Raw genomic sequence first — 115,343 nt, forward strand, 5'->3', positions numbered from 1 at the left:
TTTGGCGGTATTGTTTTTCTGTGCGACCATCGGTTCTGCACTGGCGCCGAATGTGCCAGTGATGGTCATTTGCCGACTGATTCTCGGTTTGGCGGTTGGTGGTGCATCGGTTACCGTGCCATCGTATCTGGCGGAGATTGCTCCAGCCAATCAACGCGGCGGGATCGTGACGCGCAATGAGCTGATGATCGTTAGCGGTCAGCTACTCGCGTTCATATTTAACGCGATTCTCGGTACAACGCTTGGTCACAATGGGCATATCTGGCGTTATATGCTGGCAATGGCATCAATTCCGGCAGTATTCCTTTTCATCGGTATGTTCCGCGTACCGGAAAGCCCGCGTTGGCTCGTGACACAAGATGAACCGAAACGAGCATTGCGCATTTTGAAGCGGATGCGCAGTATAAAGCAAGCAACACGCGAATTAAAAGAAATCAAAACGAATGCGGAAGTAGAAGAAGATACAGAACAGGCAGGGTTCCGCGATCTAGCTACACCGTGGATTCGTCGGATCGTCCTAATTGGTATCGGAATCGGGGTCGTACAGCAGATTACAGGTGTAAACTCCATTATGTATTACGGAACGGAAATTTTACGTCAATCCGGTTTTGGAACCAATGCGGCGCTGATCGGGAATATTGCCAATGGCGTAATCTCGGTAGCGGCAACCTTCCTCGGTATGTGGCTGGTCGGTCGCGTCGGTCGTCGTCCTATGCTGCTTACTGGTCTGATCGGTACAACGACAGCATTGCTGCTGATTGCCATCTTCTCCAATGCACTAATCGGTACGGCAGCACTGCCGTATGTGATTCTCGGACTAACGGTTACGTTCCTTGCATTCCAGCAAGGGGCTGTATCACCTGTCACATGGTTAATGCTGTCTGAAGTATTTCCACAGCGCCTGCGTGGTTTCGGTATGGGAGTTAGTGTATTTTGCAGCTGGATGGTGAACTTTTCCGTCGGCTTGCTGTTCCCGATCTTGACCGGTAGCATTGGGATGTCGTGGACATTCTATGTATTCGTAGCGCTTGGTGTGATCGCAATTGGTTTTATCCTCAAATTCCTGCCAGAAACGAAAGGGCTGACGTTGGAGCAGGTCGAACAAAAATTCCGTGCCTTTGGAGATGACGCCGCTGCTGCGGTAAATAACAACAAGGATGGAAATGCTGCTCTAAAAGGGTAAGCCCAACGATTCTATATTACTGAGTTGGAATATAGGAACGTTATTGCATGAATAGACTGCTATAATTGATAGCATAAGCATCATATCCATGTACAAACAGAAAGGGACAAATCTTGATGTCGTTATGACAGAAAGGGTTTGTCCCTTTTTGATATGTTTAGGGAAAAAGTAAGAAGGGTATTGAACGTTACGGCGTGCATAGCCTTTGTTGTTGTTGAGATGCTGATATGGCATCAGTATGAACATGCACAATGACGATCTGGCTGATTACAAGGATGTTTTATATGTAACGTCTAAGCGGAATGGCGTATCGCTATCCGCTATACGCAAGTCCATTTTATCGTGCAGGAAGGAAAGGAGATTGTACAGAATGAGACAGCAAGTACGCATTGGCACTACCGATCTACTCGTAACACCGATTGGACTTGGCACTAACAAGGTTGGTGGTCATAATCTGTTCCCAAACCTGAATGACGAAGAGGGGAAAGCTATCGTTCGTGAAGCGCTGGATCTCGGAATCAACTTCTTGGATACCGCGTATATCTACGGACCAGAGCATTCCGAACGACTGATTGGCGAAGTATTAAAAGAAACCGGGAAACGTGATAGTGTGATACTCGCTACCAAGGGTGCGCATAAGATTGGCGATGATGGTAAAACGACCATCGACAACTCTCCAGCATTTCTGCGGGAACAAGTCGAGAATAGCTTAAAGCGTCTGCAAACCGATCATATTGATCTATACTATATTCATTTTCCAGATGAGCATACGCCCAAAGACGAAGCAGTTGGCGAATTGAAAAAGCTGAAGGATGAAGGCAAGATTGGTTCGATTGGCGTATCTAACTTCTCGTTGGAGCAGCTCAAGCAAGCGAATATTCATGGTGACGTAGATGTACTGCAATCTAACTATAATTTGCTGGAACGCGAAGTAGAAGAGGAGTATTTCCCTTATTTAATCGAAAATAAAATCTCCTTTGTTCCTTATTTCCCATTAGCCTCCGGTCTGCTCGGCGGCAAATATAATAAGGATACTCAGCTGAGTGATAGCCAAAAGAAAAAGCCGCTGTTCAAAGACGGTAATTATGAAAAGAATCTGGCGAAGATACAACATCTGCATCAAATCGCCAAAGATTTGAACAGCGAGGTTGCCAATGTTGTACTGGCTTGGTACCTAACACGCGAGCCGATTGATGTGGTCATTCCGGGTACTAAGGACAAACACCAGCTGCATAATAACCTCAAAACACTGGATGTGAAGCTATCACCAGAACAGATCCAGCATATCGACGAGGTATTCGCACCACAGCCTCAAGGCGCCAATCAATCCTAAGCATACAGACAGCAGACATTCGTACAGCTGTACGGATATGCTGAAATACAAAATGTAAAATGAAAAAATCAGATCCAAAGGATCGAAATAGTGAAGTCGGTGCTGGACCATCCAAGGTTCCACCGACTTTTTCTATATCAATTTTGAATATCCATACCTATAAATTAAAATTTCAATATATGAAAAATTCATAATAGAAACCATAGCCGTACCTTGTTCCTTGATTCGAATCTCATCCTACGAACGGGTATAATAAGAAAAGCTACACAGCAAGAAATACTCAGTAAAAAGAACAGCTATCGAGCAAAGCAATCATCAGAAAATGGTAGGTGAACACAGTATGAACAAGTCCAATACGCATGTCCGGCATACTCAGCCATCCGATGCCGATCCGCATCCAGCTTCCCTTTCCAAACAAAATCATCGCAAATCCATGTATCGTCAGAGTATGAAATGGCGTATGCTGTATGCGATAGCCGCTCTGCTAACGATGGTGCTTGGTCTGGCATCACGTCGCTATGATTATCTGCTTCCAACATGGTTGGCGGAACAGGCAGGGGATGCGTTATGGGCAGGAATGATTTATTGGGGGCTGCGTCTATTGACGGTGCCTCGTCGTATAGGGATTGCACTGCTAGGGGCGTTGTTTTTCAGCTATGGGATCGAATGTAGTCAGTTGTATCAGGCAGAGTGGATCAACGCTATTCGCGCCACGACACTTGGCGCACTGGTGCTGGGACATGGATTTCTAGTAGCGGATTTGTTTCGGTACACCGCAGGCGTTTTATGTATGTACATAATCGATATCCTCATCATGAAGAAGCAACAGCAACGTATATTTCATTTATAATCCATCGATAGACAGGAGAGTAGAACATGACACAAAGACCGGATTTTGACAGTGAACATCAGGAAGAAGTTCCTGATCCTATGCAGCAAGAGAATGAGGGTGTGCGCCGTCAAGGAGTAGCAATCGCGCCACCACCGCAGCTACAGCATGAGCTTGATGGCGAGCAAGGCTCGTTTATTTTAAAGCTGCGGGTCGATCTGTGCTGGGAACCGCAACATTTATTAACGTTGTTGAAACAAATGTATGAATATATCATCTCTGTCGATAGCGCTGCTCAATTGAATCGCAAGACAGCAGGGGAGCTATGGTTTGTGATTCATTTTATTCAAAATTGGTCATCTCACGAAGCATTCCGTCATGCGAACCCATATCCAGACGATTATTACCGCGATGTGTATGAGCTGCTATTTATGCTGGGCGATTGGTACTTTACTGGCGAATGTCCATTTACAAATCCCGGTTCCATGCTGGACGAGATTCGGAGTTTGGAACAGGGGAATGGATAATAGTCTGCGCAAGATCGTTGCTGTACAGTGCGGATAGCAGCAACGATCAATGCGAAGCTGCGGCATGTACAATCTCCTCCATCGTAACCATATACAGGCGATTATCATTGTATATGACCAAGGAATCACCACGAAAGTCAGAACATATCATTTGCAAGGTATGACCAGTTTCGTCCATCAATTGGATGGATTGACCTTTGCTAAGGATGTTAGGTTTGTTCGTCTTCTTGAGTATCAATGATCCATGCTTGTCATATCCGCCGTCAAATAAGAAGTGGTATCCATCTGTGCAAAATCCGTAGGAGCCTGACACATTGGGCTGTACCATATCTATATGCGGCTGGGAGAGGCTACCGCTGATACGACCTAGCATAAAGTCTGTGTAGTAGTAAAACCAGATTTCTTTATCGTTTATGACATTTAACGCATAGCAATCCACAATATCAACTTTATCGTTGCTGTATAGCTTTTCACCATGCGCATCCCAAGCGATCAGCCCATTCGCACCAACAGGATGTTTCCAACCATGATTGCCGAATATACCTTCATCAAAATAACTTGTCCAAATGGTTCCGCTTTTGGTAACCTGTACCTGCTGAATACCATCGCCTAAGAGGAACTCGCGAACTAGCTGACCGTTCCAATGGAAGACGGCGGCATTTCGATCATAACGATCCTGTCCATAATAATGACAGCGTGCGCCAACAAGCAGCAATTCATCATGCAATGGCTGAATATAATGGTAATTGAAATGCTGATTGGGTAAAGTTACCTGTTGCTGTATGATGCCGTCTGCAATTTGTAATACCTGATAGGTATAATCGTTTTTTAATACAGAAGGCACAAACATTCCATTGATTCGGGATGGCAACTCATCGATCAGCAATACATAAATATAGCCATCAGCGCCCATTTGTACCGAAACAATCTGGAATCCAGACATAGACTCTCCCATATCAATGATGGGCTGAAGCTGAACATTGGTATTTGTAGAGCGCGAAGAAGAACGGGACATACCAAAACCTCCAATGTAAATAGTAGTAGATGATTACAGCACTAAAAAAGGATAAACTACAAAACGAAGTCAGATGTCGTGGCTGTCTGTCAATCGTTCAGAGTTTATCCTTATCATGCCTGTTCCTACAAAGAAGCAACAGGGTAAAAGTATGGCAAGTTTAGCATGATCTACAAACCGTTAATCATTCAAATCTTTTTATACTTAGTAAGCAGTAAGCAGTAAGCAGTAAGCAGTAAGCAGTAAGCAGTAAGCAGTAAGCAGTAAGCAGTAAGCAGTAAGCAGTGGAGTATGGAAGGTAAGGAGGTATGTTCTGTACGTTTCCTAACTCTACTGCTGCTGAATCTGCTCCCACAGCTGGCTATTCACATACTGCGATTGTCCAGTAACATCTTCGCCAAACCAGTCAGGTGCGGTGTAAGCATGAAATTGCTCTTCACTATCAAATTCGATCTCAATCGTAATAAGCCCTTGCTGTACCGTATTATGATAAATATCCAGATCGTACGTATGACCATCCAGCTGTACTTTATGCCGCGTTTTTTTCAAAGGAGTGACGTGTAAGCGCGAAGTCAGCTGCTCATACAGTTCACTGCCGATCTGAAATTCTGTTTCATCGCGGGAGATGCCAGAGCCAGCTTTATGCGTCATCGTAAAGGTTTCTTCGCCATGACTGAGCAGTCTGCGGACGCGCAGCGATTCCTTTTCCGTAGAAGCAAGATACGTCTGATCAATCTCCTGTGTGCGCGTAATTGTAAGATCATCTGGGTATCCGGTAAGCAGATATTTGCGTTCAATTTCCTTAGCCATAGTAAAAGTTAGCCTCCTGTAAAGTGTAGTAAAATTGCTAATAGAGCTGATGAAATGGCAGAAGATAGTGTGTATTGATTTGCAATGTACCCTTACGTGTAATTATAATACTATACAATTCTAACTTTGCCGAATGATGAACATACATACTAGACGAGGTGATGATCTTGAGACTTGCAGAAGCATTGATTGTACGATCTGATCTGCAGAAGCGTATAGAACAGGTCAAAGTGCGCTTGAATCTAAATGCAAAAATTCAAGAAGGAGAACAACCCGCTGAGCAGCCAGCCGAGCTGTTGCGTGAATTGCAGGAGCTGTTGAACCAACTCGGTTCGTTGATTCGTCGGATTAATCGTACCAATGCGCAGACGCTAGTCGACGATCAGCGCACATTGGCAGATGCACTGGCAGAGCGAGATATATTATCTCTACATCGCAATGCGTTGTCCGAGTTGGTTCAGTCGGCAAGTGTACGGCAGGATCGGTTTACCCGTTCTGAGATCAAATTCTTCGCTACGGTTGATATTGCCGCCTTACAGCGTCAGTTAGATCAACTTGCTAAGGACTATCGTCAACTGGATACGCGTATACAGGAGCTGAACTGGTTAACCGATCTGATCGAGGAATAACATATCGATTGAGAAGAAGATATTCCGCAAGCAGGTAGCGACCTATAATGAAGCGAGCACGAAACCGCCAACTGGTTAAGTTGGAAGTGAAGGGAGATGAGGGGCCATCTCGGGGTGCGAATCCCTATTTACAATTCAGCCTTGTAAAGTGACAAGCGTACACATGACACATACCATTTACTACCGTGTGCTGGTCATTCAGGTCGTGAGGGCGGGTTTGGGGTTTTGCGGAAGATTAGAGATTTATCTATATTTGGTGTACAATACATAATAGGTATTCATTGAGAATGATTATCAAGGAGGAATATCCATGTCTATATCTGAAGCAATTCGTAATCGTCGCTCGGTTGGTAAAGTAAAACCTGATACGATTCCGCATGAACAGATTCAGCAGATTTTGGAAGCAGGCATTTGGGCACCGAATCACCGTTTGACGGAGCCTTGGAAGTTTTTCGTATTGGAAGGAGACGGTCGCTACAAATTGGGCGATGCGCTCGCCAATGTTGCGCGCGCTCAAGGCGCAGATGATGAGAAAGCCGCTTCCGCTCGCAGCAAGGTAGAACGCGCTCCCATCATTATCGCGGTAGCAGTAGAACCAGTCGACAATGCAAAGATTATTGAGCTGGAAGAATACGGTGCTGTCTTTGCAGCGATTCAAAACATGTTGCTGGAAATTCATGAGCTTGGTCTTGGCGCCGTTTGGAGAAGTGGCGAACCTTGCTATCACCAAGAAATGAACAAAGCCTTCGGTTTGAGCGAAAAAGGTAAAATGCTGGGCTTTATCTATCTAGGCGTGCCTGAACGTACCGATCTTACCAGCAAACGCACACCATTTGCCGAGAAAACCGAATGGATTAGCGAATACAACGGTTGATGTTAAGCAGGTTGGTATAGAAGCATCATTTTAGCAGCATATAAAATGCAATAAGCATGTATCTAAACAGGTAGTCATCTACAGGGTGACTACCTGTTTTTTGTTATATAGAACGGATTGCTTCAAGCGGTGAAGTGATTGTATAGTCATACAGCCTGTAGATATGTTGCCTGCACATCGCGATCTCTCTATATCCCATACACCCTTATCTCTCTACATCCTACATCGCCATATCCGAGGCAGCCCGCCAAAGTTTATTCTCTACATTCTCATATGATAAAATACACACAAAAGGAGGAATCGTTATGAAACTTCATCTACCTACATGCCCCAACTGCCATCATCAGTATACATGGAAGGAGGCTTGGCGACTGGCGTATGACGAAGGACCGTCAAATCGTCCTGTTCACAACCGCATGTGCCTAAAATGTTGTGCCGATCTGTACCCAACAAGCAAAACACGTACACGTTTGTTCAAGGTGGCAATCAGTATACAGCTTGTGCTGTTCTTGATCATGCTATTATGTCATGCCTCGAATACAGTCTTATTATGTTTGCCGATCCTTTATGGTATGACAGTATATGGTATTCGTCCGTTTATTTATCGGTATCAGCAGCATGAGGAATCATTGTTCCGGCTATAACAGTCAGATGATGCAGCCGGATGCAGCTAGCGAGCGGTAGTACAGTCAGAGCATCATGCAACTCGAGTACCCACCAGTTACAGCTTTATTCGGTATACATACGCGGATACGAATCTTTATTGAGAAGAAAGTAAATACCAACAGACTATAATAGGCAAAATGTAGCTTGGAACCGCTTGTTCACTCGAAAATCATAATCTCTGGTTAACCAGCGCCGCCGTTTATGGTAAGATGGGACACGACAATATTCCATGAAACGGAACGGAGAATCAGCATCATGACAGATAACCAGCGCTCCAGCAAAGGGAGCCTTAACCATAAATCTCAATCCCAATCGTCCACACAGGGCAAAGCACGCAAACCTAAACCATCGTCCGGCAGCAATCCCAACTCCAAGGCGGCATATTCTGCTAAGCGTTCCAATACGACGGCACCGCGTTCGGAACAGAGTACGTCTTCATCCCGTCCACAGTCTAGTAACGGTAAGTCGACTGCACAACCATTTAACAAAAAAAAGTCCAGCCCTAAACCAGCTAACAATAGTCAACGGCAAAGCAGCACATTGGCGCAGCATAAAAACAAACCATCTCATAAGCCCGTCAACCGTGACAATGCCGAGGAATTGCATGCTGGCGACAACATCGTCGTCACGATCAAACGCCTTGGTATCAATGGCGAGGGCGTAGGCTACTATCGCCGCAAAGCGGTCTTTATCGAAGGCGCATTGCCAGACGAAGTGGTTAAAGCAAGTGTTACAGAAACACAGCCCAAATTCATCAAGGCGACTATAACTGGCATTGAGAAAAGATCCAAGCAACGCGTGGAACCGCCATGTCCGGTATTCAACGTTTGCGGTGGTTGTCAGATTCAGCATCTGTCCTACGAAGGTCAATTGCAGGCGAAGACAGATATTGTCCGCGAAGCATTTAACCGATACACCGAACTTGGTCAGGTGAAAATCAAGCCCATGCTTGGTATGGAACATCCGTGGGCATACCGCAACAAAGCTCAATTGCAAACCGGACGCGACAGTCAGGAGCATATTATCGCAGGCTTGTATGAAATGAACAGCCATGACATTGTTGATATTAGTGGCTGTCCGATCCAGCACCCGAAGGTGAACAGCACGATTGAAACGGTCAAAGCCGCACTGGAAGAGCTGCACATTCCACTTCACAAAGACAACGGTGGGCGCGATGGTGTGCGTACGATTGTCGTACGCTATGGCTTCCAATCCAATCAACTGCAAATCACATTGATTACAACCAGCACACGTCTGCCACGTCAGGATGATCTGATCCGCAATCTACGTCTAGCATTGCCAGAAGTGACCGGAATCTCAATCAACGTCAACAACAAGAAAACATCGCTTATTTTCGGTGATCATACCGCAACCGTATGGGGACAGGATACGATGCTGGAATCGCTGGGCGATCTGGAATTTGCTCTGTCGCCGCGTGCCTTTTTCCAATTGAATCCACAGCAGACGGTAAAGCTGTACGAATCGGTTCGCGCTGCTGCTGGATTGACTGGCAAAGAAACGGTGGTGGATGCTTATTGTGGTACAGGAACCATCGGATTATGGCTCGCTCCGTATGCTAAGGAAGTACACGGCATCGAAACGATTGCCGAAGCCGTAGAGGATGCAAAGCAGAACGCCAGCCGCAATGGACGCAACAATGCCACATTCCATGTTGGCAAAGCAGAAGAGCTACTGCCGCGCTGGGTGAAAAAGGGAATGACCCCCGATGTGATCATCGCCGACCCGCCGCGTACGGGGCTGGATCGTCAGTTTTTGGATACGGTGCTGAGAACAAAGCCGAAACGGATGGTCTATGTATCATGCAATCCGTCTACTTTGGCAAAGGACTGTAAAGTATTGTTGGATGGCGGGTATGAGATTCAGTGGGTGCAGCCGGTGGATATGTTCCCGCAGACGAGTCATGTAGAAGCTGTGACACTCCTAGTGAGAAGCAATAAAGAATAACTGACTAGAAATAATAGAGAATAAATAGACAGAGATCCGAGAATAGATACAATTCTCGGATCTTTTTATTTTGTTTAATGGTAATCTGTTGGAGGGAGCCTATTCCTATTACATAGTTTGAAAGGAGTGTTGTTTATGCACTATGAGCAGGTGGCAGGTTGTCCGTTTCTATTATCATTCATTAGGAGTATGTTATGAATCTTATCGAACGACTGCGAACCGCCTTACAACATTATGAATTGGATCTTACCAATCTGAACATCGTAAAAGGACTTTATTCCAACCACTGGCATGGCGATGTGCATGTCCAGATTAGCATTGATGATAAACGATATGCTGCAAGATTTATAGGTGATCAGCGATATGAAGCCGATGCTTTTATAGATCTATCGAACGAAGTGTTGCAGGAGCAGATTCGGTTTTGCCATTTTCTCATACATGCAGGCATTCCATTTATGAAGCCCATACCGACCATTCAGCAAGAGTTTTTGGTAGTAGTACATATCGAAGGGGAAGTGTGGCGCTTTTTACTTTTTGAATGGATGGAAGGGCAGCATCTAACCGATGGCGATGTGTCTGTTGCGCAAGCATTCGGTAGGTTTGCGCGCAAGCTACATGATCTATCAGCTGGATTTGAAACGAATACGTTTCCGCAGCACTCTCATTTGAAAGGGTATCAAGAATTTTACAGTAGGATTGTGGAATGTGCGGATGCCTACGTATGTTCACCTAAGACAAGCGACTTGTTAAAAAGCTATTTCCAGCGTATAGAGCATCATATGCAACAATCAAGCACACAGATGTATGACTTCATCGTTCAGTCTGATCTCAATCCGCTAAATATTCTTTGGAATGGCAATACACAGATTGTTGGAATTGTTGATTTTGAATCAATCACCTATACCGATCGACTAGAAGGATTGGCATGGCTGATCAAATGGTATTCAAGAACAGACGGTATTGCTTCGCATGTTATGTCACCGGCGCTTGCGCAAGCTGTATTACAAGGATACGATGCTAGTGAAAGTCTGAATTCAAACGACATAACGAGATTGCGATCGTTAGTATGGTTAACTGGTTGTTTGAATTGGAATTTTACACATAAGACGATAGAATTAATGAACAATAGGGAAGAGCAGCGGTTATATACACACCTCATCCAATACATGGAGCGTGGAGAAAACTTGCTTGCACTATTTTGAAGGTTGATGATTTGGATCTAAAGTAAAAGAAGCATCGTCGATATGAAAGATAACCATAATCATTCAAAGGGAGAAAACCATCATCAACGGATGCAATGATCAGAACGATCAAAATCATCCGTAAAGGAACGATATCATGAACACTACCAATAAGAAGAAAATACGCGGCTGGAAGCGTAGAGTAAAACAGATTGAACAATGGAAACAACGCTACTTACAGCTGGATATGGACTATATCGCTTCCTACCATCGCGATTATGTAAAACTGTGGATTGATCCGTTTTATCGGTTGGAGCGGAGCAATCCGCCCGTATGGTATGTGCGTTTGCTTCTCGCGGCGATGATGGAGGTGTATCACAACTGGGATCAACAGATGAAGCAATTGAACGAGCCGTATGATTTGAACATCTGGCTGTATCATCCTCATTTTATACATTCACAAATTGTGGTGGCTTGTCGGAATAAGCTACATTTTTACGATCAGACCTTTGAGCGTACTGCTACGCCAATCGATCTACCGCAGCAATATGCGACGATTGCAGGAACAGGTGATTTTACATGGGAGTCCTGTATCGATACTCACTATGAATCGCTGCTGGATTTGCAGCATTACATCAAGTTGGGATTGAGGCAGTCGGAAGAGATTGCGAAGATTCAAGCCAAAGCGTATCGAGAAGAAGCCATCACCTCGCATGGACAAGCGGATACGCTCTATCATATTCAACTAGGGCATGTGTGGATGGGTAAACGAAAGGAATCCCAAAAGGGCTGAAGCGGATGTTCTATTGCAATATAGATGCTGACTTTAACGGGAGATAACCCATTTGAACTAAAGGAGTGACTAACATGAACCGATATCGTTGTCCATGCTGCGGATATCTCACATTGGATGAATCAAGCAGTTGGGAGATTTGTTATTTATGCGATTGGGAGGATGACGGACAGGATGATCCTCATGCTGATCAAGTCCGAGGTGGCGCCAATGGCGATTATTCCTTAACAGAAGCTCGGCAACATTTCCAAAGCCATTATACGATGTATCGCCAACCTCGATATGATGCTCTTTCGCAGGATGGTGCAGAGGAAGTCGCGATCAAACAAGCCATTATGCTGGAAATGGATCAATGGAAGAATGGTAATGATTGCGATGATCAGTGGAAGCGAATCATTGCATTGGAGAATACGTTGGCACAGCTCAATGAGCAACGAATGGAACGCTATAGCGCGAATATAGAACAACATCAGGAAACCCTTCAAATGCTACAATCAAGCGATCCTAAGCAAATGGTCGATGGCTTGCTGGCGCTGTCTTTACATGCCCCCGATGGAGCCTTTGCGCAACATATGATGTTGCGGTATGTACAGCACGATAATGAAAATGTACGTGGCATTGCGATCCTCGGTTTGGGACATATCGCACGTATTCACGGTACGGTTGATAAGGAACGCGTACTGCCGATTGTAGAACAAGCGTTGCAGGATCGTAGTGAATTTGTACGCGGTCATGCGGATGCAGCGATGGATGATATCCAGTTGTTCTGTAAATAATATTCTCAATAAGAAACATATTACATATTGATGCGTCTGTAATAGGAGAATCACATCGTATTCTACATACAAAGGAGCATGGATATGAATAAACGGTTTTTCGCTGTTTTAATGATTTTGTTGCTAAGTCTGGGCGCTTCTCTTCCTGCACAGGCAGCGCCAGTTACCCCTCATTTGCAAATAGACGGCATCGACGTGACCTCTATTGCCAAACCAGAATGGAAACACAATCATATGATGGTACCTCTGCGCATGATTGTTGAAAGTCTGGGTGGCAGTGTTCAGCAAAGCAAAGATGGAATTTTAATCACACAAGCAAGCCATATCGTGAGAGTAACACCCGGTCGTACATCTGCTATGATCAATGGCAAAACCATTCGATTGGATGGGGCCCCTTATATCCACAAGGGCTCTACGTATGTTCCGCTGCGCTTTGTAGCAGAGACGATGGGAGCAAGTGTAAGCTACACTAGCGGCAACATCGTAATCACCAGCAAGCCGCTTCAGATTGGTAAGTCCACGATTAAAGCTACCCAATTTGAATATCATATGACCATGGGCGGAGTAGTCGAGCAGGTATACGGCAATGCCTACACCAGACAGCTGTATAATATTCTCGTTTCCAATAAAGGCAAACAGGTGCAAGAACCGGACGATTATTCTTGGCAGAACACAATCGATATACCGGGCTCATACTACAAAAACATACAGTATGATTTTCTGGATGCTAAAGGCAAAACGGTCGCTCGATACGATACGTATTATCTGATTACCAAAATGGGTACCGATCCGTCGAAAGAGTACCCAGATCGATTGATTCATGATGTAACTGCTGACCGCTGGTATGTGATGAAGCATGATGTTGTTGACCCGACCCAGATCCAGTTGAATCGCGCCGAGAACAATGGGTTTATCGTCATTATTAGTAATACAGTCGTATAATTGGCAAGACAAACAGCCTCTTTTCCAAATGGACAAGGGGCTGTTTGTTGTAGAGAAGATTAAGCTTTGCGATATAAATCGTATCGTATCAATCATCCAAAATAATGCCATAACGTACTTCTTCCTTTTCAATCGTGAAGCCTACCGATTGATACAGCGATAGAGCATTGTCATTATCGGTTAGTGCGGTTAGTCCGACTGTATGCAATCCATGCTGTTGTAAATACATAAGTGCTTCGGTCAACAAATACCGGGCGATGCCGCGTTGTCGCCAATCTGGGCGTACCCATACATCCTCGATCACGCCCTCTTCCTCTTCCTTCCAAACCATCAGACCTCCGATTGGCTCTCCTTCATAACGGATAACCATACACGTCCAAAATGGCTGCTGTCGATTGTCATTCAATTGCTGTAAGCCGATAGGCGCTTCTGGCCAAATATCTAGATCGATCTCCAAATAGTGCTCTTGCTCCGCTGGCGTTTCCATTAGCCAATGACCGAATACCAAGTCTTCCGGCAATGACAAGGGTAAGATGGGCGAAGACAAGGAACGGGTCATATGAAACTGACTGTTTAGATACTGATAATCGTTTTGCTGAAAAAACGTAGTGTTGGCACTCTCTGTAGCATAGTTGCCGATACAGAGCATGGTTTGATATGTAGCGGGTAGTGTAGCTTTTAATTGTCTGGCTCGATGGAGCAAAGGCTGGTATAGCTGATGAAGCAATGAATGATCAGATTGGTATTCAGCAGCAGCTTTCAGGTTGAGATAGATGGAATGCCGATGTTCGCTTGCTGAACCGGATGTAATGATACTAACAATGCTGACTTGACCTTTGGCAATCATAGTACCATTGGCAAATGCACCATATACATTTTCCCAGTTCGTTGGCTCGCCAATCCACCAGAATACAGTATCCCCAGATTGCATAATATCTTCGTATAGCTTGCCCAGCAGGGGTAGGTCGTCTTCCTGAAACGTTCGAATGATCATGTTATCGTAGGTTATATTCAATCCAAAACTCCTTTCGGTGATATGGGAATAGTGTAATGTAACATAGTAAAGGATTCAAATTTAACCTAAATTGGGATGAGTTGTATTCCGAAATTGGCTGATATATTCGTTCATTCTTGGTTGCTGTATTGCAAGACAAATGAACTCTTATTGCATAGTGTGATATAATGGATAATCTATTCCATACATAAAGGAGCACTGCCATGATTGTTGCGGTTATGTTTATTATTGGCATAGTATCGTACTTATTTATGTTTAATTTTATCGAAATATTCAGAAAAGCGCTGAATAGTAAAGGGAACTCGACAGCGGAATCGTCTGATCGTTTTCAATCCGCAAGTGCCAGTATATTTTTTGCTCTACTGGTTATAGCGATTTGTACCATTCCTATGCTTTCTCTATAAAAGACCGTATACTTCAGGGCGGAAAGGAAGATAGACATGGATTATTTTATGACAGACATTCATGGTGACTATACCGCTATGCGTACCCTGTTAGAACAGCCGCATGTGGATTGGTCGCATGACAGGCTGGTGCTGGGCGGGGATATGATCAATCGCGGTCCACAGAGTGCAGAGGTATTGCAGTATATCTATCAATTGCAACAGCAGTATCCCAAGCAGATCACCGTCCTATGCGGTAATCATGAGCAAATGCTGTTGGATTATTATCGTCAGGATGATCCGTTCTGGCTACGCTTTGGTGGCAAGGAAACATTAAAAGGGCTACAAGCGCTATACTCTCCTGCCTATATTTTGCAATTGGTAGATTGGATCGAGCAGCTGCCTATCGTCCATGAAGATGAGAACTATGTCTATACACATTCCGGTTTGGATGTGCAGCGTGCGCTGAGTGAGCAGACGAGGGATATTTTATGGATGACGGAAGCGGATTTGTATCATTGTGATGCGGCAGCCTTATTGCAATTGACAGCGAATCGTCCGATTGTGCATGGTCATACACCGATCGAACGTATTTATTTTGATTCGGTGCGGCTGAATTGTGATCTGGGCAGTCAGACGTACCCTATTGAGGAAGCGCGAGGGGTAGCATTGGTGAATGTGACGGATATGAATTACCAAGTCTATCGTCCATTTTCAGGCAACATGGAGGAGCATCGTATTCTGAGTTATGAAGCTGAGAGAGACTAGTAGGGAGTTCGGGAGAGAGCGTTGAGCATATCAATATTGCGAAGGCAGTGTATCATTATAATGAGAAGATGTATGTAATCGAGAGTACAGTTTATTTTACAAAATTGATATTCTGATGACGCAATGGATCATCTTCTTTTAATATTTATCCGGCAAAATGAATGTAGGATCAATAATTTAACTAGCAATAGATATCCATGTGAATAATATTCATTCATTCGCTGTACATGATAATACATTTATATGGGCTTTAGTATAAATATTCAATGCAATGGTGAATGGACATGGCTGTTGAGTGAGAAGGGCTGGCATGTCAGTCGCTACGGAGCAATATGGTATCGCCTAGCAATAAAGCAAGCAGCAGCATTTCATGATAGCATTCTGTGCAAACAAATGGTGTACAGCTTTTAAGATCAAGATCATGATTCGTCGAATAGGATGTATAAATATTCGTTTTTTAAAATCAAATAGGTAGCAAATGAAAATCTTGCGAGTTTACCCACACCATTTACTGTACTAAAGCTTGGAAAACATAGCATTCACGCGCATTTCAGAGGATTACTAAGAAAATATGGACTAAAATCTGGCGAATAACGAAATTTGTCGATTTTTATTGATTTACTGCGATCAGTTATGTATAATCAACGTTGGCGTTTTTGATTGGCAGGTGAGACTTTGGACCTGCTGATCTCGTTGATCAGGCGTAACCCTGATGATTCAAGCAAAACGAAACGGACTTTAAGGAGGTCAATATTTTGGGAAAAGCGTTAATTATCGGCGCCGGCGGCGTGGCTAGTGTGGTCGTGCACAAATGTGTTCAGAACCCTGATGTATTCGAGGAAATCTGCATCGCAAGCCGTACAGTTGAAAAATGTGAAGCTTTGAAAAATAAATTGGACGGAGGGAAGACCAAGATTAGTACCGCGCAGCTGGACGCCGACAACACGGATGAAATCATCGCTCTGATCGAGAACTTCCGTCCAGACGTTGTTATCAACGTTGCGCTTCCGTACCAGGATTTGACCATTATGGACGCATGTTTGGCGACCAAGACTCACTACCTGGATACAGCAAACTACGAACCGCCTGAAACGGCAAAATTCGAGTACAGCTGGCAGTGGGCTTATAAACAGAAATTTGAAGAAGCAGGCATCATGGCGCTGCTGGGTTGCGGCTTTGACCCAGGCGTAACGGGTGTATTCTCCGCATATGCAGTAAAACACTATTTCGATGAGATTCACACAATCGATATTGTGGATGCCAATGCTGGTGATCACGGGTATCCGTTCGCAACCAACTTTAACCCAGAGATCAACATCCGCGAAATTACAGCAAACGGTCGTTACTACGAAAACGGCGAATGGATCGAAACACCTCCACTGTCGGAGAAAAAAGTATACGATCTGCCAGAAATCGGACCAAAAGATATCTACCTGCTGTATCATGAAGAGCTGGAGTCCCTGGCGAAAAACATTCCGGGCATCAAAAAAATTCGCTTCTGGATGACATTCTCGCAAAACTACCTGACTCACCTGAAAGTTCTGGAAAATGTAGGCATGACTTCGATCGAGCCGATCAACTTTGAAGGCAAAGAAATCATTCCACTGCAATTCCTGAAAGCGATCCTGCCTGACCCGGCATCGCTCGGACCAAGAACCAAAGGTAAAACGAATATCGGTATCATCGCTCAAGGCACCAAAAACGGCGAAGATAAAACCTACTATGTATATAACGTATGTGATCACCAAGAGTGTTACCGTGAAGTCGGTTCCCAGGCGATCTCTTACACTACTGGCGTTCCAGCCATGATCGGCGCTATGCTGATGATGAAGGGGGAATGGATGAAACCGGGCGTATACAACGTAGAGGAAATGAACCCGGATCCATTCATGGAGCAACTGAACAAACAAGGTCTGCCTTGGCAAGAAGATTTCTCGCCAACGCTGCTTGACTAAGTCAGGATAAAGGACACGTACATGACCGATAACCTGAAACCCATTGACTATAGCGCGGTTCCCTCTCCAAGCTATGTCGTAGACGAACGCTTGCTTGTTAAAAACCTAGAAATTCTTGATTCCGTACAGCAACGTACCGGTGCGCATATCTTGCTTGCCCAAAAAGGCTTCTCGATGCATGCTCTGTATCCGCTTGTTGGTCAATACCTGAAAGGTGTAACGTCCAGTTCTCTATTCGAGGCACGCCTCGGTTATGAGAAAATGGGTAAGGAAACGCATGTATATGCACCGGCTTATGTCGATGCGGAATTCGATGAGATCATGCAGTACAGTGATCATATCGTCTTCAACTCGTTCTCCCAATGGCACCGTTTCAAGGATCGCGTGCAAAACGCGGGCAAACCAATCAGCTGCGGTATTCGCATCAATCCAGAGTACTCTGAGATTGAAGTGCCGCTGTATGATCCGTGTTACAACAATTCCCGTATGGGTACTACACTGGACAATTTCAATCCAGATGATCTGGATGGCATTGACGGTCTGCATTTCCATACGATGTGCGAACAGGATTCCGACACATTGGAGCGTACGCTGCAAGTGGTAGAAGAGAAGTTCGGCAAATATATGCACGATATGAAATGGGTAAACTTCGGCGGTGGACACCATATCACCCGTGAGGGCTATGATCTGGAAACCTTGTGCCGCTGCATTACGCATATCAAAGAAACGTACAATGTGGAAGTATACTTGGAGCCGGGCGAAGCAATCGCACTGAATGCCGGTTACCTTGTAGCTACTGTGCTGGATACGATGAAGAATGGCATGGATATCGCCATTCTGGATACATCCGCCGAGTGCCATATGCCGGACGTACTGGCAATGCCGTATCGTCCGCATATTATTGGCTCTGGCAAAGCGGGTGAGCATCCGTATACGTACCGTCTGGGCGGTTTGACTTGTCTGGCGGGCGACATCATCGGTGACTATTCGTTCCCTGAGCCATTGCAGCCGGGCGACCGTCTTGTCTTTACCGATATGGCGATCTATAGCATGGTGAAAAACCATATGTTCAACGGTGTCAATCTGCCGTCCATCGTTAGCTATAATGATGAAGAAGGCATCCGTGTTATCCGCGAATTCAAATTCGAGGATTTCAGCGGTCGTCTGTCCTAAGATTGGACTAGGCTAGCTACGATTCAAACGAAATCATCGTTAACGCATCACAACTACAGATACAACGTAACTCGCCGTACACATCGTATGGTGTAACAAGCGAAAGGCTTCCTTTACCGAATGGTAGAGGTTGCCTTTCGCTTTTTTGATATGCTATAAAAAATTGCCGCATGATTGCAACAATAGCACGGCAGAAAATGTGTATATAACAGGAGTGTATTTGGCTTTTCTCCCTATCTATTTGCTTTGGATGAGAACGTGGCAAGTGGGGAATGGAAACAACAAATCCTTTTCTTTGCAACAAACAGGGATATGTTATGCTAATAATGAACAATGGATGCGAAACGCTGGGAGGTCTTGATTTGTTGAGTACAATACAGATAATGGAGAATCGGATACAGGATGGGATGCGGTATATGCAGTCACTGATTATATGGCTGACGGGTATGCTTCGTTTGTCCATCCGCACGGAGGAGAATCCGACCGAGGTTGTGGACATGGAGCGCCGAGCAGCCGTGACCGCGGAACAGGAGCGCGAGCTTGCCAATCAACGGGCGGAGCAGATGTTAGAGCAATATGGCAATTCGATTTTGCGATTGGCATATTCGTATATGCACAGTCTATCGGATGCGGAGGATGTATTGCAGGATACGTTGATTCAGTATATGCGCTCTGCACCGCCATCGTTTAATGGAGCTTCTCATGAAAAGGCATGGCTACTGCGTGTAGCAATCAATCAATGCAAAAATCGACTGCGCTACAATCAGCGTCGTCAGACCACAGAGCTGGATGAAGGGCTGATTGCTGACGAAGAAGAGGATTTGCGTTTTGTATGGGAGGCAGTTACCCGACTGCCGCAGATGTATAGCGAGGTGATGCATCTGTTTTATGAGGAGGGCTACCCGACAGCTAAGATTGCAGAGATTCTAGGTAAAAAGGAGACGACAATACGCTCCTTATTGCATCGAGCACGGGAAAAGCTCAAGCTCATTTTGAAGGAGGAATACGATTTTGCCGAATAAATACAACAAGGTGATGAGCAGAGTGGAAGTAACACCGGAGATGCATGAACGCATCATGAATAATATTCGCAAAGCCGATCTGAATATAAAAGATAAACCAGCGCAGCCTAACCGTCGACTGGCACGCTACCGTAAATATGCGTTTGCAGCTGCCACCCTGTTGGTATTACTAGGCGGTGTACTGATTGCTTATCAAAATCAAAATCATCAAACCGAATCCACTCCGTCGGTTGCAACAACGATGCCTTCCGATTCGCGTACTGGTGTAGATAAACAGATGGCACCACAGAGCGATATGCAGATGGAAAGTAAGCGCCATAATGTAGAAAACGCTCCAGAGGAATCATCGCTTCGTTCGACGGAGAGTAGCGACGAGCCCAAAATGAATACATTTGATGCGAGTCAGGTGCAGACGCTTCAACAGCTGCAAGATCAATTGGGCTTTAAAGTGAAAACGGTGCATGTTCTTCCATTCGAAGGCGGTCAGCCGATGTATACAGCGATTAGCGGAACACTTGCTCAGATTCAGTACACCAATAATGATGGCACAGATATGCTAACATTCCGCATGTCTGCTGAATCGGAAGATAACAGCGGAGATTATGCAGACTATGCTGATACTGACACGGTGCAGATCAATGGGCTTGATGTGATCTTCAAAGGCAGCAAAGACCAATATCAGCTCGCTGCATGGCAGCAGAATGGATACTCGTATTCGATCAAGCTGATCAACGGTGTTAGCAAGCACAAACTGCAAGACATTGTACAATCGGTACAATAATTAGTTTCGGATAGAAGTAATTGAACAACAAATGAATGCAAAAATGAATGTGAATATGAGAAAGCCGGAGCATCCCGTAGATGGGAACTCCGGCTTTTTTGTATACTATGCAAACTGTGTCTATACCGTAAGGTTTATTTATGGACGATCCGCTTGTGGAGGTTGCGTCAAGTCGACGGTTTCGTTCAATCCGGGCTCAGAACGCGGATCGGAGTTTTTGCCGACGGCTTTTTTCAGCAAATGAGAGATCATTTTGGTGGCGCTACCGCTTTCCCAGTATTCTGCTGTTTCGGTATGGATTTTGATCAATACCAGATTCGGGTCATCGTATGATACGTCCAGAATCGTTTCATACAGCTTGTTCCACAATTCCTTTTTGCGCTCCAAATCCTCGACGAACTCGGCTTTACCGCTAATGGATACATACGATTTGCCTGCATACGCTAGATTTACACGCGGATCGGCGAGAAGCTCACTATACTTGGCAGTATCCTTTTTACTCAAAAACCATAGATCACCATCAAACTCAATATCCTGTGTCTTCATCGGACGAGATACCAGTCGATCTCCCGAAATAGTTGTGAGCATAGCGGTATCAATATCCTTAATAAGATCGCGAACCGTCTCGACTGCCTCTGCGTGAGTAGTTGCTGAATGTGTCATAATAAAAACCACCTTTCTATGGATGATGTCTCCTATTAGCTTCAATCTGTAATCCATTAAACGTGAAGTCGGATAATGAAAACATAAGCTGCTAGCATACAGTTATACAGCAGATCAAATTTTTATGCTTTCCTGTATGAATTTTCAGCAATTTTTCATGTTCAGCCTTTATAATGGGTCTGCGATCGATCAAATCGAACGATAGAGAGAGATTGATCTTGCCCCATTGATCACATCATGGATGCTCTACCATTGTCTTTGCATATGAAAAGGGATATAGCGGACAAGACACATACATTACCGCAAAGGGGTTTTTGCATGCAGTCGTTTATTCAGAGGTTTTTTTATGGATTACTTATTTTCTTTGTGGCACTGTTTATCGTATCGTGCTTTTTTGTGCGTGCGGAATATATTTATGCCGTGTATGCGGATAATCCGCTGTTGGAGAGTCAACGGTTATATATGTTTATACCGCTGATTATCGTGATGCTGCTGCTCAGTGTTGTATTGTACCGACTTTGCCTAAAGCTGAATGCTTATCGAGCCAAGACGGTAATTCCGCTTGTGCTCATTGGTTCCTTTTTGCTTCAGTTGGCAATTATTTTTATTTTCCCTCGTCAGCCGACGGATGATTCTCAGACCGTACTAGGATTGGCGATGAATATGCTGTATAACGGGGATTACTCTACCTTTGAACCGGGTGGTTATCTGCATATGTTCCCATTTAACTATTCCATTGTGCTGTATTTGGAAGCATTGCTGGCAATCTTCCCTGATAACTATCTGGTGATCAAAATTTTCAACATTCTGTTTATGCTGCTCACCACGCTAATGATCTATTTGATCTACAAGCAGATCAATCCGGGTGTACAGCGCAAGGATTACGGTGTTCTCGTTTTTGCAGCGACCTTTATTCCGGCGCTCTTTATGAACAATCTGATCTACAACGATGTGATCGGTACAGCGCTATTAACAACCGCTTTTTATTTTGGTATCAAGTTTATAAAGCAGCATCGTATTCGCGATATTCTTGTTACGGCTGTGCTGCTGGCAGTGGGCAACTATTTCCGCAGTATCGGCATTATTTTCCTACTGGCGATTGTAATTACGATGCTGCTTCGACTGCGTAGTATTGGTGTGAAAAAGGTGATTCTGTCTATTTGCATCATGGGAGCATTGTTCAGCACACCAGCATTGGCGCAAAATGCACTGCTGCAAGCTACAGGTAAAGTGCAGGGTTCAGTTACTGCTAATTCCGCCCCGATCTATATGTGGCTAAATATGGGGATCAATCTAGAGCGCTTCGGCTTCTGGGACAATATGGCGAGCTATCAGATTTATCAGCGCCAAGCGAATTACAACAAGGCAGAGAGTAGTGAGCTGTTCAAGCAGTCGATTGAGCAAAAGCTATCGGATGCAAGCTTTGGCGAGCTGGCAGAAATGTATTACAAAAAGCTGATCTGGACGTGGACGGAAGGCACGTATCAGCTGGAGCGTTACGGGATTGGTAGCGATAATAGTGCTTCAGGTGGACAGCGAAATATGGGCATTATGGGCAGCTATAGCTATACCAATGTGATAACGGATCTGTTTACTGGTAATTCTGGTTATCGTACGGGTACACTTTGGATTGCGTATACGATCAGCTTCTTGATGTACTGCTTTGCACTGGTACGTCTGATCGGCAGCTTCCGCGCGAAACGGTATGAAGAAGTGTCACTGGTCTTGGTGCTGCTGGGCTTTATCGGATTTTATCTATTATGGGAAATCAAATCCCGTTATCTGTTCCCTGTGTATCCGTTGCTGATTCTGCTATCATATATGGGCTTCCGCGATGTATTCAGCTGGGCACAACACAAACAAGGTCTGAAATGGCTGACTGGCGGAAACCAACATGGAGGTGAAGCATAATGAACCATAAGGGATCACATACTCCATCTCACCCTCATTCACCTTTATCACATGTCAAAAAGAAACGTGGTAACAAAGCGTATGCAGCATCGGTGATGACGGTGCTACTGGGCAGTGCATTACTGCTGAGTGCGTGTAATCCAATTACGGCGCAGCATATTAGCTTAAACGCTTCTGCTGGTTCCGGCGTAGGCGCTGGCATGATGCGTGGTGGTATGGATGGCGGACGTAATGCAGGGATGCGCGGCATGATGAATGCAGATGCCATCGGTAGAGTCGTCTCTGTGAGCGGTAGTACAATCAAAGTAGAGCTGATGGAATCCACACGTAGCAGTAAACGCAGCGAAGCAGCAAATACAGGTACGAGTACAACTGATACTACAGGTGCATCGACTGGTGCAGGCGCAGCTGCCGGAACTGGCAATGGAGCTGCGCAGGGAATAGGCAACGGCTCGCGTTCAAGTGAATTTGGAGGCACAAGCGCTTCCGACTACACAACAACCGGCGAGCAGAAAACCATTACGCTGGCAACCAATGTCCAGATTTCCGAAATATCCAGCTTGATGCGTCAAGGTGGGAATGCTGGCGGATTTGGCGGTGGTGCACCAGCAGGCATGGGTGGCATGGCGACGGGAAGCCCTGATGCAAACACAGGTAACCGAGCAGACACCGGAAATATAGGTGGCGCAGGCAAGCCAGCGGGCGGTGCAACCGGCACGATGAGCACGCCAAACGGCAACTCTGAAATGAAGGCTTCTGATCTACAAGCTGGCGATATTGTGATGATCTGGTATAAAGACGATACACAAACGGCAGAGCGCATTACGATTTTGCCAACAGAATAATAGACAGTAAAAAGGCAGCAGACCGGAGATAAGGTTTGCTGCCTTTTTGTTGAATGTATATGCGAAATATCAAATTCGTTTTTACGTCTTTTTAGGCAGGAGTTTTATGATAAGAAAATTACGATAGGATTATGGCGCAATAGAAGCGATTGGACTGATTTTCTATCATTTATGGATAAAGCGCTTTATTCTATCCTGTCACAATTCGTTCAAAAAGTCCGTTTGTCACGGACATGATCTGTTCTGCACATACATTCAATAAGTCTGTCCCTTAGCATCGGCATGGCTCATATGCAGATAAAGAATCGTTGTTTTTACCAAAATGGGCGAAACAATGTATTTTACATATGTTTACATAAGCATAAGGAATGAGATAGAGCTGATATATCAATAAAAAAGATAAGCAGTATATCGTTGCTTCATGCGTATTCCACTTTAGAATGTACGTATCCACTGGACAATGTATGCGTTAATTATACATTGCATCGTTTTCGCTGTGCTGCAAACTATTGAAATCACATAACCTTTACATTACAATGTCACAATGAAACTCTTCACTACGTTAATGCGTTTTATCGTTTAAGAGCAAGTAGCTTGAATAAAGGGGAGCTTGTTGTGGAAGCAAAAGCAGGAGAACAAAAGCAACTAAGTAGAGGTTTGAAATCGCGCCATATCGAATTGATTGCACTTGGGGGAACAATTGGCGTCGGTTTGTTTATGGGATCATCCAGTACAATCCAATGGGCAGGACCATCGGTATTGCTGGCGTATTTGCTTGCAGGAATCATTATGCTGTTTGTCATGCGGATTATGGGGGAAATGCTGATTGTGCAGCCGGTGACAGGTTCATTTGCCACCTTTGCCCATCGGTATATTGGTCCGCTAGCAGGTTTTGTGACGGCATGGAGCTATTGGTTTTTATGGGTGACAGTCGGAATGGCGGAGGTCACAGCCATCGGGATTTACGTCAATTATTGGTTCGCTGATATTCCACAGTGGCTGCCTGCCCTAGCAGGTGTAGCGGTTATTGCGGCAGCGAATCTGGCGGCAGTTAAGTTTTATGGTGAGTTTGAATTCTGGTTTGCGATGATTAAAATTGTAGCCATCGTGTTCATGCTTATTCTCGGTACGGCGATGATTTTCTTCGGACTGGGCAATGGCGGTGTACCGATTGGTTTGTCGAATTTGTACAGTCATGGCGGATTTTTTGCTGGCGGATTAAAGGGTTTTTTATTTGCGCTATGTATTGTCACGGCGGCTTATCAAGGGATCGAGATGATCGGGATTACTGCTGGTGAAGCTGAGAATCCAAAGGAAACATTGCGCAAATCGATTAAAAATATTATCTGGCGTATTCTGATTTTCTACGCAGGTGCGATCTTTGTCATCGTGACGATTTATCCGTGGAATGAAGTGGGACAAAATGGTAGTCCGTTTGTATTGACCTTTGCCAAGGTTGGTATTGTAGCGGCAGCTGGTATTATCAATTTTGTTGTACTCACAGCAGCAATGTCCGGTTGCAACAGCGGGATTTATAGTGCGGGTCGGATGCTGTATACACTGGCGCAAAATGGACAAGCACCTAAATTCTTCGCTCGTGTTGCTAAGAATAGTGGCGTACCGCGCAACAGTATCATTACAACGATTGCGTTACTATTAATCGGTGTATTATTTAACTATCTATTTCCTGATTCCAAGCTGTTCCTGTACATTTACAGTGCCAGCATTTTGCCGGGAATGGTGCCGTGGTTTGCGTTGGCGATCAGTCAGTTCAAATTCCGCCGCCAGAATCGGGAAGCGGTCAAAGGTCACACATTCAAATCGCTCTTTTTCCCGGTTAGCAATTATATTGTGATTATCTATCTTGCCTGTGTGCTGGTAGGAATGTGCTTTAACCCAGATACCCGTGTTCCACTGATTGTAGGAGCGGTATTTATTGCAATCGTCATTATCGGCTATTTCGTGTTCCGTATTGATAAAGGCGAACAGATAAAGGAGCAAGCGAAGGTAGAAAAGCTGGGCAGTGAACAGCTGAACTCGTAAATATTGCATGTACAGAGATGTAGATAACATTTAACCTTTATGTATGCCATTTTATTCTTAATCAACAGACAAACAGACAGATTCCTTGAGATAGTGGGAATCTGTCTGTTTTTGTGTGGTACTCATATAAGTCATGAACCCGTCGATCCATGAACACATCGCCGTTCTAGTTTTCTGATTGTTTTGGCATATTACGTATCATTCAAACGGCAATTTTGATAAGCTAAGGAGTAGGTTGTGCACAGAGGGAATTGGTTCGATCCATAGAAAGAACGATTCAAGCTTGCCGCCTTATTTTGCATATTCAGGAGAAGTGTTCATGAACAATTATAAATTAACGATTCAGTATGACGGCAACCGGTATAAAGGTTGGCAGCGTCTAGGGGATAGCGACAGTACCATTCAAGGCAAAATTGAAAAAGCGATTTCCGTCCTAACTGGCGAGCAGATTGAGATGATTGGTTCTAGCCGTACAGATGCCGGTGTGCACGCGCTGTATCAAGTGGCGAATTTTAAAACATCGCAGCCGTTGACTACAGAGCGAGTGATGAGTTTTCTTAATCACTATTTGCCACCGGATATTAGTATTATTCAAGTGGAGCAGGTAGACGAGCGATTTCATTCGCGTTTTCATGCTACCGATAAAACATACGTGTATAAAATATGGAATCGGGAATACAGCCAGCCATTTTTACGCAAATACAGCATGCACGTAGTCAAGCCGTTACAGGTGGACAAGATGAAAGAAGCGGCTGCACATTTTCTTGGTGAGCATGATTTTACGGCATATGCCAATGCGAAGTCGAAGAAAAAAGACTCCGTCCGCACCATTTATCATCTAGATCTGATCGAACAAGACGGTATGCTGGAAATACGTGTAACGGGAAATGGATTCCTGTATAACATGGTTCGCAAAATCGTCGGAACGCTTATTGCTGTTGGTTTGGGTGAAAAACAGCCAGACGATATCCCGAATATTATCGCATCCAAAGATCGTGCCCAAACGGGCGGAATGGCAGATGCCGAAGGGCTGTATTTGGAGCATATTCGATTTAAAGATCAGGGGTAATTGGCAATAAATAAGCAGCTTGAAGATGTAATCATTAGCAGTATGTATTTAAGGAATAACGACGATATAGCAAAAAAATTACTACATGACATATACTGAATAAATCCCGTAATTGCGGGATCTACATAGAGCGTTAATGAGCTGTACTGCATGAATAAGAGATGTGGATGTTAGTAGCTGGATGTAAGCTTACTATGGAAAAGATGCTAAGTGAATTGCGGAAGAACGGGGAAGATATTGATTATTCGATAACGTAATCATTGGATGAAATGGAGAACTCCTAATGAATGAAATAGTAAGAATAGATCCAATCGACAATCAATTCATGATTGGTATGTATGGTGGCTTGGATATGATTAAATTCAAACGGGATTATCGCGATTCTTTTTATGGTATAGAAGCTTGCTTATTTGAGAAAAAAGATGATATGGACCAATTGCGTGAGCTTGCTGTTCAGAATGGAATGAAGATCGGGGTTCATTTCCCACTACGCGCCCATACATATCCTTTTCGAGATGCCCCCATACTGGCAAAGTGCCAACAAATGCGCGATGACGCGTATAAGGCAGTTGCACAGGAATTGGAGTATCTATCTACTTATCGACCTACTTATGTATTGTTTCATTATCCAAAACCGGTCATTCTGGATAGTCATGTAGATTGGAGTATCTGGACATTTGGCGATTCTAGTGAATATGAATACTCAAACGATACTTCAATCGCTATCATTCGGCAGCTCAGCCAAGAGTGGTTTGAATGGATTCAGAAGCAAGCTAAACGCTATGATTTTATCCCAGTAATGGAATTGGATACATGGAGCAGTTGGTTTTATAAGGAACGTTGGTTTCTTGATTTATTGGATACATACTGTGATATACGGATTTGTCTGGATATGCAGCGTCTTTATTTGCAGCAGCGGATAGATCCTGATTTTGATGTACTGAGAATCATTCGTCAGCTTGCTCCCTATACATATAGCATTCATGTATCCAATATGCAGTGCTCTGTAAATGGAGAGATATTAAACAGGCACTATCCTGTGCTGCCTGAACAAAGCACAGCTGCAGGATGGGCACCGATTGCGGAGTACTTGAAAACCATATTCAACATAAATGGTAATGTAAAGATCATGTTCGAACATCGCTCCGAACTCATTTCCGAGACTGAACTTGAGCGTTGTTATTCGTATCTTCGAGACATCATTCAATCCACGAAAAAGTAAGCGTATATGCTATGATCATTTGATCATCTAAAGCAATAGCGGTAGCCAGTCAAATATTGCTGGCTACCACTATTGCTTTACAAATCTTTTAAAATTCCAGACTATCAATAATCTTGCGGAAATACGCAATTCCATTCAGATTCACAAGTTCTCTGCCATACGCATTCAGAAAATAATCGTCATACGCATCGGTATCCAGATTATAGTGGAGCGACCACAATCCCCATGCCAGATCGTAATGCAGGTCGCCGATTCCGCCGTCACCAATATCAATGAAGCCAGATAACGTCATATCATCGTGCATGATCACATTGGGCAAGCAATAATCGCCATGAATCCATACGTGATCTATCGGCTGATAGAGGGGTGTTTGTTGCAATTCGGTCTGTACAGACAGCGAGGCTTCTTTTAAAATCTCTTGACTGCGATGAGGATATGGACAGTTATCGATAGGTATAGCATGCAGTTTGCGCAAATGATGTCCCATCGCCATAGCAAGCTGCTCAGGTTGTTGCAGAAATGTCCCTGCAACTCCATCGTTTCCCTGTACTGCTGCTGTGAGCAAATAATCATGCTGTGCTGTTGTCGTGTAAGCAATTACTTCAGGTGATAATTGATACGCATTCAAGCATACATTGATCTGATATTCGCGCTCCAGTTTACCCGGAGACATGATTTTCAGAAACATAGATGATGTTCCTTGAAATAGTAGGGTTCTTGCTTCCGAAGACGAACTGCTGTCGTGCACAATAGCATCCTGCTCCAAATGTTGAACAATAACTGGGGGTAACGTTGTCATATCAAAATCGATTTTTGTTCGTTTCATTATGTAGTCTCCTGTCGTTCATTGGGTATATGACTTGCATATGATCTACTATCTTGCTAGGTATCTCTTAACAGCTTAATTCATTTATAAAGGAGCATCAACCATGAACAATGATCGTGTTATTCTTGTGCAGCATCGTAAGCTCAAAAGTCAGCGGCTTATTTTGCGCTGGGTGGAGCTGAGCGATGCGCCTGATTTGTTTGAGGTCGTATCGGATCAGGAGACGACCCGCTTTTTGTTTCCGCCGCATGACAATGTGCAGCAAACGGAGCGTATGATTGCAAATTATTATATGGAAGAGCCGCAGGGCAAATATGCAGTTGTATTAAAGGAAACAGGTAAAGTGATTGGCACCTTTGAATTTCGAGTACATGCTCATAATCGTAGCGGCGAAATTGGCTTTACGCTAGGCAGTCGCTATTGGGGACATGGTTATATGACGGAAGCGGGCAAGCTGATTTTGGAGCTGGCATTCCGTGAATTGAAGTTAGAACGCGTCTATGCAATGCACGATACGACCAATCCAGCATCGGGACGATTGATGCAGCGTCTTGGTATGACGCTGGAAGGTATATTACGGCATGAACGGATGGATAGTAATCGTTGGGTGGACAGTGCGCATTATTCGATTTTGCAGCATGAGTATATACAGTTGGACGAAAATTCCACAAGTTGAAGACGCTGGGCATAGGCAAAAAACATTTAGCAACCAGAGCCCAAAGCAGGTTTAGAACCCTACAAATCCGTTTAATAAGACTCAATCACTTAACAATGAAAGGCTATATAGCCGAAAGGAAGCGAGACTTATGAACGAAAATCGTAATGTTGATGTAGACAAAAGAGAAGTGCGCGTAGAGCGTAAATCGGATTCTGGAATGGTTGCATCGACGTTTATTAAATATGCAGCATACATTATTATTTTAGGGCTGGTATTGTGGTTCCTGATCAAATATCTGCTGCCAATGTTCCAGTAATATAGTTGATGATTGGAGCCTGTAGAGTAGATGTCAGGAACGGCTGAGATTCTGCATCTCTTCGATAGTTCTTCGAATTTGTTTTATGCTAAATAGCTTCATTCCTGATTATGTTGATCGAACAGGAATGAGGCTTTTTGCTGTTGGTGAGTTGTGGAATAACAGGATAGGCATTTAATATGATTTTGAATATCACGCAGAATGTTCCATTTTTTAAATTAGGACGTTTTCAAGAATAAGGTTGGTTTAAAGGTTGTGTGTACAGGTTACATAATGAGAGTTGGGACAGATGATAAACAGCAAGATACTTACATCCATTCAGAGGAGGAAATCAATCATGGCAGACCTGTACACCATGCAAGATCCGACGAAACAATTTCCCAAGGCAGGACCGGAGTTGAAGCAACAGCAGGAGGAACCAGGCCTGCAAACGAAGATGAATCCTATCCCGGATTCCGGTGAAGAAACATACCGTGGCACCGGCAGACTGACCGGACGCAAAGCTCTTGTCACCGGCGCAGATAGCGGTATCGGACGTGCGGCAGCGATTGCTTATGCACGCGAAGGCGCAGACGTAGTCATCGCCTATTTACCAGAAGAGGAAGAAGATGCACAACAAGTCATCAAGCTGATCGAAGCGGAAGGTCGCAAAGCGGTAGCTGTACCGGGCGATCTGAAGGATGAGCAATATTGTGTGCAACTGATCGAAACGACAGTCAAAGAGTTGGGTGGTATCGACATTCTGGCGAACGTTGCCGGTAAACAGCAACACGTCAAAGATATTGCCGATCTGACTACCGAGCAATTTGACCATACCTTCAAAACGAACGTTTACTCGCTATTCTGGCTCTGTAAAGCAGCCATCAAACATATGAAGCCAGGTAGCAGCATTATTAATACATCCTCCATTCAGGCATACAGCCCATCGGAGATTCTGCTGGATTATGCAACAACCAAATCCGCGATCAATACATTCAGCAAAGCACTGGCACAACAAGTGGGACCGAAAGGTATCCGTGTTAACGTAGTCGCTCCGGGTCCAGTATGGACACCGCTGCAAATCGTTGGCGGTCAACCACAAGAAGCATTGCCTGAGTTTGGTGAGCAAACTCCGCTCGGTCGTCCGGGTCAACCGGTCGAAATGGCTCCAGCATACGTATTCCTAGCAAGTCAGGAATCCAGCTATGTTAGCGGTGAAACGCTGAATGCCAATGGCGGTATGCCAACTCCATAAGTAATAACGCGTCATTCTCATCAACAACAAACAGTTAGTAGAAAAAAGATAAGCCCGGATATAGAGCGACATATGTTGTCTATATCCGGGCTTTTTAATGCTGAATTGCTTATTGGATTTTGAATGTCTGCTACTCTTTGGTCCCTAAAATATCGGTATTGGGCGGTACATACCCCATTTGACGCGCGAGAGCCATCACTTGCCCTTTATGATGGAATTCATGAGTGATGGTATGCAGCAGTAATTTACTTGGTGTCATAGAGATAGGTTCCCCTTGATCTCTCCATGGAATGCTTCGCTGAATCGGTTCATCCATGACATGAGCATATTCTAATAGAACTTGGTCTACATAACGATCCACTTGCGTAAAGCGGGCTTGGATGTCTTTCAAATCGAAGGATAAGCGTTGTTCGTTAGAGGTAATGGGGGTTTTTGTTTGTAGCAATATATAAGAGCCAAGCCAAGCATGATAACAATCTGCGATATGAACCAGCGTATCTCTAATACTTGGAGAACCCTGTTCATGATAGCGAGTGAAATCGTCTGGATGTAGTTCCTTGCAGAAATCAAGCAGGATGGCTCGGGTCTGTTTGACCCATTGATATTCGTTGGAATGCACGAGATCTCCTCCAATATGTAAATATTCCTTATATTCCAGCACATTTCTTTCTTACGCGCCAACACCGTTATTCCTTATAGACCAACACAATCATAGCTTCTGTTCGATGATAACGTATGTTTTCGGATATGTACAAGTTATTGTGTAGGTGAATGGTACTTCAGCAATATCCAAACGAGTAGCAAAATAGGCAAAACTCATATATCTATAGTGATCAACCATTACCTATCCCTTTTTGTCAGATGTACAGTTGCAGTGCTGGTAGCGGATAGGTATATAATGGAAACGTTGGGGTAGTATTGTTCAGCTGAGGTTGGTTGTATATGGTTTTGATGATGTAGATGGTCAATGTTCTCACTGGCGACGGTATGTAAAAGAGCAGGAATTTTGAAGAAGCAATGGAAGCGGGCAGAGTAAGTTGCACAGAGTGATACAAAATACGTGTCATATGAAGGAGTAGATGCTTATGACGGAGCTGTATATCATTCGTCATTGTCAGGCGACTGGGCAGGAGGCAGAAGCGGAATTGACCGACATCGGCAAGCTACAGGCGATTGAACTAGCTGATTCTCTACAATCCGTCGGTATTGATTATATTGTCACCAGTACGTATGAACGTGCGCGCTGTACGATTGAGCCATTGGCACAGCGAATTGGGTTACCCGTAAATGAAGATGAGCGATTGATCGAGCGTGTATTATGCGGCAATTCTCACCAGAATTGGCGCGAGATGCTGCGGCGCACGTATGATGAACCGGAGCTATGTTACGAAGGCGGCGAATCGAGTTGTGCTGCTGTGGAGAGAGCTTTGCAAGTAGTGCAATCTATATTGTCCGCGTCGTATGAGCGTCCAGCGCTAGTTTCACATGGCAATTTGATCTCGCTACTGCTAAGGCATTACGAGTCTTCCTTCGGTTTTGCAGAATGGGAGCGTTTGTCGAATCCCGATGTGTATGTAATCAAGATGCAACCAGAGCATACGGTGATCGAAAGGGTATGGGTTTGATTTACATATAACACTATGCTAAGGTATTGTTGTTACGAATCATAATCTACTAATACATCATATACAAGGAGGAAGTTTAATGAGTACAGAATCCTTATTCCAACCTTTTCATAGTGAAAAATTAAATCTGAGCAACCGAATCGTGATGGCACCAATGACCCGCGGTTTCTCTCCGGGCAATGTACCGGGTGAGGATGTAGCGGAATACTATCGTCGCCGCGCAGCTGGTGGCGTCGGACTCATTGTAACGGAAGGAACTGGCATCAATCATCCCTCCTCAATCAGTGGCGCCAGCATCCCTGTTTTCCACGGCGAAGCAGCGCTGGCAGGCTGGAAAAAAGTCGTTGAAGCTGTACATGCAGAAGGCGGCAAAATCGCTCCACAGCTCTGGCACGTTGGTATGGCGCGGAAACAGGGCGATGAGCCGAATCCCGAAGTAGCACCAGTCGGACCATCTGGTCTTAATTTGCAAGGGGAGGAAAAGGGCGTACCGCTTAGTGAAGTGGAGATCGATGATCTGATTCAAGCCTATGCCCAAGCAGCCTCGGATGCGAAGAAAGTTGGCTTTGACGCAATTGAGCTGCATGGCGCGCACGGTTATCTGATTGACCAATTCTTATGGGAGCGTACAAATCGCCGTACGGATCGCTTTGGCGGTGATTTGGTTGGGCGTGCTACCTTTGCGATTGAGATAGTAAAAGCCTGCCGTGCAGCCGTAGGCGAAGATTTCCCAATCATTTTCCGTTTCTCTCAATGGAAAATGTCTGATTACACAGCGAAGCTGGCAGAAACACCGGAGCAATTGAAGGAGCTGCTGCAACCATTGGCAGATGCAGGCGTGGATATTTTCCATGCGTCTACGCGTCGTTTCTGGGTGCCGGAATTTGAAGGCTCCGATCTCAATCTCGCAGGCTGGACGCAAAAGCTGACTGGCAAACCGACAATCTCGGTCGGTTCGGTTGGACTCAAAGCTGAATTCACACCGGGGCAAAATCAGCCAGTGGAAGATGATCCAACCGCACATCTAGACGAGCTGATTACTCATCTGGATAAAGGTGAATTCGATCTGATCGCTATTGGGCGTGCGCTGATTAGTGATGCCGAGTGGCCAAACAAAGTCCGCGATCAACGCACTACAGATATTCAGACGTTTAGCAAAGAGGATTTGCAATCGCTGGTCTGAACTAGCTGGAATGTGTAGGTTTCAGTGATCGTGTAGATCTAAGCTGATCATATAGAACTTACTTGGTGTAATACCTCTAATAGTATGTTTAGTATCAAAGATTTCATTCGTTTGCCATCCAAGTAGTATCTGCATTGGTGCTTTGTGGTATACAAGAGCGGTTGGGATATGATCCTGACCGCTCTTTACTGTATACACCTTTTTAATAGTATGTATCTTTTCAATATATGTCTTTTTAGTATGGATGGATCAATATTGATTCCTTGCAGGGAGAGAGAAATGAAGAGTGAAATGTCTACAATTTAATCGTCTACTAAAGATTAGATGATTAATAAATAGACCATGTGGTAATACAACAGAGTACAGACATTACAAATTTGCATATAAAGTTACCTATTCACTCATACTTATACTCAACAGGAGGAATACATCATGACACAAAAATTACAGCAAACTGTAGCACTCGTTACTGGAGCAAGCAGTGGTATTGGCGAAGCGACAGCGAAGACTCTTGCCGCGCAAGGCGCATCTGTAGCTCTGGTGGCTCGTCGTCGGGATCGTTTGGAAAAGCTGGCTTCTGAGATTGAAGCCGCAGGCGGTAAGGCGCTGGTGATTGAAGCGGACATTACCGAACAGAAGCAGGCAGAGCAAGCGGTACAGCAAGCTGTAGAGCATTATGGTCGGCTGGATACAGTAGTCAACAATGCGGGAGTGATGCTGCTTGGACCAGCACAGGACGCACCGCTGGAGGAATGGGAGCGTATGGTGTCGATCAATATTAACGGGCTGCTGTATGTATCTCATGCTGCACTGCCGCATTTGGTAAAAGCAGCCGCTTCCTCAGAGCGTAATGTTGCCGACTTGGTCAATATTAGCTCCGTTGCTGGACGTAAAACGATGGCAGGCGGCGCTGTTTACAATCTAACCAAATTTGGTGTCGCTGCCTTTACCGATGCGCTTCGCCAGGAAACAGCTGGACAAAGTGTACGTGTGTCTGCTGTCGAGCCGGGTGCGGTAGCTACGGAATTGAGCAATCATATGCGCGATGAAGTACGTGAACAGAGTATGAAAGCATTCAGCGATATAGAGACGCTGGAAGCGCAGGATATTGCAGAGGCGATTGAATATATCGTTACTCGTCCACGCCGTGTCGCAGTGAATGAGGTACTGATCCGACCTACAGATCAAGCGTTGTAAGCTGAGCGGAAGTAGCAGATGAGCGATTTCACTGCCTGATGCATAAATAGCTTGAATGACAAAGTCGTAGTGCTTAATCTATGAAGTGCAAAGAAAACCACATGCGCATATCCTTTCTAGGGATACGCGCATGTGGTTTTTACATATATATATGCAATCATTTACTCAAACCCAAGACATGGGACTTTGTAGGCTCTTATAACGTAACAAGCTGTCGATTGTGTATCCATCTGCCCGCAACCAGCGAAGCAGAGAGTATTGAGAAGAGGATGCTTCATTTTCAACCATGAACAACAAAGAGATGAGCAATGATCCATTCCTCTTCCAAGGATACAAAGCCTGTCATAGAGGTGTATGACGTATGAGAAGTACAAGTCGCCCCAAAACGATAACCTTTTCATTCTATCCATTTCTATATGTCAATTTGTACTAAGACAGACGTTGTGATTTCTGTATAGAGGTATGCACAAGCGCTGGAATATAGTAGTGTTTAACCTGTATTTTCCAAATAAACGTTAAAGGAGACTATTATGCCGAAACCATGGAGTCGCTGTTTTGTTCCTTTTCTTGCTATGATTCTTGCCTTCACGTCAGTATTCTCCAGTTATGCCCATGCGGAAGTACAGAAGGATGCGGTAAACCAGCAAGCGCTTGATCGTGCCAAAGAGGTTGCATCGATGACAGAGGAGGAAAGGCAGCAAGAGCTGGGCAGTATTCCAGATCTGGAATCCAAGCAAGCTGCCCTGTCTGAGTCGCTTGTATATCAATCCAATACCGGTAAAATTGTAATCAATCAGGTAAAGGCGAAGCAATTGTATTCGTTCTCTGAACAAGAATTGAAAGGATATAGCGCTTTTCTAAGTAGTCTTACTCCTGATGAAACGCATGATTTATTGAAGGCGTATGGAGTGGATGTGTCGACAGCAGCTCCAATAGAGGGGAACGTCGTCACTCCTCAGATCGCTCCTATCATCTGGATTGGTATCATTGCGATTGGCGTTATCGCTGGCGGAGTCATCTTCAGTGCCCTTTATTTTAATCATCAGCAAAAAATGACCTTAATCAATCGTTGTTATGACGAAGGCGGTACTCCGAAGATCGATAGTCGCGATCAGAGTGGACTCAACGGAACAACCAACAGTGGTGCAGCAGAAGGTGCAAACGGATACAAATTTGAATGTATTAAATAATATTGTACTACCGATATGATCGAACGATCACTATGATCAAACGGGAGGGATACTCATATGGGACTGACGATATTGATGTACAGTCTGGCTGTGCTGGTTGTGGGCGTGATTGCGCTCGCCTTTTATACGACGGTACAAACGTATAAATTAAAACAGCGTGAATTGGAATTGCAGCGCATGGAGCTGCAAAGCAAAGGAACAACGGGCGAGAATATGGCAGGCTCAACATCCTAAGCTAACGACTGCCAAACCGATATCATATGCTGTTATTGGATAAAAGAACGAGAGGAACATGAAAGCCAAGCAAAGCTGAACTAGAGGATGTGATAGATATGATCGTAGAATGGATGTACTATTTGCTTGCTCTTCTTGTGATCGTTGTGATTGTACTTGCTTTCTATCATACAATTCAGCATTTCAAAGCCAAACACCGACAGTTGGACGAACGGGAAGTGCAATTGCGGCAAAGGACGAAATAGGATTCAACCATCAGCAAAACACTCTGTCTGAATCGACAGAGTGTTTTTTGTGCTCGTGCTGAGGTGACTACATACCATTAAACGTTAAGCCTGTGATTCTGCGAGTTTAGCTTGATTTGCTAGCGAGGAACGCTCACTCCGAGGCTTATCAAAATTGCCGTAGCGCTCTTGTACAAGCAGGAAAGCGACACTACCAAGCAGACAGGGAATCGCGAAGAACATAAATGCTTTTTGCGGAGCGATATTGGTCGCCAGCAGTAAGCCAATCAGTACGGGAGCCAGAATCGCACCAATTCGTCCAACTCCTACGCTCACTCCAACTCCTGTAGCACGGATTTCGCGCGGATAAAATTCGGAAATGTATGGATTGATCAAGTTTTGCGTTCCGACCGTACAAGCACCGCCCAACGCAATTAGTATATATAACAGAGCAGTATTGGATGTCAGACTCAAGCAAACGAAGCAAATGGAACCAAGTAAGAAGTAGGTCACCAGTACGGTACGATGCCCTACTTTTTCTACCAGATAGCCACCTAGCAGTGAACCGCCAATCTGTCCAACTGCGAGTACAAGCACGAAGGAAAGGCTTGAGGTGATGCCATAGCCGGAGCCTTGCATGATTTTCGGCAGCCATGTGTTAAGTCCGTAGATCATCAGCAGACAGCTGAATACCGCTACCCAGAAAGCAAATGTGCTTAATGCCCGGTTATGGATAAACAGCTTTTTGACTGGTGCACCTTCAGCGCGCTTCTGTACAGCTTCATATTCAAAATCGTCCTGTGCTGTATAATTACCCTGCGGGTGAATTTGATTCAAAATGCCTGCCACGGCTGCGCCCTGCTTGCGCACAATATGATAGGACAATGATTCCGGGAACTGCTTCCAGAAGAAAGGAAGTGTGAACAGCGGAATGATTCCAAGCCAGTACAGAAAGCGCCAGCCCAGATGCTCCATTAGATACATGCCGACCAGTGAAGCAGCAATACTACCGATCGAATATCCGCAATACATAATCGCTACAGTTAGCGCCCGATTTTTCTTCGGTGAATATTCGGTCATGAGTGAGATAACGGCAGGCATCAAGCCGCCCATACCAATCCCTGCGATAAAGCGCATGACTGTAAACACCTGTGCATTGGGAGCAAGCCCTGCAAGTAGGGAGAAGACGCTGAATAGTAACATACAGATCGCGAGAACTTTTTTGCGACCGATCACATCGGACAATGCGCTCAATACAAATGCGCCTATCATCATCCCGACTAGTGTATAACTACCGATAGCACCTGCTGCTACGGGCGTCAAACCGTAATCCTGCATCATTAACGGCAAGCCAATGCCGTAAGTAGCAATATCGAATCCGTCAAATCCTATCGCAAAAAAGCACCATACAAAGACGAGCAAATGAAATCGATGAAATCGGCTATCTGCGATCACCTGATGAGGTAGTACGTTGCGCATAATAAATCCCCTTTTTGTCTCTATTGTATAGGCGTAATCATATCATGCGCAGAATGAGTGACGGTAACTGTTAATCCTGATAGTTGGCTATAGCATGAGACTATGCCTATGTTTCCGATCTGGCGATATGCTCTGATGTGATGATGTACTCAAATATGATGATATCACCTTGAACGTTTTGGACTATACGGGATTTTGGCATAAAGGTATCTGAATCATCTGAGCAATACAGGCGGCATGATATAATGAAAGGATAAACGGATGTATAGGGTGACAATAACTGTGCACGTTATCTCATTTCATCTATCCATGTACTACAACTATGGATCGGTATACCCATGATCGCTTGGTCATGTACCGATCTACCATTTACTAATTTATAATCAGGATAATCCTATCCAAGTCTACGAACGAGGTCATGTCAATGAATATTACAATCAATAATGAAACTGTCCACTGTCATGTGGAATACTCCAAACGCAAAAAAGTAGCTATTCAGCTTGATCCGAATGGGTTGCTTACTGTCAAAGCACCGAATGGCACATCAGAGGAGGAGATTATTCGTCTCGTTGAGCGTAATGCCAAGCCTATTTTGGATTATCTGCACAAGCTGGCAGACCGTCAGCCGTTACCAGAAACGAGAACCTATGCCGAAGCCGAGGATACCTTTATGTATCTAGGTAAGGAGCAACCGTTGCAGTCGCTAATCTCGCTGGAGGATGCAGACGAAGAGGAGCTGCGCATTCGCCTGAAAAAGTTTTATTTTACGAGCTGCAAAAAGATTATTCTGGAACGAATGCAGCCATACATGAAGCAGCTCAAAGTGAAACCCAAAAGTGTAGATATCGTGGAATCGACCACTCGCTGGGGAAGCTGTAGTTATGATAAAAAGCTGACCTTCAACTATCGACTGGCGATGGCGCCTATTGAGGTAATTGATTATGTGATTGTGCATGAGCTGTGTCATCTGCTGCATATGAATCATGATCGTTCCTTTTGGCGCAAGGTGGGCGGATTGATGCCGGATTATAAGGATAAGGAAGAATATTTGGCACGGTATGGGCGCTATATGAGTCTTTGATTGGAGCGAAGTCAGGATATTAGCTTCACTAGCAGGACAAGGGGCTTTTGGAGAGCATCGTATAGTTTCGATGTGTATCAATATATCGTCTCTACATTGCCATCTATCTGTTCAAGAGCGGACTTCTGTGACAATGAGAAGATGGACGGGTAATTATGATAGGTTGCCTAATACAGGATTCATCATTCATTGTCACCGATGCTGTATATGCAGTATGTAGTAGGTACACGCAGCATCTACACGCCATCGGTGTATAAACAGGAGGGAACAGGTATGAAAAAGGTCATGAATCGTGCGGAAGATATGGTATTGGAAATGGCAAAGGGCATGGTGCTCTCGCATCCTGAATTGGAGCTTATCCCCAAATATAAAATCATCAAGAAAAAGCAGACCAATCCTAATAAGGTAGCGCTGATCAGTGGCGGTGGTAGCGGGCACGAGCCAGCGCACGCGGGCTATATCGGTGAAGGCATGCTGGACGCAGCGGTATGTGGCGATATATTTGCTTCTCCATCGCAAATTCAAGTGTATCAAGCTATCAAAGCAACTGCCGGTGAAAAAGGTGCTCTGCTGATTATCAAAAACTATAGCGGCGATATGATGAACTTCAAAAATGCTGCCCATCTCGCAGAGGAAGACGGTATTCAGGTCGATTACGTCAAGGTGGACGACGATATTGCTGTTGAGGACAGTCTGTACACAGTCGGTCGCCGCGGCGTAGCAGGAACGGTGCTTGTACATAAAATCGCTGGTGCTGCTGCCGAGGAGGGACGTGATCTGCAAGCAGTCAAGGCTGTAGCGGAAAAAGCAGCTGCTCATGTGCGCAGCATCGGTTTTGCATTGACCTCATGTACGGTGCCTGCCAAAGGTTCACCGACCTTTGAACTGGGCGAGCAGGAAATGGAATACGGTGTCGGCATTCATGGTGAACCGGGTATTGAACGTATCCCTACTGCGAGCGCACAGGAACTCGCAAAACGGATGGTTAACGATCTGCTACGTGATATGAAGCTGGAATCAGGCGCTGAGATTGCCTTGCTAATTAACGGTTTCGGAGCGACTCCGTTGCAGGAGCTATATTTGTTTAACCATGATGTTATTCGCGAACTGGCGGAGCGTGGGATTATCATCCATCGTACGTTTGTTGGCAATTATATGACCAGTATTGATATGGCAGGCTTGTCCGTTACCTTTATGAAGCTGGACGATGAATTGAAGACACTATTATCTCGTCCAAGCGATACGCCAGGCTTTAAGGTAGCTGGTCCGGTTGCATCAGTGAGTTACAGTGAAGCTGCGGAGGAGCTGGCAGAGGATCGTCCTGTATCCTATAAAGTAGAGACAGAGATCACAGCTGCTGAGGTCAAACGCGATCAACTGACGTTAGATAATCTGATCTATCTGGTGGATCATATGAGCGAGATTATTATCGACAATGAAGTACCGTTCTGCGATCTGGATTCGCATGCGGGCGATGGCGATTTTGGTATGAGTGTAGCCAAGGGCTTCCGGCAGTTGAAGCGTGAGTGGAAAGATATTCTGACAGAAGATGATTTGACAATCGGTAGCTTTTTGCATCATGTATCGCTGGTTATTATGGAATCATGCGGTGGAGCATCCGGTCCGATCTGGGGCTCGGCATTCCGTGCAGCGGGTCGTGCAGCTGGCAAGCATACCGTGGTCAATGTCAGCCAGTTTGCCGAGATGCTGCAAGCGGCGGTAGAAGGAATTCAGTCTACCGGTGAACGATCCTTCGGTCGCGGTGCGGTCGTCGGCGACAAAACGCTGATTGATGCGCTTGTTCCATGCGCAGATAATTGGACCCAAAGTGCACAGAATGGCGATGACATGCGTACCGCTTTCCAAAAAGGAGCCGAAGCAGCGGTACGCGGTGCGGAAAGCACCAAAGACATCGTAGCTCGAATGGGTCGTGCGGGAGCAGTTGGCGAACGCAGTCTGGGTTACCCGGATGCTGGTGCACACGCACTGGGTGTTATCTTTACCGCGTTGTCAGAAGGATTACGTTAAGTGTAGGAAGGAAAGCGTGATCAATTTCCTCGTTCTGGGACATTATCCAGACTGATGCAGCAAAAGCAGATAAAATCGCGTTTTTCGCCGATTTTTGTTGTCAAAACCTTTGGAATTCCTTACGATGATGGTAACGGAAACTTATACTGGAATGAAGAAACATCATAGACTATGTGGATCGGAAAGTAGTATAGGCTTTATTTCTGAACATCTCGGATTGAAAGGACCATGCCAATGAACGCTTTGTTCATGGATTTTTTGACTATTCAGCTGCCTACCTACTTTTTTCTTTATATGGCGATTACTCTGCTGTATCGCAATCGTAAAAGCATGATTAACCGCATCGCTGCGCTGTTGATGATGGCGCTGCTGTTGTACTTTTTGTTTGAATATTTGAAGACCTCGTTGCTGCCGGAATATCAGATGCAGCTGGTGCTGTACGGAAGCTCGCCTGCACTGCTGCTATTTGTTTCTACATTGGTGCATCTGAGTATACTGATGGGCGATCAGATCACCCGTCCTTTGCGTAAATGGTTGCCCATAGTATACGCATCACCGTATACGTTGTGGTTGTACTTTTTGCTGTTTTGGGATCATCAAAAGCTGTACAACGTGCATGTGACTGATGGGCGTAGCCCGCTCCATCCAACCTATTTGCTGGTGTCGATTGCGTTTATTATCGGTTACATCTTCCTATCGGTACTGCTGCTGGCGTATAGCTGGCTGCGTTCGAGAGAACAACGTCGTAAAAGAATTTATCGTTCGCTGCTGCTGAACGATTTTCAGCTGTTTGGTACATTTGCGTTGATTACTGTTTTGCTGCAAAGCGGTGTCATTATTACGCGTGTTTCGATGATCTTTTATTTTATCGGTTATCTGGTCTGGGCGATGCGGCTGCGTCATCTGATTGGCAAGTATAATATTATGCCGGATTATCGGAAGCTGTTTCAAATTTTGTTCGAGTCGGCGCCTAATGCGATTTTGCTACTGGATCTGAAGGGCAATGTCAAAGAAATGAATCCGCGCGCCCAGCAATGGTTTTCAGACATACCGATGGAACAAATCTCCACGCAGTTTGAATTGGAGAATGGGCAACATTTACAGCAAATGCTGTCTTCGCAGACCGATCAGCGACCAAATGGTCAGCATCTGGAAATGCGTATACAAAATCAGGGACAGACTCATCTGGATATGATTGGTGGCATCGACCTGATCACCGGAGCGAATGAAGATTTATTTGTGCTACATCTGACCGATGTAACATCACTCAAGGAAACCGAGCGGCGACTGATTCAATCGGAGCAAAATTATAAGCATAGTGCTCAGCATGATGTATTGACCGGATTATATAATCGGGCGGCAGTTGAAGAGCAATTGCAGCTGAAAATGGATCATCAGGAACGCTTCGCACTGGTTATGGTTGACCTGAATCATTTTAAACCGATTAACGATACGTATGGACATGTGGTCGGTGATCAGTATTTACAATATGTTGCTCAACTGCTACGTACTCTGGCGCAAAAGCCGGGTGATCTAATCGGTCGCATTGGTGGCGATGAATTTGTGTTGCTACTAGCTTACCCAGAACATGTTGATATTTCGCAGATGGTGCACACCCGACTATCCTTACTGGATAACAAAATCTTCTCTCAGGATGATATAGAAATTCCAGTTTCCTTTGCTGCCGGACTGAGCATCTACCCACAGGATGCGGCTGATATAATCGGCTTGCTGCGATATGCAGATCAGCAGATGTACAATCGCAAACGACAAAATCGCTTCGATCCTATATTGCAAGTCAATGAGTGATCCTAGCCTTTCATAATATATACAGACAAAATATACAAACAAATGCCAACTCTCATCATTCAGATGAAGGTTGGCATTTTTGCCTTGAAACAGCAATGGGTAACATACGAAGCTTACAACATATACATAGTCGATTTGTCCATTTTCATAGTAAATTGCTATAACAATCTCTACTGTATACGTATCGTCAATAAACGACAAAAACATTAAAAATAGGTATTAAAATCCATTTATTCGATACAGATAACAATCACTTTTCGATACATATGTACAAATTTTAATAATAAGATTGACACATGACACCGTGTCACATATAATTCTTTATGTAACTTTTGACAACAAATTGTGCCTGCCTACATCTGATGGAATGCCCTGCTTGCAGGAGCCAGTCCTGATCGTCATCATCAACCGGAGGTTGCGGGAGGCAGTGGAGTGAATGTATGCCTACAAAAACCTTTTTTAATTTGCCGGAGGAAAAGCGGCAAAATTTGATGAATGCGGCGATGCGTGAGTTTTCTAGAGCTTCGCTGGCGGATGCGTCGATTGCAAATATCATAAAGGATGCTTGCATTCCGCGCGGCAGTTTTTATCAGTACTTTGAAGACAAGGCGGATTTGTTTTTTTACATTTTGGAGGAGCACAGCGCCAGTAACCGTGATCTGATGATGTCATTAGCGGTTAAGCATCAAGGCGATCTGTTCGCCTCATCGGCGGAGTTTTTCCAATCCACGCTGCATCGGTTTATACACAATGAGCACCGCGATTTTGCAAGGAACATTTTCCTCAATATGAACTACAAGATTGAGTACAAGCTAATTTTGGATGTGAAAAATCCCACCACTCGTCAGCGAATTAGTGAATTTTACCGCAGTTATATGGGATTGATCGATACGAGCGGGCTCAATATTCGTAGTGAACAGGAATTGTTTCATCTTATCAAAATCTTGCGCGCGATCATTATCCAGAATTTTATCCAGTTTTTTGCTGGGGAAGCGGAGGAACAAGAAGTGATCCGCAACTTCACACTGGAGCTGGAGCTGCTGCAACGAGGTTTGTACACCCCTGTGGACAATTAACAATGTAAGGAGCGAAGATTTCGCACACCGGCATGAGATCCGGGGCATTCAACTGCCATGTGTGTGCACACAGTTCCTTGCTTTTTTTGTGCGCGGTATTGTCTTGAAATCAAGAAATTAGTATTACAGTATGTATTGTTTTTACCAAATTATAATAACTGCAGAGGTGGAGTACGTTGAAAAGAAAGATTATTTTGTCGATCCTGATTGTGCTGCTGGTCGTCAGTGGCGGCACCATCGGTTATTACTACTGGTACCAGAGCGCCCATTATGTGAAAAGCGACGATGCTCGCATTACGGCTGACCAGTACAAAGTGATGCCACAAATCACCGCAGAAATTGACCATATTGATGTGGAAGAAGGCGATGTGCTGACACGCAACGAGCCGATTGCCGAACAAAATGTATCGGGTCTCGATTCTAGCGTTATCAGCAAATCCGTTCTGCGCGCGCCAATCAATGGCACAGTGATCAAAGTATATTCCAAAGAACATGAAATTGCTTCTCCAAGCTCGGCGGTAGCGGTTATGGCGGACATGAACAATTTGTACGTATCGACCAATATCGAAGAAACGGATATTAACCGCATCAAACCGGGCGAACTGGTAGACGTGACGCTCGATGCTGGCGGCGATCAAGTTATTCAAGGGAAAGTACGCAAAGTCGGTGAAGCATCTAACTCCGTATTTGCTGTTATTGCTGCAACCAACACCAGTGGTAACTTTAACAAAGTCACCCAGCGTATTCCGGTTGAAGTTGCCCTGAATGTACCAAAAGGCATGACACTGATTCCGGGTACGAACGTGGAAGTGAAAATCCACACATCTTAATGAAAGGAGGGGTCGATGGTGGCTTCCGAAATTAATGCCGCTGCTCCTCCGGTCGATTCGCCGCGTGAGAAATGGTTCGCCTTTTTCGCGATTGTGCTGGGCGCCTTTGTGGCGATCCTTAATAACAGTTTGATCAACGTGGCGATTCCTCAGTTGACTACCGATCTGGGTTCAACCACATCGCGTATTCAATGGGTAATCACCGGTTATACACTGGCCTCCGGTATCATTGTTCCGATTACAGGCTTTATGGAACAACGTATCGGTTACAAAAAGTTTCTGATTGCGGCGTTGAGCTTGTTTACGCTCGGTACCGTATTTTGTATTTTTGCTTGGAGCGATAGCTCGCTGATTGCAGCTCGTATCGTCGCAGGTCTTGGCGGCGGTGTGATTATGCCGCTCAGTATGACGATTGTATATAAAATCATCCCGCGCGAACAAATCGGTATGGCGCTGGGGATCTGGGGGATTGCTGCCATGGCAGCACCTGCGATTGGTCCAACGCTCAGCGGTTATTTGATTGAATGGTTTGATTGGCGCTTCCTATTTATCGTCTGTGTACCTGTTGCACTGTTTGCGATTCTGATGGTCGTCCTGCTAATCAAGGAACCGCCCAAAGGAGAAAGAGTCAAATTCGACTCGCTCGGCTTTATATTGGCGGCTACCTGTGCAGGTACACTGCTGTATGCACTATCCAGTGGTTCGACCGATGGCTGGGGCTCATTCAAGATTGTCGGTTTATTCTTCATCGCCTTCTGGGCGCTTGTATTCCTAATCTTCGTGGAAAGTGGACAGGAGAATCCGGTTATCGATATCTCGCTGTTCAAAAATTATAAATTTGCAATTAGTGTAGTTACGTCAAGTTTCGTTATGATGGGGCTGTACGGTGGTACATTCCTATCGCCGCTGTTCCTGCAAAATATTCAAGCCGTATCGCCGGTACACACAGGTATTATCTTGTTGCCACAAGCGATTGCGATGGCGGTTATGATGCCATTTGCAGGTAAGCTGTTTGATAAAATCGGCATCGTGCCGATCGGTCTGGTCGGTCTGACATTGACCAGTGTGATGACATATCATCTGCATACGCTCACTCCGCAGACGCCGCATTTGTGGCTGCAAATTGTGCTGATGTTCCGCGGTATGGGTATCGGGATTTGTATGATGCCGCTCTCAACTGTCGGTATGAACGCCGTGCCAAGGGAGAAAGTCGGTAAAGCATCGACCGCGTCGAATCTGGTGCGAACGATTGCAGGTTCGATGGCAATCGCCATTCTGACCTTCCTCATGCAGAACCGGACAGCGCTGCACAGTCAGCAGATTTCCGAATCGATTACACCAGACGCAGCACAAACATTCCAATCTATGCTTGGTAGTTCATGGACATCGACCGTATCTGGTCTGATTACATTGGACGCGTACTCACGCGGGATTGCTGATACGTTCCTTGTATCGTCCATTCCGCTGTTCTGCTCGATTCCGTTCGTCTTCCTGTTCATCAGTAGACGCAAACATAAACAACTGCAGGAAACGAAGGTCTAAATACTGCCTGAATCCTCCTGCGATCTTCATTACAGAAAGAAAGGGACCATGCAATGAAAATGAAAAAATGGGAAGTTACCGCCGGTGCCTTGCTGCTCAGCACCGTGATGCTCGCTGGTTGTTCCACAGCGAACAATGATGCAGCTCAGGAAATGAGTGTTAATGTTAAGGTTGCCAGCGCTCAAAAAGGTCTAATCGGTCAAGGCGATATTTATACCGGTACGGTTACGCCATCCGAAACAGTCAATATTATGCCAAAAATCTCCGGTAAAGTATCTTCGGTATCGGTGGATGTAGGTAGTGAAGTGAAAAAAGGGCAGGTCTTATTGAAGCTCGAAGATAACGATCTGCGCAACGATCTGTCGATCGCCAAATCGAATGTGGATGCAGCCGCAGCGGGTGTGAACAGCGCTCGCGATTCCCGTGAATCTGGGCTCGTATCTGCCAATTCTGGCGTAGTTAGCTCGAAGAACGGTATCATTTCATCCAAAAGTTCTATCACGCAAGCCAAAGGCAATATCAACTCTGCGCAAGGAGCAGTAAATCAAGCGCAAACAGCAGCGAAGCAAGCACAAACAGCAGTATCCAGCGCTGACAACTCGATCAAACAAGCGAAAGAAGCACTGGACAGCGCACAGAAAACACTGACTCGTACCCAATCGCTGTTTGACAATTCCTTAGCGACACAAGCTGATCTGGAAAAAGCACAAGCTGCACAAGTTAGCGCCCAAACAGCATACGATAATGCTGTTAACGCGAAAGCCAATGCTCAAGATCAACTGGCAGGTACACAAAAATCGCTGGAAACAGCGCAAAAAGCACTGTCAACTGCACAGGAAGCCTACAGCAATGCGACAAGCAGCTATGAAAATGCAAACTCCGGTTATAGCAACGCCCAGCGTCAGGCAGAAGTTGCACAGAGCACCGCAGGTGTGGAAGCTAGTCAGCAAAAACTGAATCAAGCGCAATTGAATGTACAGATTGCTCAGGATACATTGGGAGATACCATCGTTAAATCTCCTATTAACGGCATCATTACTACCAAAAATGCCGAGGTCGGCGAGATGGCTGGTCCTTCTGCAGCTTCACTCGTGATTGCTGATCTGAGTACAGTGAATATGCTGATCTATGTACCTGCGAATGAAATCAATCAGGTCAAAGCCGGTGATCAAGTACAGGTGCGTGTCACTTCATCCGATATCGTAACTAGCGGTAAAGTGAAAAACATCAATCCGATGGATGCGAGCGGTAACGGATATCCAGTACAAATTACAGTTTCCAATACCGATGGTAAACTGAAATCCGGTATGCTAGCAGACATCAGCTTTGTAGGCAAAGATGCCAAACAAGGTCTGATCGTACCAAGCAAAGCCGTACAAACCGATGGCGACAAGCATTATGTATACGTCGTTACGAACGGTCATGCTGTCCGCAAGGAAGTAAAAGTAGGAACAGCATCCGGTTCGCAAGTATTGATTACCAGTGGATTGAAAGGCGGCGAGAAGGTCGCTGAGAACAATCTGGCACTACTTGGTGACAATACGCCGGTAACAACTTCGCAATATTGATTCACCATATAAAATGACAGTCGATCTAAAATGATAGTCGATGTCTAACCAGCTTTCGCAACCATAGCGAAAGCTGGTTTTTTTATCATTTAATATGGATTCATATGTTGCTAACATAACCATTTACCATTATCATCAGTGTCAAAACAGCAGATAACGAGCCATTGTCAAAAAGAGTTTGATTTTCATTCAGGATTACTTTACATTCATGGCGTATGATCAATAAGATATAACCTAGCAGCTGAGAAAATGTCCCATTTTTTGTAAAATTATTATCTAGTTAAGGAATTAAGGGAAAATACCGATATAATGAGAAAGAAAGCGACCATGTAAGCGAGGAGAGTACAGGATGTTGTTTTCCGTTACACGTCAAGCCAAAAGATACAAATTGTCCACCGTCATGTGTGGATTAGCGTTTTGTACCTTTTTCTTCATTTTGGCTGCCTGTTTGGCCATTGGCTATGTTAGTCAAAAGCAGTCGGTTGAACAACAGACGCTGCAGCTGAATGAGATTCATGCTAAGGAACTAAGTCGGATTACGCAAAGCTTGATTTACTCTATGCAATCGTCACTTGCCGTAACAAGCCGATACATAATGTCACAACCAAACAACGACACTTCGGCCATGCAACAACAACTGGATTATTTTCGCAAATCAAATGGTTATTTTAATGCAGTGCTGATTATGAATGAGCAGGGGGATGCTCAGTATTCATCTCCGAAAGGTTTGTACAATCGGCAAACACCGCCGATCAATGAACAGACAGAGAAAGCACTGTTAAAACGCAAGGCTTACATTTCCATGCCGTACAGCGATCAAAATGGTCGACTCGTCATTATGATGGGGCATCCCATGTACACCCAAGATGGGCGCTACCAAGGAATGTTAGCTGGCGTGTTGTATCTGGAAGAAAGTAATCGTCTCAATGAACTGCTGGATGAAGGCAGCAAAAAAGAAGACGGATCGTATTTCTACGTCGTCGATAACAAAGCAAATATCATCTACCACCCGATGAAATCTCGCATCGGGAAAAGGGCAATCGGTAATACCATTATGAAGGAGTTACAGGATGGTCGAAGCGGTCACCAGCGTACCGCGAATATAAGTCATGTAGAAGTACTCGCTGGATATGCTACGGTGCCTGGTATTCGCTGGGGCATTGTATTTCAGACACCGTCACAAAACACAGCTATCTTTTCTGCACAGTTGGTAGAGAATATGTTGTTTTATCTTGTACCTATTATTATATTGCTGCTGATGATTATCTATCATCTGGCAGTACAGTTATCGCATCCGCTCAATTCACTTGCCGATTATGCGCGTAGTATTGGTACCGAAGAGGGAAATGGCATTCCACCCTTGCACGCGGGTTGGAATTATGAAGCGCACGAGCTGCATCAAGCGATTATGGTACTCGAGCAGCAAACCCGGGAAAAAGAGCGTAGGCTTCAAAAGGAAGCTCATTATGATGCGCTGACCGGAGTATTAAATCGTCGAGCACTGGTGTCCATTATGCAAAATTGGATTGGGAACCGGTATCGTTTTGCCGTTATGATGTTGGATATTGATCATTTCAAGTCCATCAACGATACGTATGGTCATTCCATGGGGGATGATATGTTAAAAGGGATGGCAGATGTTATTGCGGAACAGATTCATGCTGAAGATCTATGCTTCCGGTATGGTGGAGAGGAATTTGTGGTTTTACTGTATGAAACGGATGAAGAACAAGGGAAAGCGGTGGGTGAACGTATTCGTGAAGCAGCAGAGCAGTGTCCAACACCGTTCAATCGTGCGATTACCGTCTCACTTGGTATGACGGTGTATACAGGCGGAGATGAAAACTTGGAGGAATTGCTGGAACAAGCTGATCAGGCATTATATGACGCAAAAAACACCGGCAGAAACAAAATGGTCGTCTACGAAAATGAGACAGCCATTTCAGCCGGTGATTAATGAACGAGCAATGTTTTTGCGCGTTTGATGGTCCAATATGGAAAAGTAAAGGAGCCTTGCTCCGTACGAATAATAAAGAAATTAGGATTATCATGTGCTTCGCAGGTGCCAATGTAGGTTTCACCGCTGATCAGATGCACATGCATCGGTGTCTGGTTGTAAATGGCTTCTTGAATGGCTGGATTCACTTTAACATTCTCCTTACACATTGAAGTCGATCGCCTATAAGGCAATATTAGCAAAAAGTGCGACAAAATTCTACATTTTTCATCATCAACAAACATTATTACCCTGTTTATTACCCGTTCATGGGGATAATAAACAGGGTTTACTAAATTTTAACTATTTATTTTTACATATAATTAACAGAGTCTGAGATTTCCGCTAATTCCCGTATAGAGTGAGCATCATGGTTAATTAGCTAATTGTATTAAATAAATAATGATGTAATACATATTACCACTTTTACATGAAGTGGTAATAAAGTCATATACAGCATTCGTGTTCTACTTAGCAGTTCAATGGAAAATAAAAAAAGGTATTGAAAATACATAGATGTCTATATATAATGAATGTATGCCTAAATATTACGCAACCTCTATGATTAGCAAAATCCGCGATGAACTGAATCGAATGATTATATCTGAATTGGAGCAGCATGGTGTGGAGGGCATTGTACCTTCCCATGGCGATATTCTCGTTTTTCTATATCAGAAAAATGGATTGTCGGTCAAAGAGCTGGCGCAAAAGATTCATCGCAAACAGCCAACTGTCACTGTACTGGTAGACAAGCTTGCTCGACTGGGTTATGTGGAGCGGGTCAAGAGTGAGGAGGATAGCCGCATTACGTTGATTCATCTAACGGATCAAGGGCGTGAATTGGAGCCATTGTTTCATCAGATTTCTCATACTGTGAATGCAGCGGTGTACGATGGGTTCACAGAACAACAGCAAGAACAACTGGAACAGATGCTACAAGTAATCTTGAATCGGGTTTCGGAGCAATAAGCAGTCACAGCTTATTGCAATCGAAATTTTTTTGCGGTAATACATAGATGTCTATGTTTATATCAATCTATCGTCTATGTTCATGTAATAACTGGGCTTTCCATCGTATATTGTATGATCGGGTACATTAGAACCTATAGTGATCCATCCATACCTATACGATTCTGATTGCTCTGCCATGCAGTTATTGTAATCATAAATAGATCTGGAGGAATTTACTATGAAACATTTGATCGTTTACGCGCATTCCAATGCACAAAGTCTGAACCATTCCATTCTTCAAACGACGGTACATGCGCTTGAGCAACAAGGTCATGAAGTAACGGTACGTGATCTGTATGCACTTGGCTTCCAGCCGGTATTTACGCCGGAAGATAGCGCTGCGATGCGTGCAGGACAAACACCAATCGATATTCAAACGGAGCAAGATTATATTCGTGATGCAGATGTGATTACTTTTATTTATCCTGTATGGTGGACTGGCTTGCCAGCGATTCTGAAGGGCTATGTGGATCGTGTATTTGCTTATGGTTTTGCCTATGCTTCCGACGAGAACGGTATCGTACAAATGTTAACAGGCAAACAAGGTCTGATCATTCATACTCACGGTACGCCCAAAGAAGTATATGAGCGTATTGGTATGACAGATGGAATGAAAATGACATCCGATACGGGGATCTTTGGCTTTGTAGGTATCGAATCAGTGGGTCATCTGTCTTTTGGCAGTATTGGGTATCTGGATGAAGCAGGTTATCAGGATATTTTGAATGAAGTGAATTCTAAAGTGACAGCATGGTTCCCGCGCGTATAATGTACGGCTGATGTATAAGATACGTAGTGGACAGCTAGGAATGAGAGACGCAGGACGTTTCGAGACAAGCGGGCATGTAGATCAGAACATTGCTGCATGTAGTATCTATGCTATGTTTGGATGCCTATGCTGATCCTATCGTAAAGATGCACTAGGTTAAGCTGTATTATGAAAGTCTGTGTTTTCCGAATGGAGAACGCAGACTTTTTTTGATGATATGACAACGAATATAAGGCTATATAGTGAAAGGATCGGTTCATAATAGCAAACTTGAGACAAGCGGTTTGCGAATAGATGAGCATACGGTATACTCAAACGGTGTACAGCCTGCCTTCAATAATCTGTTATTACATCATGATGAGCAGGCAACATTGCGCATGTATTGATCTTAATCTTAAAGGAGCGGCATATGAACACTTCTGTTATACATACATTACCATCTCATCGCGATTATATTTTGCTTAGTTTGCCGCTGATTGTATCGACGATCACCACTCCGCTGCTTGGATTGGTGGATACAGCAGTGGTCGGGCATTTATTTGATCCGGCTTATCTAGGTGGAACGGCGATTGGAACTCTTATTTTTAATACGATGTATTGGCTGTTTGGCTTTTTACGGGTTAGTACATCTGGCTTTGCTGCACAGGCTCGCGGCAAGAACGATGTGCTGGAGGGTGTGGCAGATCTGATTCGTCCGCTAATGATTGCTTTGGGAATCGGCTTGATCTTTATAGCGTTGCAGGTACCGATTGTACGTTCATCGTTATGGTTAATGCAACCGACTGATGAAGTGGCACACTGGGCATCGGTGTATTTCCATATTCGCATTTGGGGTGCACCGCTGACGCTGCTTAATTATGTGCTGATCGGTTGGTTAATGGGCATGGCGCATATTCGGCAAACGCTCATTACGCAGATTTCGATGAATGTAGTGAATATGCTACTCGCGATCTGGTTTGTACAAGGATTACACTGGGGCGTAGCCGGTGTGGCAGCAGCAACCTTGTTTGCCGAGGCGCTGGCGTTGCTCCTTGGATTATGGTTTGTATGGCGCTCACCGTATATGGAGTTAGTCGGTCTGAAATGGAAAGGCTTGTTTAGCTGGAATCGTCTGCGTCCGATGTTTCGCGCTAACAGTGATCTGCTAGTACGCACGATCTGTTTGCTAACGATGTTTAATATGTTTACAGCGCAAAGTACGTCATTTGGACCAGAGCTACTGGCAGCCAATTCGATCCTGCTGCAAATTCATTATGTGATGGCGTATTTCTTCGATGGGCTTGCCAACGCAAGTTCGATTTATGCTGGACGAGCAAAAGGAGCGCAAAGCCTGCCGTTATTGCAGCGTAGTTTGCGATTATCTTGGGTGTGGACAAGTGTGGTAGCATTGCTGCTAACGCTAATCTATGCACTCGGACGAGAAGCGTTTATTGGTTTGTTCACGGATAATCAGGCGGTATCAGGGCTGGCAATGCAGTATCAGGGCTGGCTGTTATTGTTTCCCCTTAGTACGGGATTTGGGCTTGTATTTTACGGTGTGTTTACCGGAATGACGCTGACGGCGCCGATTCGTAATTCGATGCTGCTGTCCATTGTGTTATTTATCGGTAGTTGTCTGGTGCTAATTCCGTTATATGGTAATCATGGACTGTGGATTTGCTTTATTTTGTTCGGATTGGGGCGTTCGTTATTTTTGTTGCTGTATGTGCCTGGATTGGAAAAGCGGGCGCACTTGCAGGTAGAATAAAGGAACAGCCAAACTATAGCAAAAGTCTTACTTTAGGGTAATAAATAAGGACGATCTTCCCATTTTGCTGCTGTGACTACATAGAAGCAGAATGGGTGTGTTATTATGGGAACATATGATCCTGTTCAATGAGGGGGATGTACATGGCAATGGAGATGATCAAGCCGCCTGCAGAGGTATTATATGCACGCGAGCTACAAGCATTACAGCAGGAGGATACAGGCAAGCGTCCGCCTAACTGGCTATTATCACCGGCATACATACGAGATTTTATTATTGGTCGTCAGCGTCCGGCAGAGCTGGATGGAGAGATGATCGAGATTACACGCAAATTTTATGGAAATGATATTTTGATTGAACGCGCAATTGTCACGCTTGCTGGTAACCGAGGATTAATGCTAGTGGGTGAGCCAGGCACAGCTAAGACGATGCTGAGTGAGCTACTATCAGCAGCGATCTGTGGTAGCAGCACGAATACAATTCAAGGAACAGCCGGTACGACGGAAGATATGATCAAATATTCGTGGAATTATGCGATGTTGCTAGATAAAGGACCGTCTGAGCAGGCATTGGTTCCTTCTCCGCTGTATCACGGGATGAAGCATGGCGTGCTGACTCGTTTTGAAGAGATAACCCGTTGCCCATCCGAGGCGCAGGACAGTCTGATCAGTATTTTGAGTGATAAAGTGCTGAATATTCCAGAGCTGGACGGGGGTGTCCTCTTTGCCAAGCCGGGCTTTAATGTGATCGGTACAGCGAATATTCGTGATAAAGGGGTAAACGAGATGAGCAGCGCCTTGAAGCGCCGCTTTAACTTTGAAACGATTCGTCCGATTTCAAATGTGAAAATGGAAGCTCAGATTATTGAAAACCAGGCACATAATCTGCTACTGCATAGTGGTATCGACATTCCGATAGATCGCGATGTAGTGGAACTGCTAGCAACGACTTTTATGGAGCTGCGCACAGGCAAGACGCGTGAAGGCTACAAAATCGACATGCCACAGTCCGTGATGAGCACGGCAGAAGCGGTATCAGTCTATGTACAGAGTGCGATGACTTCGTATTATTATGAGAATGGCGCCGTTTCGATGGATCGTTTAGTGCAGAATATGCTCGGTACTGCTGCTAAGGAGGATGAAAAGGATCTGGGTGCGCTAAAAACCTATTTCTCCCGGGTAGTAAAAGAACGAGCGCGAGATAGTGCATTATGGTCAGCTTATTATGAAGCGAAGCAATGGATTCGTTGATCAAAGAGAGGTGAGCGCAGATGGGCGACAGAATGCAGAGGAGCAGTACGAATGTCTCTATAAATTTGGACGATACGGCAACGAGTCATGATCAAAGTATGAAGCAAAGACCTGCTGACGATCTAGACAGCAACATGGATGCAGACACGCAGCGATTGACTGATGTGAATCAGGATGATTTGAAGCATATCTTTGCAGAGCATGTCTTCGGTATGCAAAATTCAGTATTGTATGTTTCAATTCGGCATCATAGCCCAGGCTGCTCCTACCATCTGTTGCAAACCATCGCCCGCTATCAGCCGGAGATTATATTGATTGAAGGACCAGAAGCTGGCGATGCGCTCATTCCGGTGCTGGCTGACCCTGATACGGTCACGCCAGTCAGCTTGTATTATACGTATGAGCAGGGAGAGGAGCGCGCTGCTTTTTATTTTCCATTATTAGACTACTCGCCAGAGTATGTAGCGATTGGCGAGGCGGCGCGGCTTGGTATTCCGGCGAAATTTATTGATCGTAATTATCGCCGCCGTCCAACTGCACAGACCGACTCTGATGGAGAAGCCTCTGTTTCGTATCAGGATGAACATTTACTGACAGGCTCTACCTTTATTCAGACCTTATGCCGCAAGCTGAATTGTCGCAGCTTTGACGAGCTGTGGGATCGTTGGTTTGAGAGCGGAGCGGCGAATATAGATACCTTTCAATATATGCAGGATGTGTTTGTATACTGCACCTTATCTCGTCTTTGCTATTCAACCTCTCAATTGGAGCAGGATGAAACGCTATCTCGTGAACGTCGTATGCTGCATCATATTCAGACTGCACAAGCGCAATACAACAAAGTTCTGGTACTAACCGGCGGATTTCATACATATGGATTAATACAACACAATATTGCAGATAACGCGACTGTATCTGCTTCGCCGGACCCTATCGTACCATCTATCGATACGGAAAGTAGAAGCAAAAAAAATCGTGTGCCAGAGATGCGCGAACAGATATACCCGATGGTATATACCTTTCAGGAAGCAGACAGGCTGAATGGATATGCAAGCGGTATGCCGTATGTAGCGTATTATGATCAGCTATGGAAGCACATGAAAAACAATACGACACATCCTGCGGCACAGAGCGCTATTTTGACGCTATCACGATTAGCGAAAGCATTGCGCAGGGAACAGGAAGCGGTCTCAACAAGTGATGCGATTGAAGCATACAGTTTATTTCAGGGATTAGCTATGCTGCGCGGACGACAGGAAGGCGGAGTATATGAGCTGCTGGACAGTGTGACTTCATGTTTTATCAAAGGCGAGCGCACCTTAGTATCAGACCGTCCGCTAGAGCAGCTAGAGATTCTATTAACCGGTGATCGGATTGGTGAAGTCGCGAAGAATCCATTTGCGGTGCCGATTGTAGAGGATTTTAAGCGTCAGGCGGCAGCATGTACATTACAGCTTGGCACGACAGGACAACATAAAAAGGTACTGGATCTGTATACGCGCCCACAGCATCGGCGAATTAGTCGTTTGCTGCATATCATGGAATTTCTAGGAACGGGGCTGGCGATACGCCAATCAGGACCGGATTGGATTACTTACAAAAACATCAATCTGATGCGCGAAACATGGACCTATTCGTATTCGTCCTACACAGAAGCGCGTTTGATTGAAAATTCCATTCACGGTGGAACACTGGCAATTGCAGCTACAAGACGTGCTGAGCAAGAAGTAGATGCGTTATCGAAGCATGACAGTGGAGCAACAGCAGAATGGCTGCTGCGTGCACTATTGATGGGATTGGAGGACACTGCCACCAAGCTGGTGGAGCAGACCCGTCAGGCGCTACGGCAGGATGGTAGCTTTTTATCCTTGTGCCGAGCGCTAAGTATGCTTGAGCGTATTCATGAGCATCGTCGATTGTTAGGACTGCGGGAACAGGATCAGGTGCTGCCAGAGCTGTTGCAGGAAGCGTATCATCAGGCGGTATCGGCTATCGATACACTTCAACAGGTGCATTCTGATGATCATAGCAAAGTAGTACAGGCGCTCAAGCAATTGTATATGCTGTCGCAAATCGAAACGGCTACGTTTCCGGCTGAACCGCTACATGATCGCTTGTCTGAGCTGATGGATCAGACTACACTAGCTCCGGCGCTCGAAGGTGTTAGTGTCGCAATTCTATCGCGCAGTGGATATTTGCCAGAGCATGAGATTACTGAACGGGCGCGTGCTTATATGCAAGGAACGCCAGAGCAGGTGAAGCATACCGCCGCTTATTTGCAAGGTGTATTTGCTGCTGCGAGGGATGCGTTCCTATATGAGCCTGCGTTGCTATCATCGTTAAATCAGCTGTTGTCCCAATTGCCACATGATGATTTTGTACAGATGATTCCAGAGCTGCGATTGGCATTTACCTTCTTCACCCCTGCGGAAATGCAGATCATTGCTGGTAACGTTGCGAATTTGTATACCGTATCTACAGCAGAGTTGGAGCGACCGGGACTGGATGAAGCAATTTTGCAGCGCACCTCTGCATTGGATCAGGCGATACGGCAAGAAATGGAGCGATGGCGATTATGAGCGATCACGATCAACGCAATAGGGAAACGGAACATGCCAAATTACAACGTCAAACCTTGAATCGCTGGCGCTTACTATTGGGCGAAGCAGCGGAGGAGCCGCTAAGTGAATCGGGGCAATACGATGCCCAGCAATTTGATTACCGAGAGATGGATGAAGTGCTTGGATATTTGTATGACCGCGAATATGGTGAGGAGCAGGGGTATCGAGAGCGTACAGGCGGACGTGGATCGTCCCAGCTGACCGTTCCCGGCTGGCTGGATCATATGCGACGTCTATTTCCCAAAGATACCGCTGAGATTCTGGAAAAGCAGGCATTGGATCGTTACGGGCTGAGCGAATTGTTATTTGATAAAAACGTATTGGAATCGCTGGAACCGAATATGACTTTGCTCAAACATATTATGCAATTCAAGGGTCGTATGAAGGGCGAAGTGCTGCATAGCGCCAGAGAAATTGTGCGTCGTGTAGTAGAGCAACTGCGCAAGCAGCTAGAGCAGGATATTCGCAGCAGTATTATCGGCAAACGCAGTCGGTATCAGAGCAGCAATGTACGCTCGCTTCGCAATCTGAATATCAAGAAAACGATTGAACGTAATCTGAAGAACTATGATCGTCGTCAGCGGCGGTTTATCGTGGATCGACTGTACTTTGATGGTAATATTCGTTCGCATAACCGTTGGAATATTGTCATCGCCGTCGATGAGAGTGGTAGTATGCTGGATTCCGTTATTTATAGTGCAGTCATGGCGAGTATCTTTTCCCAATTGGATACGCTTCGTACGAATCTGCTAATCTTCGATACGCAGGTCGTCGATCTGAGCGGTCAATTGGAAGATCCGGTCGATCTGCTGATGAGTGTACAGCTAGGTGGCGGGACACATATTGCCAAAGCGCTTCGCTATGGTGAAACGCTCATACAAGATCCTGCCCGCACAATCTTTATTCTAGTGAGTGATCTAGAGGAAGGATATCCGATGCAGCATATGTATGCCGCCTGTCACGATATTATGGAAGCTGGTAGTCGATTGATTGTATTGCCAGCATTGAATTTTGAAGGAACGGCAGTGTATAACCGTCATGCGGCGCGTCGTTTGACAGATATGGGCGCACAGGTTGCCGCTATAACGCCGAATCGTTTAGCAGAGTGGATTGGTCAAATTATTCATTAAGTAATCCTAATACCTTCTGAATATAGGAAAGGGGAATAGATGATGTTAAACCAAACTTCAATTGATCCGTTGTTAGAGAAATTTGCTCGTCATTGCTCGGAGGAATATTCCAAAACGACCGACCGCAAGCAGGAGATTCTGGATTATATTACGGGTGCAACAGATACGATGCCCGATATGATGAAGCATTCCAATCAGTACGCCTATCAGACATTTGAAGCGCTAAACAAGTTATCTAAAAAAGAACGTAATGATGCCTTTTATCGTGCCGCTTCGCTTGTTTTACATACATCCAACACGTGGGATGGATATTATTATAACAATTGGTACGTATTTGAATTGTGTATGAATAGCAGTATGACTCCGCTTACGCTAGGCAGTCGTACGCAATCGTGGGAAAAGGCAGAGCAGGAAGGGCGCTCTGCGCTGCAAGCGCTTGTCCGATATGCAGGTCAAGACATTGTCGAAAAAGGTATCGATTTTTTATTGTCTAATAGCGATCTAAAACAGCCGTCAAACGCACTTAAAACGAAAGGTAATCAAGTTGCCCGTATTGATTATGCGGTGCAATTATTACTATTGCTGCATCTCTATCGTGCATGGGATGAGAAGCATGTAGAGAAAATCACCAAGCAGCTACCGCCGCTATTGCAATATGTACTATGGCAAGACAGCAAAAAGCTGGATCGTGAATTGCAGCAGATGTTACAAACGGTACTGCCTGTGCGGTTGACTCAGTACATTATGGCTTCCGATCTCGATCTCGATGCCGATTTTCTGCAAAACCAGCGCGAAGCAGAATGGAAACATCGTTTTCCTTCAACAAAACCATCCAAACAAACGATCAAAAGTGAACTTGTTTATCGCGAACTGGTGTATGTGCATACTGCGTTCTTTTACATTTTGACGCTGCATGGCGGCAAATCCAATCTATTGAAGCAGCCAGATCAGATTGCACAGCAGCTACTGAATACCATTCGTAGCTTGCATGAAGCTCTACCGCTGGAAACCAGACAATATTTAACCCTGCTGTCCAACCGTAAAGAGGATGTATCGACATTGGTAGACGGCATCGTCTCGTTGGAGCAGCCGTATGGTTTGATTGAATTGATCCGTAATGAGCTTAATAATTACTCTACCTTATGGAATCATGTGCGCAATGCGATCACTGCGAATCCTCAGGTCAGTGAGCATGCGATGGCGATTTCGCGCAATGCAGCTACGCGCGCTTTGATCTTCAAGGTGCTGCTGGATGCGGGTCATGTGCAATCACCCAATGCACAGGCACAGTTGGAGCAGCTTGTGCTGCAAACGCTCGAAGATCGACTGGACAGCAACAAGTCAGGGCAAACGCTGGCAAGCTATTTAAAAGGAGAATTGAGTCTAGCCGATATACACAACAATCAAAATGTACGTACGCTGTGGATCAATGATCACCGCAATTCAAAAGCAAGTCAGATTTTGCTCGTCATTTCCTATCTGCCAGTACACTCGGAGCTATTTCGCCGGTTCCTGATTGCTATTACCCAACCGGATATTCCATTGCTGAATATACTGTCGACCCTGTATCGCGCACCGTTTTTTGAAAGCTCTGACGTGCTGAAGACGTACAGTGACGATCCAGAGGTGAATACGGATGAATTGCTGACAAATGTATTGCAATTACAGGGACGTCCAGAATATTACTATGTATCGGTACCAATCTCGGAATATACATCCATCGTACAGACATACATCCCCCAAAGCTTGCAGCAGTACAGCAAGCTACCGCTTGATGGACGTACGTTGGTATTAGAAACGCTCTATGAGGCACAGGAACAGTTGGACCTCAAGCAGCAAGCGGAAGCGCTGCGTCTTGGTCTGGGTGATTCATCCAAAAAAATCAATGGGCTGGCGCGCTCACAGTTTGCTCGTCGCGTAGATGATGAATTGTACACTGCCGTTTATAGTCAAGAGAAAAAGGCTTCAGTCAAAGAATGGATTTTGGATTCGCTGCGTCATCTAGACAATGCTAGTGATCTCTATACCGAGCTGCTGAAAAAGGAAAAATCGCAAGGTTTCCGCGATTTGATCGAGGTACTTATCCATACAGCGGATCAGCCGCCAGAGGTCGCACATGCTGCCATTGCGGCAAAAACAGATGCGAAAAAACTGAGCCGTATTCAATGGTTACCCATCGACATGTTACCGCAGCTGCAACGACCGGATGGTACGCCGCTGGATGATCAGATTAAGCGTTATTTGCTGCTGCAATCCCTTGATTTTACAACATCGCCGAACGAGCGCCTGCATGAAGTAAAGGACTATGCTTCCAAGCAATCGTTAGCTGATTTTGCCTTGGAACTGGTGCAGCTATGGTTGCAGCAGGGAGCACCTGCTAAAGAGAAGTGGACGCTATATCTGGCAGCTTTATTCGGTGATCGACGTCTGATCAATATGCTCGGGAGTCAGATCAAGGATTGGTCTGAAAATAGCCGTGGGGCGATCGCTGCCGAAGCTGTGCGTGTTCTCGCTTATCTGAATGATACTGCCGCCTTGATGCTAATTGAACAGTTGTCTCGTACGATCAAAAACCGTCAGGTCAAAACTGCTGCTGCCGAATCTTTACATTTGGCTGCGGAAAATATGAATCTAACGCCAGAGCAGTTGGCAGACCGTCTAGTTACTACACTGGGTCTGGACAGCAAGGGCGAATTGGAATTGAGCTATGGCGAGCGTGCATTTACGGTGAAGGTAAATAGCGATCTGCAACTGAGTGTGATCAATCAGGAAAATGGCAAAATCGTCAAAAGTCTGCCTGCCGCTGCTCAGAAGGCTGACGAGACTCTGGTGAAGCAGTCCAAGTCTACCTTTACCCAATTGAAAAAAGACCTCAAAACCATGGTTACCTTGCAGGCACAGCGTCTGGAGGAATCGTTATCCAAACGTCGTCTATGGACAACGGATGAATGGACCGATTTGTTTGTGCAAAACATCATCATGCGTCAGTTTGCGGTTAGTCTCATCTGGGGCGTATATACAAATGATACGCTGACGACAACATTCCGCTATATGGATGACGGTACATTCAACACGGTCGATGAGGATGAATACGAGCTGGAGCAGGGTGGACAGATCGGTCTCGTACATCCGCTGGAATTGGAACCACAACTACTGGCAGATTGGAAGACACAACTGGAAGATTACGAAGTGGTACAGCCATTTACCCAATTGGAGCGTCGCACTTATTTGCCGGAGGATGAGGAGCTACAGCGCCGCGAATGGACGGGTGTACCCAAAGGGGAATATTCGCCGACTGGTTTCCCCAAAGCATTGGAGCGTTATGGATGGTTCAAAGGAGAGGCGCAGGATGGAGGCTTCTACGACGAACTATACAAGCAGTATGATCATCTGATTGCCGAATTGCGATTTAGCGGAACGAGCATTTCGTACTATGAAGGTATGGACGACATTTCACTGGAAGAATTACGCTTTTACAAAAATGACGAGCGGGGTCAACGTCATCACTACTATTCTCCAGAAAAAGCAGCACTGCTAGTAGACGTACCGGATCGTGTATTTAGCGAAACGGTGTATGATATACTGCGTGCAGCAGGCGAAGTGGATTGATCTCAGCTCGCTTGAATTTTAACTGTACATCGATTGCTCAACCCAATCTCGGCGGAGGTAAATACACGTATGGAACCCTTTGAAAGCCGATTCCAGCAGTTCCTTGCTGGCTGTACTGAAGATTATTTGATTCGTTATGCGAATAAAGGATTGTATAATCGTGCACAAAAAGATATGGATAAAGGTATCACAGTGGACTATGAATGGACAGACAATGAGCGAGTACAAGCGACGTTAAGCGATGGCATTGTAGTTCAGCTGTCTTATCAAATAGAGCAATGTGAATGTAGCTGCCCAGCTGAACAGCTATGCAAACATATATTAATTGCTATTCTGTACCATCAACGCCACCATCAGATCGGTACTGGTACTGGTACTGATTCAGATGTGGGGATGATAGAAAGGGATATAAACGAAGAATCTCCCGTGTATTCGGATAACGTCCCTGCGTCTGAAACTTTAGCTGAACAGCATAGTAAACATAGTCATAGCCAAGCGAATTCAGAAGAGTCAGCCCTCACAGAGCGGTTCCGTTGGTTGCTGGATACTCCACTTTCCCAGTTACTACAGTCATTTACAACCGCTCAACTGGAAGAAGCGGAATTTAGACTTGCACGTCCACAAGGTATTGAACTACTCTATGACACTTTGCTAACCGTGAGGCTGATCGATTATGGAGTGGAGGTTTCTTTTCGCAATGACCCTCACGCTGATCCTGCTCAGGCGTTATGTACAGTGAAAGGAAAGGACGCTCTGTTATACAAATTGGAAGCATTGCTTCGGTATCGTCAGCATCAAGGCTTGCAGGATCAGCCTATGTTGGAACAGCACATGTATAGCTTTGCATCACATCCGCAAGTCATGAAGGAATGCCGTGAATTGTTCGGTGAATGGCTACAAACAGGGTTGGCACGACTGCCACAGACGATGACGGCACGACTAGAAACGCTGGCGGTTGCTGCGCATAGTGAAGCATTGCCGAATTTGGAAAGTATGCTGCGTGGAATTCAAGGCGAGTTGGAGTTGTTTTTTGCCCGCCATGTGCGGTTTAATATGAGTATTTTGCTGAATCGGTTAACCTCGGCTTATTTGACATTAGAAGCATGGGAGCAGGAGCAATCTCCGGCGCGACGTGCTGAATTGGCAGGCAGCTTCCGTAGCAAATATTACCGTATACCGATACTGGAATTGTATGGAATCGGAGCGGAGCCGTGGGAGACACTTTCCGGTTATAAAGGCATTACGTATTATTTGTACAGTCTGACTGATCGGCAAATCTACACCTACAGCGATACGCGTCCGGTCTATTATGAAGCCAATTCATTTCAGTACCAGTCGCAGTATAATCAATCCTGTCCGTGGCGAGCCAATTTGCCATTACGACAACTGAGTCAAGAGCAGTGGATCTTTCGCGGGATCAAGGCGAATCGAGATTATCGCCTGTCTGCTAGTGATAGTAGCGGGATGGAACAACAACCTCGACATGCGGTAGAAGAGGTGGATTTTGGCGCTTATACGCTATCCTCAGTAGAACAGCTGCATCATACGCTACAGCCTTCCTTGTTTGGTGAGAAGAAAATGTCGTTGCATATGCTGCAACTTTCATCCATACAGTCTGTGCAGTTTGATCGTCTAACCCAGACTACGATCATTACAGCGCAAACGCCTGCTGAAGAATCGGTGTCCTTGATCATTCCAGATCATCCTGAATGGCGTACCATGGTGCAGGAATTGGAACGCAGCACGTCTTTTCGTAGCCTGATTGATTGTTACGCATTGGTGCAGAGTGATGGGGTGAATTTGTATCCGGTTAGTTTTTTACAACAGGATCGTTTGATTAACTTAAAGCTGGATGGCGCACACTCATGAAAAGTGTATGAACAAAAGGGAGGCGGCACCATTGAATATCGCTGAACAATTGCTGTCTGATCTGAATCATTGGCTGCACGGCGTATTGCTGCGTGGTGTCAATCAATTGCCCGTGGAAGAACTAGCGCAATTGGAATCGATGGAGCAGATCGCTTCTTCGCTGGGCATGGATACACTAGCAGAGCTGCTTCATCAACAGCAAGATCAAATGCGTAATTATCTACTGCATGCTGGTGAACAGCAGGCTGTGATGGCAGTGTTTTTTCGGTTAAGTGCATATGCACGCATGGCAGAAGGCTCATTCACATCGTAAGCATCAATGTTGTGTATGGATGAATCCTATTGTTATACAAACAATATGCGATATGAATACTATCATTATAAAAAGCCGGAACATAGCAGATGGAGTGGATTCCATCTGTCGTGTTCCGGCTTTTTTGTAGGATAATCTGTCTGCCTATCAGCAATATTACTCGCGAAATGCTTCATCCTCTACCTGCTCAGATTCTTCCACCTGCACATCGCCATAACGAGCCAATGCCCGCAGAGCCGTCTCGCGCATACGGCGTTTTAGATGATCACCTTCTACCACTTTGACTCGTTTGCCGAGAAAGCGCAGACGATTTAGCACATATTCACTTTCGCTCCCAGTAAAATGAACATGAATCCAGTATGTATGCAGCTGCTCATCAAACTCTACTTTTTTATCAAAACAGGAAAAGGCGTGCAAAATCCGTGTCAATTCCTCGTTGTAAATAGGCAATACCTGTACGACCGCTTCATGACGATCGATCTGTACAAAATGATCCATTCGTTCGCTTGCCGTTGTGTACGTTTTGGGTGAAATCTCATGCTGCTCTACCGATTGTACATGCGCTAGCCGCGTAATCATCGGAGCGAAGCGGCTTAGATTGAACCAGTATAAGTACCATTCGCGGCGTGCCATCGAATACTCCAATCGCCACGGAATGCCCGGCTGTGGTGCAATCGGTTCGCCATGTTTGTTGCATCGACCTAGCATCATGCCTTGACGACTACGCATGATACGGCGCAATATACGTAGCCAAGGAAGGTAACTTTGACCGTCAGTCGTGCCTGCTTTTTCAATTAAAGCATGCTGCAATACAGGCGGCTCATCGTCCAATGTACATTGCTCCAAACGAGCGCGCGTTTCTGGATCAAAAGCATGTTCCGCTGCTGGATGAGACAGCATCATACGCAGCCATGAACGCTCCTGCGAAGTAAGAGTATATAGATCATTTTCTTCCAGTCGTGATGAGAGCTGGTAGCTGAATATTTTCTCAAACAGATTCATAGTAATCCAGCAACTCCTTCCATTCCTCAATCAATGATTGGCGTAATCCTGCGGGTTCAAGTACCTCACAGCTTGAGCCGAAGCTACGGAGCCATGGACGAATCTCGACCCAGCCATTCACTACAATCTCAAATATAAAGCTATGCTCATATTCCTCTGTAATACGACCCCATTGTCCCTGCATCATCACCCGTTCACGAATAAAATCATTAGCAGGGAATACAGGTTTGAAAAAGCGTACTTTTACCGTAAGCGGTTGTCCGGTATCGACGAGCCAGCTGTACTGCATTTTCTGACGTATGTGCTGTAGTCGTTGTTCAAACAGTTCCGTATCCGCTGTTTGCTCGCCATTCAGATCGACCATGCCATCCATGCGGAATTTGGCGATACGTCCGCCTTCCAGTGTGCCAATGACATACCAGCGTCCGTATTGATGATCGTAAACAACCTGAAGCGGCAGCATGTGCTGACGAAACGGCTGCTGATCTGGGGCAAACAATGGGTTCGTATGCTGTGCCGCATAGGATCGTTTTCGACTGGGCGAATAGTATTGAAACGAAACATATCGCTGTTCGCGAATCATACGTAGTAGCGTGTACAGATGAGCTTCATCCAAGATGCGCGCGTCATAATGATACCGATAACCGAATGGCTCTAATAGCGATTCGTCCCATTGCTCTGTGGGAATCGTTGCTTTGAGTGCTTTTTTAAGATTATCGCGCAGCAAATAGCCTTGTACCGACGGAATGCGTGTATTTGCCATCACATCTACAAATTCATACAGCTCGATCAATTCCTCTTGCGATAAACAATCAGTCAGCTCATGATTCAGGCGATACCGATACGGTCGCCCTCCCGGCTGTCGACGAATGACGCCAATATCCTCTAGATAGCGCAGATCGGAACGAATCGTTTTCTCATCCGGTGGGGCAAAATCATATTCTGCTAATTGCTCGTCACACGCGTCCAGCAGCTCGGCGGCTGTTTTATCCTGTTGCTTGAGCGAGGATAACAAAATTGGCAAGCGGCGGCTTTCCGATTCCTTCATAGATTTGGCGCGAAATAAAAACATTAACACTGGCTCCGCCGAATCAGCATATCGGTAGCTGAACAGATCAGTCAGATCATTCTCACCATTCACTTCTTTTAAACGCCGAATTGTTTTATCAAATGTATGTACAGAAATACCTAGACGTCCTGCAAACTGCTGACGATCAAACGCTCCACCCGTCAGCGCCAACAAACGTAAAAACTGAATTTCTTTATCAAAGCTCTCTCTTGCCATCTTCATGTTCCTCCCTTGCTAGTAACCCTGTACAGCATATTGTAGCAAAGGACATCTCAATTAGAAACTGACAAAGGCGCATCTTACAATATCTCTATCTTACCTATGTAAAAACACAAACAAATTCGACTTCGCCATACTTTCGCCCTGTTGACGCTTCTATTTATATGCGAAGATAAGGACATCAAAGAAACGCCATGCACCACACAAAAGTAACACACATAAGAGTGCATAACCAAGTAACACCAAGTAACACCAAGTAACACAGCAAATTTAATATCCGAGGCGCCTGAAAGGGTTACTTCGACTGTTAATCGACTGGTCGCCGGTTCGAGTCCGGCTTCCGCCGTTCATGGCGGAATAGCTCAGATGGTAGAGCGGTAATGGACCTTTTCACCTATTTCCTCGGATATGCTTTTTGCTTAGATTGACTGTAGTAATAGAACATAGCACGTTGCTACACACCGCGCGTGCAGATTTGTATAGCATAGAAGACAACGTATAGAAGTAGAAGTAAAAGTAGAAGTAAAAGTGGAACTAAAAGTGGAACTAAAAGTAGAACTAAAAGTAGAACTAAAAGTAGAACTAAAAGGAAAAGTAGCACAACTGTACTTGCGATCCTAAACCAAGTACAACGGTGACCTGTCATTGGGCAGGCACCGCACATTTTCAACCAATTAAGAATATATATACTGTCCGAGGCGCCAGAAAGGGCTACTTCGATTTGAATTCGACCTTTATAGGCAGGCTGATCTACGTCAGTATGACCTAGCGCCTTTTCTCCCTTTCCTCGGATTCATTACATATAATAAATGATTCACGGTACATAATAGATCTACGATCATCCTATAAACCCATCAATGTGGAACATATAACCTGTGTAGTTAAACATACATACTTTTTAGAAGGAGGCATTCATTATGAGCCGTGCCAAAAAAATGCTGGATCTCAAACCATCCAAGCCAATCATCAATCGCGAAGCTTATCTTGCTTACAATCGTAGTGTAGAGGAAGAATATGTGCAGCTGCTGTTGACGAACACATTTGCTAATACGTTTTATGCGGACAGCCGAGAGCTGATCAACGAAGCGCATGGTATTCATGAATTAATGCTGGAGCTAAACCCTGAATTTATGGCGCGTGCGTTAGTGTATGCACGTGACAAAGGTTTTATGCGTCTGCAACCTCTGTACGGACTGGCGCTATTATCTGCTGCTCAACCTACCTTATTTGCTCAAGCATTTCCGCATGTCGTAAAAATACCGTCCGATTTGGCAGACTTTATGACCATCTTACGCGGTCAAGGTCGTGGTCAGGGCGGTCGTGCGGTCAAACGACAGGTTGCCGCTTTTTTATCCGGTATGAGTGAGTACTGGGCGCTCAAATACAATGGACGTGGACGTGGTTTTTCGCTAGGTGATGCTGTGGCAACGACTCATCCGAAGCCGCGCAATGCCCAGCAGCAAGCGTTATACCGATATGTACGCGGGCATGAAACCGATTTGACAGCTTTACCGCAATTGGAAGCCTTAGAAAAGCTCAAGCTAGCAAAGAATGATCAGGAACGTATTCATTGGATTCAACAAGGGAAATTGCCTTATGAGACAGTGACCAGCGTGCTACAGCCGAGTGCTGCGGTGTGGGAAGAGTTGATGAAGCAGATGCCTGCCTTTGCGCTGCTGCGTCATCTGAATACACTGGATCGTCAAGGTGTATTCGGCGGTCAGGTGAAGGACGGCAAAATGCAGTTGAACAAATATGGGAAGCGCGTATGGAAGAAAGGAATCCATGTCGAGAAAGTGAAAAAGAAAAATCTGAACTATGTCATCGAGCGACTAACCGATACCGAAGCGTTGAGCAAATCGCGCATTCTGCCATTTCGCTTTGTGAAGGCTTTTCATGAGGTGGAAAATGAAGCTTTGCGTCAGCCGTTAGAACAGGCGGTAGAGCTAACGTTTGCCAATCTGCCCGATCTGCCAGGACGAACTGCGATTTTTCTGGATATTTCCGGTTCGATGACAGGGGAATATTTGCAGACGGGTTCTGTCTTTGCATTGGCTTTATACAAAAAGACAAACGGCAATTCGTTGTTCTGGTTATTCGATACGTTTGTACAAGACGCCAAACCTTCGCGCGAGGAGTCGATCATGACGCAGGCGGCGCGTATTCATACACGCGGCGGTACGAATACGGGTGCACCAGTACGCAAGCTGATTAACGATGACGAGGTAGTAGATCAGATCATTATGATTACCGACGAGCAGCAAAATCATGGTAGTGCATTTTACAAAGAGCTACAAACATATCGTCATCAGATCAACCGCAATGCCAAAGCATTTATTATTGATATTGCGCCGTACCGTAACGCAATGGTGCCGCCAGAGGATATGCGAACCTTTTACATTTACGGTTGGAGCGATCTAGTATTATCCTTTATTTCGCGGACAGTCAAGGGCTACTCCGGTATGGTGCAGCATATTGAACAGTTGCAACTGGATGCGGCAGATCATGCTTAAGTCGACAGCGATATATTATCTAGTAAACACGTAAACCAATGCTAATATGCAAAAGAACGCATCAATGGATGATGCGTTCTTTTGCATGAATGATAGGATGCTACACACATGCTATATAGTATTGTAGCTATGAGCATATTCAACTTACGCTACATAGCACTATAGCCATAACTTCATCAAGAAGTCGTACCTGTTACCGTACTGCCGTTTTTGGTGATTTTGTACGTGACGGTTTCGCCGCTCCAGAAGTAGAATTTCAGATTGACGACACCATCCTGCGTTTCATTGAAAAATGCTGGTTGTAGCTTGATTGTGTTGCCACTGTAATTCGGGCTAAATGTTGTCTCGAATTCTTTGTACGAAGTCCAGTTTTGTGGACCGGCATTGCCGCCAGACGCGTAGGTGGCTTCCATTGTTGCCAACTGATCGCCGTTAAATTGAGTTGGGATACTGAACGAGCTAGTCGTTCCCTGTGCATTGCTCAATGTTGGTGTGCTGTACAGCACCACTTTAAATTTCCAATCGACGCCTTTGTTAAATTTGGCAGTCAGTGTAGCGGTTGTTCCCAGTTTGCCGGAGGATACCAGTTTGGTCAGTTGTGCTGCTTTGATCGTCAGCACATTACCACTAATATCATAATCTGTGCCTTTTTGCAGAACCGTACTGCCTGCGCTTAGGGAAGAGAAGGAGTTGCCGTTCAGATTCAGGTTGATGCTACGATCCTGAATAGTAGAGCCTTTTTTGACATGAATCAGATCGCTATCTGCCGTAGCAGAACGAGTAGACCAGCTTGTTTTGATCATATTGAATAGTTCAGGATCGGACCATGTGAAGGCGGTACGGCTGAAATGCTGACCGTTATCCCATAGCATGGTAGCGATCTTTTTTTGCTTGGTGTAATAACCGATATACTCGAAGAACTTCAGCTTTTCGCCTTGCTCGATCACGCCGGTGCTTTTGTCAAAGCCCAGCAAACCATATTCACCGAGAATGACTGGAATGCCTTTGGCGGTAAACGTGTTGTATACATTATCAAATGTAGTCGTAATATCCTGCTGCACTTCATTGTTGAATTTGGTATAACCAGCAATATTCACACTGAATGGCCAGAAGCCGTAATAGTGAACGGTAGCGATAATATTACTGTCACCCAGCTTGGAGATGGTATTGTACAGCGCCGTCATCCGTGTCTGGGTTGGGGAAGCCTCCAATGTGGATAGAACGAGTGGACGGGTAGCATTTTGCGCGCCGGAAGCACGGACAATCTTGTGAAACGAAACATTCAGCTCGTCCAGCAATTGCTGCTGCTTGGTTTCATCGGTTGTACCGCCATCGGTGAAGCGCGGCTCGTTTACGCTTTCAAATGACAGCTTGGAGGATGTGTTTTTGAAGCGATCCGCGATTTGTTTCCATGCTGCATTATAGCGTGCTAGTACGGTATCGTGCTGAGATTCCATTTTGCTAATCCAAACCCAAGAATCATGATGCACGTTGATCATCACGTACAGATTCTCATTCAGCGCCCAATTCACTACTTCCTCGACACGATTCAGATACGTCGGATCGATAGTATAGTTGGGGGCGGCACCGATATGGGAATCCCAGGTGACCGGAATACGGATACTTTTGTAGCCTTGAGCGGCAATCTGCTTGATCAGTGCTTGCGTTACCTTTGGATTGCCCCAAGCAGTTTCATCTGCACCGACCGAATCAAGAGAGTTCCCCAGATTCCAGCCGGGCTGCATCGCATCGACATATGATTGCATACTGACAGTGGCGGCTTTCGGTTGAACCGGAGCCTGTTCTTCACTGCTAGCAGCATAAGAAAAAGAAGGCAGTAGCGATACCAATAGGGCAGCAGCCATCGTGAAGGAGAGAAGCGATTTGGACCTGCGTTTTGTCATAATATTCTCCTTTATGTGTGTAATTTAAATATTGAAAGCGCTTTCTGATTTATAAATTATCATAGTCGATGTTTAAAAAACACCGTCATAATTGCATCTAAAATCATATGGAAATTAGTGATTTTCTAATAAAAAGATAAATATATAATATATGGGAAATTTGAGTAGTCATTAAAGGAAGTGAAGACAGGGAGATGCCATCGATGCAGTTACAGGCAGAAAGAATATCGCTCAATAATATACAAAAAACCGACAGTCTGTAGACATTCCATATGCCTACCGAGATCGTCGGTTGTTTCTGTACGTATGAATGTATGTCCTGTACCTGCATGCTGATAATTACAAAAAAAGTACCATTAATTCTTCATCATGATACGTATTGCCAATCTTGAGTGCACGCCAGTCCTTACCATATGCCTCAAATCCGAGTGCCATATATAATCGCTTGGCAGGCTCATTATGCGCCATCACCGATAAATATAGCTGCTCAATCACACCGGTACGACGCGCTGCTGCAATCGCTTCTTCCATTAGACGACGACCGATTCCTGATCCTCGCTGCTCCGGTTTCACATACATCGCTACAATATTAGCACGATGACTGAGTTTGGTTCTGCTTTGCGGCATTAATGTTACGGAGCCGATTAGTTCTTGTTCCAACCATGCACCAAGCGTAATGCGCTCTTCGGTGCCGAGCCGACGAGCGAAGCGGTCAAGCGGCCATGCTTGTTCTTCCTCATAACTAGAAGCAAACGCTTCCGGGTATTGCTCCAGTGCCTCTAAGCGAAGCTGACGGTATGCTTCCGCATGGCTGGCATCTAGGGGATGGATATTCATTATGATCCTCCTTTGGTCCGTTACAGGTAGTATGTATCAACCAATCTTGTCTATTATAGCCTGATGACAGGCAGTTGTCTGTGTACATTTACCAATTATTCACGGTATCGATGTAAATGGGATGATTATACTAGCAAGTATAATCTCCAAATACCCTGTTGCTCATACGCTAACAGGGTATTTGGAGATGTATGAATGAATACATCCTATTCAATTGCTTACTTTACTTGTATCCTAAAGGTTTATTGGAAAATTCCTGCTTTTTGAGACGTTGCCTTGATACCGTTAGCATCATTGACGACTGTATTGCCAAAAGTAGTCAGTGACCCATTAGGACCAGTAGCCAGATCAAGATAACTCAGATCGCTATTGTTACCATACCAAGACCAAGCGAGCCAGCCGACCCCTTTTTGCTGACCGTAGCGCATGATCGCTTGTTCATCCACATCGCCATTCGTATGTTGACCACCAAATTCGCCAATGATCAACGGCAGCCCTTTGTTCAGTACAGCTTCCATATTGGATTTAACAATCGCATCGGTACCACCTGCATACTCGTACATATGGATTGAGAAGATCGTATTTTTGAGACTATCGGCGGCAAAGACGCTTTGACCATAATCAACGATTGATTGTGGATATTGTCCCCAACCCGCAGCGTCAACGATCAATGTATTTTTGATTCCAGCGTTACGTAGCTTTGGAATGGCTTGCTTGTACCCGTCTGCCCAAGCGCTGCCGTTCCATGTACCGTACCATTCGTTGGCAATATTAACGATCACGCGATCTTCCTTGCCGATCAGCGCATCTTTAATACTGATCCAATAATTAACGGCGGCATCCAACGACGCATAATCGTCTTTGCCAGTCGCATCATGAACCTCCAGTACAGCGATCATTTTGTTCTGATTAACGAGCGAGATGATAGTTTTGACCGAATTGACATCGTCCTTGGTGTATTGAACGCCGTTGGAGAGCACAATACGTACAGTATTGGCGCCTGTTTTGGCAATAGCAGGGATAGCGGTATTCAGATCATTTTTGAACCATGTATGCGCATGATTGACTCCACGCATAACAAACGGCTTACCTGTCGAATCATATAATTTGGTACCGCTTACATAAAAGCCTGAAGCAGCGGAAGCTCCGCCAGCCCACCCAGCTAAACTATACATCACTAACATGGAGACCAGGGTGAACAGTAATCCCTTGCTTAATCGCTTCTTCATACATCTACCTCCGGTTTGTTTTATTTATTTTAACCTGCTAGAGCGCTGTACATGCACGAATCAAACAGGCTGGCCAGCCACACGCCTTTGCAAAGTCAAAATCAAAAGGAAAACAGCAGTGTTTATGGTGAGTTACAAAAGTTGAATCGTAGCTAATCGTACTTAGTCGGGAAATAATACCTATAGAACGGTATAGTTTCGTTGCCTATGTCGCTCCGCGGATCGGATGCCATTCGATAATAGTGGGAATCCGACCGAACCGCCACCCGCCTAGCACTGTTGCCGTGCAGTCGGAAGGAGGCAGTCAGATTCGGAAAAAAGGAAATGTGATTATACTAGCGATTGCACGGAATCGCGAACGATAATATTGCCTTGTACCAGCACCCGACCAAACCGGGTTTCTGGTGTACGAATTTTTTTGAGCATAGATTGTACAGCCGTCGATGCCATGTGATGAATATCAACTTCTACGGTGGTGAGATGAGGCTCGGATAAGGTCGCGTATATATCATTATCAAAGCCGACAATGGAGCAGTCTGTGGGTACACGATAACCACTTGCTTGCAGTTTTTGCAACAGCAAATGAGCCACCTGATCACAGTTGCATACAAACGCAGACGGCATCTGCTTCGGAAGCTCAAGCTCCACAAAGCTTCCTTGCTCATCCCGATCTTTTACAATCCATTCCGGCTTCAACTCCAGACGATGCTCCAGCAGCGATTTGTAATAGCCGAGGAAGCGGTCCTGAATACTACTTGTCGAATAGAGATTGCCTACATAAGCGATATCCCGATGACCCTGTCGAATGAGTGTGTTGGTCAGCTCATAAGCACCGTAAAAGTTATCGGTAATGATCGCATCAATCTCCGAATGTTCATCGTAAAAGTCGAGAAACATCTTAGGCAGTTCAATCGGCTCGATAATCTCGATATATTCCTTGCTCACCTGACCGAGCATAATGAAGCCGTCGACCTTTTGCTCATGATAGATGCGAGGGAGGTTCAGATTCTCCTCGTCATGATGACTTAAAATGTGCAGAATGCCGTAGTAGTTGTGCTGCTGTAGCGCAACAGCAATTTCTTGATACAGACGTAGGTAAAAGGTTTGCGTCGTATCAGTAAAACGCTCAGGAATAATCACGCCCACATTGTAAGTAAGACCTTCCCGCATCGATTTGGCTACCGAATTGATCCGGTAGCCCATTTCCCATGCAGCTAGCTTGATTTTTTCCTTGAGTTCGTCGCTAACTCCATCTTTATCATTCAATGCTTTGGATACGGTAACACTGCTAACGCCCATCTTCAGGGCAATATCGCGCATGGTGATATTTTTATTCATCTCTCATCTCCTGGGCTTCTCTAGGTTCACTGCTGTCCGCAGCCAGTCACGGCTACTGCTTCCCAAGGGATAGCATAGTATGCCTTTTGACGCATGCGATAGTAACAACAGTATAACGGTTCGTTATCCAGTAATAAAGAGATGGCGACCGCTGAGACGGCAAGTGACCTATTCGGCAGGAGTGAGAGTGGAAGATAGTAGCTTTTCATTTTGCTCGATCAATGCGCCGCGCTGCTTGGCACAATCAAGGGAACGCAGCGGATCGGCAGGCGTGTGGAACGCATAGTCTACCAAGCGGTCGATTGTCGTTGTCGCTACATGAATACGTGTATCACTGGACGCATAGTAAATAAATACCTCGCCTCGCTCGTTCACAACAGCACCATTACAGAAAATGACATTGGATACATCGCCTACACGTTCTGCATCGTAAGGCGCGATAAAATGCCCACCCGGCTTGGCGATAATCTCGGCAGGATTATCCAGACTGGTTACAAATACATACAACACATAGCGCAGCCCAGCTGCCGTATTGCGTACACCGTGCGCAATATGAATCCAACCACGCTCAGTTTTGATCGGAGCGGGACCTTGTCCATTTTTGGCTTCATAGACGGTATGATAACGGCGTTCATCAATGACGGTTTCGCTATCAATGATCGGCTGGGTAATGTCTTCACAATAACCAAAGGCAATGCCGCCGCCAGAACCGGTCGAAATAAAGCCATCCTGCGGACGAGTATAAAAGGCATATTTGCCATGTACAAACTCTGGATGCAGCACCACGTTACGCTGCTGCGGGGAAGAAGTGCGAATATTAGGCAACCGTTCCCATGTCTTGAGATCACGAGTGCGTACAAGCCCCGCCTGTGCCACCGCACTCGATGTATCGTGTGCCAGAGCGGAGGGGTCCTTCTGCTCCGAGCAGTAAATGCCATAGATCCAGCCATCTTCATGCTTCACAAGCCGCATATCATACATATTCGTTTCGTTCGGATCTACATCGTCCCAAGTCAGCGGCTTACCGACAAAGCGGAAGTTGTCGATCCCATTATCGCTCTCTGCTAGGGCAAAGAAGGATTTGCGATCCAGCCCTTCCGTACGAGAAACAAGAATGTATTTGCCATCATGGTAGATAGCCCCCGGATTGAGCGCGGCATTGACCCCAAGACGCTCCAAGAATAATGGATTTGTCGCTTGATCTAGATCAAAGCGCCAGTGCACAGGCACATGATGGCGAGTCAGCACGGGATAACGATAGCGCTCATAGATTCCATTGTAAAATGTTGAATCCACCTCATTGCGGCGTTGTAGCAGTTCGTTTTGTCTAGCTGCAAGGGCAGCATATTGCTCATGAATCATTGCTTGTTCATCCTCTCTATAAGTTCTATGCAAAAGCGGCTGTTATGATATGGACATTTCCACATTCCAGCAATCTCGCGTGTTCCCGGGTGCCCATCGTCATCGACAGACCAGAACCATTCGCCACCGGGGCGGGAATCGATCAGATGCGTTCGTGTGTATGTCCACAATCCGGCAACTGTATCCAGAAAGCGTGCATCGCCGGTACGCTGGTACGCATTGTAAAAGCCAACCATCGCTTCTGCCTGCACCCACCAGATACGCGTTGTATCGATATGATCTTGTTCCTGCTCATTCATTAGCGATCCATCCGCTTGTATCGCACACTCAGCTACACCGTTAGCCAGCCCTTCGATCATTTCGATATAGGATGGCTCGTGACAATCAATCGCGCTCATCGCATCATCAATGAGCCAGCTAGCTTCAATATCATGACCAAAGGAAGTCAAATCAAGCAGTGACTTCCAATCCCGATCAAAAAATACATGCAGTCGATGCTTAACTGGATCATACATCCGTTGCCGCAAAATGAGCAGTAGTCGCTTTAGTGCATCCTGTACACGTTGGTCTGGCCAGACACGATACAATGTCGTATACGCTTCCAATACATGGATATGCGTATTCATCGTAATATCCGCCATCACGCCATTCTCGCTCAGCATCTCATTCGGTTGCTGCTGCCAGCGGCGATCGAACTCCTCACGATAAGCGCCTAATTCGGCGTCGTAACCAATGCTTTCAATCAGATGAAATAGTGCTATTGCTTGTTCCAACGCTGCGGGAACAGCAGTTGCGCGGTAATATTCACTCAGAGCGTAGATGGCGAATGCCTGATTGTATACATGCTTGCGTGTATCCAATGGTTTACCCGTATGATTTACCGACCAGTAGATGCCCTGATGCTCTGAATCGGTAAGCGCAACACTTAAAAAACGGTACGCATGATGTGCATGGACTGCAATATCTTCATTTCCCGTGACTCGGTACGCTGCTGCAAACGACCATAATAACCGTGCTGTGGCAATGCCACCCTTGGGCTGATCATGTCGCTGCTCTAATTCATAATTCACTTCGCCATAATACCCACCATACTGTTCATCCTTCAGATTCATCCAAAAGGGAAGGATATGCTCCAGCCATTCCTGTCTGATTTCCTCGTGCAATTGCTCCATTGATAGTGTCGTCACACATACACCTTCTTCATAACTTTATCGATTACTTTATATTTCAATATAATAACATCTCAAAGCGAAAGTCAATTGGAAAATAACGAACTCATTTGTCTATTGTCATGATTCTATATATAAAATAGATATTGACTAGAAAGCGTTATCATTATAGAATCCATTTGTAACCTAATCGATTAGGTTAAATTAAGTAAAGGAATAAGGGAGGGGGATTATTATGAACTTGCGCAAATGGATGACGGGTGCGATCGCATCGGTGCTGGCTATATCCCTGCTCAGTGGATGTGGGAGCAGTGGATCGGAAGCCGGTAATGATCCAAATCAACTGTCAGGTGAGATTACTGTAATTACACAGCGTACAGACATCGTGGATACAGTGTTTCAGGATTACGCCAAGGAGTTTGAAAAATTATACCCAGATGTCAAAGTGAATTTTGAAGCGTTGTCTGATTATGAAGGTCAGATCAAGGTACGGATGAGCACGAAGGATTATGGCGATGTGCTGCTGATTCCGACTAGCATTCCCATTAAGGATATTCCAGACTTTTTTGAGCCGCTCGGTTCCTATGATGAGATGAAGGATAAGTATACAGGCATCGAAGAGCGTATGGTTGATAATCAAGTGTATGGTATCCCGGTTGCTATTACATATTCGGGAATCATTTATAACAAAGCCGTATTTAAACAAGCGGGTATTACCACGATTCCGAAAACAACGGAGCAATTCATCAATGCTTTGCAGCAGGTGAAGCAGAACACACAGGCAGTGCCTCTGTATACGAACTACGCTTCTGGCTGGGCATTGACACAGTGGGAATCCGATCTTACAACAGTCGCGGGTGACCCGGATTATGTGAATATCAAACAACCTGCTTCGGATAATAACTTTGTGGCTGGTCAACCGCATTACGATCTGTACAAAGTCATGTACGATGCAGCGAAAAATGGTCTGATTGAAAAGGACCCAACCACTACCGATTGGGAAACGTCCAAAGCCGATCTTGCTAGCGGCAAAATTGCCACGATGGTACTTGGTTCTTGGGCAATTGATCAGGTGAAAGGGCTTGCTACCAACAAAGACGATATTGGGTTTATGCCGTTCCCTACTAATGCTTCCAAGGTGATCGTGCCGCTCGCTGCCGATTACAATTTGGCGATCAATGTGAATAGTGAAAACAAAGCAGCTGCACGCGCATGGGTGGACTGGTTTACCAACAAATCGAATTACGCGGTGGAGCAGGCTGGCAGTATCAGCCCTGCCAAAGGTGCAGAACTTCCTACGATCTTAAAGGATTATGAAAAGGATGGGGTCGAGTTCCAAACGATCACCCCAGCGAAAGCTGGCGAAGAAGGTCTTGTCGACAAGATTGATAAAGAAGGCGAAATCGGTTTATGGCAGCCTGACTTCAAAAAACGCATCATTGAAGCAGCAATCGGTAATACGAATGAATCGTATGATGACATTATGAAATCGCTGAATGAGGCATGGACCAAAGCCAGAGCGGCAGTTGCCCAATAAACGGCTATTGATAGCGGAGCATGGCGGAAAGGACGTGAGATGCTTTTCCGTTCTTTCTGTCCGCTTCTGCATGCACATGTGAGCCAAGCTGGAGGGAATCGAGTTGAAATTTTCCAATCTTAGTTATGCCAATCAGCGCAAGGTGATTATTGTTGGCTTTTCCGCAGTGCCGCTATTGCTACTGATTGTGTTCTCGTATTTACCGGTCATCAATATGTTCAAATACAGCTTTACCGACTGGAATGGTTACAGCAAACATATGGATATGGTTGGCTTCAAAAACTATGTGCGTATTTTTACAGAGCCAGAATACTTTTCCGTCTTTAAAGTGAGCTTGTACTATTTCTTTGGGACGTTTGTGCAGATGGGCTTAGCGCTATACTTTGCGACCATTTTGAGCTTTCAGGTTCGCTTCAAAAATTGGTTCAAAGGCATTCTGTTTTTCCCATATATGCTGAACGGAGTGGCAATCGGATTTATTTTCCTGTTCTTTTTCCGCCCAGATGGCACATTGGATACGTTATTGCAGGCGGTCGGGCTGGGGCAGTATATACAGCTCTGGCTAGGGAATCCAGACATTATCAACTATTCGCTAGCAGGCGCATCGGTCTGGCGATATATGGGCTTTAACTTTATTATCTTCCTCGGTGCCATCTCGTCGATTGATCGTGACGTGTATGAAGCATCGGATATTGATGGGGCGAATCGCTGGCATCAGTTTCGGCATATTATTTTGCCAAGTATTCAGAAGATTGTACAGCTGAATATCATCCTTGCTATCAGTGGGGCGATCAGTGCTTTTGATATTCCGTACATTATGGTCGATGGCTCGAATGGTAGTGAAACGTTTGTCATCCAAACGATCAATCTGGCATTTAAATATAGCAAGCTGGGTCTTGCTTCTGCCTTGGCTGTGGTGCTGCTATTTATCGTCATTCTCGTTACGCTGCTTCAGCGCGCGCTGATCAAGGAGGATCGTTAACTGATGTATACACTCAAATATTCCGTGGTATCGTTTCTCAAATACGCTTCTCTGGTGCTGGGTGCGGTAGTGGCATTGCTGCCCATTATTGTCGTGTTTTTTGCTTCTTTCAAAACAAAGCAGGAATACGCTGCAACAAGCCCTTTGTTGCCGCCTAGCAACTGGCTGAATTTCAGCAATTATGTCAAAGCATTTGTCGATGGCAAAATGCTGCTCGGCTTTGCCAATACGACATTCATTCTAGTTGTGTCGATCATCGGAGCTACATTGCTTGGCTCAATGATTGCATTTGTACTGAATCGATTCAAATTCCGCGGTAGCAAGCTGATTATGGGAGCGTTCCTGCTTGCCACGCTGATTCCAAGCGTGACAACGCAAGTGGCGACATTTCAGATCGTCAATGCGCTTGATCTGGTGAATACACGCTGGGCAGCGGTTGTGCTGTATCTCGGTACCGACATTATCGCGGTCTATATTTTCTTACAATTCCTCGATTCCATCTCAACTGCGCTGGATGAGTCTGCCATGCTGGATGGGGCGTCTTATTTTACAATCTACTGGAAAATTATACTGCCGTTGCTCAAGCCAGCCATTGTTACCGTCATTATCGTGAAGGGTGTCAATATTTACAATGACTTTTACACACCATTCTTGTACATGCCCAAGTCAGGGCTTCAGGTCATATCGACGGCACTATTCAAGTTCAAGGGACCGTATGGATCGCAGTGGGAGGTCATTTGTGCGGGGATCATGATTGCGATTATTCCGACATTGATCATTTTCCTTATTCTGCAAAAGTATATTTATAACGGATTTACAAATGGCTCTGTTAAATGATCCTTTGTTCCACTTGGGATTATAGGAAGAAACGAACAGCAATAAGACGAGATTGAGAGCAGCATAGCAATATTTCAGTACAAGCGAATATTTATCTTTTTAGAGACAGGAGAGAATACGATTATGACCCATATCACGCAATCGATTCATATTATTGGTGAAGCACTACCTCATCTGCCATGGCAAAACAAGCCGGACGGCTACGAATTCCCCGTTTGGCGTCACAGCAATAACCCTATTATTAAGCGGAATCCGGTCAAAGGAGTTGCCCGCATTTTTAACAGTGCTGTTGTTCCGTATGAAGGGCGCTTTGTTGGCGTATTTCGCGCCGAGACAACGAATGGACGTCCGCATTTGCACCTCGGTTGGAGTGAAGATGGATTGGATTGGAAGATCGAAGAAGAACGTATCGAATTTCGCGACGAGCAAGGTCAGCCCTTTCAGCCGAATTATGCGTACGATCCGCGAGTGGTGCGCGTAGAGGATACGTATTATGTCATCTGGTGCACGGATTTTTACGGAGCGGCAATCGGCTTTGCAAGCACCAAAGATTTTAAAACATTTACCCGTCTTGAAAATCCATTCTTGCCGTTCAACCGCAATGGCGTGTTGTTTCCGCGCAAGATCAACGATACATTCCTGATGCTATCTCGTCCGAGCGATAGCGGTCATACACCATTTGGAGATGTGTTTGTTAGCGAAAGCCCGGATCTAGTTCACTGGGGCAAGCACCGTCATGTTATGGCAAAAGGTGGAGATGGCTGGTGGCAAGCGGTGAAAATTGGTGGCGGTCCCGCACCGATTGAAACAAGCGAAGGCTGGCTGATGTTTTATCATGGCGTAACAGGCACCTGCAATGGGCTTGTCTACAGCATGGGTTCGGTCATTCTGGATCGAGATGAGCCATCGCGTGTAAAATACCGTTCGTCTACCTTTGTCCTCACACCAGAGGAATGGTACGAGGAGCAAGGATTTGTATCCAATGTCGTCTTCCCGTGCGCTACTTTGCATGATGCGGACACCGGACGAATCGCGATCTATTATGGAGCAGCAGATACGTACGTCGGTATTGCCTACACAACAGTAGAAGAGATTGTTCGTTATACAATCGACCATCACGAAGACATCGCTGATGATAGCGAAATAGGGCGCATGTAAATCATGCAGCAGAAAGGAATCCGTATGGATTATATCAAAGGCTTTACCTATGGCTGGCTAAGTCAGCGTGGCGAGTTTCGTACCGAGGAAGCCAGACGCTCATTGCGTCTGATGCAAGAGCGCACTGGAAGTGAATATGTTATTTTTGCATTGGCGGCATTGCAGGATACTCCGCATAGTACTGAGGTGGATTACCACGGAGAACATATGGTGGAGGACGATGAGCTGCTTGAGATGCTGCATTATGCGCAGTCACTCGGGATGCGAACTATGTTGAAGCCGACAGTCAATTGCCGTAATGGGACATGGCGTGCGCATATTAACTTTTTTGATCTGGATGTACCCTGTGAACCGAAATGGCATGAGTGGTTTGCAAGCTATACAGATTACCAATGTCATTATGCAAGAATTGCCGAGCAAGCTGGTTGTAGCATGATGATTGTTGGCTGTGAAATGGTGCAAACCGAGCGCCGTGCCGCAGAATGGCGACAGCTGATTACCGATGTACGTCAGCACTATACGGGGCTGATTAGCTATAACACGGACAAGTATCAAGAGGATCATGTGAAATGGTGGGATGCAGTGGACGTGATCTCCTCCAGCGGTTACTATCCACAGCAGGATTGGGAGCAGCAGCTCGAGCGGATAGAACAGATTGTGAAGCCATACAATAAGCCATTCTTTTTCGCAGAGGCGGGTTGTCCAAGTCGAACCGGCTCGGCGGCGATTCCGAACGATTGGGGCTGGCAAGGAGAGGTCAATGGGCAGGAGCAGGCGGCGTATTATACAGCCATGTTTCAACATGCAGGCAAGCGCGATTGGGTGAGAGGATTTGGCTTGTGGGATTGGAGTGCGCTGCTGTATGAGGAAAACGCTGCGGATCAGGATGACGGGTATGGCGTGTTTGGCAAACCGGCAGAGAAGGTCATTCGTGACTTTTACAGCTCGCGCTAACATAAATGATTGGTGATTAGTGATTGAGGATTACTATAGAAATAGATGCAGAGATGGTGGACTTACAGATACAGACTATTTGTTTAACAGAATATTCGGTAGGATAGATATAAGCGCAATAGGGAGGGGATGTGTCCAGTGGAGACATTGCCTTCCTTTGCCGCGCTAACCGACTTGTATCGTTCATCTTGTATCGTTGATAAAGGAGGAAGTTGTATGTCAGATATGCCACTTGCACAAATGAAGGAGTATCAGGGGAGCAGTCCTAAGCCTGCGGATTTCGATGAATATTGGACACGTGCGTTAGCGGAGCTGGACCGTCAGCCGCTAGATTATGAGCTAATGCGAGCGGACTTTCAGTCGCCGCTGGCAGAGTGTTTTCATTTGTATTTTACCGGAGTAGGTGGAGCCAACGTACATGCCAAACTGGTACGACCGATCAAACGCGCATCGGACAAACCGGGACCGGGTCTAGCGATGTTCCACGGATACGCTTGCGATAGCGGGGAATGGTTCGATAAAGTCAATTATGCTGCTCATGGCTTTACTGTGCTTGCATTAGACTGCCGCGGACAAGCAGGACCTTCGCTTGATCCGGTAACGATTCAGGGTACAACGGTACGCGGTCATATTATTCGAGGCATTGATGATCCTGATCCCGATAAGCTGTATTATCGCAATGTGTTTCTGGATACGGTGCAGACGGTACGTATTCTGATGAGCATGGACGAGGTGGATGAAGGGCGGATTGGTGTATATGGAGCCTCGCAGGGTGGAGCGCTTGCTACGGCATGTGCTGCTCTGGAACCTCGTGTGCAAATTGCTATTCCGGTGTATCCATTTTTGTCGGATTACAGACGAGCGTTTGACGTCAGCCCGACCACATCGGCTTACGAGGAACTGGTATACTACTTCCGTTTCTTCGATCCCAATCATCTGCGTGAGGATGAGATTTTTAATAAACTCGGCTATATCGACATTCAAAATCTTGCAGATCGTATTCAGGCTGACGTGCTATGGGTAACGGCACTAAGCGATATCATCTGTCCGCCATCGACTCAATTCGCAGCGTATAACAAGATTGAAGGTAATAAAGAGCTATTGATCTATCACGAATACGGTCATGAGTATTTGCCGTATCTGGGCGATATGGCATTGCGCACCTTTCTGAAGCTATAAATAAAGCGCATATCGAAGATGTAACCAATTGTTAACAATGATGTAAACAAATATCACAAAATGGATATGGATTCACATATCGCTACTGGTGTACACTAAGCTCATACTTTTACTTACAAGGAGGAAAGAATATGGAAAATGCCGCGTTTGGTCATTTGTTTTTGGAGATTTCCGTTCATCGGCTGTGTGATCTGTACCGTAATAAATGCAAAACCGCGTTAGAGAGCATGACACACGAACAGTTATGGACGCAGCCGTATCCAGATGCCAATACAACTGGCGGGATTGTGTTGCACGTTGCCGAGCATATTCATCGCAGTGTACTCTGTCTGAATGAACGGGAAAGCTTACTGCCATCGGGCTTTTCCCATTACTTTCCTGATACGTATGAACAGCCGCATGAAGTGATGGAGCGTCTGGATGCTGAACTGGCTGCATGGCGCGAATCGATTCATCGACTGCTGGAACAGCCACAGCGTCTGCAACCAGATCATGTACACGACATTTACCATCTGGTGGAGCATGCCAGCTATCATCTAGGTCAAGTGATTGATCGAGCCAAAGCGGCGAGTGGAGTAGATTTTGACTTTGCACGCAATGGCATGAACGAACGTTATCTGCGTACTCAGATCGACCAGAACCGCCGCCGTCAGGAATTTATGGCGCGGAATCAGGAGATTTATACGTTATAACAGAGCGTACTACGAAAGAATAAGCGATATTTCCAAATGACAAACCATCCTTCAATATATTATCCATTTGAAAGCTTTGGAGCGCTCTGATAAAATTCAAGAGTAATCCGAAGCTTTTATTGCGTTTTAAGCAAATGGTTGGTTTTGAGCAGATGCTCACATTTTCGTTTCAAGCAAGTGACTATATGATGTATGGAGAATGGATAATGCCTCAATCGACGCAACACAAACGACAGATTTACACTCGACTGGCAATGCGCATTGGAATAGCTATCTTGATCGCTTACATTGCACTATTTGCCTTTTCTGCGTATTCCATCTGGACCTTTGCGGATAAAAATCAGGTGGCGACGACCGATGCTGCGGTTGTACTCGGTGCAGCTGTAACTGATAGTCAGCCCTCGCCCGTATTCCGCGAACGTATCCATCATGGGATTTGGCTATATCAGCAAGGGTTGGCGTCCAAGCTGATCTTTACTGGTGGTTCAGATGAAGCTGGACAACCATCCGAAGCGGAAGTGGCGCGTACGTATGCACTCAGTCAAGGCGTGAAAGCCACCGATATTTACACGGATACGACGTCTCGCTATACTTCGGAAAATATCCGCAATGCTGCTGCCATCGCCAAGGCACACCAGCTGCAAAAGCTGACCATCGTTAGTGATCCGCTGCATATGAAGCGGGCGATGCTGATGGCAGAGGTTGACGGACTAAAGGCGTACTCCTCACCCACGCCTACATCCGCATATGTAAGTATGAGTAGTAAAATTCCATTTTTACTGCGAGAAACGTTCTTTTATACCGGTTATTTGATTACCGTGCCGTTTCGTTAATCGGGGTACCACGCGTAATACAATATAAGGTACATTTGAAATAAGTGCTATGATACACAAAAGAAGTTCAAAAAGCCCGGTGGAATCCTCTCACCGGGCTTTGCTGTATTCGCTATATTGCTATTTGTTTTCCATCGAAGAAGTATTTTATCATTTCCTATTGTAAGTCGGTCGAGATTCCGTGCCATTCTAACAGACTATCAGCATTGTTCTGATCACTGGCTACACGCCAGACGCCGTTTTCATGTTCCATAATGAGCTTGCCACCGAGCGGAGCGGATTCGTTGCGCTCGTTCAGATGGAAATTCAGTCGATACGACAAGCGAATCAATTGCTCGGTATTGGATACGGTACGAGAACGAATGGTAATATCCTTGGGAGTGGCAGAGCTATGCTCATGAATGGCAATTTGTAGAGGAAGGGTAAGGGTCTTGTTTTTGTCCGCCCATGTGTAATATTCGCTGTTTAAAAGAGGCTTCAGCTTTTGTTTCATGGATGCAACCTGTTGCTTTAGATCCTTTTGCGTATATACACCATCTACGCTGTATTGACTTTTTAAATATTTGGCGGCTGCTTGCATCGCGCCTTGAATCTGGGTTTCATCTGGACCCAAAGATTGATTTGGTTGCTTGGCGCTCGCGGTGGCATTGCCTATTGCGGTACGATCTGCCGATTCGGCTGAGGAACAGCCGTTCATCACCATTGCCATCAATATCATGATACTCACACTGGATCTGAATACGCGCATCATTATCTCCTCTCCGCAGACCGGTCTATAGATGACAGGAGACGGAATCTTGTCCCAGCTATCGTGGATATACGAGAAGCATCATTGCAAATGCCACGTGTAGAAGAGAAAGCGTGTATGCGACATGTACAGAGTAGAAAATATCCATCCTAATATAGGGCGGTCTGTAACAGTTAGATTCTGTTGCTCTTTACATACCCGATTCATACGATTAGAAAAGCACAAACCTAATATATTTAAAATTTTTACTTTTCTAGATCCAAAAAAATACCTAACATAGCAAAACCGGCTGGTGATTGGAAATGAATGCTTGTCGGGTAATAGAAGCAGTAGATGTATGAGAAGTAGTAACTGTATGTGATAAAGCCTATACGCTGTTATTTAGGCTTTATCAGAAAAGGTCATAATTAGATTGATCACTCATCACAATATATTGGAGGAACGTACATGCGCTATGTGCTGCTGATTGTCTGGCTTGGTTTTATTGGATATGCGTTTGGATTCGCACCGGATTCTGTCGGCCCTGATCCGTATTTGCGCTCATTGTTGACTCTACAATCGGATGAACCGTCGTTGCTAGCGATGTTCACGCTGCTTGGTCTGTTTCCATTATCGTATGCGTGTCTGCTGCTGCGTACGGATAATCGGGCTATTCCAGCATGGCCATTTGTTATCGGATCATTTGCGCTGGGTGCTTTTGCTTTATTACCGTATTTTATATTGACTGCTTCTGGAACATGGGCAGCTCGTACGCACACTATTCGCACCGCAGACTCCATACGTCGCAGTACAGAGGGTGCTGCCACTCATTGGATTTTGCTCATTGTGACTATATTTGTGATGGGATACGGCTTGCTGAGTGGAGATGGAGCGGCGTATCATCAGGCGTTTGATACATCAGCTTTTGTGCATACGATGACGATTGATTTTGTGATTTTGACTCTGCTGTCGGTTTATGCGATTTATGTGGATGAACGTAGGCAGCATCAGCCCGCGGGATTGGCATGGATCGGATTGATACCAGTTATTGGACTATTGCTGTATGTATGGCGGACAAGAGAAACGAAGGTGCAATAACTGATATGCTCAGTGATGCACCTTTTGTATTTGTTATCCTTTATACTAAGATAGAAGGTTGAATTATAATGAGGGAAGCATGTATCTTACCCATGATTTGAAGGAGATAGCCGCAGTGAATATTCTACATCGTCAATCCAGTGCATATGAGCAGATTATCGTTTACGAAACGGACCGATTGTATGGAGAAAAGGGTCATTTTCGCGTGCTTCAATTTGCCAATGCGGATGTGCAGGGAGCACTTGATCTGAATGATCCACAGCGGATTGTGTTTGAGTATCCACGTGCTATTATTCATCTGCTGGAGCATAATGTGCAGGAGCTACAGCGATTGTTTATTATTGGTCAGGGGATTGGGACGCTGGGTAATTATTTTGCTGACCGTGAAGTACAGATTGCGGAGCTGGATGTGGCAGTAGCGCGTCTTAGTGTGACATATTTTGGCTGCGATGCCGAACCTATTCTGATCGGTGATGGGCGTAGTATTCTGTCTACACAACCGGAGCAGCATTACGATGTCATTGTACTGGACGCGTTCAGCGAAGAGGGAACACCGCTGCATCTCGTTTCGCTAGAGTGTTTGTATCTGATGCGAAGCAAGCTGCATGAGCATGGTTATATTGTGATGAATCTGATTGGCCGAGGACCTAACGATATGCGTATTCATGCGATCTATACGACATTATGCGAAGTATTTGAACAGGTGCAATGCTTTCAGTTGCCAGTAGAACAGAATAGTGATGTGCGCAATATTATTATGATGGCAGGCAACGATCCGATCCGCTACCAATTGCGACAAATGGCAGGCTTCACGATCATGCAGCCGAATTTGGCATATATATTATATGATGAATAGAGAAGTCATTCAGCGTATGACTCATGATGAAGTCATTCGGCAATATTACCTGAATGTCGGCGTATGATCTGTATAATGAAATGAAGAATGAAGATGGTCGTAGAAGAAGTGAGGAGGCTGTATCATGAACAGTGTTAATTCGCAGTCTATTGCACCACCGTTGGTACTTGCCGAAACAGAAGCGATTATACGTCGTTTGGACCAGCTTGCCTTTCGTGAAGGAAGTTATCCGTCTGCGCTGGAATGGTTGTATTTTAATCGGTATTCGCAAGCACAGGCAACTGAACAATTATATGCGATGAATTGGCCGATTGTGGGGATTGCCGTGCAGGGAGGCAAGCGTATGCGTGTTGGTGAACAGACATTTACATATGGTGGAGCGCGTCTGTTCGTGGCCCCAGTGTCGCTGCCGATTACCTTTCAGACAATGCAGGCGAGTATAAAGGAACCATTTCTAGGTATTGGAATCTATCTGGACCCGCAACGTATTGCTGAGCTGGTTCCGAATGTGTATCCGCAAGGCTTACCACCTATGCACAAGCGCGAAGCTGGCTATGTGATGGATGCGGATGCTGCGCTTTTGAATGCAGTGGGACGATTACTAGAATGTTTGCGAGATCCGGGCGATGTACAATTACTGGCACCGTTAATTCGGGATGAGATCTATATCCGATTGCTGCGTAGTCCGGTAGGTGTGTATATAGCAGAAACAGTATTCGCCGATTCGGTCGTTCAGCGAATGGTACAGGCTATTTCGTGGCTTCGTGAGAACTATGATCAACCCTTTAAAGTACCGGAGCTGGCGAGTCGGGTTCATTTGAGCGAGTCATCGTTTCGGGAACAATTTAAGGCAGTGACAGGATTCAGCCCACTGCAATATCAGAAAATGCTGCGCTTGCAGGAATCACGGCGCTTGATGCTGTCAGAAGGCATGGATGCAACGCGTGCATGTCGCCTAGTTGGCTATGTCAGCGATTCTCAATTTAGCCGTGATTATAGTCGTCTATTTGGCGATGCGCCGAGTCGCGATGTTGCACGCATGAAAATAAACGATCGCAAAGTTTTCCGTTGAATTAGGCAAACTTGTCGTCAGAACAGGTAAATATGCTCCTTTCTCTTCTCCTATAATGTAAAAAAAGACAGCCAACTGCTTCACCTTATCTCGATGCGGCAGTGGCACTTGTCAGATTAATTGCGTTAATAGAAGAGATATCTGAGGAGGAGCATAGGATGCGCGTACTTGTTACAGGAGCAAGCGGATTTATCGGTTCAGCCATTGTGAAGGAATTGTTAGCGAATGGTCATGAGGTCAAAGGTCTAGTGCGCTCACCAGAAGCTGCGGCTGCTCTGCGACGCCAGGGCGTCGAAGCCGTACAAGGCTCGATTGAAAATACAGCCGTTTTGCGAGAGGCTGGTCAGCATATGGATGGCGTCGTGCATACTGCTTTTTTTCATTCCTTTGGGCATGCAGGCTTGCGTACGAAGCTGCGTATTATGCTTGGTGGGAGCTTGAAGCAGGCGCCTGCTCGATTCATGAAGGCTGCCGTGCAAACGGACCAACATGTGATTGAGACGATGGGGAATCTATTATCAGCTTCTGGTGGCTCTCTGGTCATTGCGATGCCTACGATGACCATGACTGCTCAACAGCTTGCTTTGGAGGATCAGCCAGCAGATCTTCATTCGGTTGGTGGATTGCGCGCTGCCTCAGAGCATACAGCACTAGCAATGGCAAAACGCGGCGTCCATACTTCGGTTGTACGTCTCCCACCAATTGTATATGGGGAAGGAGATCGCGGCGGATTATTGCCATCCTTAATCCAACAAGCACGCAAGGCAGGACAGTCTGCCTATATTCATGATGGCAGCAATCGATGGGCATCTGTTCATCGTTTGGACGCTGCCCGTGTATTCCGTCTCGCACTGGAAACGGGTACAGGAGCATCACGATTTCATGCGGTATCTGACGAAGGATTGGCTTTTCGTGAGATTGCAGGATATATCGGCGAATCACTGAAACTGCCTACCCAAAGTCTGAATACCGAGCAGGCAAATGCTCATTTTAGCTGGTTGTCTTCTTTTGCAGCGACCGACAATCCGGTATCTGCCCATGCAACGATGCAAAGCTTGAATTGGCGACCGGAGCAACCTTCGCTGCAAGATGAATGGGCAAAAGGTTATTATACGCAATTAGCCCGCTAGAAATCATAGCATCCTGTATAGCCAAAATAGAAAAGAAGCCTACAGTCGTATGGAAAAGAAACGAAAACAGACCAGCAGTGACGAATAGAGTCACTGCTGGTCTGTTTGTCTACCGATACTACAACTTACACATTCACTTCTTGCTCTTGCGCCAGTTGACGACGAATATCGTGAGCTGCTTCTACCATGAGCTTCAGCGCAGCAACCGTTTCAGGATGTTGCCGTGTTTTCAGCCCGCAGTCTGGATTGATCCAGAACAGCTTCGGATCGAGAACACGCAGCGCTCGCTCGATCAGTTGGACGATTTCTTCTTTGGCAGGTACACGCGGGCTGTGAATATCGTATACGCCCAAACCAATTCCTTTGTCATATCCATGTACTTCAAATGAGGAGATCAGCTCGCCATGACTACGCGACGTTTCGATAGAGATAACATCCGCGTCCATTGCTTTGATCGCGTCGATAATATCATGGAATTCGGAATAGCACATATGCGTGTGAATCTGGGTCGTTTCTTTCACCGCAGCTGTGGAGAGACGGAAGGAGCCAACTGCCCAATCCAGATATTCCTGCCATTTGGAGCGCTTGAGTGGTAGACCTTCACGCAGAGCTGGCTCATCGACTTGAATCATCTCGATACCAGCAGCTTCCAGTGCCAGAATTTCTTCGGAAATGGCACGAGCAATCTGGTACGATACTTGACTGCGGGCAATATCATCACGAACGAACGACCAATTGAGGATCGTCACCGGACCGGTCAGCATGCCTTTGACTGGTTTAGCGGTCAGCGATTGCGCATACTTGGTTTCTTTGACCGTCATTGGTTCGATAAAATGAACATTGCCATAAATGACTGGCGGTTTTACGCAACGGGAGCCATACGACTGCACCCAACCGTTTTTGGTAAAAGCAAATCCGCCCAGTTGCTCACCGAAAAATTCAACCATATCTGTACGTTCAAATTCACCGTGAACGAGTACATCCAGACCGAGTTCTTCTTGAATATCAATCCATTCGCGGATTTCATTTTGTACAAATTGCTCGTATTGCTCTGGTGTCCATTCGCCTGTTCTCCACAGACGACGAGCACGACGTACTTCTACCGTTTGCGGGAAGCTTCCGATTGTTGTCGTTGGCAACACTGGTAATTTCCACTTCTCGTCATGGATGCTGCGACGCTCGTCGAACGGCACATTACGATCCGCGCTTTGCTGGGAATCTGGCTCCAATGCAGTACGCCATTCGGAGGAAGCAAGACGCGATACCGCCTGACGGCTTTGCTCCAATTCCGATTGTACAGCAGCTCCGCCAATATTAGCAGCACACGTCAGCAGCGCCAGTTCTTCTAGCTTCTGATCGGCAAAAGCAAGTGCATCGCGCAATACAGGCTCCAATGAAGTTTCGTGAATCGTTGTTACCGGAACAAATTGCAGACTGGCAGATGGTTGTAGCAAAATGCGATCACGAGATACCGTTTGAGCGATCACATTAATCAGACCAAGCTTTTCCTCCAGATTGGAACGCCAGATATTGCGACCGTCGATCAGACCGACACCAATCACTTTATCTTCAGGAAAGCCCCAATCGTCCAAGGCATTCAGATTCTGTTCCAGACCGTATACAAAATCCAGACCAATACCTTGTACTGGCAGATCGATCAGCTTGCCGAATCCATCGACACCTTCAAAATAGGTTTGCAGCAGCAGATTCGTTTGTTTGGACGCTTCATTGAGCTGATTGTATGCTTCCTGCACCAATGTCCATTCGTCAGCGGATACATCCAGTGCGAGCGATGGCTCGTCGATTTGCACCCAATTTGCGCCCGCTTGATTCAGCTCGCTCAATACTTGCGCATATAGAGGAACCAGCTTGTTCAGCCAACCAGCAAACTCATCCGCTTCGTAACCCTTGGATAATTTCAGGAAGGTGTAAGGACCAAGAATAACTGGCTTGGCTTCGATGCCCAGCTCTTGCTTCGCTTCCAGATACAGCTTCAGCGGACGATTTTCCGTTAGCTGTGGAGTTAGACCGCCTAGCTCTGGGACGATATAGTGATAGTTGGTATTGAACCATTTGGTCATCTCACCAGCAGCGGCGTCTTTTGTACCGCGAGCAATGCCGAAGTATTGCTCCAATGTCACTTCGCCACCAGTATAACCAAAGCGGGAAGGAACTAGACCGAATGTCACTGCCGTGTCCAGCACATGATCATAATATGAGAAGTCGCCAACCGGAATCAGGTCGATGCCAGCTTGCTGTTGCTTGCGCAGATGATTCAGACGCAATTCCTTCATTGTCGACAGGAACGTGTCCTTATCGCTTTTGCCACTCCAATAGCTCTCCAGTGTTTTCTTCCATTCGCGATGCTCACCGAGACGTGGATAACCGAGGTTGCTGCTAAGTACTCTTGGCATAATCAATTCCTCCTGAAATATGAATGTGATAGCGATTCAGCATGTGATCGCTGTGGTTGCTTATGATATTACATGATCCTGTCGCAATGTGGTTATACGTTTTGGCTATACCATTTCCTGGTATAGAACGATAACAAAGCGAAAACCGTGCAAACCGAGCGGTTATGTTTTGCTTTTGGAAAACCGCTCAAGCGGTGGTACACTAAGAAAGTTCGGGCTTATGCTCCTCTGTTATATACTCTTGCTATAACTGCATTGCAATTGTACAGATTTAAGGTTCATTCTAGGTGTACAAGGGCAGGTTGAGAGACGTTCAGAGCATGTAACAGAGTGACAAAGGCATAGAAGAACAGAGAAGAAAGGGGAGTAGGGATGAGCTTTTTGTATTTTTTCTGGGGGTTTTTGTGCCAATGGGGTTTGGGATTGGTGACTTCGATCTTTAGTGTGTCGGGGCTGACAGGGCACTGGATTGACCGTCTGCCGCTACTCATTGGCTATGTAATCTTTTTTGTCGGATTTACCAGAATGCAGCCATTGTCTCCTATACTGGGTAAAGGAAAATGGGGAGCATTGATCCTTATTCTGCTATCTATCATTCAGATGCTGATCCCTGCCAATACTGGCGCGGCGAATCCGTCACTGTTAGGAACCGTTCTGACGATTGTTATTATTTTGCCAGAAATGTATATGATCTATCATCTCTGCACAGGTATCGCGAAGATGGCAGATGATCAATTACAGCCTGATTTGCGTGATACCGCGCAAAAGCGCTGGCGTCTGTTTATCTACTGTCAGGTTACGATTGTATTGGCACTGCTGACTGGATTGTTTGCCGATGTGACACAGCCGAATGCTTGGACGGTCGTTACTGGAGTGCTCAGTCTGATGTATGTAGTGCTGAATTTGATCGTATATATTCTGATGGTAACCCTCGTTTGGAAAGCACATAAGCAACTGGAATTGCAATCAAAATAACACGTTTTTGCTGCATGCGTATCTTTGGACAACTCGTATTCGTTTACCTTGTAGAAGAAAAACATATTCCTATCATAAGCTCATAATCACAGGGAGGATGCAATGCAATGACAAATGTACTCGTACTTGGTGGAACACGCTTTTTTGGTAAGGATCTGGTGGAGTTGCTGTTGGAAAAAGGAGTTCAGGTCACACTGTTAACACGCGGTCAAACCGAGGATAGCTTTGGTGACCGAGTGCGCCGATTGGTCGCGGATCGTACCGATGCAGCAGCATTGCGCGAAGCGATTGGCAACCACACTTACGATGTCGTATACGATAATATTTGCTATAACGCGCAGGAAGCACGCGAGGCGGTTCAAGTATTTAATGGGAAAGTAGGGCGTTATGTTGTCACGTCTTCCTTATCCGTGTACGACTATGGCAGCACTTCACTAACTGAGGATCAGGTAGATACGCAGCATTATGAGATTCATCCCGATCCACATGCCAAGCTTGATTATGCTGAAGGTAAACGTCAGGTGGAAGCGGTCTTTTTCCAGCAAGCGGATTTCCCAGTGGCAGCTGTTCGTTTTCCGATTGTACTCGGACCGAATGATTATACGAAAAGACTGCATTTCCATGTGGGACGTATTCTGCGCGGTGAGAAGATCGTCATTTCCAATCCCAATACGATCATGAACTATATCCATGAAGAGGAAGCAGCGGCATTCCTGTACTGGCTCGGACTGGATTCTGATCTGACTGGACCTGTCAATGCGCGCTCGGAGGGCGAGCTAAGTCTGCTGGAAACGATCAATCTGATTGAGCAGGAGACGGGCTGCAAAGCGGTGGTTTCGAGCAAGGGCGAGCAATCAGAGCAATCGCCATTTGCTGCACCGGATTCATGGGTGATGGACACGTCCAAAGCCTACAATGCAGGCTTCCGCTTTTACCAATTGTCTGAATGGTTCCCGTTACTCGTCAGCCATATCGCTGGTGAGGAAAAGGGCGCGTTATAAACTGGAAACAAGTGCACTACACATTGGGAAATGGCCGTATAATGTCATCTGCAATCCAATCATTCACTTACAATATGCTGTAGTGGTGTCATGTATGAGAAGAAGGATATTATCATAAAAGCCCTTTTTACAACATTAGAGACAGAGTGAGTCACGGAAAAGAGGAGTTTGAACATGAAGAAAAATAGAATCAGCAATGACCTGTTCGCTGGCGATGTGCCATTAGTAGATGGAATCATCGAGCAGGTGGTATTGTTGAGAGATGAGGCGAAAGTATATTTTACGACCGATAGCGGCAGTAAAGCGGTATTTACGTTTCATCAAACACTATCGGTCTGGGATCGTCGGTCAGTAGGGCAGGAGATTGGCGGCATGGGCACATTGCCCGTTGCATATTGCGGTTTACTTCTGCGCGAACGATTGTTAAATGATGTGAATGCGGGCGAATTGGAGCAGCAGACATTGGATGATGCGTCTGTATATTCGTTTATCAATAGCTGGAGCGAGGAGCCGATTCTGGAAATCGTTGCCGCAGAAATGACAATAAGCAGCTGAACTTCAGCTGCTTTCTTTTTGTTTTTGTATCATAAGATGACGGTAAGCAGCCATTAGAAGCGGAATGCCGGGTGCACAACCCAATGCTAGCCATAAGAATATCGACATGCCTTGCGCTGCTCCCCAGTGATCCAGCAGCATGCCACCCATAATCGGCGCCAACACATTGCCTAGATTGTTAAATCCCATCGTACCAAAATACGTGCCTTTCCATTCCGGTCGCGCAATCGCATCAATAAACACATCAATCATCGTAAACAATAACACTTCCCCAATGGTAAACAATACGGTTACGACCAGAAAAGCAACCAACGATTCGCACATACCATATAGCACCAATCCCATACACACCAGCACATTACCTGTAATCAAAGATACAGCAGGTGAGAAGCGCGATACATAACCAATCAGCGGATACTGAATAACCAGCACTGTTATGGCATTTAGCGTGAGCATATACGCGAACCAGCGGCTACCTTCGCCTGTCGATAGATTCGGTAGCAACGCCATATACTGTGGCAGCGTAGAGTTGAGATGCCCATAACCAAGCACTGCAAAGATCATTCCGAGCAATACATACCGGAATACCGAATCCTGATATACCGCCTGTACAGCTTTCCGCATCGTCATAGTTGCAGCCGTCTGTGAGGAGGAGTGGATCGCAAGGTGTCGATAGCGGCGAAATTGTAGCATCAGGATTAGCGAATAGACCAGATACACCCCACCCGCCACCAGAAAAGCCAAACCCGAAGAACTGGAACCCATCCATACGCCGATTAATGGTCCCACGACAATGCCCAGATTCACCGCCGTATATCGCAGATTGAATACGAGCACCTTCTGATCTGGCGGTGTCACTTCCGACAATAGCGCCCGCGAAGCTGGCTCAAACAACGAGCGGCAAATGCCATTAAGCATATTTAATACAAAAAACATCCATACCGCCGTTGCCCCAGCAAAAGCGATAAACACAAGCGTCCAACAGCCAATCGCAATCAGCATCACCCGCTGTCTGCCTATTTTATCTGATACATACCCACCGTAAAAGCTGGCAAATACCCCGACCAGCGAACTCACCGCCACAGTCACACCAGTAGCGGTCGGCGTTGCCCCGAGCGTAGTCGTTAAATAAATCGCCAGAAACGGTAAACTCATCGATGTGGACATCCGCGCAAATAACATGATAATCGTCCAAGCGAGCGGATGAAGCGTGCGCAAGGTACGGAGATGCAGAACATTCAAAATCAATCCGCTCCATTATTGTATATTTTGATGTCATGTATTAGATGGTATCCATAGGATCGTTCAGCAATCCTGTATCCAACTCATGTGTATCCATACGTATCAAATTCATGTGTACGTACAAGCTCTCATTGTACCACAGACATCCGCTATACAAACGGTCAAAATCTCTCATAATCCCAACGAAATATGCTCCCAAACCGGAACCAAATACTGCTTACTGAATCATCTACCACCATGCGACAGCCATTGCTTATTCTAACGTCAATAGCATACTCCACAGCCACAGCATCATGAGCTTATATCATCTATACGTTGTTTGCCTTCCGCAATATACGGGTAAAGGATACCCAGATGCTTTTAAAATGGTAATGTACTAACTTATTGTTATAGAACGAATTGTTATACAATGAATGATTTCAAATTCAAGGCATCTTGTGGACTTACTTCAAAGGAGGAATACATCATGACACTAGTACAATCGAAATTTGCAAAATGGAATAAGCAGTTTATCGCAGGCGAATGGGTGGAAGGCACATCCGACAAAACCGTCAAAAATATCAATCCGTTCAATGGAGAATTGCTGGTGGAGATGAAAGCATCCAGCCAAGAAGATCTGGACAAAGCCTACAAGACCGCCTATACAGCAGGTAAGCAATGGGCGAAGACACCGCTAGGCGTACGCGCGCAAGTGATGTACAAAGCCGTGCAACAAATAGATGAGCGTAAGGATGAAATCATAGAGCTGTTGATTACCGAATCGGGTAGCACACGCATCAAAGCAGAGCGCGAATGGATGGCAGCGCGTAGAGTTGTAGAAGAATCCGCATCCTTCCCATACCGGATGAAAGGTGAAATTATCGGCTCCGATACACCGGGCAAGGAAAACCGTGTCGTACGCGAAGCCAAAGGTGTTATCGGCATGATCGGACCTTGGAATTTCCCGCTGCATCTATGTATGCGCTCCGTTGCTCCAGCGCTGGCTGTTGGTAACGGTGTGGTGATCAAACCAGCTTCTGATACACCGATTACAGCTGGATTGCTGATTGCCGATATTTTTGAAAAAGCGGGTCTACCTAAAGGCGTATTAAGCGTCGTAAGCGGTAGTGGCAGCGAAATTGGCGATGCCTTTGTGAAGCACCCGATTCCCAAACTAATCTCCTTCACTGGTTCAACCGAAGTTGGTCGTGGCATCGGTAAACTGGCGGGCGAGAATCTGAAGGACGTAGCGCTAGAACTAGGCGGCGACAATGCAATGATCGTACTGGATGATGCCGATATTGACCGCGCAGTAGAAGCAGCCGTATTCGGTAAGTTTTTCCATCAAGGACAAATTTGTATGGCGCTGAACCGCATTATTATCGACGATTCCATTTATGATACATTTACCGACAAATTCGTTGCCAAAGTCAAAACATTGCCATATGGCGATCCATCGGATGCTAAAACCGTTGTCGGTCCGCTTATTCATGAAAAAGAAGCCGAGCGTCTGCTTGAAGTCATCGAGAAGGCACAGCAAAATGGTGCTAAGCTGCTCTATGGCGGCAAGGCAGACGGCAGCGTATTAGAGCCGACTGTACTGAGTGAAGTAAAACAAGACAATCCAGCAGCACAAAAAGAGCTGTTTGGTCCCGTTGCTTTGCTTATTCGTGCCAAAGACGAGCAGGATGCCCTCAACATTATGAACAGTAGTGAATATGGCTTGAGCGGATCGGTCTTCACCACCAATCTGGAACGTGGGTATCAAGTGGCACAACAGATGGAAACTGGTATGATCCACATCAACGACCAATCCGTCAATGACGAAGCACATGTCATGTTCGGTGGGGAAAAAGCGTCCGGTGTCGGTCGTTTCGGCGGCGACTGGGCAATTGACAAATTTACTCGCACTCGCTGGATCAGTCTGCAACATCAATATCGTGACTTCTTTTAATAGATAAATTCCAGACTCAACCGGCAGTGCTGTCATTTGTAAAGGATGACGTGCTGCCGGTATTTTTATTGCCAACTAGATGATAGGAGCAACCAAGGAAAGGATGAAGAAGCAATGACTAGAGGATTGGACCATATTGGTATTACCGTACCGGATATTGAGCAGGCAACCTTATTTTTTGAGCAGGCTTTCGAAGCGAGGTTTGTATATGACAATATCGGTACTGGCGATTCACCACAGGAAGGCAGCGGTATTGAGCATAAGCTAGGCTTACCAGCAGGCAGCAAAGTGGTGCGTATTCGCATGCTACGTATCGGAAACAGCGCAGGGATTGAGCTGTTCCAGTTTGCCCACGTCGATCAGCAGCGCCCAGCATTAGCAAGTGACTATGGATTACAGCATGCCGGATTTTATGTAGATGATATTCATGCAGCGGCAGCGCGTTTTCAAGAGGCGGGGGGTGAGCTGTTGAGCGATCCTTCGCTATTGTCTGGCTCGATTGAGAGTGGGGAAAACAACAGCTTTGTTTATGGGCGTACGCCGTGGGGGATGGTCATTGAATTGATCTCGTATCCAAGCGGCATACAATACCCGAAGGATAGCGAAGCACATCGCTTTACCCCAGAAAAGTAAACATTTAGCTTGCATCATTACGCACAAGCAAGACGGCAAAAGGACTGCAAAAATAGGACTGTTTTAACCTTATTGTAACCTCTAAAACCGTTTAATATAGCGGGGAAAAGGTTATTAATGGATACCGAAACATTTTGGCAAACTACATGCCGAAAGAAACGTTTTGGCGACTGAATAAAGGGGTGAGCAGGCATGTCTATTGATCGTTTTATACTGCAAAAGCTGGGTCGGGAAGCTGACGAACATACTCGTACAAATCTGCTGCGGCTGTTCATTATTCGTATCCGCAGAGCGGAGAAAATCGAAGCCGGCCGATCCAAAACATTGATCAGCTAGCGATCCCATCCTGCCACAATCATAGCAGCTTATTCACACTACTACTTATTACTTGCCGCATCGCTATACTATGATGTTGTTAATTGTTCATCTGCATTGATAGCAGATCCATTCTATATGCAGCACAAAACAACCGACTTCCTCACGGGAGCCGGTTGTTTTGTTGTATCGGTTTTTATTATTTGGCAACTTCGCTATATTCGGCGTCTGCGCATTGGCTGGCCGGTTGAACCCAATCTTGGGACCAATCTTGAATGCCGCGAATAACGGTTTCCAGCGCCAGACCTTTGGATGTTAATTCGTATTCAATGCGTACAGGCGTTTCCGGATAGACATGACGAACAACCATTCCTTCATGCTCCAGATCCTTCAAACGCTCTGACAACAGACGACCACTAACAGGAAGCGACGACTGGATCGAACAAAAGCGTTGGGGACCATTCAACAACTGATAAATGATCAGACCATTCCAGCGTTTACTTAAAATCTGCATCCCTTTTTCAAATCGGGGACAAAGCATTGATGTATCCATCTATATCACCTCTTTTGTAAACTTATTATAGCACATAATATACATTTGATACAGACTAACCTTTTGATTACGAGGTAACTTTACGATTATTTCTTTTGAAAAGCTATCCGATTACTTAAAGTTAACTTGTTCGATGTTGGGTATGACTCCATCTTAACATATATTTTACCTGTATTTGATCATTTGACATAAAAATGCCGAATTCCTGCTAGATGACTTATTCTGCAGAAATTCGGCGTATACATTATGTAGGATGGAATATTGCTGCTCAAAAACAGAAAGGGCCGTGCGGAAATTCATTCCGGTTTCCAGGCCCGTCAATGCAACGTAATACGTATGTTATTTCTCTGGGGTGGCTCAGTAAAGCGATAATGCAAGCGTATCACTTTCACGGTAAGTATGCAGGATTGCTTCGGAGCCGATAACCTCGATACTGATGACAGTGTTCAGACAGTTTTTAATCATTTTTTTGCCGTTTGTAATTTTGCTCTCAAGGGTTCTGCGCAGTAGTCTCAATAATTTGGATACTGGCTGTGTATTATCGGCGTTAAAGTAAACGGGCACCATTTTGTCCTCTAACAGAATTGTCGTTTTCACTATTAATCACCTCATTGTATGATAAATAATTCACAGTTAACGGTATAGCTAATGTCGCTGTTTGTTTGGGGTTGGGGTACTACCTGTCCGCTAACTTGAGTTTATTGTAATCACCTTTCCTTAAAGAAAACTTAAAAGAACCTGATATTCACCTAAAACATTGCACTTTTTCGCACGAGGGGACACAAAATGATCATACAGGCGATAGCATTCATAACGTTATATTTCATTCAGACAGTCGCTATTTATACGAACACCGTATAACAATAAAGAAATATTTGAAAATAATTGACAAAAATAAGTCTATAGTGCTACATTTAAATGGGAAATAAGAACCATAAAATTATTTTTGATGAACGTGAATGCCCTTTTATATAGATATAAAAGCTCACATGTCATTATCGAAGGGAGAACATCCACCATATGTTTGCCTTGGACGCTTTTAATGGCAAAAAGCTGATGCTGACGGAAAAGGAAATATCCTTTCTCGCGGGTACAATGGGCTTTACCCGTGTACTTGGTTTGCATCAGTCGTCTGCATTGGATCAGGGAGAAGACTGGATGAATGGATTGAAACAAGTGGGCGTATCGTTGCTGCAAAAAGGCTATATTAGCGGTCATGAGCTGGAAAACCTGCTCAATCAAACATCCAATGATCCTTCGCAGCAGCCTTCTATTGCACCGTATACTCGTGGCTGTTGTCTGCGATGCAGCTTTCCTGCCAGTGAGCAGGGACCAGTCGTGCAGACGCAATATTATTTAAATCATGATGGGATTTTTGAGATTAAGCCAGCGACAGGCATGAGCGGGCAGTATGAAATGGAACGCGCCGGTGCGCTGGAGCAAACGGAAGAATTGGTATTGCAACCATTACAGCTCAATCATTATCCGGCGGCAGAGATGCCGGCGTTAACGTTTTCTAGACAATGGTTTGATGAACACGTACATCTGCGCGATCTATTTTACTTGCCAGAGCTAACATCAGAACTATTTGCTATGACGGGTGATGAAGAAGGGGCAGGGCTATTTGCAGGTGTGATTGCAGACAATCGGCTATATGCTGAGTTACAGTTTGCCTGCTGGACTGAACATGGATGGTCCAGACAACATGCAGTGCTGCTGGCAGATGATAATACCAATTGGATTGTGAGACAGCTGAATCGGCAGGAGAGTGATTGGGTGATCGCGGTGCCGTTAGATCGTGAGCATTTTCATACGATTTTGCTGGATTGGATGGAGCAGTCGGTTAACTAATCAGTCGTAATAAAGCTATACAAACTATCTTTAATAATAAAGAGATTATAAAAAGCCGGATGATGTATATTCCGCTTCGAGATCAGCGTGCAGATTGCTGCTGATTTTAAAAGTGGAATGTTCATACAATCCGGCTTTTTGCTGTGGTTCATTCGCCGTTTTCGGTTAAATACATGTAAATACAATTCAATATAACGGATTGTGATTATAACGATAGGATTTTGGGGTAATTGTTGGAGCGAGATAATTAGCATTTTGCCATTAACTCATCTGAAGGAGTGAAACCAATATGGAACAAACCATTCATCCGCAACGTTTTGCAGGACAGGTTGCTTTTATCAGCGGTGCCGGCTCAGGGATCGGTCGCGCGAGCGCACTCCGATTTGCTGCTCATGGTGCAAAAGTAATTATTTGCGACGTATCCGAGGAGCGCATTCGCGAGACGGAAGCTGAGATCAATCAGGCATATCCCGACTCTGCCAAAGCCTTTGTGGCGGATATTGCTAATGAGCAGCATGTGCAAGCAGCGATTGAGCAAGGAGCAGAGCAGTTTGGCGGGTTGAATATTGTATTTGCCAATGCGGGTATTAACGGTACAGTCGCGCCGATTGATGAGATTGGCTATGAGGATTGGCAGCGTACGATTAATACGAATCTAGGCGGTACCTTTCTTACTGTCAAATACGCATTACCATATTTGAAAAAGGAAGGCGGCAGTATTGTTATTACCAGCTCGATTAATGGAAACACGACATTTGCCAGCTTCGGTATGTCAGCGTATAGTTCATCCAAAGCAGCACAAGTTGCATTTGCCAAAATGGCGGCATTGGAGCTAGCGCAATTTCGTATTCGTGTAAATGTTATCTGTCCCGGCGCAATCTCTACCAATATCGATCAAAGCACAGAGCGTAATGAATTGGTGGAGAAGATTGCAATCCCGATCGAATTCCCGAATGGGCGTCAGCCGTTGGCAGGTCAATCCGGTTCAGTCGATAATGTAGTGGATCTCGTCACTTTCCTGTCTTCATCGGAAGCTTCCCATATTACAGGCGCACAGGTTGTCATTGATGGAGCTGAATCTCTCCTCTGTTAATGGATGTATATCATAATGATTAAAATGGACATTGTCTGACTTGCATAAACATAAGATGTACTGGAACTGGGGAGAACACTGGAACGCGCACTATGCTTGTTACATGATTAGGAAACAAATGATTTCGTTATGCTGCAAAGGTATATCATGCTGAAAGAATCTTTCGTGGTGCAAGAATCTCTGCTAAGAATCTTTTATGCTGTGAAGATATAATGTAAGCATTGTCGAACGGAATCAGTATATAAAGCCGCACCTTCTTCTTGTTTCGACAAGAGAGAAGGGCGGCTTTTTCGATTGTTGATACGTTCATTCGCAGCTTGTTAAGCATGGATATGGATAAACGGTTCGTTGAGCTAATGAATAGGCTATCAGTTGCTGAATCTACACCTTAACAACGTGATGCAATATGGTATAGTAAACAGTACATTCGCTGCCTTTTACCATGATTCTTTTACAATAGCGATTGTTCGTAAGTAGCACATGGTTAGGCAACATATGATTCTACAATCAGACGCAAAGGAAGGTGACGCTTATGCTATCATGGCTGGCGGATCAGAAAATTGAAGAAGCGATGAGAAAAGGCGAGTTCGACGATTTGCCGGGCAAAGGCAAGCCGCTGGAGCTGGAGGATCTGTCTCATGTACCAGAGGAATTGCGTTCTGCTTATAAGCTAATGAAAAATGCCAATATTATACCGGAAGAATTAAGCTTGCGACAGGATATGATTACGTTGACCGATCTGATTGCCGCTTGTCAGCATGACGGCGAGCGTCGTGAATTGCGTAAACGGCTGGATGAAAAGACGCTGCGGCTGAACATGCTGACTGCTCAGCAGGATTGGAGTAATAATCCCTCTTATGGTAGATATGAGAGTAAAATTCGCCGTAAATTGACAGGGATATAGGAAAGAAGGGAGTATAGCTTTGACTGACATTCATTCTTTACCAGTAGATGGGCTGATCCCTGATCTGGTGCATCATTTGAATACATGTGGTACGGCGGTGCTGATTGCGGAGCCAGGAGCGGGGAAGACGACACGGATTCCACTAGCCCTGCTGCATGAGCCGTGGCTGGAAGGGCGACGCATCATCATGCTAGAGCCGCGCAGACTGGCGGCAATCTCAGCGGCGCGTTATATGGCAGCAGCGCTTGGTGAGTCGGTTGGACAGACGGTTGGCTATCGAGTAGCGCTGGATACGCGGGTTAGCGAGAGGACACGAATCGAGGTTGTTACCGAAGGGATATTGACGCGGATGCTACAGCATGATCCTTCGCTGGAGCAGGCAGGGATTATTATTTTTGATGAATTTCATGAGCGCAATCTGCATGCCGATCTGGGGCTTGCTCTTACGATAGAGAGCAGGTCTCTTTTGCGTGATGATCTGCGTGTGCTTGTGATGTCGGCAACGATGAACCCGCAGCCGGTGGCTCAATTGCTGGGAGATGCACCGATATTGACCAGTGCTGGACGCAATTTTTCGGTAGAAACGATCTATGAAGCTGGCGAATCGGCATTCGGTTTGTACAATCGTCCGGGCGCGCTTATGGAGCCGAAGGTGGCGGCAGTGATTTGGAAAGCTTTGTCGCGGCATGAGGGAGATATGCTTGTCTTTTTGCCGGGTGTTCGTGAAATTCGGCGGGTGCAGCAGGAACTGCTTGCTTCCAATCATGCGCTACTGTCACAAACGGATATTGCGATTTTGCATGGAGGATTACAAGCGGAACAGCAGGATCAGGCGGTGCGTCAGCGACAAGCGGGACGACGCAAGGTGATTCTTTCGACCTCGCTCGCGGAATCCAGTGTGACGGTGGATGGAGTGAGGATCGTCGTGGATAGCGGACTCATGCGTACGCGTATCCTATCCCCAGCTACAGGAATGGAAAAGATGGAAACGCGCCGTGTTTCTGTGGATGCTGCCGATCAGCGACGCGGTCGTGCAGGTAGACAGGCAGCGGGTGTCTGCTATCGACTATGGAGTGCCGAGGAGCATCCGCTACTGCCTACGGAGCGAGTGCCGGAGATTGTACAAAGTGATCTCACACCACTGGCATTGGAAGTGTCGGCATGGGGGGCAAATGTAGATGAACTTGCTTGGCTGACACCTCCGCCTGCTCATGTGTACCATCAAGGTCAGCAATTGCTGCAACAGCTAGAAGCATTGGATAATCAGTTACGCATGACAGATCATGGTCGGCGTATGATTATGATGGGGAGCCATCCGCGACTATCACATATGATACTGCGTACAGCTGAGGTGGAACCAGAACTGGTGGAACTGGCATGCCAGCTGGCAGCTTTGCTGCAGGAACGGGATATTTTGCCGCCGTCAGCTGGCATTGATCTGGTGGATCGTGTGAAGGTCTTGCAAGGCAGTGGAATGTATACGGTAAATCAGTATGTATTGGAACGGATTCGCGAATGGAGTCAGCGATTCTTACGACAATATCGTCAATTGGGAGCAGAGCTTGAGTCCAAACATTCATCTTCTTCCATTATTAAGCGCAGTGATAAAGCTATCTCCAATCCAATGAACCATACCGATTCACATACTAGTAAAAACAATCAGCATCAGATGGAAGAGTGGACTGGTGCGCTACTATCACTCGCCTATCCTGACCGAATCGGACAAAATCGGGGTGATGGACGGTTCCGCCTACGTATCGGTCGTGGAGCGTATATCAACCAGCGTCAGCAAGCAGTCCACGCTTTGCAGACAGCACCTTATATAGTCGCAGCTGAATTGGACGATACTGGCAGTGAAAGTCGTATTTTGCTTGCTGCTGTAGTAACAGAGGAGCAATTGCGTCGTTTGCATCAACCGCACATAGAAGAGGTATCTCAAGTACATTATGATGCTGAACGAGAGAGCATTCGAGCACAGCGGATAACACGGCTTGGTGCGATTGTTTTTCAAGAAATCAATGATCCGCATCCATCGATCGAAGCGGTACAGCAAGCATTACTCAACGCACTACGCAGTCATGGTCGTGGGCTAAATCTGCTACAATGGACGCGTCCAGCGATTCAGCTACGTCAGCGGCTGGCATTGATGAATAAAGTACAGCCAGAGCATTATCCGGCGATGGATGATGCATCATTGTTGGCTGAAGCAGACGAGTGGCTGCTGCCATATATGGATACCATCCGACGCTTATCCGATCTGAAACGGTTGCAGGCAGGCGAGCTACTACTGAATCGACTCAGCTGGCAGCAGCGTCAGGAGATGGATGCGCTAGCACCTACGCATATTCAAGTGCCGAGCGGTTCTCGCATTCCGGTCGATTACAGCGACTCGGAACGTCCATACATCGCTGTGCGTCTACAAGAGATGTTTGGCTGTACACAAACGCCGCTCATTGGCAACCGGATTCCGGTTACGATTCAATTGTTATCGCCTGCAAATCGCCCGGTACAGGTAACGAGCGATCTGGAGAGCTTCTGGCAGCATACGTATTTTGATATAAAAAAAGATCTAAAAGGACGTTATCCAAAGCATTACTGGCCGGATGATCCATTGGCTGCGCAGCCGACTAATCGGGCGAAGCCGCGTAACAACTGAATATACGATAACCATCATGTAATCGTTTAACAACCCGTTGGATCGGGTAAATAAAGAGACAGCCTTATTACTATTGCACAGACACTTCAACAGGCTCTGCCAGGGAGGTAAATGGAATGAACAGAAAAATTGTAGGCGTGTTCGAAACGAACCGCGAAGCATCAAGTGCCATCGACGATCTCAAACATCACGGATTTGAAGCGGATGAGATTTCCGTTATTACCAAAGACCGTGAAGAACTTCGTCGAATTACCGATGAGACCGACACCAAAGCGCCGGAAGGCGTCGCTGCTGGTGCAGCAACTGGTGGTGTGCTCGGTGGTACGGCCGGCCTACTGGCAGGTCTGGGAGCACTGGCAATACCGGGTATCGGTCCTATCCTTGCGGCAGGTCCAATCGCAGCTACCATTGCAGGTGCAGCGGTCGGTGCAGGCGCAGGCGGCCTTGTTGGCGGTCTCATTGGAATGGGAATCCCGGAAGAGGAAGCACAGCAATATGAAGGCTACGTAGAAGAAGGGCGGATTCTGGTACTTGTCGATGAAGACGAGCGATATGATCATGCGTATGGCATTTTCCGTAACAATCGTTCTCTAAATCAACAAACGTATCGTACCCGCAGCGCTACACAATCAGGTAACACAATGACAGGAGGCAATCGATATGACTAATAAAGAACATGATGAAAATAAAGAAGTTGAAAATAACGAGATTACGCCGGAGAATCATCGCACCGAAGATCATCCGAAGCATTCGGAAACAAGCAGCAAAGTGAAGCCCAAAGATACAAATGAAGATAGCCAGGGTTCGGACAACAAGATTACGTCCTACTCCAACGGCGGCTATGGTGTCTAAAGACACCGCCAATATTGGATGACGCTGGCAGCCTAAATGGGCTGAATATTGCGGCAATTCCACTAGAGATTCCAATTCGGACGTACAGTGTATCAATGTTTATTCACTGTAATTGTCTATACAAAGACCTGTCTTCGGTACATGCTTACCGGAGATAGGTCTTTCGTCATTTTTCGCCAATAAACGTCATTATCTCTACTTGGTAAGCAAGGATTAGGTCATAAATGCCCTATCCGTTTTCGTGGATTGACGTTATACTGACAGTGGAAGGCGTGATGTCTTCCAAACTATGAATGGGGAGGTAATACAGATGCAAGCTGTAATGCCAACAGACAAATGGGTCGATCACCAGACGTCAGGCTCAGGCTCGGTTAAAGAGAAAAAGAAATCGCGCCGCAAATGGATCAACAAGCTTCGTGATGAATTGCGTATGCCGGGTGCTGCACCACAGGAACCCGCTCAGGCTCCAAAAATTCCGGTACCACAGTTAATCTCGGAATCGGATGAGAAGAATTGGAGCATGGATAACGCACTCATTTGTAAATAATGCAGGAACACAGCATGAATGGACTCGGAAGGATGACGATCAAGCAGAATGACCTCCAAACCAAGACTTGGCGAAATCGAGATTTTGCGTGGCATGGCCTTTGCCGCCGTTGTGCTACAGCATTCGATCGCTCACTATTCCGTTACACCCGAATTGGGGATGGCGGATGGTGTAAGACTTACGTTACTATTAATAGCGGCCAAATTTGCGGTACCGGCCTTTATTTTCATTACAGGGTTGGTACTTTTTTATAACTATGACGGTCAATTGGCATATGGTTCCTTTATCCGCAAGCGATTCAAGGATATTGTCGTTCCGTATGTACTCTGGTCATTGCTCTATATGGTACTGAATGGCATATTGCTGCATCAGTCACCAGTATGGTGGTTGCCGGATATGCTCAGATTCTGGATCACGGGCAAATCAAGTTACCATTTATGGTACATTGTGATGATTATTCCGATGTATCTGCTGTTTCCTTGGCTGCGCAGACTGGTACGACGTCTGGACGTCATGATCAGTAACAGTGGGCGTAGAGCGCTACTAGCAGTTGTAGGATTAACCGTTGGATATGAAGCATTATTGTTGCTGCGTCCTTGGCTGACGGATATGTTCAACGCCTGGCAGGTTCCGGGGGTATCGGCGTATTTTACGATCTATGCCGATCGCAACATCGTATATTATTTGTACTACTTTCTTCTCGGAGCACTCGCCGGGTTACATATCACTGCTTTTCTGAAGCTATTGCAAACGCTCAAATGGCCGATTGTGATCTCATGTGTCATTTTCACACTGTATTATGCAGGACTTGTGCTAGGCGGTTCGTTTCCGCCGGGACCGGGCTTTGGCCCGCGCTTTATGGCACTCATTCTGTTGCAGCCGTGGATGGCGCTATTTCTGGTGTCGCTGGTGCTGGGGGTGTACATGCTGGCCCTGAATATCAACCAAAGCGCTAGTGGACGTCAACGACAAATGTGGATCACGCTGAGTCGGTATTCGTATGGTGGATATTTGGCACATGCTCTGATGCTGCAATATGCGTATGTGATGGACGATTGGTTATTCAGCGATTGGAATAGTACACTGCGTACTATCCTAGTATGGATTATAGCGCTAGTACTGTCGGTCGCGGTGACGTATGGTCTATCTCGACTCAAATTCGGCACATGGCTGACAGGCATTCCTTATCGAAAAGCCCGCTAGGGCTTTTTTTGTTGTTCAAAACGGTGAAAATTTCATATAATAGAAGAGACACTGGAAAGAGAAGGGAGCGAATGAAATGGCATTTATGATTGCACAGCGGGCGTTTATCAAGCTGTACCTGATTACGATGGTGGAGGAGCATCGCGGCTATGGCTACGAAATGCTGGAAAGCATGAAGGAACGCTTTAAGGATTTCGGTTATTCGCCTCCGCAAAGCGAGATTTACCGCGCCTTGCATGAACTGGTGCATGACGGGATTTTTTATCGTACCAAGCAACTAAAAGGTAATGATCCGAAGGTTGATTTTCAGGAGATTGTTATATATCATTTTACAGATGATGGACCAGAAAAGGCGAAGCTGTACAAAAAGCAGGTCAAAACCGATTTGGATCGCTGCATTGGCATGTTGAATCGCGCCGAGGCGGACAATTACAGATAAACGGGTCATACAGGATATAGCGTTGAAATAGATCAGGTAACGACAGGCAGTTGTATCATTCTTTACCGCAGGCAGATTGATGTAAACTGAAGCGAAGGGAAGAATGCAATCATGACTGAGCGTAAATTGCAGTGGGGCATCATCAGCACTGCGGACATTGCTGTAAGCGCAATCATACCTTCTATTAAAGAATCCATGCGCAATGAAGTGCTGGCGATCTCCAGTCGAAATGTAGAGCATGCCGCTGAGGTCGCTGAGCGCTGTGGGATTCCTCGTTTCTATGGTAGCTATGAAGAGCTGCTTGCCGATCCTGACATTGATGCAGTGTATATTCCACTGCCCAACCATCTGCATAAGGAATGGACGATCAAATCGGCAGAAGCGGGCAAGCATGTATTATGTGAAAAGCCCGCTGCATTGGAAGCTTCTGATGCAGCAGAGATGGTAGACGCGTGTCGCAAGCAGGGCGTGACGTTTGCCGAGGGTTTTATGTATCGGTACCATCCGAAGCATACGCGAGTGCGCGAGATTATTCATTCTGGCGAGATCGGTATGGTGCGTAGCCTGCATGGACGTTTTACGTCCAATAACGCGGACGATCTGGAAAATGTACGTTATCGACGGGAGATGGGCGGCGGATCATTATATGATCTTGGCGTGTATCCGGTCTCGGCGGCACGCATGTATTTTGGTGCGGAGCCGACGGCGGTAACGGTGCATGCACTCTTTTCGGCAAAGCATGATCATGTTGATATGATGGCTTCTGGGCTGCTTGAATTTCCTAATTCACGCTCGGCTACATTTGAATGTGGGATGTGGGCATATCCGAGTTGTGCACTGGAAATTATCGGTACGAAAGGCCGAATTAAGCTGCCGTATGCGTTTCGGCGTGATGATCATAGCGATGAGCCACAGATTACTATTTATACGGATGAGGGCAAGCGAGAGGAGCATATGGAGGTAGCCAACCATTTTGCTTTACAGGTAGACGCGTTTGCGGCGGCCGTGCTGGATGGTATGCCATTACCGTATAGCCCAGAGGATGCGATCCGCAATACACGGGTGATCGCTGCCTGTCTCGAATCGGCGCGCAAGGGAGAGAAGATTCGAATTGTGTAGATAATGTATCTATGATGCGTTTGTCGTCTTTGCAAATCGATGAAGATAGGATTGTTGATGGGAAAGTATGATTGTTTTGCCATGAAGAGATATGATATATTTTGTATGATTAATGTTTTGATTGATTAGCGTAGGTAATTGTAAAGGAAATGAGTTTACTAGACGAAAAGGGGAATAGTCATGTCCAATCAGTCCAGTACGTTTGAACAAGCTTATCAAGGAGAACCCGCAGTATGGCTTCGTTATGGGGATTTGGAAGCGGCGGTATTGCCCAGTGTAGGTGCCAATCTAATTGCTTATCGCGATCATGGTAACGGTTACCGTTTTTTGCGGGAGCCAGAGGAGCAGGAAATGGATGCATTTCGCGCTAGTCCAGGGGTAAATGGTATTCCGGTACTGTTTCCGCCAAACCGATACGAAGATGGTACATTTACATGGAACGGTCGCACGTATACGTTCCCAATCAATGAGCCGGAAACGAATAACCATCTGCACGGATTCCTGCATACCATTGTATGGGATGTCGATTTCCATGAAGCGAATGATCAGGAGAGTCGGGTTGGGCTTAGTGTGAGCATTGACGAATCGCATCCGGTGTACAGCTATTGGCCGCATTCCTTTACAGCGAAACTAGTCTACACCTTATCGGCAAATGGATTGCAGCAACAGATCAGCATCCAAAATCATGGCAACGATCCAATGCCGATGATGCTGGCATTCCATACCGCACTGAATGCTCCATTCGCACCAGATAGCAGCGCGGATGATATAACCTTCCACGCAAATATTGGCCAGCGTCGCGAGATGACGGAGCGGATGTTGCCAACTGGTGGCTTCCAGCCATTATCGGCATGGGAGCAGCAATTGAAGGAGGAAGGCGCGAACCCGTACGGCGAAGAAATGGACAACCATTATACTGCTGAGCCGCGCAATGGTCGCAATATCGCGGAGATCGTCGATCATCGCCTCGGTGTGAAGCTGGTATATGATGTAGGAACTGGCTATAAGCACTGGATGATCTGGAACTGCAAAGCATCCGGCAGCTTCCTCTGTCCAGAACCGCAAACCAATCTGGTGAACGCACCGAATGTGGATTTGCCAGATGAGGAGAAGGGCTTTATTAGTCTCAAGCAAGGCGAGATTTGGGAAGAAACCTCTCGTCTGTATGTGGTGAAATCGCTGTAAGGGATTGTTTGATACCCTGCAGATGGATTGCTTGATCTCTGTACGATCATTCATCGCTTTGCTTTGTATATAGCAAGATTGTTGCTCCGTCTCCGTACTTTGTAAGAACCTTATAATTAGAATACAGTTGTCCTTCGCTCATGTAGTGAAGGACAGAACAATTCAGCATAGAATATAGTTGCAACAGGGTCTGCATTGCGCAGTACCCTGTTTTTGTATGATAAGGGCGAGCTGTAGGGGGAATTATACAGCTACAAGGAAGCAAATAGGGATGAAAAAAGCTAAATCGTAATTATTTTGTTTAAACGCTTGACAATGCTAACATGGCAGGAGTAAAGTAGGTCAGGTGATATTCGTAATATTTACGAACAGAAGCGGAAGAAAAGAAATCATGTGCAGGAAGTATATAGAAGGTAGCCATCTGGTTTCCATTGATTCTGGTTGGTTTACTTCATTATTATGATCTGTATTCATGTTGGAAGAACCATATGATCCTGAATGTAACGGCTTTTTTGCCGATATGTAGATATAGAAGATTCTCATCATGAACAGCCATGATGGCAATACAGGAAAGGAAGTGCTTCATTTGTTACTGGCGTCAATGCAGGACGTAGTGTTCGGCTATGATCGCGAACCGGTGGTTAACCGGCTGTCGATGGAAATATACAGCAATGAATTTATGGCATTAAGCGGACCGAATGGTGCTGCTAAGACAACATCGCTCAAGCTGCTGCTCGGCATTTTGAAACCGTGGAGTGGACGAGTACAGATTAACCGCAATGAAAAGGGTGGTAAGCCGGTCATCGGGTATGTACCGCAGCAGGTTGCTTCATTCAATAGCGGTTTTCCTAGTACAGTGTTTGAACTGGTACGTTCGGGATGTTATATGCGTCTTGGTCTGTTCCGAGGGTTTAAGCAAAAACAGGAGGCTCTGGTACGCAGCTCCTTGGAGGCTGTCGGTATGTGGGAACTGCGCGATCGTAAGATCGGTGAGCTGTCCGGTGGACAGAAGCAGCGCGTATGTATTGCTCGCGCGCTTGCTCAGGAGCCAGATGTGTTGATTTTGGATGAACCGACTACGGGGATGGATCTAGAGAGCCGTAGAGGATTTTACGAATTGATGAGTCATCATGTGAAACAACACGGTCGTACCGTTGTTATGGTGACACACGGGCTGGAAGAAGCGGAGCCGTATCTGGACCGCACGATTCGGCTCGAACGAGAGGAGGGTGGCGGATGGGCATGTTTGACTACGAGTTCATGCAGCGTGCGTTTTGGGCCGGAGGAATGATTGCTATAATCGCGCCGCTACTCGGTGTATACCTCGTGCTGCGTAGACAGGTGTTGATGGCTGATACGCTGTCACACGTTTCGCTGGCAGGTGTCGCTATTGGTGCGATTGCTGGTATTAACCCATCAGTTGGTGGATTCATTGTCGCCATTTTGGGCGCGTTGGTGATTGAACGACTACGACAAAATTTCCGTGGGTATGGCGAAGTGTCGATTGCCGTTATTATGACGGGCGGTTTGGCGCTGGCGCTTGTATTAATGAGTATGGATTCTGGCTTGAATCGCAGCTTTAGCTCGTATCTGTTCGGCTCGATTGTAGCCGTTAGTACAGAGCAACTATGGATTATTGGAGCGGTATTTGCCGTTGTGCTTATTTTCTGGGTACTGATGAGACGACCGCTATACAATATTACATTTGACGAAGAGACCGCACAGATCGGTGGTACCCATGTACGCTGGCTGTCACAAACGTTCTCCGTCTTGACTGGTATGACTGTAGCGGCAGCGATGCCGATTGTCGGCGTACTGCTCGTATCCGCGCTTATGGCATTACCGGCGGCATTGTCGCTGCGTTTTGCCCGCGGATTTACTTCTGCGCTTATCATGGCTGTGGCAATCGGACTGATTGGCATGTTCGGCGGTCTGACCACGTCCTATTATGTAAATACACCACCGGGAGCGACGGTAGCGCTACTGCTGTTGTCCTTCCTGCTGATCGGGCTGGGCATCCAGCGGATCGTCAATCGTCTTCGTCGTGGCAATGATAGCGGATATGCGCCTGATCTAGACAGTCGCCGTTTCTGGCAACGTCAAAATGCAGGTGCGCAAAAGAGTAAGGTGCAAACCGAAGTGCTTCACAAAAACTGAAATGCGCTAGACTGAAATCCGGTATCCATCCGGTACAAACAGATACGCATTTCGGGATCATCATGCAGCAGCGCTCTCACCGAGCCTGCTGCGCATCATTCTACAGAACGGGAAAGGGGAACATGAATCCATGAACAACAAACGCAAACTGATGACTGTACCTGCCACAGCACTTCTAAGTCTAGGTGTATTGCTTGCCGGATGTGGCAATAGCGGAGACAGCGCATCATCTACAAACGGTACATCCTCTAACGGGAGTTCCGGTAACAAGCTACATATCATCACTAGCTTTTATCCGATGGAAGAATTCACCTCCAAAGTTGCCGGTGATCTGGCTGATGTAGAAACATTGATTCCTGCTGGAACCGAGCCGCATGATTGGGAACCAACTCCCCAAGATATTGCCAAAATGACCGAAGCCGATATGATCGTATATAACGGCGCTGGTATGGAAGAATGGATCGATCAGGTGAAAGATTCGCTTGGCAGCAATGGCCCTACACTGGTAGAAGCCAGCAGTGGTCTGCAAATTCTCGAAGGTAGTGAAGAGGAAGGGCATGAACACGAGGGCGACGATCATAGCGCTGAAGAAGCGGAACACAGCGAAGAAGGTCACGACCACGGTGGATTCGATCCACACGTTTGGCTGTCTCCAAAGCAAGCACAGGCGGAAGTACAAAATATCGAAACCGCACTGGCAAAGCTTGACCCGACTCATGCCGACCAATACAAGCAAAATGCGGATGCGTATATCAAAGAACTGTCCCAGCTGGATAGCGACTTCACCTCCGGGCTGTCCAATGCCAAACGTAAAGACTTTATTACGCAGCATGCAGCCTTTGCCTATCTGGCACGCGACTATGGATTGACTCAGGTACCAATCAGCGGATTATCGCCAGAGCAAGAACCAACTGCCGCTCAAATGGCAGAAGTCGTTAACTTTGCCAAACAGCACAACGTCAAAACGATCTTCTTCGAGACTTTGGTTTCCCCACAAATCGCCGAAACCATCGCCAACGAAGTCGGCGCCCAAACCGCCGTCCTTAACCCACTCGAAGGCTTAACCGCAGACCAAATCAAATCCGGCGAAAACTACATCTCTGTCATGAAAGAAAACCTCGCCGCTCTCGAAAAAGCACTAAACGAATAATAGAGCCATACCAGTTCACCAAAACAACCATACAACACCCAATGCTACACAAGATACAAAAAAGGACTGACCTGCCCCCCA

101 protein-coding genes and 1 tRNA gene (1 of these 102 only partly in view) are annotated in these 115,343 nt (G+C 45.7%); 81 read left to right on the forward strand and 21 right to left on the reverse strand.

All coding sequences use genetic code 11. From position 1 onward, the window contains the following. The 4 genes from ABXR35_RS05865 to ABXR35_RS05880 all read left to right on the forward strand — a co-directional run. On the forward strand, window positions 1-1,183 hold the 3' portion of the coding sequence (locus ABXR35_RS05865; protein WP_367056752.1) for a sugar porter family MFS transporter. It extends 275 nt beyond the left edge of the window; only the last 1,183 of its 1,458 coding nucleotides appear in the window; the start codon falls outside the window, past its left edge; it ends in the stop codon at window positions 1,181-1,183. Window positions 1,184-1,553: 370 nt separating this feature from the next. Then, window positions 1,554-2,516 (forward strand): aldo/keto reductase, encoded by a 963-nt coding sequence (locus tag ABXR35_RS05870; protein ID WP_367056755.1) that lies wholly within the window; start codon window positions 1,554-1,556, stop codon window positions 2,514-2,516. A 340-nt stretch (window positions 2,517-2,856) separates the two neighbouring features. Then, window positions 2,857-3,366, forward strand: a complete 510-nt coding sequence (locus tag ABXR35_RS05875; protein WP_367056758.1) for a ribosomal maturation YjgA family protein — start codon at window positions 2,857-2,859, stop codon at window positions 3,364-3,366. Between the two features lie 26 nt (window positions 3,367-3,392). Beyond that, window positions 3,393-3,872 (forward strand): hypothetical protein, encoded by a 480-nt coding sequence (locus ABXR35_RS05880; RefSeq protein WP_367056761.1) that lies wholly within the window; start codon window positions 3,393-3,395, stop codon window positions 3,870-3,872. A gap of 46 nt (window positions 3,873-3,918) precedes the next feature. Here ABXR35_RS05880 and ABXR35_RS05885 read toward each other — a convergent pair whose 3' ends face one another. Together ABXR35_RS05885 and ABXR35_RS05890 are read right to left on the reverse strand one after the other, a co-directional pair. Next, window positions 3,919-4,887 carry a YxiH-YxzG fusion protein gene (locus ABXR35_RS05885; RefSeq protein WP_367056764.1) on the reverse strand — a complete coding sequence of 323 codons (969 nt, stop codon included), beginning with the start codon at window positions 4,885-4,887 and terminating at the stop codon, window positions 3,919-3,921. Between the two features lie 330 nt (window positions 4,888-5,217). Then, complete coding sequence (locus ABXR35_RS05890) at window positions 5,218-5,697, reverse strand: CYTH domain-containing protein (RefSeq protein ID WP_367056767.1); 480 nt, start codon at window positions 5,695-5,697, stop codon at window positions 5,218-5,220. A 167-nt stretch (window positions 5,698-5,864) separates the two neighbouring features. On the opposite strand from ABXR35_RS05890, the gene ABXR35_RS05895 reads away from it, so the two are divergent. The 8 genes from ABXR35_RS05895 to ABXR35_RS05930 all read left to right on the forward strand — a co-directional run bounded on the left by ABXR35_RS05895 (window position 5,865) and on the right by ABXR35_RS05930 (window position 13,523). Next, complete coding sequence (locus ABXR35_RS05895) at window positions 5,865-6,326, forward strand: DIP1984 family protein (RefSeq protein WP_367056770.1); 462 nt, start codon at window positions 5,865-5,867, stop codon at window positions 6,324-6,326. A gap of 310 nt (window positions 6,327-6,636) precedes the next feature. Beyond that, window positions 6,637-7,200, forward strand: a complete 564-nt coding sequence (locus ABXR35_RS05900; protein ID WP_367056773.1) for a nitroreductase family protein — start codon at window positions 6,637-6,639, stop codon at window positions 7,198-7,200. A gap of 305 nt (window positions 7,201-7,505) precedes the next feature. Continuing rightward, the gene (locus ABXR35_RS05905; protein WP_367056776.1) at window positions 7,506-7,844 is read left to right on the forward strand and encodes a hypothetical protein; all 339 of its coding nucleotides are present in this window, start codon (window positions 7,506-7,508) and stop codon (window positions 7,842-7,844) included. Between the two features lie 277 nt (window positions 7,845-8,121). Next, entirely contained in the window at window positions 8,122-9,831 is a 1,710-nt protein-coding gene (rlmD, locus tag ABXR35_RS05910; protein WP_367056779.1) for a 23S rRNA (uracil(1939)-C(5))-methyltransferase RlmD, read from the forward strand. 194 nt (window positions 9,832-10,025) lie between these two features. After that, entirely contained in the window at window positions 10,026-11,033 is a 1,008-nt protein-coding gene (locus ABXR35_RS05915; RefSeq protein WP_367056782.1) for a phosphotransferase enzyme family protein, read from the forward strand. Between the two features lie 136 nt (window positions 11,034-11,169). After that, window positions 11,170-11,805, forward strand: coding sequence for a hypothetical protein (locus ABXR35_RS05920; RefSeq protein ID WP_367056785.1), 636 nt, complete (start codon window positions 11,170-11,172; stop codon window positions 11,803-11,805). A gap of 74 nt (window positions 11,806-11,879) precedes the next feature. Further along, window positions 11,880-12,581, forward strand: coding sequence for a CPCC family cysteine-rich protein (locus tag ABXR35_RS05925; protein WP_367056788.1), 702 nt, complete (start codon window positions 11,880-11,882; stop codon window positions 12,579-12,581). Between the two features lie 84 nt (window positions 12,582-12,665). Beyond that, window positions 12,666-13,523 carry a copper amine oxidase N-terminal domain-containing protein gene (locus ABXR35_RS05930; RefSeq protein WP_367056791.1) on the forward strand — a complete coding sequence of 286 codons (858 nt, stop codon included), beginning with the start codon at window positions 12,666-12,668 and terminating at the stop codon, window positions 13,521-13,523. A gap of 88 nt (window positions 13,524-13,611) precedes the next feature. Here ABXR35_RS05930 and ABXR35_RS05935 read toward each other — a convergent pair whose 3' ends face one another. After that, complete coding sequence (locus tag ABXR35_RS05935; protein ID WP_367056794.1) at window positions 13,612-14,538, reverse strand: GNAT family N-acetyltransferase; 927 nt, start codon at window positions 14,536-14,538, stop codon at window positions 13,612-13,614. A 440-nt stretch (window positions 14,539-14,978) separates the two neighbouring features. Between ABXR35_RS05935 and ABXR35_RS05940 the strand changes: the two genes are divergently transcribed. The 5 genes from ABXR35_RS05940 to ABXR35_RS05960 all read left to right on the forward strand — a co-directional run bounded on the left by ABXR35_RS05940 (window position 14,979) and on the right by ABXR35_RS05960 (window position 20,620). After that, window positions 14,979-15,689: a metallophosphoesterase gene (locus tag ABXR35_RS05940; protein ID WP_367056797.1), complete on the forward strand. Its 711-nt coding sequence runs from the start codon at window positions 14,979-14,981 to the stop codon at window positions 15,687-15,689. Between the two features lie 755 nt (window positions 15,690-16,444). Beyond that, window positions 16,445-17,644: a saccharopine dehydrogenase family protein gene (locus ABXR35_RS05945; protein WP_367056800.1), complete on the forward strand. Its 1,200-nt coding sequence runs from the start codon at window positions 16,445-16,447 to the stop codon at window positions 17,642-17,644. Window positions 17,645-17,665: 21 nt separating this feature from the next. Further along, window positions 17,666-18,817, forward strand: coding sequence for a carboxynorspermidine decarboxylase (gene nspC / locus ABXR35_RS05950; protein WP_367056803.1), 1,152 nt, complete (start codon window positions 17,666-17,668; stop codon window positions 18,815-18,817). Between the two features lie 365 nt (window positions 18,818-19,182). Then, complete coding sequence (locus ABXR35_RS05955; protein WP_367056806.1) at window positions 19,183-19,839, forward strand: RNA polymerase sigma factor; 657 nt, start codon at window positions 19,183-19,185, stop codon at window positions 19,837-19,839. Further along, window positions 19,829-20,620 carry a DUF4367 domain-containing protein gene (locus ABXR35_RS05960; protein WP_367056809.1) on the forward strand — a complete coding sequence of 264 codons (792 nt, stop codon included), beginning with the start codon at window positions 19,829-19,831 and terminating at the stop codon, window positions 20,618-20,620. Before ABXR35_RS05955 ends, ABXR35_RS05960 begins: the two co-directional genes overlap by 11 nt. Window positions 20,621-20,758: 138 nt before the next feature. Here the strand turns inward: ABXR35_RS05960 and ABXR35_RS05965 are convergent, their stop codons facing one another. After that, complete coding sequence (locus ABXR35_RS05965; RefSeq protein WP_367056812.1) at window positions 20,759-21,283, reverse strand: pyridoxamine 5'-phosphate oxidase family protein; 525 nt, start codon at window positions 21,281-21,283, stop codon at window positions 20,759-20,761. A gap of 318 nt (window positions 21,284-21,601) precedes the next feature. On the opposite strand from ABXR35_RS05965, the gene ABXR35_RS05970 reads away from it, so the two are divergent. The 5 genes from ABXR35_RS05970 (at window position 21,602) to ABXR35_RS05990 (ending at window position 28,373) form a co-directional block, all read left to right on the forward strand. After that, window positions 21,602-23,194 (forward strand): glycosyltransferase family 39 protein, encoded by a 1,593-nt coding sequence (locus ABXR35_RS05970; protein WP_367056815.1) that lies wholly within the window; start codon window positions 21,602-21,604, stop codon window positions 23,192-23,194. Continuing rightward, window positions 23,194-24,039, forward strand: a complete 846-nt coding sequence (locus ABXR35_RS05975) for a hypothetical protein (protein WP_367056818.1) — start codon at window positions 23,194-23,196, stop codon at window positions 24,037-24,039. The genes ABXR35_RS05970 and ABXR35_RS05975 overlap by 1 nt, the downstream gene beginning before the upstream one ends. A gap of 615 nt (window positions 24,040-24,654) precedes the next feature. After that, window positions 24,655-26,082, forward strand: coding sequence for an amino acid permease (locus tag ABXR35_RS05980; RefSeq protein WP_367056821.1), 1,428 nt, complete (start codon window positions 24,655-24,657; stop codon window positions 26,080-26,082). 319 nt (window positions 26,083-26,401) lie between these two features. Continuing rightward, on the forward strand, window positions 26,402-27,151 hold the full coding sequence (truA, locus tag ABXR35_RS05985; protein WP_367056824.1) for a tRNA pseudouridine(38-40) synthase TruA: 750 nt from the start codon (window positions 26,402-26,404) through the stop codon (window positions 27,149-27,151). Between the two features lie 283 nt (window positions 27,152-27,434). Further along, window positions 27,435-28,373 (forward strand): sugar phosphate isomerase/epimerase, encoded by a 939-nt coding sequence (locus tag ABXR35_RS05990; protein WP_367056827.1) that lies wholly within the window; start codon window positions 27,435-27,437, stop codon window positions 28,371-28,373. Window positions 28,374-28,461: 88 nt separating this feature from the next. On the opposite strand, the gene ABXR35_RS05995 is transcribed toward ABXR35_RS05990, so the two are convergent. Next, entirely contained in the window at window positions 28,462-29,199 is a 738-nt protein-coding gene (locus ABXR35_RS05995) for a phosphotransferase (RefSeq protein WP_367056830.1), read from the reverse strand. Between the two features lie 103 nt (window positions 29,200-29,302). On the opposite strand from ABXR35_RS05995, the gene ABXR35_RS06000 reads away from it, so the two are divergent. The 3 genes from ABXR35_RS06000 (at window position 29,303) to ABXR35_RS06010 (ending at window position 31,407) form a co-directional block, all read left to right on the forward strand. Beyond that, window positions 29,303-29,875, forward strand: a complete 573-nt coding sequence (locus ABXR35_RS06000) for a GNAT family N-acetyltransferase (RefSeq protein WP_367056833.1) — start codon at window positions 29,303-29,305, stop codon at window positions 29,873-29,875. A 130-nt stretch (window positions 29,876-30,005) separates the two neighbouring features. Next, window positions 30,006-30,173 carry a hypothetical protein gene (locus ABXR35_RS06005; RefSeq protein ID WP_367056836.1) on the forward strand — a complete coding sequence of 56 codons (168 nt, stop codon included), beginning with the start codon at window positions 30,006-30,008 and terminating at the stop codon, window positions 30,171-30,173. Window positions 30,174-30,510: 337 nt separating this feature from the next. Further along, on the forward strand, window positions 30,511-31,407 hold the full coding sequence (locus tag ABXR35_RS06010) for an SDR family oxidoreductase (RefSeq protein ID WP_367056839.1): 897 nt from the start codon (window positions 30,511-30,513) through the stop codon (window positions 31,405-31,407). 130 nt (window positions 31,408-31,537) lie between these two features. On the opposite strand, the gene ABXR35_RS06015 is transcribed toward ABXR35_RS06010, so the two are convergent. Continuing rightward, window positions 31,538-32,026, reverse strand: a complete 489-nt coding sequence (locus ABXR35_RS06015; RefSeq protein ID WP_367056842.1) for a DinB family protein — start codon at window positions 32,024-32,026, stop codon at window positions 31,538-31,540. Between the two features lie 466 nt (window positions 32,027-32,492). On the opposite strand from ABXR35_RS06015, the gene ABXR35_RS06020 reads away from it, so the two are divergent. The 5 genes from ABXR35_RS06020 (at window position 32,493) to ABXR35_RS06040 (ending at window position 36,836) form a co-directional block, all read left to right on the forward strand. Further along, on the forward strand, window positions 32,493-33,032 hold the full coding sequence (locus tag ABXR35_RS06020; protein WP_367056845.1) for a histidine phosphatase family protein: 540 nt from the start codon (window positions 32,493-32,495) through the stop codon (window positions 33,030-33,032). A gap of 79 nt (window positions 33,033-33,111) precedes the next feature. Next, window positions 33,112-34,215 carry an NADH:flavin oxidoreductase gene (locus ABXR35_RS06025; RefSeq protein ID WP_367056848.1) on the forward strand — a complete coding sequence of 368 codons (1,104 nt, stop codon included), beginning with the start codon at window positions 33,112-33,114 and terminating at the stop codon, window positions 34,213-34,215. Between the two features lie 432 nt (window positions 34,216-34,647). Further along, entirely contained in the window at window positions 34,648-35,412 is a 765-nt protein-coding gene (locus ABXR35_RS06030; protein ID WP_367056851.1) for an SDR family NAD(P)-dependent oxidoreductase, read from the forward strand. A gap of 530 nt (window positions 35,413-35,942) precedes the next feature. After that, on the forward strand, window positions 35,943-36,602 hold the full coding sequence (locus ABXR35_RS06035) for a hypothetical protein (RefSeq protein WP_367056854.1): 660 nt from the start codon (window positions 35,943-35,945) through the stop codon (window positions 36,600-36,602). Between the two features lie 57 nt (window positions 36,603-36,659). Then, window positions 36,660-36,836, forward strand: a complete 177-nt coding sequence (locus tag ABXR35_RS06040) for a hypothetical protein (RefSeq protein WP_367056857.1) — start codon at window positions 36,660-36,662, stop codon at window positions 36,834-36,836. Window positions 36,837-37,165: 329 nt separating this feature from the next. Here ABXR35_RS06040 and ABXR35_RS06045 read toward each other — a convergent pair whose 3' ends face one another. Then, entirely contained in the window at window positions 37,166-38,539 is a 1,374-nt protein-coding gene (locus ABXR35_RS06045; RefSeq protein ID WP_367056860.1) for an MFS transporter, read from the reverse strand. A 424-nt stretch (window positions 38,540-38,963) separates the two neighbouring features. Here ABXR35_RS06045 and ABXR35_RS06050 point away from each other — a divergent pair, with 424 nt between their 5' ends. The 8 genes from ABXR35_RS06050 to ABXR35_RS06085 all read left to right on the forward strand — a co-directional run bounded on the left by ABXR35_RS06050 (window position 38,964) and on the right by ABXR35_RS06085 (window position 50,430). After that, window positions 38,964-39,620, forward strand: a complete 657-nt coding sequence (locus tag ABXR35_RS06050) for a M48 family metallopeptidase (protein WP_367056863.1) — start codon at window positions 38,964-38,966, stop codon at window positions 39,618-39,620. A 273-nt stretch (window positions 39,621-39,893) separates the two neighbouring features. Beyond that, window positions 39,894-41,648: a dihydroxyacetone kinase subunit DhaK gene (gene dhaK / locus ABXR35_RS06055; RefSeq protein WP_367056866.1), complete on the forward strand. Its 1,755-nt coding sequence runs from the start codon at window positions 39,894-39,896 to the stop codon at window positions 41,646-41,648. Window positions 41,649-41,882: 234 nt separating this feature from the next. Continuing rightward, window positions 41,883-43,457 carry a sensor domain-containing diguanylate cyclase gene (locus tag ABXR35_RS06060; protein WP_367056869.1) on the forward strand — a complete coding sequence of 525 codons (1,575 nt, stop codon included), beginning with the start codon at window positions 41,883-41,885 and terminating at the stop codon, window positions 43,455-43,457. A 440-nt stretch (window positions 43,458-43,897) separates the two neighbouring features. Further along, the gene (locus ABXR35_RS06065) at window positions 43,898-44,533 is read left to right on the forward strand and encodes a TetR/AcrR family transcriptional regulator (RefSeq protein ID WP_367056872.1); all 636 of its coding nucleotides are present in this window, start codon (window positions 43,898-43,900) and stop codon (window positions 44,531-44,533) included. Between the two features lie 176 nt (window positions 44,534-44,709). Beyond that, a complete protein-coding gene (locus ABXR35_RS06070; protein WP_367056875.1) occupies window positions 44,710-45,363 on the forward strand; it encodes an HlyD family secretion protein in 654 nt (217 codons plus the stop codon). A gap of 15 nt (window positions 45,364-45,378) precedes the next feature. Beyond that, window positions 45,379-46,905, forward strand: coding sequence for a DHA2 family efflux MFS transporter permease subunit (locus ABXR35_RS06075; protein WP_367056878.1), 1,527 nt, complete (start codon window positions 45,379-45,381; stop codon window positions 46,903-46,905). Window positions 46,906-46,958: 53 nt separating this feature from the next. Then, window positions 46,959-48,473, forward strand: coding sequence for an efflux RND transporter periplasmic adaptor subunit (locus ABXR35_RS06080; RefSeq protein ID WP_367056881.1), 1,515 nt, complete (start codon window positions 46,959-46,961; stop codon window positions 48,471-48,473). A gap of 349 nt (window positions 48,474-48,822) precedes the next feature. Then, window positions 48,823-50,430, forward strand: a complete 1,608-nt coding sequence (locus tag ABXR35_RS06085) for a sensor domain-containing diguanylate cyclase (protein ID WP_367056884.1) — start codon at window positions 48,823-48,825, stop codon at window positions 50,428-50,430. On the opposite strand, the gene ABXR35_RS06090 is transcribed toward ABXR35_RS06085, so the two are convergent. After that, window positions 50,427-50,618, reverse strand: coding sequence for a hypothetical protein (locus ABXR35_RS06090; RefSeq protein ID WP_367056887.1), 192 nt, complete (start codon window positions 50,616-50,618; stop codon window positions 50,427-50,429). The two genes, ABXR35_RS06085 and ABXR35_RS06090, sit on opposite strands and share 4 nt — an antisense overlap. A gap of 388 nt (window positions 50,619-51,006) precedes the next feature. Here ABXR35_RS06090 and ABXR35_RS06095 point away from each other — a divergent pair, with 388 nt between their 5' ends. From ABXR35_RS06095 to ABXR35_RS06135, 9 genes are all read left to right on the forward strand, one after another. Continuing rightward, complete coding sequence (locus ABXR35_RS06095; RefSeq protein WP_367056890.1) at window positions 51,007-51,438, forward strand: MarR family winged helix-turn-helix transcriptional regulator; 432 nt, start codon at window positions 51,007-51,009, stop codon at window positions 51,436-51,438. Between the two features lie 220 nt (window positions 51,439-51,658). Beyond that, window positions 51,659-52,249: an NAD(P)H-dependent oxidoreductase gene (locus tag ABXR35_RS06100; RefSeq protein ID WP_367056893.1), complete on the forward strand. Its 591-nt coding sequence runs from the start codon at window positions 51,659-51,661 to the stop codon at window positions 52,247-52,249. Window positions 52,250-52,658: 409 nt separating this feature from the next. Then, window positions 52,659-53,996 (forward strand): MATE family efflux transporter, encoded by a 1,338-nt coding sequence (locus ABXR35_RS06105; protein WP_367056896.1) that lies wholly within the window; start codon window positions 52,659-52,661, stop codon window positions 53,994-53,996. Between the two features lie 149 nt (window positions 53,997-54,145). Further along, window positions 54,146-55,246 carry an ATP-binding protein gene (locus ABXR35_RS06110; RefSeq protein ID WP_367061214.1) on the forward strand — a complete coding sequence of 367 codons (1,101 nt, stop codon included), beginning with the start codon at window positions 54,146-54,148 and terminating at the stop codon, window positions 55,244-55,246. A 98-nt stretch (window positions 55,247-55,344) separates the two neighbouring features. Beyond that, the gene (locus ABXR35_RS06115) at window positions 55,345-57,825 is read left to right on the forward strand and encodes a DUF5682 family protein (protein WP_367056899.1); all 2,481 of its coding nucleotides are present in this window, start codon (window positions 55,345-55,347) and stop codon (window positions 57,823-57,825) included. Continuing rightward, window positions 57,822-58,997, forward strand: a complete 1,176-nt coding sequence (locus tag ABXR35_RS06120; RefSeq protein ID WP_367056902.1) for a VWA domain-containing protein — start codon at window positions 57,822-57,824, stop codon at window positions 58,995-58,997. The genes ABXR35_RS06115 and ABXR35_RS06120 overlap by 4 nt, the downstream gene beginning before the upstream one ends. A 39-nt stretch (window positions 58,998-59,036) precedes the next feature. After that, window positions 59,037-62,606, forward strand: a complete 3,570-nt coding sequence (locus ABXR35_RS06125) for a DUF4132 domain-containing protein (protein WP_367056905.1) — start codon at window positions 59,037-59,039, stop codon at window positions 62,604-62,606. Between the two features lie 69 nt (window positions 62,607-62,675). After that, window positions 62,676-64,475 carry an SWIM zinc finger family protein gene (locus ABXR35_RS06130; RefSeq protein ID WP_367056908.1) on the forward strand — a complete coding sequence of 600 codons (1,800 nt, stop codon included), beginning with the start codon at window positions 62,676-62,678 and terminating at the stop codon, window positions 64,473-64,475. A gap of 31 nt (window positions 64,476-64,506) precedes the next feature. Next, a complete protein-coding gene (locus ABXR35_RS06135; protein ID WP_367056910.1) occupies window positions 64,507-64,788 on the forward strand; it encodes a hypothetical protein in 282 nt (93 codons plus the stop codon). A gap of 156 nt (window positions 64,789-64,944) precedes the next feature. Here ABXR35_RS06135 and ABXR35_RS06140 read toward each other — a convergent pair whose 3' ends face one another. Next, window positions 64,945-65,790 (reverse strand): WYL domain-containing protein, encoded by an 846-nt coding sequence (locus ABXR35_RS06140; protein ID WP_367056912.1) that lies wholly within the window; start codon window positions 65,788-65,790, stop codon window positions 64,945-64,947. Beyond that, the gene (locus tag ABXR35_RS06145) at window positions 65,777-67,075 is read right to left on the reverse strand and encodes a helix-turn-helix transcriptional regulator (RefSeq protein ID WP_367056915.1); all 1,299 of its coding nucleotides are present in this window, start codon (window positions 67,073-67,075) and stop codon (window positions 65,777-65,779) included. The genes ABXR35_RS06140 and ABXR35_RS06145 overlap by 14 nt, the downstream gene beginning before the upstream one ends. Window positions 67,076-67,359: 284 nt before the next feature. On the opposite strand from ABXR35_RS06145, the gene ABXR35_RS06150 reads away from it, so the two are divergent. After that, window positions 67,360-67,424 (forward strand) — tRNA-OTHER (locus ABXR35_RS06150). A gap of 571 nt (window positions 67,425-67,995) precedes the next feature. Continuing rightward, window positions 67,996-69,591 carry a TROVE domain-containing protein gene (locus ABXR35_RS06155; RefSeq protein WP_367056917.1) on the forward strand — a complete coding sequence of 532 codons (1,596 nt, stop codon included), beginning with the start codon at window positions 67,996-67,998 and terminating at the stop codon, window positions 69,589-69,591. 176 nt (window positions 69,592-69,767) lie between these two features. Here ABXR35_RS06155 and ABXR35_RS06160 read toward each other — a convergent pair whose 3' ends face one another. The 6 genes from ABXR35_RS06160 to ABXR35_RS06185 form a co-directional block, all read right to left on the reverse strand. Then, a complete protein-coding gene (locus ABXR35_RS06160) occupies window positions 69,768-71,495 on the reverse strand; it encodes a cellulase family glycosylhydrolase (RefSeq protein WP_367056920.1) in 1,728 nt (575 codons plus the stop codon). Window positions 71,496-71,834: 339 nt separating this feature from the next. Continuing rightward, window positions 71,835-72,332 (reverse strand): GNAT family N-acetyltransferase, encoded by a 498-nt coding sequence (locus ABXR35_RS06165; RefSeq protein ID WP_367056922.1) that lies wholly within the window; start codon window positions 72,330-72,332, stop codon window positions 71,835-71,837. Window positions 72,333-72,574: 242 nt separating this feature from the next. Further along, window positions 72,575-73,561, reverse strand: a complete 987-nt coding sequence (locus ABXR35_RS06170) for a glycoside hydrolase family 5 protein (RefSeq protein WP_367056925.1) — start codon at window positions 73,559-73,561, stop codon at window positions 72,575-72,577. 330 nt (window positions 73,562-73,891) lie between these two features. Next, entirely contained in the window at window positions 73,892-74,899 is a 1,008-nt protein-coding gene (locus ABXR35_RS06175) for a substrate-binding domain-containing protein (RefSeq protein WP_367056927.1), read from the reverse strand. 168 nt (window positions 74,900-75,067) lie between these two features. Further along, the gene (locus tag ABXR35_RS06180) at window positions 75,068-76,261 is read right to left on the reverse strand and encodes a glycoside hydrolase family 130 protein (protein WP_367056930.1); all 1,194 of its coding nucleotides are present in this window, start codon (window positions 76,259-76,261) and stop codon (window positions 75,068-75,070) included. After that, complete coding sequence (locus ABXR35_RS06185) at window positions 76,258-77,433, reverse strand: AGE family epimerase/isomerase (protein ID WP_367061217.1); 1,176 nt, start codon at window positions 77,431-77,433, stop codon at window positions 76,258-76,260. The genes ABXR35_RS06180 and ABXR35_RS06185 overlap by 4 nt, the downstream gene beginning before the upstream one ends. Before the next feature lie 232 nt (window positions 77,434-77,665). On the opposite strand from ABXR35_RS06185, the gene ABXR35_RS06190 reads away from it, so the two are divergent. The 8 genes from ABXR35_RS06190 (at window position 77,666) to ABXR35_RS06225 (ending at window position 85,602) form a co-directional block, all read left to right on the forward strand. Next, a complete protein-coding gene (locus tag ABXR35_RS06190) occupies window positions 77,666-78,967 on the forward strand; it encodes an ABC transporter substrate-binding protein (RefSeq protein ID WP_367056933.1) in 1,302 nt (433 codons plus the stop codon). Window positions 78,968-79,070: 103 nt separating this feature from the next. Next, on the forward strand, window positions 79,071-79,949 hold the full coding sequence (locus tag ABXR35_RS06195) for a carbohydrate ABC transporter permease (protein WP_367056935.1): 879 nt from the start codon (window positions 79,071-79,073) through the stop codon (window positions 79,947-79,949). Between the two features lie 3 nt (window positions 79,950-79,952). Then, the gene (locus ABXR35_RS06200; protein ID WP_367056937.1) at window positions 79,953-80,786 is read left to right on the forward strand and encodes a carbohydrate ABC transporter permease; all 834 of its coding nucleotides are present in this window, start codon (window positions 79,953-79,955) and stop codon (window positions 80,784-80,786) included. Window positions 80,787-80,909: 123 nt separating this feature from the next. Then, window positions 80,910-81,944, forward strand: coding sequence for a glycoside hydrolase family 130 protein (locus ABXR35_RS06205; RefSeq protein ID WP_367056940.1), 1,035 nt, complete (start codon window positions 80,910-80,912; stop codon window positions 81,942-81,944). A 24-nt stretch (window positions 81,945-81,968) separates the two neighbouring features. After that, window positions 81,969-82,898: a glycoside hydrolase family 113 gene (locus ABXR35_RS06210; protein ID WP_367061220.1), complete on the forward strand. Its 930-nt coding sequence runs from the start codon at window positions 81,969-81,971 to the stop codon at window positions 82,896-82,898. 216 nt (window positions 82,899-83,114) lie between these two features. After that, a complete protein-coding gene (locus ABXR35_RS06215) occupies window positions 83,115-84,077 on the forward strand; it encodes an acetylxylan esterase (RefSeq protein ID WP_367056942.1) in 963 nt (320 codons plus the stop codon). 131 nt (window positions 84,078-84,208) lie between these two features. Continuing rightward, window positions 84,209-84,769: a DinB family protein gene (locus tag ABXR35_RS06220; RefSeq protein WP_367056945.1), complete on the forward strand. Its 561-nt coding sequence runs from the start codon at window positions 84,209-84,211 to the stop codon at window positions 84,767-84,769. Window positions 84,770-84,975: 206 nt separating this feature from the next. Then, window positions 84,976-85,602, forward strand: a complete 627-nt coding sequence (locus tag ABXR35_RS06225; protein WP_367056947.1) for a YdcF family protein — start codon at window positions 84,976-84,978, stop codon at window positions 85,600-85,602. A 157-nt stretch (window positions 85,603-85,759) separates the two neighbouring features. On the opposite strand, the gene ABXR35_RS06230 is transcribed toward ABXR35_RS06225, so the two are convergent. After that, window positions 85,760-86,350, reverse strand: coding sequence for a hypothetical protein (locus ABXR35_RS06230; protein ID WP_367056950.1), 591 nt, complete (start codon window positions 86,348-86,350; stop codon window positions 85,760-85,762). A 447-nt stretch (window positions 86,351-86,797) separates the two neighbouring features. Between ABXR35_RS06230 and ABXR35_RS06235 the strand changes: the two genes are divergently transcribed. The 4 genes from ABXR35_RS06235 to ABXR35_RS06250 all read left to right on the forward strand — a co-directional run bounded on the left by ABXR35_RS06235 (window position 86,798) and on the right by ABXR35_RS06250 (window position 90,485). Beyond that, window positions 86,798-87,427 carry a hypothetical protein gene (locus tag ABXR35_RS06235; RefSeq protein ID WP_367056952.1) on the forward strand — a complete coding sequence of 210 codons (630 nt, stop codon included), beginning with the start codon at window positions 86,798-86,800 and terminating at the stop codon, window positions 87,425-87,427. A 115-nt stretch (window positions 87,428-87,542) separates the two neighbouring features. Further along, the gene (locus ABXR35_RS06240) at window positions 87,543-88,283 is read left to right on the forward strand and encodes a spermidine synthase (RefSeq protein WP_367056955.1); all 741 of its coding nucleotides are present in this window, start codon (window positions 87,543-87,545) and stop codon (window positions 88,281-88,283) included. A gap of 124 nt (window positions 88,284-88,407) precedes the next feature. Further along, complete coding sequence (locus tag ABXR35_RS06245; protein ID WP_367056957.1) at window positions 88,408-89,355, forward strand: AraC family transcriptional regulator; 948 nt, start codon at window positions 88,408-88,410, stop codon at window positions 89,353-89,355. Window positions 89,356-89,513: 158 nt separating this feature from the next. Further along, window positions 89,514-90,485 (forward strand): SDR family oxidoreductase, encoded by a 972-nt coding sequence (locus ABXR35_RS06250; RefSeq protein ID WP_367056960.1) that lies wholly within the window; start codon window positions 89,514-89,516, stop codon window positions 90,483-90,485. A 125-nt stretch (window positions 90,486-90,610) separates the two neighbouring features. On the opposite strand, the gene metE is transcribed toward ABXR35_RS06250, so the two are convergent. Next, window positions 90,611-92,899: a 5-methyltetrahydropteroyltriglutamate--homocysteine S-methyltransferase gene (gene metE / locus ABXR35_RS06255; RefSeq protein WP_367056963.1), complete on the reverse strand. Its 2,289-nt coding sequence runs from the start codon at window positions 92,897-92,899 to the stop codon at window positions 90,611-90,613. 372 nt (window positions 92,900-93,271) lie between these two features. On the opposite strand from metE, the gene ABXR35_RS06260 reads away from it, so the two are divergent. The 3 genes from ABXR35_RS06260 to ABXR35_RS06270 all read left to right on the forward strand — a co-directional run bounded on the left by ABXR35_RS06260 (window position 93,272) and on the right by ABXR35_RS06270 (window position 95,430). After that, complete coding sequence (locus ABXR35_RS06260) at window positions 93,272-93,874, forward strand: hypothetical protein (protein ID WP_367056965.1); 603 nt, start codon at window positions 93,272-93,274, stop codon at window positions 93,872-93,874. A gap of 107 nt (window positions 93,875-93,981) precedes the next feature. Further along, window positions 93,982-94,875: an NAD-dependent epimerase/dehydratase family protein gene (locus tag ABXR35_RS06265; RefSeq protein ID WP_367056968.1), complete on the forward strand. Its 894-nt coding sequence runs from the start codon at window positions 93,982-93,984 to the stop codon at window positions 94,873-94,875. 174 nt (window positions 94,876-95,049) lie between these two features. Then, window positions 95,050-95,430 carry a hypothetical protein gene (locus ABXR35_RS06270; protein WP_367056970.1) on the forward strand — a complete coding sequence of 127 codons (381 nt, stop codon included), beginning with the start codon at window positions 95,050-95,052 and terminating at the stop codon, window positions 95,428-95,430. Between the two features lie 3 nt (window positions 95,431-95,433). Here ABXR35_RS06270 and ABXR35_RS06275 read toward each other — a convergent pair whose 3' ends face one another. Further along, the gene (locus ABXR35_RS06275) at window positions 95,434-96,672 is read right to left on the reverse strand and encodes an MDR family MFS transporter (RefSeq protein ID WP_367056973.1); all 1,239 of its coding nucleotides are present in this window, start codon (window positions 96,670-96,672) and stop codon (window positions 95,434-95,436) included. Between the two features lie 466 nt (window positions 96,673-97,138). On the opposite strand from ABXR35_RS06275, the gene ABXR35_RS06280 reads away from it, so the two are divergent. The 3 genes from ABXR35_RS06280 to ABXR35_RS06290 all read left to right on the forward strand — a co-directional run bounded on the left by ABXR35_RS06280 (window position 97,139) and on the right by ABXR35_RS06290 (window position 99,574). Continuing rightward, the gene (locus ABXR35_RS06280; protein ID WP_367056976.1) at window positions 97,139-98,605 is read left to right on the forward strand and encodes an aldehyde dehydrogenase family protein; all 1,467 of its coding nucleotides are present in this window, start codon (window positions 97,139-97,141) and stop codon (window positions 98,603-98,605) included. A gap of 114 nt (window positions 98,606-98,719) precedes the next feature. Continuing rightward, window positions 98,720-99,238, forward strand: a complete 519-nt coding sequence (locus tag ABXR35_RS06285) for a VOC family protein (RefSeq protein ID WP_367056979.1) — start codon at window positions 98,720-98,722, stop codon at window positions 99,236-99,238. Between the two features lie 192 nt (window positions 99,239-99,430). Next, complete coding sequence (locus tag ABXR35_RS06290) at window positions 99,431-99,574, forward strand: hypothetical protein (protein ID WP_367056982.1); 144 nt, start codon at window positions 99,431-99,433, stop codon at window positions 99,572-99,574. Window positions 99,575-99,752: 178 nt separating this feature from the next. Here ABXR35_RS06290 and ABXR35_RS06295 read toward each other — a convergent pair whose 3' ends face one another. Beyond that, window positions 99,753-100,106 carry a winged helix-turn-helix transcriptional regulator gene (locus tag ABXR35_RS06295; RefSeq protein WP_367056985.1) on the reverse strand — a complete coding sequence of 118 codons (354 nt, stop codon included), beginning with the start codon at window positions 100,104-100,106 and terminating at the stop codon, window positions 99,753-99,755. Window positions 100,107-100,463: 357 nt separating this feature from the next. Beyond that, window positions 100,464-100,703, reverse strand: a complete 240-nt coding sequence (locus ABXR35_RS06300) for a hypothetical protein (RefSeq protein ID WP_367056988.1) — start codon at window positions 100,701-100,703, stop codon at window positions 100,464-100,466. A 423-nt stretch (window positions 100,704-101,126) separates the two neighbouring features. Here ABXR35_RS06300 and ABXR35_RS06305 point away from each other — a divergent pair, with 423 nt between their 5' ends. The 14 genes from ABXR35_RS06305 (at window position 101,127) to ABXR35_RS06370 (ending at window position 115,262) form a co-directional block, all read left to right on the forward strand. Continuing rightward, window positions 101,127-101,957 carry a hypothetical protein gene (locus ABXR35_RS06305; RefSeq protein ID WP_367056991.1) on the forward strand — a complete coding sequence of 277 codons (831 nt, stop codon included), beginning with the start codon at window positions 101,127-101,129 and terminating at the stop codon, window positions 101,955-101,957. A gap of 289 nt (window positions 101,958-102,246) precedes the next feature. Continuing rightward, a complete protein-coding gene (locus ABXR35_RS06310; RefSeq protein ID WP_367056994.1) occupies window positions 102,247-103,050 on the forward strand; it encodes an SDR family oxidoreductase in 804 nt (267 codons plus the stop codon). Between the two features lie 532 nt (window positions 103,051-103,582). Further along, entirely contained in the window at window positions 103,583-103,954 is a 372-nt protein-coding gene (locus tag ABXR35_RS06315; protein ID WP_367056997.1) for a DnaJ family domain-containing protein, read from the forward strand. Between the two features lie 19 nt (window positions 103,955-103,973). Next, a complete protein-coding gene (gene hrpB / locus ABXR35_RS06320) occupies window positions 103,974-106,610 on the forward strand; it encodes an ATP-dependent helicase HrpB (RefSeq protein WP_367057000.1) in 2,637 nt (878 codons plus the stop codon). Between the two features lie 116 nt (window positions 106,611-106,726). Continuing rightward, the gene (locus tag ABXR35_RS06325) at window positions 106,727-107,278 is read left to right on the forward strand and encodes a general stress protein (RefSeq protein ID WP_367057003.1); all 552 of its coding nucleotides are present in this window, start codon (window positions 106,727-106,729) and stop codon (window positions 107,276-107,278) included. After that, complete coding sequence (locus ABXR35_RS06330) at window positions 107,271-107,462, forward strand: hypothetical protein (protein WP_367057006.1); 192 nt, start codon at window positions 107,271-107,273, stop codon at window positions 107,460-107,462. Before ABXR35_RS06325 ends, ABXR35_RS06330 begins: the two co-directional genes overlap by 8 nt. A gap of 310 nt (window positions 107,463-107,772) precedes the next feature. Beyond that, complete coding sequence (locus tag ABXR35_RS06335; protein ID WP_367057009.1) at window positions 107,773-108,009, forward strand: hypothetical protein; 237 nt, start codon at window positions 107,773-107,775, stop codon at window positions 108,007-108,009. Between the two features lie 48 nt (window positions 108,010-108,057). Continuing rightward, on the forward strand, window positions 108,058-109,212 hold the full coding sequence (locus ABXR35_RS06340; RefSeq protein WP_367057012.1) for an acyltransferase: 1,155 nt from the start codon (window positions 108,058-108,060) through the stop codon (window positions 109,210-109,212). A gap of 76 nt (window positions 109,213-109,288) precedes the next feature. After that, on the forward strand, window positions 109,289-109,651 hold the full coding sequence (locus ABXR35_RS06345) for a replication termination protein (RefSeq protein ID WP_367057015.1): 363 nt from the start codon (window positions 109,289-109,291) through the stop codon (window positions 109,649-109,651). A gap of 111 nt (window positions 109,652-109,762) precedes the next feature. Next, window positions 109,763-110,770 (forward strand): Gfo/Idh/MocA family protein, encoded by a 1,008-nt coding sequence (locus ABXR35_RS06350; protein ID WP_367057018.1) that lies wholly within the window; start codon window positions 109,763-109,765, stop codon window positions 110,768-110,770. Window positions 110,771-110,950: 180 nt separating this feature from the next. Continuing rightward, window positions 110,951-111,955, forward strand: a complete 1,005-nt coding sequence (locus ABXR35_RS06355; protein WP_367057021.1) for an aldose 1-epimerase — start codon at window positions 110,951-110,953, stop codon at window positions 111,953-111,955. 586 nt (window positions 111,956-112,541) lie between these two features. Continuing rightward, the gene (locus ABXR35_RS06360; RefSeq protein ID WP_367061223.1) at window positions 112,542-113,246 is read left to right on the forward strand and encodes a metal ABC transporter ATP-binding protein; all 705 of its coding nucleotides are present in this window, start codon (window positions 112,542-112,544) and stop codon (window positions 113,244-113,246) included. Beyond that, window positions 113,192-114,112, forward strand: a complete 921-nt coding sequence (locus ABXR35_RS06365) for a metal ABC transporter permease (protein WP_367057024.1) — start codon at window positions 113,192-113,194, stop codon at window positions 114,110-114,112. Before ABXR35_RS06360 ends, ABXR35_RS06365 begins: the two co-directional genes overlap by 55 nt. A gap of 130 nt (window positions 114,113-114,242) precedes the next feature. Then, a complete protein-coding gene (locus tag ABXR35_RS06370) occupies window positions 114,243-115,262 on the forward strand; it encodes a metal ABC transporter substrate-binding protein (RefSeq protein ID WP_367057027.1) in 1,020 nt (339 codons plus the stop codon). Window positions 115,263-115,343 lie beyond the last annotated feature (81 nt).

The sequence above is a fragment of the Paenibacillus sp. JQZ6Y-1 genome (assembly GCF_040719145.1).
Classification (GTDB): domain Bacteria; phylum Bacillota; class Bacilli; order Paenibacillales; family Paenibacillaceae; genus Saccharibacillus; species Saccharibacillus kandeliae.

What these genes read in the sequence shown, in the direction of transcription:
- ABXR35_RS05870 (WP_367056755.1), top strand. Translation starts at nt 1,554, where the DNA reads ATGAGACAGCAAGTACGCATTGGCACTACCGATCTACTCGTAACACCG.
- ABXR35_RS05875 (WP_367056758.1), top strand. Translation starts at nt 2,857, where the DNA reads ATGAACAAGTCCAATACGCATGTCCGGCATACTCAGCCATCCGATGCC.
- ABXR35_RS05880 (WP_367056761.1), top strand. Translation starts at nt 3,393, where the DNA reads ATGACACAAAGACCGGATTTTGACAGTGAACATCAGGAAGAAGTTCCT.
- ABXR35_RS05885 (WP_367056764.1), bottom strand. Translation starts at nt 4,887, where the DNA reads ATGTCCCGTTCTTCTTCGCGCTCTACAAATACCAATGTTCAGCTTCAG.
- ABXR35_RS05890 (WP_367056767.1), bottom strand. Translation starts at nt 5,697, where the DNA reads ATGGCTAAGGAAATTGAACGCAAATATCTGCTTACCGGATACCCAGAT.
- ABXR35_RS05900 (WP_367056773.1), top strand. Translation starts at nt 6,637, where the DNA reads ATGTCTATATCTGAAGCAATTCGTAATCGTCGCTCGGTTGGTAAAGTA.
- ABXR35_RS05905 (WP_367056776.1), top strand. Translation starts at nt 7,506, where the DNA reads ATGAAACTTCATCTACCTACATGCCCCAACTGCCATCATCAGTATACA.
- rlmD (WP_367056779.1), top strand. Translation starts at nt 8,122, where the DNA reads ATGACAGATAACCAGCGCTCCAGCAAAGGGAGCCTTAACCATAAATCT.
- ABXR35_RS05915 (WP_367056782.1), top strand. Translation starts at nt 10,026, where the DNA reads ATGAATCTTATCGAACGACTGCGAACCGCCTTACAACATTATGAATTG.
- ABXR35_RS05920 (WP_367056785.1), top strand. Translation starts at nt 11,170, where the DNA reads ATGAACACTACCAATAAGAAGAAAATACGCGGCTGGAAGCGTAGAGTA.
- ABXR35_RS05925 (WP_367056788.1), top strand. Translation starts at nt 11,880, where the DNA reads ATGAACCGATATCGTTGTCCATGCTGCGGATATCTCACATTGGATGAA.
- ABXR35_RS05930 (WP_367056791.1), top strand. Translation starts at nt 12,666, where the DNA reads ATGAATAAACGGTTTTTCGCTGTTTTAATGATTTTGTTGCTAAGTCTG.
- ABXR35_RS05940 (WP_367056797.1), top strand. Translation starts at nt 14,979, where the DNA reads ATGGATTATTTTATGACAGACATTCATGGTGACTATACCGCTATGCGT.
- nspC (WP_367056803.1), top strand. Translation starts at nt 17,666, where the DNA reads ATGACCGATAACCTGAAACCCATTGACTATAGCGCGGTTCCCTCTCCA.
- ABXR35_RS05965 (WP_367056812.1), bottom strand. Translation starts at nt 21,283, where the DNA reads ATGACACATTCAGCAACTACTCACGCAGAGGCAGTCGAGACGGTTCGC.
- ABXR35_RS05970 (WP_367056815.1), top strand. Translation starts at nt 21,602, where the DNA reads ATGCAGTCGTTTATTCAGAGGTTTTTTTATGGATTACTTATTTTCTTT.
- ABXR35_RS05975 (WP_367056818.1), top strand. Translation starts at nt 23,194, where the DNA reads ATGAACCATAAGGGATCACATACTCCATCTCACCCTCATTCACCTTTA.
- truA (WP_367056824.1), top strand. Translation starts at nt 26,402, where the DNA reads ATGAACAATTATAAATTAACGATTCAGTATGACGGCAACCGGTATAAA.
- ABXR35_RS05990 (WP_367056827.1), top strand. Translation starts at nt 27,435, where the DNA reads ATGAATGAAATAGTAAGAATAGATCCAATCGACAATCAATTCATGATT.
- ABXR35_RS05995 (WP_367056830.1), bottom strand. Translation starts at nt 29,199, where the DNA reads ATGAAACGAACAAAAATCGATTTTGATATGACAACGTTACCCCCAGTT.
- ABXR35_RS06000 (WP_367056833.1), top strand. Translation starts at nt 29,303, where the DNA reads ATGAACAATGATCGTGTTATTCTTGTGCAGCATCGTAAGCTCAAAAGT.
- ABXR35_RS06005 (WP_367056836.1), top strand. Translation starts at nt 30,006, where the DNA reads ATGAACGAAAATCGTAATGTTGATGTAGACAAAAGAGAAGTGCGCGTA.
- ABXR35_RS06010 (WP_367056839.1), top strand. Translation starts at nt 30,511, where the DNA reads ATGGCAGACCTGTACACCATGCAAGATCCGACGAAACAATTTCCCAAG.
- ABXR35_RS06020 (WP_367056845.1), top strand. Translation starts at nt 32,493, where the DNA reads ATGACGGAGCTGTATATCATTCGTCATTGTCAGGCGACTGGGCAGGAG.
- ABXR35_RS06025 (WP_367056848.1), top strand. Translation starts at nt 33,112, where the DNA reads ATGAGTACAGAATCCTTATTCCAACCTTTTCATAGTGAAAAATTAAAT.
- ABXR35_RS06030 (WP_367056851.1), top strand. Translation starts at nt 34,648, where the DNA reads ATGACACAAAAATTACAGCAAACTGTAGCACTCGTTACTGGAGCAAGC.
- ABXR35_RS06035 (WP_367056854.1), top strand. Translation starts at nt 35,943, where the DNA reads ATGCCGAAACCATGGAGTCGCTGTTTTGTTCCTTTTCTTGCTATGATT.
- ABXR35_RS06040 (WP_367056857.1), top strand. Translation starts at nt 36,660, where the DNA reads ATGGGACTGACGATATTGATGTACAGTCTGGCTGTGCTGGTTGTGGGC.
- ABXR35_RS06045 (WP_367056860.1), bottom strand. Translation starts at nt 38,539, where the DNA reads ATGCGCAACGTACTACCTCATCAGGTGATCGCAGATAGCCGATTTCAT.
- ABXR35_RS06050 (WP_367056863.1), top strand. Translation starts at nt 38,964, where the DNA reads ATGAATATTACAATCAATAATGAAACTGTCCACTGTCATGTGGAATAC.
- dhaK (WP_367056866.1), top strand. Translation starts at nt 39,894, where the DNA reads ATGAAAAAGGTCATGAATCGTGCGGAAGATATGGTATTGGAAATGGCA.
- ABXR35_RS06060 (WP_367056869.1), top strand. Translation starts at nt 41,883, where the DNA reads ATGAACGCTTTGTTCATGGATTTTTTGACTATTCAGCTGCCTACCTAC.
- ABXR35_RS06065 (WP_367056872.1), top strand. Translation starts at nt 43,898, where the DNA reads ATGCCTACAAAAACCTTTTTTAATTTGCCGGAGGAAAAGCGGCAAAAT.
- ABXR35_RS06075 (WP_367056878.1), top strand. Translation starts at nt 45,379, where the DNA reads ATGGTGGCTTCCGAAATTAATGCCGCTGCTCCTCCGGTCGATTCGCCG.
- ABXR35_RS06080 (WP_367056881.1), top strand. Translation starts at nt 46,959, where the DNA reads ATGAAAATGAAAAAATGGGAAGTTACCGCCGGTGCCTTGCTGCTCAGC.
- ABXR35_RS06085 (WP_367056884.1), top strand. Translation starts at nt 48,823, where the DNA reads ATGTTGTTTTCCGTTACACGTCAAGCCAAAAGATACAAATTGTCCACC.
- ABXR35_RS06095 (WP_367056890.1), top strand. Translation starts at nt 51,007, where the DNA reads ATGCCTAAATATTACGCAACCTCTATGATTAGCAAAATCCGCGATGAA.
- ABXR35_RS06100 (WP_367056893.1), top strand. Translation starts at nt 51,659, where the DNA reads ATGAAACATTTGATCGTTTACGCGCATTCCAATGCACAAAGTCTGAAC.
- ABXR35_RS06105 (WP_367056896.1), top strand. Translation starts at nt 52,659, where the DNA reads ATGAACACTTCTGTTATACATACATTACCATCTCATCGCGATTATATT.
- ABXR35_RS06110 (WP_367061214.1), top strand. Translation starts at nt 54,146, where the DNA reads ATGGAGATGATCAAGCCGCCTGCAGAGGTATTATATGCACGCGAGCTA.
- ABXR35_RS06115 (WP_367056899.1), top strand. Translation starts at nt 55,345, where the DNA reads ATGAAGCAAAGACCTGCTGACGATCTAGACAGCAACATGGATGCAGAC.
- ABXR35_RS06120 (WP_367056902.1), top strand. Translation starts at nt 57,822, where the DNA reads ATGAGCGATCACGATCAACGCAATAGGGAAACGGAACATGCCAAATTA.
- ABXR35_RS06125 (WP_367056905.1), top strand. Translation starts at nt 59,037, where the DNA reads ATGATGTTAAACCAAACTTCAATTGATCCGTTGTTAGAGAAATTTGCT.
- ABXR35_RS06130 (WP_367056908.1), top strand. Translation starts at nt 62,676, where the DNA reads ATGGAACCCTTTGAAAGCCGATTCCAGCAGTTCCTTGCTGGCTGTACT.
- ABXR35_RS06140 (WP_367056912.1), bottom strand. Translation starts at nt 65,790, where the DNA reads ATGAATCTGTTTGAGAAAATATTCAGCTACCAGCTCTCATCACGACTG.
- ABXR35_RS06145 (WP_367056915.1), bottom strand. Translation starts at nt 67,075, where the DNA reads ATGGCAAGAGAGAGCTTTGATAAAGAAATTCAGTTTTTACGTTTGTTG.
- ABXR35_RS06155 (WP_367056917.1), top strand. Translation starts at nt 67,996, where the DNA reads ATGAGCCGTGCCAAAAAAATGCTGGATCTCAAACCATCCAAGCCAATC.
- ABXR35_RS06160 (WP_367056920.1), bottom strand. Translation starts at nt 71,495, where the DNA reads ATGACAAAACGCAGGTCCAAATCGCTTCTCTCCTTCACGATGGCTGCT.
- ABXR35_RS06165 (WP_367056922.1), bottom strand. Translation starts at nt 72,332, where the DNA reads ATGAATATCCATCCCCTAGATGCCAGCCATGCGGAAGCATACCGTCAG.
- ABXR35_RS06170 (WP_367056925.1), bottom strand. Translation starts at nt 73,561, where the DNA reads ATGAAGAAGCGATTAAGCAAGGGATTACTGTTCACCCTGGTCTCCATG.
- ABXR35_RS06175 (WP_367056927.1), bottom strand. Translation starts at nt 74,899, where the DNA reads ATGAATAAAAATATCACCATGCGCGATATTGCCCTGAAGATGGGCGTT.
- ABXR35_RS06180 (WP_367056930.1), bottom strand. Translation starts at nt 76,261, where the DNA reads ATGATTCATGAGCAATATGCTGCCCTTGCAGCTAGACAAAACGAACTG.
- ABXR35_RS06185 (WP_367061217.1), bottom strand. Translation starts at nt 77,433, where the DNA reads ATGGAGCAATTGCACGAGGAAATCAGACAGGAATGGCTGGAGCATATC.
- ABXR35_RS06190 (WP_367056933.1), top strand. Translation starts at nt 77,666, where the DNA reads ATGAACTTGCGCAAATGGATGACGGGTGCGATCGCATCGGTGCTGGCT.
- ABXR35_RS06200 (WP_367056937.1), top strand. Translation starts at nt 79,953, where the DNA reads ATGTATACACTCAAATATTCCGTGGTATCGTTTCTCAAATACGCTTCT.
- ABXR35_RS06205 (WP_367056940.1), top strand. Translation starts at nt 80,910, where the DNA reads ATGACCCATATCACGCAATCGATTCATATTATTGGTGAAGCACTACCT.
- ABXR35_RS06210 (WP_367061220.1), top strand. Translation starts at nt 81,969, where the DNA reads ATGGATTATATCAAAGGCTTTACCTATGGCTGGCTAAGTCAGCGTGGC.
- ABXR35_RS06215 (WP_367056942.1), top strand. Translation starts at nt 83,115, where the DNA reads ATGTCAGATATGCCACTTGCACAAATGAAGGAGTATCAGGGGAGCAGT.
- ABXR35_RS06220 (WP_367056945.1), top strand. Translation starts at nt 84,209, where the DNA reads ATGGAAAATGCCGCGTTTGGTCATTTGTTTTTGGAGATTTCCGTTCAT.
- ABXR35_RS06225 (WP_367056947.1), top strand. Translation starts at nt 84,976, where the DNA reads ATGCCTCAATCGACGCAACACAAACGACAGATTTACACTCGACTGGCA.
- ABXR35_RS06230 (WP_367056950.1), bottom strand. Translation starts at nt 86,350, where the DNA reads ATGCGCGTATTCAGATCCAGTGTGAGTATCATGATATTGATGGCAATG.
- ABXR35_RS06235 (WP_367056952.1), top strand. Translation starts at nt 86,798, where the DNA reads ATGCGCTATGTGCTGCTGATTGTCTGGCTTGGTTTTATTGGATATGCG.
- ABXR35_RS06245 (WP_367056957.1), top strand. Translation starts at nt 88,408, where the DNA reads ATGAACAGTGTTAATTCGCAGTCTATTGCACCACCGTTGGTACTTGCC.
- ABXR35_RS06250 (WP_367056960.1), top strand. Translation starts at nt 89,514, where the DNA reads ATGCGCGTACTTGTTACAGGAGCAAGCGGATTTATCGGTTCAGCCATT.
- metE (WP_367056963.1), bottom strand. Translation starts at nt 92,899, where the DNA reads ATGCCAAGAGTACTTAGCAGCAACCTCGGTTATCCACGTCTCGGTGAG.
- ABXR35_RS06260 (WP_367056965.1), top strand. Translation starts at nt 93,272, where the DNA reads ATGAGCTTTTTGTATTTTTTCTGGGGGTTTTTGTGCCAATGGGGTTTG.
- ABXR35_RS06265 (WP_367056968.1), top strand. Translation starts at nt 93,982, where the DNA reads ATGACAAATGTACTCGTACTTGGTGGAACACGCTTTTTTGGTAAGGAT.
- ABXR35_RS06270 (WP_367056970.1), top strand. Translation starts at nt 95,050, where the DNA reads ATGAAGAAAAATAGAATCAGCAATGACCTGTTCGCTGGCGATGTGCCA.
- ABXR35_RS06280 (WP_367056976.1), top strand. Translation starts at nt 97,139, where the DNA reads ATGACACTAGTACAATCGAAATTTGCAAAATGGAATAAGCAGTTTATC.
- ABXR35_RS06285 (WP_367056979.1), top strand. Translation starts at nt 98,720, where the DNA reads ATGACTAGAGGATTGGACCATATTGGTATTACCGTACCGGATATTGAG.
- ABXR35_RS06290 (WP_367056982.1), top strand. Translation starts at nt 99,431, where the DNA reads ATGTCTATTGATCGTTTTATACTGCAAAAGCTGGGTCGGGAAGCTGAC.
- ABXR35_RS06295 (WP_367056985.1), bottom strand. Translation starts at nt 100,106, where the DNA reads ATGGATACATCAATGCTTTGTCCCCGATTTGAAAAAGGGATGCAGATT.
- ABXR35_RS06305 (WP_367056991.1), top strand. Translation starts at nt 101,127, where the DNA reads ATGTTTGCCTTGGACGCTTTTAATGGCAAAAAGCTGATGCTGACGGAA.
- ABXR35_RS06310 (WP_367056994.1), top strand. Translation starts at nt 102,247, where the DNA reads ATGGAACAAACCATTCATCCGCAACGTTTTGCAGGACAGGTTGCTTTT.
- ABXR35_RS06315 (WP_367056997.1), top strand. Translation starts at nt 103,583, where the DNA reads ATGCTATCATGGCTGGCGGATCAGAAAATTGAAGAAGCGATGAGAAAA.
- ABXR35_RS06325 (WP_367057003.1), top strand. Translation starts at nt 106,727, where the DNA reads ATGAACAGAAAAATTGTAGGCGTGTTCGAAACGAACCGCGAAGCATCA.
- ABXR35_RS06330 (WP_367057006.1), top strand. Translation starts at nt 107,271, where the DNA reads ATGACTAATAAAGAACATGATGAAAATAAAGAAGTTGAAAATAACGAG.
- ABXR35_RS06335 (WP_367057009.1), top strand. Translation starts at nt 107,773, where the DNA reads ATGCAAGCTGTAATGCCAACAGACAAATGGGTCGATCACCAGACGTCA.
- ABXR35_RS06340 (WP_367057012.1), top strand. Translation starts at nt 108,058, where the DNA reads ATGACCTCCAAACCAAGACTTGGCGAAATCGAGATTTTGCGTGGCATG.
- ABXR35_RS06345 (WP_367057015.1), top strand. Translation starts at nt 109,289, where the DNA reads ATGGCATTTATGATTGCACAGCGGGCGTTTATCAAGCTGTACCTGATT.
- ABXR35_RS06350 (WP_367057018.1), top strand. Translation starts at nt 109,763, where the DNA reads ATGACTGAGCGTAAATTGCAGTGGGGCATCATCAGCACTGCGGACATT.
- ABXR35_RS06355 (WP_367057021.1), top strand. Translation starts at nt 110,951, where the DNA reads ATGTCCAATCAGTCCAGTACGTTTGAACAAGCTTATCAAGGAGAACCC.
- ABXR35_RS06365 (WP_367057024.1), top strand. Translation starts at nt 113,192, where the DNA reads ATGGGCATGTTTGACTACGAGTTCATGCAGCGTGCGTTTTGGGCCGGA.
- ABXR35_RS06370 (WP_367057027.1), top strand. Translation starts at nt 114,243, where the DNA reads ATGAACAACAAACGCAAACTGATGACTGTACCTGCCACAGCACTTCTA.